Source organism: Vibrio sp. Vb1729, assembly GCF_033338655.1.
GTDB classification, from domain to species: domain Bacteria; phylum Pseudomonadota; class Gammaproteobacteria; order Enterobacterales; family Vibrionaceae; genus Vibrio; species Vibrio alginolyticus.
Map to the genome: position 1 here is coordinate 57672 of NZ_JAWOTB010000001.1, position 95344 is coordinate 153015.

Annotated in this window: 99 protein-coding genes and 2 pseudogenes; 32 read left to right on the top strand and 69 right to left on the bottom strand. The window is 43.5% G+C overall.

Annotation, left to right across the window (positions count from 1 at the left end; translation table 11 throughout):
• Positions 1 to 161: 161 nt before the first annotated feature.
• Both R7E29_RS00245 and R7E29_RS00250 read left to right on the top strand, forming a co-directional pair.
• On the top strand, positions 162 to 677 hold the full coding sequence (locus R7E29_RS00245) for an adenylate kinase (protein WP_017633773.1): 516 nt from the start codon (positions 162 to 164) through the stop codon (positions 675 to 677).
• An 81-nt stretch (positions 678 to 758) separates the two neighbouring features.
• Positions 759 to 1529, top strand: coding sequence for a sulfite exporter TauE/SafE family protein (locus R7E29_RS00250; RefSeq protein ID WP_017633772.1), 771 nt, complete (start codon positions 759 to 761; stop codon positions 1527 to 1529).
• A 293-nt stretch (positions 1530 to 1822) separates the two neighbouring features.
• Here R7E29_RS00250 and R7E29_RS00255 read toward each other — a convergent pair whose 3' ends face one another.
• The 14 genes from R7E29_RS00255 to sctW form a co-directional block, all read right to left on the bottom strand.
• A complete protein-coding gene (locus R7E29_RS00255) occupies positions 1823 to 2794 on the bottom strand; it encodes a TAXI family TRAP transporter solute-binding subunit (RefSeq protein ID WP_005388171.1) in 972 nt (323 codons plus the stop codon).
• A 259-nt stretch (positions 2795 to 3053) separates the two neighbouring features.
• Positions 3054 to 3419, bottom strand: coding sequence for a hypothetical protein (locus R7E29_RS00260; protein ID WP_017821699.1), 366 nt, complete (start codon positions 3417 to 3419; stop codon positions 3054 to 3056).
• Between the two features lie 353 nt (positions 3420 to 3772).
• Positions 3773 to 4777 carry a type III secretion system translocon subunit VopD gene (vopD, locus tag R7E29_RS00265; protein ID WP_005377262.1) on the bottom strand — a complete coding sequence of 335 codons (1005 nt, stop codon included), beginning with the start codon at positions 4775 to 4777 and terminating at the stop codon, positions 3773 to 3775.
• Positions 4778 to 4787: 10 nt separating this feature from the next.
• Complete coding sequence (gene vopB / locus R7E29_RS00270) at positions 4788 to 5987, bottom strand: type III secretion system translocon subunit VopB (protein WP_005377260.1); 1200 nt, start codon at positions 5985 to 5987, stop codon at positions 4788 to 4790.
• A gap of 7 nt (positions 5988 to 5994) precedes the next feature.
• Entirely contained in the window at positions 5995 to 6480 is a 486-nt protein-coding gene (gene vcrH / locus R7E29_RS00275) for a SycD/LcrH family type III secretion system chaperone VcrH (protein WP_005377258.1), read from the bottom strand.
• Positions 6481 to 6492: 12 nt separating this feature from the next.
• Entirely contained in the window at positions 6493 to 8316 is a 1824-nt protein-coding gene (locus R7E29_RS00280; protein WP_054576991.1) for a virulence-associated V antigen, read from the bottom strand.
• A gap of 10 nt (positions 8317 to 8326) precedes the next feature.
• Complete coding sequence (locus R7E29_RS00285; RefSeq protein ID WP_005377254.1) at positions 8327 to 8611, bottom strand: LcrG family type III secretion system chaperone; 285 nt, start codon at positions 8609 to 8611, stop codon at positions 8327 to 8329.
• Between the two features lie 60 nt (positions 8612 to 8671).
• Complete coding sequence (locus R7E29_RS00290; RefSeq protein ID WP_053304394.1) at positions 8672 to 9085, bottom strand: LcrR family type III secretion system chaperone; 414 nt, start codon at positions 9083 to 9085, stop codon at positions 8672 to 8674.
• Positions 9085 to 11211: a SctV family type III secretion system export apparatus subunit VcrD gene (gene vcrD, locus R7E29_RS00295; protein WP_155489452.1), complete on the bottom strand. Its 2127-nt coding sequence runs from the start codon at positions 11209 to 11211 to the stop codon at positions 9085 to 9087. Before vcrD ends, R7E29_RS00290 begins: the two co-directional genes overlap by 1 nt.
• On the bottom strand, positions 11195 to 11536 hold the full coding sequence (gene vscY / locus R7E29_RS00300; protein WP_005377248.1) for a type III secretion system chaperone VscY: 342 nt from the start codon (positions 11534 to 11536) through the stop codon (positions 11195 to 11197). Before vscY ends, vcrD begins: the two co-directional genes overlap by 17 nt.
• Positions 11537 to 11541: 5 nt before the next feature.
• Positions 11542 to 11919: a type III secretion system protein VscX gene (gene vscX, locus R7E29_RS00305; RefSeq protein WP_005377246.1), complete on the bottom strand. Its 378-nt coding sequence runs from the start codon at positions 11917 to 11919 to the stop codon at positions 11542 to 11544.
• Positions 11916 to 12290 (bottom strand): type III secretion chaperone SycN, encoded by a 375-nt coding sequence (sycN, locus tag R7E29_RS00310; RefSeq protein WP_005377240.1) that lies wholly within the window; start codon positions 12288 to 12290, stop codon positions 11916 to 11918. Before sycN ends, vscX begins: the two co-directional genes overlap by 4 nt.
• Complete coding sequence (locus tag R7E29_RS00315) at positions 12277 to 12561, bottom strand: TyeA family type III secretion system gatekeeper subunit (protein WP_054576989.1); 285 nt, start codon at positions 12559 to 12561, stop codon at positions 12277 to 12279. Before R7E29_RS00315 ends, sycN begins: the two co-directional genes overlap by 14 nt.
• Complete coding sequence (gene sctW, locus R7E29_RS00320; RefSeq protein ID WP_053307014.1) at positions 12542 to 13435, bottom strand: type III secretion system gatekeeper subunit SctW; 894 nt, start codon at positions 13433 to 13435, stop codon at positions 12542 to 12544. The genes R7E29_RS00315 and sctW overlap by 20 nt, the downstream gene beginning before the upstream one ends.
• Positions 13436 to 13620: 185 nt before the next feature.
• Between sctW and vscN the strand changes: the two genes are divergently transcribed.
• From vscN to R7E29_RS00370, 10 genes are all read left to right on the top strand, one after another.
• Positions 13621 to 14943, top strand: coding sequence for a SctN family type III secretion system ATPase VscN (gene vscN, locus R7E29_RS00325; RefSeq protein ID WP_054576988.1), 1323 nt, complete (start codon positions 13621 to 13623; stop codon positions 14941 to 14943).
• The gene (locus R7E29_RS00330; protein WP_005377236.1) at positions 14940 to 15401 is read left to right on the top strand and encodes a type III secretion protein; all 462 of its coding nucleotides are present in this window, start codon (positions 14940 to 14942) and stop codon (positions 15399 to 15401) included. The genes vscN and R7E29_RS00330 overlap by 4 nt, the downstream gene beginning before the upstream one ends.
• 9 nt (positions 15402 to 15410) lie before the next feature.
• On the top strand, positions 15411 to 16616 hold the full coding sequence (locus R7E29_RS00335; protein WP_054576987.1) for a type III secretion system needle length determinant: 1206 nt from the start codon (positions 15411 to 15413) through the stop codon (positions 16614 to 16616).
• A complete protein-coding gene (gene vscQ / locus R7E29_RS00340) occupies positions 16613 to 17581 on the top strand; it encodes a SctQ family type III secretion system cytoplasmic ring protein VscQ (protein WP_054576986.1) in 969 nt (322 codons plus the stop codon). The genes R7E29_RS00335 and vscQ overlap by 4 nt, the downstream gene beginning before the upstream one ends.
• Positions 17578 to 18228, top strand: coding sequence for a SctR family type III secretion system export apparatus subunit VscR (gene vscR, locus R7E29_RS00345; protein ID WP_005377232.1), 651 nt, complete (start codon positions 17578 to 17580; stop codon positions 18226 to 18228). The genes vscQ and vscR overlap by 4 nt, the downstream gene beginning before the upstream one ends.
• 13 nt (positions 18229 to 18241) lie before the next feature.
• A complete protein-coding gene (gene vscS / locus R7E29_RS00350; RefSeq protein WP_005377227.1) occupies positions 18242 to 18508 on the top strand; it encodes a SctS family type III secretion system export apparatus subunit VscS in 267 nt (88 codons plus the stop codon).
• The gene (gene sctT / locus R7E29_RS00355; protein WP_054576985.1) at positions 18505 to 19290 is read left to right on the top strand and encodes a type III secretion system export apparatus subunit SctT; all 786 of its coding nucleotides are present in this window, start codon (positions 18505 to 18507) and stop codon (positions 19288 to 19290) included. Before vscS ends, sctT begins: the two co-directional genes overlap by 4 nt.
• A 15-nt stretch (positions 19291 to 19305) precedes the next feature.
• Complete coding sequence (vscU, locus tag R7E29_RS00360; protein ID WP_054576984.1) at positions 19306 to 20355, top strand: SctU family type III secretion system export apparatus subunit VscU; 1050 nt, start codon at positions 19306 to 19308, stop codon at positions 20353 to 20355.
• A 102-nt stretch (positions 20356 to 20457) separates the two neighbouring features.
• The gene (locus R7E29_RS00365; protein ID WP_054576983.1) at positions 20458 to 21168 is read left to right on the top strand and encodes a helix-turn-helix domain-containing protein; all 711 of its coding nucleotides are present in this window, start codon (positions 20458 to 20460) and stop codon (positions 21166 to 21168) included.
• 106 nt (positions 21169 to 21274) lie between these two features.
• The gene (locus tag R7E29_RS00370; RefSeq protein WP_372587967.1) at positions 21275 to 22177 is read left to right on the top strand and encodes a DMT family transporter; all 903 of its coding nucleotides are present in this window, start codon (positions 21275 to 21277) and stop codon (positions 22175 to 22177) included.
• Between the two features lie 89 nt (positions 22178 to 22266).
• Here the strand turns inward: R7E29_RS00370 and R7E29_RS00375 are convergent, their stop codons facing one another.
• The 20 genes from R7E29_RS00375 to R7E29_RS00470 form a co-directional block, all read right to left on the bottom strand.
• A complete protein-coding gene (locus R7E29_RS00375; protein WP_053304391.1) occupies positions 22267 to 23745 on the bottom strand; it encodes a hypothetical protein in 1479 nt (492 codons plus the stop codon).
• A gap of 9 nt (positions 23746 to 23754) precedes the next feature.
• Complete coding sequence (locus R7E29_RS00380; protein WP_005377211.1) at positions 23755 to 24213, bottom strand: CesT family type III secretion system chaperone; 459 nt, start codon at positions 24211 to 24213, stop codon at positions 23755 to 23757.
• A gap of 230 nt (positions 24214 to 24443) precedes the next feature.
• Complete coding sequence (gene vopR / locus R7E29_RS00385; protein ID WP_054576981.1) at positions 24444 to 25421, bottom strand: type III secretion system effector VopR; 978 nt, start codon at positions 25419 to 25421, stop codon at positions 24444 to 24446.
• Between the two features lie 10 nt (positions 25422 to 25431).
• Positions 25432 to 25878 (bottom strand): type III secretion system chaperone, encoded by a 447-nt coding sequence (locus tag R7E29_RS00390; protein WP_054576980.1) that lies wholly within the window; start codon positions 25876 to 25878, stop codon positions 25432 to 25434.
• 255 nt (positions 25879 to 26133) lie between these two features.
• Complete coding sequence (locus R7E29_RS00395) at positions 26134 to 27297, bottom strand: VopS family T3SS effector adenosine monophosphate-protein transferase (protein ID WP_054576979.1); 1164 nt, start codon at positions 27295 to 27297, stop codon at positions 26134 to 26136.
• 3 nt (positions 27298 to 27300) lie between these two features.
• Positions 27301 to 27732: a type III secretion system chaperone gene (locus R7E29_RS00400; protein ID WP_054576978.1), complete on the bottom strand. Its 432-nt coding sequence runs from the start codon at positions 27730 to 27732 to the stop codon at positions 27301 to 27303.
• A 185-nt stretch (positions 27733 to 27917) separates the two neighbouring features.
• Complete coding sequence (locus R7E29_RS00405; RefSeq protein WP_053304387.1) at positions 27918 to 28556, bottom strand: HrpE/YscL family type III secretion apparatus protein; 639 nt, start codon at positions 28554 to 28556, stop codon at positions 27918 to 27920.
• A complete protein-coding gene (gene vscK, locus R7E29_RS00410; protein ID WP_054576976.1) occupies positions 28535 to 29200 on the bottom strand; it encodes a SctK family type III secretion system sorting platform protein VscK in 666 nt (221 codons plus the stop codon). Before vscK ends, R7E29_RS00405 begins: the two co-directional genes overlap by 22 nt.
• Positions 29193 to 29939: a type III secretion system inner membrane ring lipoprotein SctJ gene (sctJ, locus tag R7E29_RS00415; RefSeq protein WP_086012989.1), complete on the bottom strand. Its 747-nt coding sequence runs from the start codon at positions 29937 to 29939 to the stop codon at positions 29193 to 29195. The genes vscK and sctJ overlap by 8 nt, the downstream gene beginning before the upstream one ends.
• Complete coding sequence (gene sctI, locus R7E29_RS00420) at positions 29939 to 30283, bottom strand: type III secretion system inner rod subunit SctI (protein WP_005387149.1); 345 nt, start codon at positions 30281 to 30283, stop codon at positions 29939 to 29941. The genes sctJ and sctI overlap by 1 nt, the downstream gene beginning before the upstream one ends.
• Positions 30284 to 30291: 8 nt before the next feature.
• The gene (locus tag R7E29_RS00425; RefSeq protein WP_025768115.1) at positions 30292 to 30927 is read right to left on the bottom strand and encodes a YopR family T3SS polymerization control protein; all 636 of its coding nucleotides are present in this window, start codon (positions 30925 to 30927) and stop codon (positions 30292 to 30294) included.
• Positions 30924 to 31283, bottom strand: a complete 360-nt coding sequence (locus R7E29_RS00430; protein ID WP_005377200.1) for a YscG family type III secretion system chaperone — start codon at positions 31281 to 31283, stop codon at positions 30924 to 30926. The genes R7E29_RS00425 and R7E29_RS00430 overlap by 4 nt, the downstream gene beginning before the upstream one ends.
• Positions 31284 to 31286: 3 nt before the next feature.
• On the bottom strand, positions 31287 to 31535 hold the full coding sequence (sctF, locus tag R7E29_RS00435) for a type III secretion system needle filament subunit SctF (protein WP_005377199.1): 249 nt from the start codon (positions 31533 to 31535) through the stop codon (positions 31287 to 31289).
• Between the two features lie 18 nt (positions 31536 to 31553).
• Positions 31554 to 31757 (bottom strand): EscE/YscE/SsaE family type III secretion system needle protein co-chaperone, encoded by a 204-nt coding sequence (locus R7E29_RS00440; RefSeq protein WP_054576975.1) that lies wholly within the window; start codon positions 31755 to 31757, stop codon positions 31554 to 31556.
• Complete coding sequence (gene sctD, locus R7E29_RS00445; protein ID WP_213906743.1) at positions 31744 to 33039, bottom strand: type III secretion system inner membrane ring subunit SctD; 1296 nt, start codon at positions 33037 to 33039, stop codon at positions 31744 to 31746. The genes R7E29_RS00440 and sctD overlap by 14 nt, the downstream gene beginning before the upstream one ends.
• Positions 33040 to 33044: 5 nt before the next feature.
• On the bottom strand, positions 33045 to 34919 hold the full coding sequence (sctC, locus tag R7E29_RS00450) for a type III secretion system outer membrane ring subunit SctC (protein ID WP_054576973.1): 1875 nt from the start codon (positions 34917 to 34919) through the stop codon (positions 33045 to 33047).
• A complete protein-coding gene (locus R7E29_RS00455; protein WP_054576972.1) occupies positions 34916 to 35344 on the bottom strand; it encodes a YscB family type III secretion system chaperone in 429 nt (142 codons plus the stop codon). Before R7E29_RS00455 ends, sctC begins: the two co-directional genes overlap by 4 nt.
• A gap of 12 nt (positions 35345 to 35356) precedes the next feature.
• Positions 35357 to 36337, bottom strand: coding sequence for a T3SS regulon anti-activator ExsD domain-containing protein (locus R7E29_RS00460; protein ID WP_054576971.1), 981 nt, complete (start codon positions 36335 to 36337; stop codon positions 35357 to 35359).
• A gap of 148 nt (positions 36338 to 36485) precedes the next feature.
• Positions 36486 to 37346, bottom strand: coding sequence for an AraC family transcriptional regulator (locus R7E29_RS00465; RefSeq protein ID WP_042523810.1), 861 nt, complete (start codon positions 37344 to 37346; stop codon positions 36486 to 36488).
• 608 nt (positions 37347 to 37954) lie between these two features.
• Positions 37955 to 38368, bottom strand: coding sequence for a YscW family type III secretion system pilotin (locus R7E29_RS00470; protein WP_054576970.1), 414 nt, complete (start codon positions 38366 to 38368; stop codon positions 37955 to 37957).
• A 388-nt stretch (positions 38369 to 38756) separates the two neighbouring features.
• Here R7E29_RS00470 and exsC point away from each other — a divergent pair, with 388 nt between their 5' ends.
• Complete coding sequence (gene exsC, locus R7E29_RS00475; protein WP_005377174.1) at positions 38757 to 39203, top strand: type III secretion system regulatory chaperone ExsC; 447 nt, start codon at positions 38757 to 38759, stop codon at positions 39201 to 39203.
• 8 nt (positions 39204 to 39211) lie between these two features.
• The gene (exsE2, locus tag R7E29_RS00480) at positions 39212 to 39517 is read left to right on the top strand and encodes a T3SS regulon translocated regulator ExsE2 (RefSeq protein ID WP_005377171.1); all 306 of its coding nucleotides are present in this window, start codon (positions 39212 to 39214) and stop codon (positions 39515 to 39517) included.
• A 126-nt stretch (positions 39518 to 39643) separates the two neighbouring features.
• Here exsE2 and R7E29_RS00485 read toward each other — a convergent pair whose 3' ends face one another.
• A complete protein-coding gene (locus R7E29_RS00485) occupies positions 39644 to 41164 on the bottom strand; it encodes an aldehyde dehydrogenase family protein (protein WP_005377169.1) in 1521 nt (506 codons plus the stop codon).
• Positions 41165 to 41403: 239 nt separating this feature from the next.
• Between R7E29_RS00485 and R7E29_RS00490 the strand changes: the two genes are divergently transcribed.
• Positions 41404 to 43170, top strand: a complete 1767-nt coding sequence (locus R7E29_RS00490) for a sigma-54-dependent Fis family transcriptional regulator (protein WP_005377167.1) — start codon at positions 41404 to 41406, stop codon at positions 43168 to 43170.
• A 60-nt stretch (positions 43171 to 43230) separates the two neighbouring features.
• On the opposite strand, the gene R7E29_RS00495 is transcribed toward R7E29_RS00490, so the two are convergent.
• Complete coding sequence (locus R7E29_RS00495) at positions 43231 to 43368, bottom strand: hypothetical protein (RefSeq protein ID WP_005377165.1); 138 nt, start codon at positions 43366 to 43368, stop codon at positions 43231 to 43233.
• A 578-nt stretch (positions 43369 to 43946) separates the two neighbouring features.
• Between R7E29_RS00495 and R7E29_RS00500 the strand changes: the two genes are divergently transcribed.
• Complete coding sequence (locus R7E29_RS00500) at positions 43947 to 44150, top strand: hypothetical protein (protein WP_054576969.1); 204 nt, start codon at positions 43947 to 43949, stop codon at positions 44148 to 44150.
• 85 nt (positions 44151 to 44235) lie between these two features.
• Here the strand turns inward: R7E29_RS00500 and gnd are convergent, their stop codons facing one another.
• The 3 genes from gnd to zwf are packed head-to-tail and all read right to left on the bottom strand — an operon-like array spanning position 44236 to position 47938.
• Entirely contained in the window at positions 44236 to 45684 is a 1449-nt protein-coding gene (gene gnd, locus R7E29_RS00505) for a decarboxylating NADP(+)-dependent phosphogluconate dehydrogenase (RefSeq protein WP_005377160.1), read from the bottom strand.
• Between the two features lie 38 nt (positions 45685 to 45722).
• The gene (gene pgl, locus R7E29_RS00510; RefSeq protein ID WP_005387158.1) at positions 45723 to 46439 is read right to left on the bottom strand and encodes a 6-phosphogluconolactonase; all 717 of its coding nucleotides are present in this window, start codon (positions 46437 to 46439) and stop codon (positions 45723 to 45725) included.
• Positions 46436 to 47938, bottom strand: a complete 1503-nt coding sequence (zwf, locus tag R7E29_RS00515; RefSeq protein ID WP_213874529.1) for a glucose-6-phosphate dehydrogenase — start codon at positions 47936 to 47938, stop codon at positions 46436 to 46438. The genes pgl and zwf overlap by 4 nt, the downstream gene beginning before the upstream one ends.
• A 537-nt stretch (positions 47939 to 48475) precedes the next feature.
• Between zwf and R7E29_RS00520 the strand changes: the two genes are divergently transcribed.
• Complete coding sequence (locus R7E29_RS00520; RefSeq protein WP_054576967.1) at positions 48476 to 49441, top strand: helix-turn-helix domain-containing protein; 966 nt, start codon at positions 48476 to 48478, stop codon at positions 49439 to 49441.
• Positions 49442 to 49540: 99 nt separating this feature from the next.
• A complete protein-coding gene (locus R7E29_RS00525) occupies positions 49541 to 51676 on the top strand; it encodes a TonB-dependent siderophore receptor (protein ID WP_054576966.1) in 2136 nt (711 codons plus the stop codon).
• 91 nt (positions 51677 to 51767) lie between these two features.
• On the opposite strand, the gene R7E29_RS00530 is transcribed toward R7E29_RS00525, so the two are convergent.
• The gene (locus tag R7E29_RS00530) at positions 51768 to 52454 is read right to left on the bottom strand and encodes a response regulator (RefSeq protein WP_054576965.1); all 687 of its coding nucleotides are present in this window, start codon (positions 52452 to 52454) and stop codon (positions 51768 to 51770) included.
• Positions 52451 to 54070, bottom strand: coding sequence for a sensor histidine kinase (locus tag R7E29_RS00535; protein WP_017634566.1), 1620 nt, complete (start codon positions 54068 to 54070; stop codon positions 52451 to 52453). The genes R7E29_RS00530 and R7E29_RS00535 overlap by 4 nt, the downstream gene beginning before the upstream one ends.
• A gap of 476 nt (positions 54071 to 54546) precedes the next feature.
• Here R7E29_RS00535 and R7E29_RS00540 point away from each other — a divergent pair, with 476 nt between their 5' ends.
• From R7E29_RS00540 to R7E29_RS00560, 5 genes are all read left to right on the top strand, one after another.
• On the top strand, positions 54547 to 54774 hold the full coding sequence (locus R7E29_RS00540; RefSeq protein ID WP_005377125.1) for a hypothetical protein: 228 nt from the start codon (positions 54547 to 54549) through the stop codon (positions 54772 to 54774).
• A gap of 130 nt (positions 54775 to 54904) precedes the next feature.
• Complete coding sequence (locus tag R7E29_RS00545) at positions 54905 to 56320, top strand: TolC family protein (protein WP_054576964.1); 1416 nt, start codon at positions 54905 to 54907, stop codon at positions 56318 to 56320.
• Positions 56321 to 56323: 3 nt separating this feature from the next.
• Entirely contained in the window at positions 56324 to 57304 is a 981-nt protein-coding gene (locus R7E29_RS00550) for an HlyD family secretion protein (protein ID WP_005377122.1), read from the top strand.
• Positions 57305 to 57326: 22 nt separating this feature from the next.
• Entirely contained in the window at positions 57327 to 58493 is a 1167-nt protein-coding gene (locus R7E29_RS00555; protein ID WP_054576963.1) for an ABC transporter permease, read from the top strand.
• Entirely contained in the window at positions 58490 to 59641 is a 1152-nt protein-coding gene (locus tag R7E29_RS00560) for an ABC transporter permease (protein ID WP_017634568.1), read from the top strand. The genes R7E29_RS00555 and R7E29_RS00560 overlap by 4 nt, the downstream gene beginning before the upstream one ends.
• A 286-nt stretch (positions 59642 to 59927) precedes the next feature.
• On the opposite strand, the gene R7E29_RS00565 is transcribed toward R7E29_RS00560, so the two are convergent.
• The 6 genes from R7E29_RS00565 to aspT all read right to left on the bottom strand — a co-directional run bounded on the left by R7E29_RS00565 (position 59928) and on the right by aspT (position 67194).
• Positions 59928 to 60836: a LysR family transcriptional regulator gene (locus R7E29_RS00565; RefSeq protein WP_017634569.1), complete on the bottom strand. Its 909-nt coding sequence runs from the start codon at positions 60834 to 60836 to the stop codon at positions 59928 to 59930.
• Between the two features lie 142 nt (positions 60837 to 60978).
• On the bottom strand, positions 60979 to 61407 hold the full coding sequence (locus tag R7E29_RS00570) for a hypothetical protein (RefSeq protein ID WP_025768103.1): 429 nt from the start codon (positions 61405 to 61407) through the stop codon (positions 60979 to 60981).
• Between the two features lie 17 nt (positions 61408 to 61424).
• Positions 61425 to 62594: a patatin-like phospholipase family protein gene (locus tag R7E29_RS00575; protein WP_054576962.1), complete on the bottom strand. Its 1170-nt coding sequence runs from the start codon at positions 62592 to 62594 to the stop codon at positions 61425 to 61427.
• Between the two features lie 210 nt (positions 62595 to 62804).
• Positions 62805 to 63662 carry a pyridoxal kinase PdxY gene (gene pdxY, locus R7E29_RS00580; RefSeq protein ID WP_025768101.1) on the bottom strand — a complete coding sequence of 286 codons (858 nt, stop codon included), beginning with the start codon at positions 63660 to 63662 and terminating at the stop codon, positions 62805 to 62807.
• 125 nt (positions 63663 to 63787) lie between these two features.
• Positions 63788 to 65383 carry a bifunctional aspartate transaminase/aspartate 4-decarboxylase gene (locus R7E29_RS00585; protein ID WP_025768100.1) on the bottom strand — a complete coding sequence of 532 codons (1596 nt, stop codon included), beginning with the start codon at positions 65381 to 65383 and terminating at the stop codon, positions 63788 to 63790.
• 95 nt (positions 65384 to 65478) lie between these two features.
• The gene (aspT, locus tag R7E29_RS00590; RefSeq protein ID WP_025768099.1) at positions 65479 to 67194 is read right to left on the bottom strand and encodes an aspartate-alanine antiporter; all 1716 of its coding nucleotides are present in this window, start codon (positions 67192 to 67194) and stop codon (positions 65479 to 65481) included.
• Between the two features lie 426 nt (positions 67195 to 67620).
• Here aspT and R7E29_RS00595 point away from each other — a divergent pair, with 426 nt between their 5' ends.
• The 6 genes from R7E29_RS00595 (at position 67621) to R7E29_RS00620 (ending at position 75830) form a co-directional block, all read left to right on the top strand.
• Positions 67621 to 67833, top strand: coding sequence for a DUF1656 domain-containing protein (locus R7E29_RS00595; RefSeq protein ID WP_005377106.1), 213 nt, complete (start codon positions 67621 to 67623; stop codon positions 67831 to 67833).
• A 10-nt stretch (positions 67834 to 67843) separates the two neighbouring features.
• Positions 67844 to 68704 carry an HlyD family secretion protein gene (locus tag R7E29_RS00600; RefSeq protein WP_005435679.1) on the top strand — a complete coding sequence of 287 codons (861 nt, stop codon included), beginning with the start codon at positions 67844 to 67846 and terminating at the stop codon, positions 68702 to 68704.
• Positions 68705 to 68717: 13 nt separating this feature from the next.
• Positions 68718 to 70073 (top strand): FUSC family protein, encoded by a 1356-nt coding sequence (locus R7E29_RS00605; protein WP_025768098.1) that lies wholly within the window; start codon positions 68718 to 68720, stop codon positions 70071 to 70073.
• A gap of 301 nt (positions 70074 to 70374) precedes the next feature.
• Complete coding sequence (locus tag R7E29_RS00610) at positions 70375 to 72027, top strand: hypothetical protein (RefSeq protein ID WP_025768097.1); 1653 nt, start codon at positions 70375 to 70377, stop codon at positions 72025 to 72027.
• Positions 72028 to 72237: 210 nt separating this feature from the next.
• Positions 72238 to 74277, top strand: a complete 2040-nt coding sequence (locus R7E29_RS00615) for a carboxylesterase family protein (protein WP_025768096.1) — start codon at positions 72238 to 72240, stop codon at positions 74275 to 74277.
• 101 nt (positions 74278 to 74378) lie between these two features.
• On the top strand, positions 74379 to 75830 hold the full coding sequence (locus tag R7E29_RS00620) for a phospholipase D family protein (protein ID WP_054576961.1): 1452 nt from the start codon (positions 74379 to 74381) through the stop codon (positions 75828 to 75830).
• A gap of 57 nt (positions 75831 to 75887) precedes the next feature.
• On the opposite strand, the gene R7E29_RS00625 is transcribed toward R7E29_RS00620, so the two are convergent.
• The 15 genes from R7E29_RS00625 to R7E29_RS00695 form a co-directional block, all read right to left on the bottom strand.
• Complete coding sequence (locus R7E29_RS00625; protein WP_230856645.1) at positions 75888 to 77546, bottom strand: autotransporter assembly complex protein TamA; 1659 nt, start codon at positions 77544 to 77546, stop codon at positions 75888 to 75890.
• 335 nt (positions 77547 to 77881) lie between these two features.
• Positions 77882 to 78346: a DUF2846 domain-containing protein gene (locus tag R7E29_RS00630; protein ID WP_054576959.1), complete on the bottom strand. Its 465-nt coding sequence runs from the start codon at positions 78344 to 78346 to the stop codon at positions 77882 to 77884.
• Positions 78347 to 78515: 169 nt separating this feature from the next.
• Positions 78516 to 79142, bottom strand: a complete 627-nt coding sequence (locus tag R7E29_RS00635) for a LysE family translocator (protein WP_054575059.1) — start codon at positions 79140 to 79142, stop codon at positions 78516 to 78518.
• Positions 79143 to 79469: 327 nt separating this feature from the next.
• Positions 79470 to 80096 (bottom strand): LysE family translocator, encoded by a 627-nt coding sequence (locus R7E29_RS00640; protein WP_053350313.1) that lies wholly within the window; start codon positions 80094 to 80096, stop codon positions 79470 to 79472.
• Positions 80097 to 80225: 129 nt separating this feature from the next.
• Positions 80226 to 80579: a DUF1428 domain-containing protein gene (locus tag R7E29_RS00645; RefSeq protein WP_005377096.1), complete on the bottom strand. Its 354-nt coding sequence runs from the start codon at positions 80577 to 80579 to the stop codon at positions 80226 to 80228.
• 97 nt (positions 80580 to 80676) lie between these two features.
• A complete protein-coding gene (locus R7E29_RS00650) occupies positions 80677 to 81282 on the bottom strand; it encodes a hypothetical protein (protein WP_005377094.1) in 606 nt (201 codons plus the stop codon).
• 92 nt (positions 81283 to 81374) lie between these two features.
• A complete protein-coding gene (locus tag R7E29_RS00655) occupies positions 81375 to 81671 on the bottom strand; it encodes an antibiotic biosynthesis monooxygenase family protein (RefSeq protein WP_005377084.1) in 297 nt (98 codons plus the stop codon).
• A 143-nt stretch (positions 81672 to 81814) separates the two neighbouring features.
• The gene (locus R7E29_RS00660) at positions 81815 to 82102 is read right to left on the bottom strand and encodes a putative quinol monooxygenase (RefSeq protein WP_318082372.1); all 288 of its coding nucleotides are present in this window, start codon (positions 82100 to 82102) and stop codon (positions 81815 to 81817) included.
• Between the two features lie 137 nt (positions 82103 to 82239).
• A complete protein-coding gene (locus R7E29_RS00665; RefSeq protein WP_005377082.1) occupies positions 82240 to 82881 on the bottom strand; it encodes an alanine--tRNA ligase-related protein in 642 nt (213 codons plus the stop codon).
• Positions 82882 to 83023: 142 nt separating this feature from the next.
• Complete coding sequence (locus R7E29_RS00670; RefSeq protein WP_053350310.1) at positions 83024 to 83569, bottom strand: GNAT family N-acetyltransferase; 546 nt, start codon at positions 83567 to 83569, stop codon at positions 83024 to 83026.
• Between the two features lie 253 nt (positions 83570 to 83822).
• The gene (locus tag R7E29_RS00675; RefSeq protein WP_047102727.1) at positions 83823 to 84386 is read right to left on the bottom strand and encodes a sugar O-acetyltransferase; all 564 of its coding nucleotides are present in this window, start codon (positions 84384 to 84386) and stop codon (positions 83823 to 83825) included.
• Between the two features lie 133 nt (positions 84387 to 84519).
• The gene (locus tag R7E29_RS00680) at positions 84520 to 84933 is read right to left on the bottom strand and encodes an RDD family protein (protein ID WP_031778951.1); all 414 of its coding nucleotides are present in this window, start codon (positions 84931 to 84933) and stop codon (positions 84520 to 84522) included.
• Between the two features lie 141 nt (positions 84934 to 85074).
• Complete coding sequence (locus R7E29_RS00685; protein ID WP_005389306.1) at positions 85075 to 85683, bottom strand: pyridoxamine 5'-phosphate oxidase family protein; 609 nt, start codon at positions 85681 to 85683, stop codon at positions 85075 to 85077.
• A gap of 143 nt (positions 85684 to 85826) precedes the next feature.
• Positions 85827 to 86228, bottom strand: a complete 402-nt coding sequence (locus tag R7E29_RS00690; protein WP_005377076.1) for a DUF2007 domain-containing protein — start codon at positions 86226 to 86228, stop codon at positions 85827 to 85829.
• 1078 nt (positions 86229 to 87306) lie between these two features.
• Complete coding sequence (locus tag R7E29_RS00695) at positions 87307 to 87828, bottom strand: GNAT family N-acetyltransferase (RefSeq protein WP_017634591.1); 522 nt, start codon at positions 87826 to 87828, stop codon at positions 87307 to 87309.
• 227 nt (positions 87829 to 88055) lie between these two features.
• On the opposite strand from R7E29_RS00695, the pseudogene R7E29_RS00700 reads away from it, so the two are divergent.
• Positions 88056 to 88163, top strand: a pseudogene (locus R7E29_RS00700) (type II toxin-antitoxin system Phd/YefM family antitoxin); the annotation flags it as partial.
• A pseudogene (locus tag R7E29_RS00705) lies at positions 88149 to 88313 on the top strand (type II toxin-antitoxin system RelE/ParE family toxin); the annotation flags it as partial. The pseudogenes R7E29_RS00700 and R7E29_RS00705, both read left to right, overlap by 15 nt.
• A gap of 223 nt (positions 88314 to 88536) precedes the next feature.
• Here the strand turns inward: R7E29_RS00705 and R7E29_RS00710 are convergent.
• A complete protein-coding gene (locus R7E29_RS00710) occupies positions 88537 to 88950 on the bottom strand; it encodes a hypothetical protein (protein WP_054574717.1) in 414 nt (137 codons plus the stop codon).
• A gap of 213 nt (positions 88951 to 89163) precedes the next feature.
• Between R7E29_RS00710 and R7E29_RS00715 the strand changes: the two genes are divergently transcribed.
• On the top strand, positions 89164 to 90132 hold the full coding sequence (locus R7E29_RS00715) for an IS30 family transposase (RefSeq protein ID WP_213906742.1): 969 nt from the start codon (positions 89164 to 89166) through the stop codon (positions 90130 to 90132).
• 25 nt (positions 90133 to 90157) lie between these two features.
• Here the strand turns inward: R7E29_RS00715 and R7E29_RS00720 are convergent, their stop codons facing one another.
• From R7E29_RS00720 to R7E29_RS00745, 6 genes are all read right to left on the bottom strand, one after another.
• Positions 90158 to 90772 carry a hypothetical protein gene (locus tag R7E29_RS00720; RefSeq protein ID WP_017634596.1) on the bottom strand — a complete coding sequence of 205 codons (615 nt, stop codon included), beginning with the start codon at positions 90770 to 90772 and terminating at the stop codon, positions 90158 to 90160.
• Positions 90773 to 91564: 792 nt separating this feature from the next.
• On the bottom strand, positions 91565 to 91924 hold the full coding sequence (locus tag R7E29_RS00725) for a hypothetical protein (RefSeq protein WP_017634597.1): 360 nt from the start codon (positions 91922 to 91924) through the stop codon (positions 91565 to 91567).
• A gap of 147 nt (positions 91925 to 92071) precedes the next feature.
• Positions 92072 to 92440, bottom strand: coding sequence for a hypothetical protein (locus R7E29_RS00730; protein WP_017634598.1), 369 nt, complete (start codon positions 92438 to 92440; stop codon positions 92072 to 92074).
• A gap of 145 nt (positions 92441 to 92585) precedes the next feature.
• Positions 92586 to 93416: a hypothetical protein gene (locus R7E29_RS00735; RefSeq protein ID WP_155489449.1), complete on the bottom strand. Its 831-nt coding sequence runs from the start codon at positions 93414 to 93416 to the stop codon at positions 92586 to 92588.
• A 154-nt stretch (positions 93417 to 93570) separates the two neighbouring features.
• Positions 93571 to 94602 (bottom strand): GTP pyrophosphokinase family protein, encoded by a 1032-nt coding sequence (locus R7E29_RS00740; protein WP_054576957.1) that lies wholly within the window; start codon positions 94600 to 94602, stop codon positions 93571 to 93573.
• 143 nt (positions 94603 to 94745) lie between these two features.
• Positions 94746 to 95255, bottom strand: a complete 510-nt coding sequence (locus tag R7E29_RS00745) for a DUF4303 domain-containing protein (protein ID WP_017634602.1) — start codon at positions 95253 to 95255, stop codon at positions 94746 to 94748.
• Positions 95256 to 95344: the final 89 nt, after the last annotated feature.

Sequence of the window (95344 nt, forward strand, 5' to 3'; positions counted from 1 at the left end):
GATTGTATGAACACACACTTAGCGCAACTTAACCAACGAATTATCATCATTCCATAGGAATGGTGGGATTTTTTGATGCGCTCAGTATTTATCGAACCCACCCATAGCGGTGGGTTTTCTGTCTCTACCGTATGGGAAAAGCTCTCTTGGAGGCGGTCACAATGCAAAAAATAGCAGTTTTTGGTAAACCCGGCAGTGGAAAATCGACGGTAAGTAAAGTAATCGCGTCGGCTACCGGTCTTCCTCTTCATCAATTAGATTCAATAGTCTATAAACCAAACGGTGATCCCGTTGAGCGTAGCGTTTTTGATGAAGCTCATAGCAATATACTAAGCTCAGATCGTTGGATTATAGATGGCCTTGGACCGATCAGCTCTTTCAACGCTCGTTTAGATGCAGCCGATACTCTCATTTATATTGATCTACCATACTCAGTAAGCTATTGGTTTGTGACGAAACGTCTCCTTAAAGGACTATTCATTAAACCTGAAGGATGGCCTGATGGTAGTTCGGTACTGAAAGGAACGTTACAAAGCTACAAAGTTCTTCAGCAATGCCCTGCATTCTGGAATGATGACTTTATGTCTCGCCTCGAGGGGTACTCTCAAACTAAAGCCGTTCATGTCATCAAAAACGTTACAGAACTGAACAATTTTGTTTTAGAGCGGGTAAAGTAAACCTCATATCAGAACGTTAGAGCATGTGGGTTAGATCATCTGAAGCTCTAACAATGAAAAAGAACATAACAAGGATTGCTTATGCTTTTAGAACTAGCACTTTTATTCGTTGCTGGCGTAATTGGTGGGATCATTAACTCCATAGCGGGAGGCGGAAGCTTTATTACTTTTCCGGCTCTATTGGCAGTTGGTGTTCCTCCTATTATGGCTAACGCAACAAACACATATGCTTCATGTGCGGGTTACATTAGTGGAGCCGTCGGGTTCAGAGAAGAGATCATGAAGAACAAGCATGAACTGCTGTTCACAGTCTCATTCAGTTTAGTCGGCGGCGCTGTCGGAGCATATCTGTTGCTCAACACGCCAGAATCGCTATTTATGGAAGCCATCCCTTGGTTACTCTTATTTGCCACCGTGCTTTTTCTCATCGGTTCTCGTTTAACAATGCTAATCAAAACTGTCGCGAAAGAGCACAAACATGCTGGCATACTCGGAGCAATCGCGTTGGGTTTACTACTTGTTGGTGTCTCTGCTTACGGTGGTTTTTTCAACGCAGGTTTAGGGGTTATTGTTCTGAGCTATCTGGTAGTAGCTGGCCACCAAGACATTAATTTAATGAACGGTTTGAAATTGCTCGTATCTACGTGTGTTTCACTCATTGCTATCGTGATTTTTGTTGCCAATGGCTCCATTGACTGGCACACAGGTAGTGTTGTTTTGGTCGGTACGTTGGTAGGTGGGTATCTTGCAGCTCGTGTCTCTCGTCAACTGAATCCTAATCATGTTAAAGGGTTTGTTGCTCTTTCTTCTATTCTCATCACTATCTACTTTTTCATTGATGTTTATGTTTAAGCAAAACTTGTACAAGTGGATAACACTCCTACAAAAACGCCAGCGCGAAAGATTAATGCAGATGGCTTAACGATTTTTTGTGTCACTCCAGCGAGGTTAGGAATCTAATAGCACTACACTGAGCGGCTAATGAAACCATTTTGATCACAAAGTGCTCGGATGGAAGATCCTGTATCACGCTCCTTCGTCGCTGTACAGGATGACGAGAAATAGAAATATGCCACTCGCGGTTAAACGAGTGGCATTGATCGAGAAAGATGGCGTTTTACATCAATAATAAGAGAAAGTAACGCTTACTTAATCAGCCCTACTTCTTTGTAGTATTTTAGCGCACCTGGGTGAAGAGGCGCAGATAAACCGTCTTTTACCATTTCCTCTTTCTTCAAGTTTGCAAACGCTGGGTGGAGACGGCGGAAATCATCGAAGTTTTCAAATACCGCTTTAACCACGTTATAAACCACATCTTCTGGTACCGCAGTAGAAGAAACAAACGTCGCGCCCACACCAAAGGTTTGAACATCACTATCTGTGCCACGATACATACCACCTGGGACATTTGCGACACGATAGAAGCTGTTGTCTGCAACCAGTTTTTCTACATTAGGTCCAGCTACCGTTACGATATTACTATCACACGACGTAGTGGCTTCTTTAATCGCTCCACTTGGGTGACCAACGGTATAAATCATCGCATCAATTTTGTTATCACAAAGTGCTTTTGATTGCTCTGCTGCTTTTAACTCAGAGACAAGCTTAAAGTCGTCGTTACTCCAACCATACTGGTTCATTAGCACTTCCATAGTACCTCGCTGACCAGAACCAGGATTACCAATGTTAACGCGCTTACCTTTCAAATCATCAAAAGTTTTGATGTTCGCGTCTTTACGTGCAACGACAGTAAACGGTTCTGGATGAACGGAGAATACGGCGCGTAGCTCTTTAAAAGGCCCGCTTTCTTCAAACTTACTGGTTCCTTTGTAAGCATGATACTGCCAGTCTGATTGCGCGATACCGAGGTCCAATTCACCAGCACGAATAGTGTTGATGTTATAAATCGATCCCCCAGTACTTTCTACCGAACAACGGATACCGTGATCTTCTCGCGATTTGTTAACCAAGCGACAAATAGCGCCACCAGTCGGATAATAAACCCCTGTTACGCCACCGGTACCAATCGTGACAAACGTTTCCTCCGCAGACGCAGAAAAGCCTGTTGTGAGTGCCGCCAAAGAAGCCGCAAGTGCGATTTGCTTAAACTTAAACATTGAACATCCCTTTTACTTGTGTTGATGACCGTTTAAGTATAGCAACCGTTAACAATTTGATAACGTTTGAGTTCTCATCCTTGGCGGTTAGCTTAGTAATCACCATTTTATTGGCATATTCTGCCGTTATATAATGGCTCTATATAAGCGTAAACCGTATAGTCTAGAAAATTAAATCTTTAGACTGATATGTCCATTCTAAATTATCTATTAAATAGAAATACTCAGGTCAAATTACTATAATCTTGTTAAATAACCTTTATTCTATATAAATATGATGAGTTATAACTCCAGCCAGAAGACATGATGTACTTGAAATAAATAATACGAATGAGAGAACAAACAATCGTTGAATATGAATTGGAACCTTATCCCTCTTCTCTAACATTTTATATCGTTTCGCATGAAAAGTGCTCAGAAAAACAGTTCCATATTGTAATACTCCGTGACCTGATAAGAATATATTCAGAGTGTAGTATCGAACTCCATTATCAAGAGCATCTTCAAGATACTTCAACCACTTGGATTTCAAATAAATAACAAACAAAAACCAAGCAAATATACCTAAAATTCCAACCGTAGTCAGATAAATCACTAAATCTGATGCTAAACTGATATCTTCCATCTTCGACTACTTATTAAGTTGAGTTTTATATAATTCTGTTCCCAAATACTCACCAGTCGAACTACCATATTTTGTTATTGAGTATCTAATTACACCCTTCACTACAAAAAATTCTTAAACACACTTTTTGTGAATAATAATGGCACTTTAACTTAATTTTACGCAACAAGGCTACTATGAAGTTGTTAGCTTTGAGCTGAGTTCAACAAAAACAGTAACTTTTATGCAATGTAACTCACTACGTTATATTGCTTTACAAACAAATCACCCAGTAAATATCCGTATCTAGTTTAGATAGCTGAAATAAAAAAAGCGTTGTATAAACAACGCTTTGTAGTTAGTGAAACGGATGGTTACACCGTTGGGACTGACGCTCGCCACGCTTGGTTCTGGCTATCTGAGATAGATCGGAACAAGTCACGTAGCTCTTTCAATAAGCCTTCTTGGAAACCAATGTTTTCATCGGCTTTCTGTTTGGCTGCTTGTGCGCGAGTAGCTTGTACTTCATCATCTTTGCTGCGCGCTTGCGCTTTGGTTTGCTCTACATTCGATGCTGAGTTTGCCATCTGGCCCAAAGCTTGAAGAATAGCGTTCTTCGCTTGGTTTGAGCTCATCAACTTATCGAACTTACGGCCACCACTTGTCAGCTGCGCTGTCGTGTCTGCGATATTGTCTTTCGCTAGTGAGTGCGCACGCTTAACCTGATCTTGCTGAGTTTTAGACAAGCTATTGTTATTTAATAACTCTTCTGCTTGATCGAAGCCAGCTTTTTGCGTTTTCAGTACATTATTGCTCGCCATTTCATTCTTGATTTCTTTCCCTGCTTTGAAAGAACCAAGGGCACCAATAATTGCGGTAGCACCCGCTAATACACCCGAAACGACTGCCATCGCGATCATTGCGCTTGCCGAGTTGTTGAGTTCTGCCGCTTGGCTTTCTAAACTCGCGACGTTTGCTTCAACAGCAATTTCACGTTGTAGCACTTGCTGCTCACGGCTCAGCTTTGATACTTGATACAACAATGTTAATAGCGTCAACGATTGTGATACCGCATCTGATGGTGACTTGATCACCTCCTCACCGTTAAGTGCTTTCATCGTTGTGCTCATTAATGAGCTCACCGTCGGCGCAAGAGCACTCATTAAGTTTGCAACAACTTGAGCTTGATTACTCACTGTAGGAGCTTTAGGTGTCTCTAACTGGTAGCGTGCTGCACCAGAAACACCTGACTCACTTTGGCTTTTAACGGCGCCCGCTTCAAGCTTTGTTTCCGGCGCTTTTTCTGCTTTGTTGGTTTTAATGGTGTCGCCTAAACCGTATAGTTCACCACGACCCGTTCCGCCTACTTTATCTAGCATAATAAACTCCTTATACCGTTGCAGGACGGCTTAACACCGTTTGCATAGTTTCACTTTTCGCTTGAATCATTTGCATGATGAGGCTCATCAGCTCTTGGAAGTCTTCCATCAACTTACCAATCTCTTCTTTGAGCTTATCAATGACAGCCTGGCTTAACGTCATTTTGGCTCGAAGGTCTGTGATATCAGCCTGAATCTCTGTCACGTGAGCATTGTTAGCAGCGTGGACACTGTCCGTTGCGCCTTTACCCACGTTGACGGCAAGATCGACGGTTTCTGCGCCATAACGAATCGCTTTCGCTGTTGTTGTCGCAGCTTTTGTGCCCATATCCGCCACTTTCGCCATGTTTGCAGCGGCTTTCGTAGCGATTTCCGTGACCTTTTGAGCTACCTTACCAGCACCTTTCGCTGCAAGTTTCGCGATACCGCCAGCTGCTGCACCACCAAACGTCACAACAGCTCCGATAACCGCGACGGCGATTTCTAATGCCATTACGACTTTGTTTAGCACATCGACATTTACGCCCGCTTCTTTTAGCGCATCTTGAACGGCTGGCTCTTGCAACGCCATGCTCACTGCTCCCATAACGCCACCAGCGATCATAAGTGCACCGGCTGCTGCACCAACACCCGTTGCCACCATTACGGCACCAACAACAATAGAAACCACCGCACTGATCCAACCAAAGATCTTCGCTGCTAAGCCTGATTTTTGGGCTTCTTTTGCAGCGGCTTCCGATTCTTTGATTTTGTCTTGGTTTTCCACCATCTCTTTTTCGTGTTTAGCTTTTGCGACCTTCACTTCCTGAATTTTCAGCTCGTTTTGAGCACTTTTCAGTTTATCCGTGATAGCAGCAAGCTCTACTTCAAAATCATCAGCAGATCCTGCGATGATTTTGACGGCAATCGAACCTGTTTGGTCTGCAACTGCATGGAGAGATTTTGCAATGGTATCGACGATCTTTTGCAGCTGTGCCATGGCTTTTAGCGTCAAATCATTCACTTTGTCACTAACAGCTGCGTTAGGTGCATCTAACTGAACTTTTACTTTTCCGGTGTTCAGTACATCTGCATCTTTACTCTTCACGTTTTCTACCGTCACAGAAGGCGTCGCTGTAGACGCCGTTTTCTGCACGTTATCTAACGTGGCTTGGCCAGATTCAGGGCTATAAACCTGTGTCTGGATGCGGTCAAGTGCAATAGAACTCATAGTCTAATTACTCCTTTTTATTTCTCACCGCTTCTAACATGATGCCTGCACGCTCATGCAAATCTGCATATTGTGATTTTCCGGCAGACATCTCCTTCGCGCTGTAAAACCCACTCTCTGCTTCTGTCAGTTGTTCCAGTTTAAGGTGACATTCAGCAGAGTGAAAAGGTGGGCGTGGATCATTTACGTCCACTAGCGCTGCGTAGCTGTAGGCGTCTATTGCCTGCAGATACTCACCCAACTCCTGACGAGCCGCGCCAAGGCCAATGAAAAATCGCGCCTGATAATGATCAAGCATGCTGAGTAATTGAAATACTTTCGCTGCTTGCTCAATCTTTCCCGATTGGAAAAAGTTGTAACCTACGGCATAAATGTGTTCGATGGTGTCCTGAGACACATCGTGCAACATTTTTAGCGTGCCTCCCTCTTCCAAAAAAGACAGCAGTTCTTCTGCTTGCATTTGAGATGGATCGGTCGCGTTTGTTTTAGTCATGGTTGGTTATCCTTAAATGGCTCGTAGGATTTCTTGTAAAATACTGTGGTACTTCTGAACAAACTTGTTCATCGCTTCAACGGTCGAGTTGTATTGAGAACTGGTGTCGTTCAGCTCAGTGGTTTTGATTTGCACTTCATCGTTAAGCAACTTGGATTTAGCACTGACAGAACTAGAAAAATTAGACAGCTTTTTCGACTTCTCTTCGTCTTGGTACGAAGCACCATCACCGATAGTAATACCTTGTGTTTGAAGGAAGTCTCGATGGTTTGTTATCTTATTATCCGTCAAATACTTGTACTCAGGTGAAGCTTCAAAATCCGTTTGATTGCTGTAGTTAAAGTCACTCGCTTTGAAGTTACTTTCTGGATATCCCGGTTTATAAACCCCATCAACACTTTGCGTAGAGTGAATTTTTGATTGCACAACACCAAAAACTTTAAGCTGTATTGTGAGATCCTCTAATGCCTCTTTCTGGTCATTACGTTTCTCTAAACGGTTAACACGACGCTCATTTAGTGCAAGCAGCACTTGCTCATCAAAACGGTCTCCAATGCTGGACTCAACAACGGCCAACAAATCACGAGCCGTTAGAGAGTGCTCTGCTCTCACCTCGCGATCCGCTTTCTCTTTATCGGTGATATTGAGTAGACGCTCTTTCAATGCCCCTAAGTTTTTGCGCAATGCCTCGTATCGCTCAGTAAATGAAGCCCCGGTAGATTCACCTTTTACTATTTTTTCAAACTGTAATCGGATATCTCGTTCGGTGTTTTCTTTGATCAAATTAACTTGAGCTGCCGTTATTTGTGTCTTTTGGACATCGGCTATCGCGCTGTCCTGGTAAAAGTCATCGATTTCTATATTTGTTAAACTCACCGCGAAGTTGGCGAACAGACTAGAAAGGGTCAAAGGCTCAGTTCCACCAATGACAGTATTAAGTGCTGCTTTTAGATTGTTCGTTCCACTCGCCTCACCATAAGCTGCGCTATATTGGCCTTTCACTTGAGCGGCCATTTCATCTAACGCTTCTTTAAGCTGCTGTTTAGAAATACCAGGAGTCCAGGTAATTCTGCTAGCTAGCGCACTTGCGTCATCGGTGCTTAAAGTAATACCAATGCCTTGAAAACTACTTTTTAATTGAGCTGAGACTTGAAGAGCGAAACTCTCTTTAGTCAACAGAAAATCCGAGCTCTTCAGTTGCGCGAGATTAACGGAACCTAAGCTACTAAAGGCATTGCGAAGAAAAGAAATAGAAGCATCTCTCACTTCACGGGAGCCCATTTGATTAGCAAGCTCTGCAACAAAAAGAGAAATTTCTTTGGTGGCGTTAGCCAGACCTGTCTCGGAGAGGTTGGCGATCTGCTCCGCTTGGTTACTCTGAGTGCCCAGATTAAATTGACTAACAAACTCAGTAGATAACGAGCTATCTACGTTTTCCGTCAGTAACTTACTAAACCAAGCCTGAAACTGATTTGATAGCGTTTGGTTTGTTTGAGCATTAAACTCGGCTGCGGTTAATTCACCATCTGAGTTAGCACTTTGTAGCGACTTTAGCCAAACAGATGCGGTGTCGGTCAATGATATACCAGCAAACGCGTTATTTTTCGCTTTTAGGTTTTCAAGCGTATCAACATAAAGCGCGATGCTTTGTGATTCCGTTTGTCCCGAGATAGTTGGCAATGAAGAGATTATCGAGGCAAGTTGCTGAGTCTCTGCTTCACCCAGTACAGGGGTAAATGCCTCTATCAAGTTTTGTTGGAAAGTGGGTAATGGTGCACTACTCGCAGCTGTGTCTGTTGCTCCTGTCGTAGAGCCAGTCGTTTTCATATTCGTCATTTCCAAACCTCTAAATCATCATGCCGCGCATCACTGTGGGACGCTTTCTGCGTTTACCTGACGTACCTTGTAGCTGAGTTTGTTGTTGCCGGCGGCGCTGGACTTCGTCTATTAGCTCTTGCTCTGCACGTTTCATGGTATCTACTGGCGCTTTTATGCCGCCAAGTAATACATCCCCCGCAACAGGACCAACACCTAAGCCTTCCAATAGCTCGTTAAAAATATCGGTTCTGTCTTCAGCTTTTCTAATGGCAAGCTCAGCGTTCTCAATCGCATCGGTAAACGGTTGCTTCATCTTGATTCCTATCTTAAAGCGGGTCATCTCATCGGTGCTGTCAGTAACAGTCGTGAGTTTTTACTTTTTCAACTTTTTCAAAGGTCTATAATCTGCTAAGCGTAAACAGTACCAGTCGTCTAGCTCATCATGGCTTGCACCGCATGCTTTTAGATAGAACTGTGCCAATCGCTGGCTGCTCATGTTGCTACCACGTAACACATCGACGTTGCCGCGAATGACCCAATCGGAGGGATAAAGTTGAATGGCATGTTCAGCCAAGAGAAATAAGCCGGCAAAGGGGTTACTCAACCCCAATTTTGGACGAACGCGTTTCAGAAGAACGATGATGATTTCACCGTCCTCCACCCGAAAAACGAGCTCTAAGCCTTCAACTTCAATTCGATAACCAAGTTGAATTTCACTTTGTTGCCAAAAGTATGGCGTCACTTCGATCCCCGCTTGCGCCAGCGAGAGTATTAGTTTTGTTTTCATTACATCCCCACCCTTCCAAGTGGCTGAATATTGATTTGCTGGGTTAGTTCTTGAAATGACAAAACGGGCAGATCGTAGTATTCCGATTCAATAAGCTTTCGCACATATCGGCGTACATCCATAGACACAACTAGCACAGGTTTATTCGGCATGCGGCTTAAGTCACCAATGGTCTGTTTCACATCACTGACAAATTGTTGCGTTATTGACGGATCTAACGCCAAGTAACTCCCTGCTGAGGTTTGACGAATACCGCTGCGTATCGTGTCTTCGAGATTTTGATCCAATAAGTAAGCGGGCAACATGTTTTGTCCGCTCGCGTATTTGTAGCAAATGTAACGTTTTAAGCTAGAACGAATGTACTCCGTCAGCTGTACAACATCTTTCTCTTTTTGGCCCCACTCAACCATCGCTTCCAAGATCACGCGAAGGTTTCGGATAGAAATGTCTTCAGAAACCAAGCGTTGCAAGATTTCCGTCATTTTTTGCAACGGAACAATACGCTGGGCCTCTTTGACTAGCTCCGAATAACTGCCTTCCATCTGCTCCAACAGATAACGCGTCTCCTGAATACCAATAAAGTCTTGTGCGTACTCCTTAAGAACATGAGACAAGTGGTACGTTAAAATCCTGTCGGGTGTGAGAAAACCGACATGACTGGCTACGAGTTTTTGCTCATAACTCTGTGCCACCCAAATGCTAGAAATACCGGGTAGAAAATCTTCATCTTGCTCATAAGGCACGCCTAATAAATCGATCTGTTCATTCCCTTCTGTCACCAAGAGTTGATCTTTAACAATTCGTCCTCGTGCAACCGGGACTTCTTGTAACTGAATTAAGTACTCGCCATTTTGCATCCCCTCGTTAAAGCGCAGGTGGATGCCTGGGAAAGGCACGCCTAGGTCGAGATATAGTGCGCGTCTAACCCTTGCTAGCTCTTCATTTAATGCGACCGCTTCCAAGCTTTCCTGAAGGCTCGCGTCAAGATCGATCAAGAGTGGAACCGTCATGGCAAACTCTTCTTGCTCACCTAATTTGCCTTTACTGTTTCTAGATGGAGTGGGTTTGTTTGGCTTCGCTGCTGGCGAACCGGCCCCTTGCGAAACAAAGCTTGATAAGTCGGTGCTATCTGATTCAGCTTGTTTTTTCTGTTGATAGAAAAGGAAGAAACCACCACCACCAACCACGGCGGCCAAGACCAGAAAAGTGATTTTTGGAAACCCAGGGATGAGTGCGAACAGCACCAAAAGCACACCACCAATAAGAAGCGCACGTGGCTGAGCAATGACCTGCCCACCAATGTCCGACCCAAGATCAGAAGAATCTTCATGAGAAACACGCGTCACGATAATACCGGCGGTAATCGCGATAAAGAGTGCCGGGATCTGCGATACCAAACCATCGCCAACGGTCAAAATCGCAAACAATTCAAGTGCTTCAGAAGCACTCATGCCTTTTTGCGTTACCCCGATCGTGACGCCACCTAGGATGTTGACCACAATGATGACCAGACCCGCAATGGAGTCGCCTTTAACGAACTTCATCGCGCCATCCATCGAGCCATACATTTGGCTTTCTTTTTCAATCAGTGATCGTCGGTGCCTAGCTTCGTGTACGTCAATTACTCCGGCACGCATGTCACCGTCAATACTCATCTGCTTACCAGGCATCGCATCGAGTGAGAAGCGCGCACTAACTTCTGCTACCCTTTCTGAGCCTTTGGTGATCACCATAAACTGAACAATGGTAATGATCAGGAACACAACGATACCGACCACTAAGTTACCGCCCACAACGAAGTTACCGAATGTATAAACGATTTGACCAGCATCGCCTTGTAGCAAGATCAAGCGGGTTGTCGTGATAGATAAAGACAGACGAAACAATGTCGTGATCAATAGCACCGCAGGAAATGCAGAGAACTCAAGTGGCGTGGTGATGTAAATCGCTAACATAAGCAGCACCACCGCAATGCTCATGTTGGTGCCAATCAGCACATCCACCAGTGCGGTAGGAAGTGGCAATATCATCATAAAGACGATCGCGAGTAACATCACCGCAAGCATGATGTCTTTGCGTTGCCCTACTTTGTTTAGAATATCGATAAACTTATTCATGTGATTCACTATTTAAAGATTGCAGATAGCGTCGGTGCGCTTGGCGTGCCCCATCGACGTCATTTTGTTTCCAACGCGCTTGGCTTAAACAAAACCAGAGTCCTGCCGAGTCAGGATGAAGGTCAGATTTTAATAAGTGCTCACACACCTCAATCGCCCGGGTATATCGACCACTTTGTAAACACGCCACAGCAAGTGTTTGCATCGCCTCTTTGTGCTGCGGTTCTATTTCTAGAACCGCATCGAGAATAGAAATGGCATGCTCTGGCTTTTGGTATTGAACTTGTAGCGCAGCGTGAACAAGTAAGAGTTCAATGTCTTTGGATCTCAACATGTTGGTTAGACCTGAATAAGGAGATTGAGCGCCATAGTGAGGTAACGCTGATCTAGTTGCGTACTTTGTAGCGTTTCAGATGCTTTGATAAAAGAAGCGGAGCCTGAATCCTGTGCAAGAACTTGCAGCTGAGCTAACGTTTCATCAAATTGTTGACGGTATTTTTCTGGACGCAACAACTCTGAGTGCAGCAGCTTGGGCTTAGTTAACGCGATGAGATATTGGTCTGAAGGCCTGAGATCATAGAGCTTCTCTAAATGTGTAGCGACCGCCTGACCATCAGGAAGCAATTGAAATCGCTCTGGGAAATCGGCCTTAACTTCACTATGAGTAACATGCGTAAAGGCTTCGATGCCTACGTTTAAAGTGCTGACTCGAGTCATGAGCCTGCCACATCGTTATGTAGACGAGCCAAAAGCGTAAACGCTTGCTCTAAGGTCGGAAGTGTTACTTCTTCTCCTTTTAGCCTTGCTGAAAAAACCAGAGTTTGTTCATCTAACAAGCCGGTTTTAATTTCGAAAGGCCAGCCTTGATCGGCATGACACAAACACAGTGCACTTTGAATAATGTCACTGGTTTGATGCCAAGATAACGCTCGAGACAACATCAAGAATAACTGCTCACCCTGTCGCTCAATATGCAGCGTACCACTTTGCTCAAAATCCAGCTGCACCCGTCCAGCTGATGAGAAATCGACGGCATCGAGCCCCATTCCTCGGCAAAATTCATCGACGGATGCATCAATCCAACTCATCTTCCCACGCTTCCTCTTCTTCTATATCAATGGCTTCGTCTAGCGCCTTTTGTACCGCTTGGATTAAATTCTGTCGTTGTTCATCATCGGCGAATACGTCAATTGGGATTGCGCGAACTAACTTATGAAACTCTCGAAAAAAATCGATTTTTTGTTCTACCGCCGTCAATTCCATTGCGTTGGCGACTTTCCATATCTCATCACTGCTCACCCATCGCTGCTCTACCAACGCAATCACATCAGCCATCAAATTAGAAACTTGATAAGCCATAATTCGTCCTTTCCGGTTTAAACATTTGGAACAGCTGACTCACACGATCTTGCAACGTATTTAGAGTTTTGAGTTTTTGCATATCGGACATCAACCACTGCAACTTAACCGAGTCGATACTGCTACCTTGAACACTAAGATCTGCACTCATGCCTTGCAGCATAAAGTCAACAGCGGTCGATACCTCCTGCTCACCAAAGCGCGCTACTACATCTTGATAAGCCGCGCCGAGCCCTTGATAACTATGAACGGTATCGCGGTAGAAGCCGCGCAGCTGATGCAAAGAGCTAAACTCTTGCTCTTGGCTGTATTCATCAGCAAAATTTGAGACACGGATTTCCGTATCAATTTGAGACCATGTATCTGGGTTTTGCTCGATTCTTAGAAGTGCTTGGTCAATCAGCGCTAGTAGGTGTTTACTTTCTGGACTCGCACTCAAAAACTTTTTAACGGCTTTTAGGGCTAGGTATTGATGGCTTTTCTCCTCGGAAAACCCATTCAAGTAGGCTTGTAATTGCGCGATGGTCGAGATATTTCCTCCCGCCATTTTTGTAGCCAAATCTTTGATCTTTTGATTCTTTTCAAGATCAGGGACTTTTCTTAAATAGTCCGAAACGAGTTCATGTGCTTCATTAACTCGAACACCACTGTCTTTCACTTTGCGCTTAGTCAGATCTTTCTCTGCTTTTTCGGAACCGAGTGAAGTGAGTTCTTCCATCGCATCAAAAAGTGATTGTGTGGCATTGTGAACACGGACGGTTTCACCGCGATAATTGCCTTTTTGTGAAACGTCGGGACGAGACGATTCCAACCCGCTTTGGATAGACGCATCAAACTTTGGATTTGTTGCGATATGATTGTTGATAATACTCATTCACTTGCACTCCTTCCGCACAATACAGGCGAATTATAGGAAGTGCGCTTTTTTGAAGCTGTCAAAATCAGACGTGTTTTTTTAGTGCGCTTTCAGTTTTCTAAAAACTCCCGACTGATATTCACTATAAATTGATTCTTATACTTTCTATTCTCTCAGCATCAATCATTGCGCATATTTTTACCTTGAACGATTTCTCATACATCACTGATATCCAACAATCTGCGATTAAACACACGCGTTTGATCCAAATTCGCGGGCGCGTTACACAAGTCACCGGCACCATTATCAAAGCTGTCGTCCCTGGCGTTCGTGTAGGTGAACTGTGTGAGTTGCGTAATCCCGATCAAACTCTGTCTTTGTTAGCGGAAGTGGTTGGCTTCCAGCAGCATCACGCTTTGCTCACCCCGTTAGGAAATATGTTTGGGATTTCCTCAAATACAGAAGTAAGCCCAATGGGCAAAATGCACGAAGTGGGTGTTGGCGACCACCTGTTAGGTACAACGCTTGACGGGCTTGGGCGTCCTTTCGATGGTACGCAGAGTCAGGAACCAAGTGCTTGGTATCCTGTTTATCGCGATGCGCCACCACCAATGCAACGTAAACTGATTGAAAAGCCAATCTCTCTTGGCGTTCGATCCATTGATGGGCTACTGACCTGTGGTGAAGGTCAGCGCATGGGTATTTTTGCAGCGGCTGGCGGGGGTAAAAGTACCCTACTGGCTAAACTGATTCGCTCCGCAGAAGTTGACGTGACCGTTCTCGCCTTAATTGGTGAACGCGGACGCGAAGTGCGCGAGTTTATTGAGCATGACCTAGGCGAAGAAGGAATGGCCAAATCGGTTTTAGTGGTCGCTACCTCTGATCGCCCAGCAATGGAGCGCGCCAAAGCCGCTTTTGTTGCCACTTCTATCGCAGAATATTTTCGTGACCAAGGTAAACGCGTGCTACTGCTGATGGATTCTGTAACGCGTTTCGCCCGCGCACAGAGGGAGATTGGACTAGCCGCAGGCGAGCCACCAACACGACGTGGCTATCCGCCTTCCGTTTTTGCCGCTTTGCCAAAGCTGATGGAACGAGCTGGACAATCAGACAAAGGATCAATTACAGCACTGTACACCGTGTTGGTGGAAGGTGACGACATGACAGAGCCTGTCGCGGATGAAACTCGCTCCATTTTAGATGGGCACATCATTCTCTCGCGTAAACTTGCCGCAATGAACCATTACCCTGCGATTGATGTACTTCGGTCAGCAAGCCGAGTGATGAATCAAATCGTTGAATCCGATCATCAGGCGTCTGCTGCTCATATTCGCGAAATGTTAGCTAAGTATGAAGAAGTTGAACTGCTAATCAAAATTGGCGAATACCAACATGGCGCAGATAGCCGAGCGGATATGGCCATTGCACAAAGTGATGATATACGCGCCTTTTTACGCCAAGGCACTCATGAACTAAGCGATCTTGATGGCGCTATCGCTCAACTTAAAGGGATGGCAAAACAATGATAGAACGCTTATTAGAAATCAAAAAAATTCGCGCTGACCGTGCGGATAAAGCCGTCAAGCGTCAAGAATACCGAGTGTCAAACGCCGCAGCACAGGTTCAAAAGGCCGAACGTTCTGTCGCGGACTATCACGTTTGGCGCCAGGAAGAAGAAGAGCGACGTTTTGCTAAAGCAAAACAACAAACGCTCGTTCTTAAAGAGCTGGAAACATTAAGACAAGAAATCGCGTTGTTAAGAGAGAGAGAAGCCGAACTTAAACAACGTGTGGCCGAGTCAAAAAAAGCGCTTGAAATCGAACGCTCGGCACTTAAAGAAAAGCAAAAAGAGGCGCGACAAGCCCATAAAACCAAAGAAAAATTCGTTCAGTTGCAGCAACAAGAAGTCGCGGAAAAATCGCGAGAAAGGCAATACCAAGAAGAACTCGAACAGGAAGAGTTTCGCACTGTCGACATTATCTAAAGGTTCACTATGCGCATTACCCCAACAACTGAAGCATCGAATACGCTGCACAAATCAACGCCAGAACAAGCGCCTCTCGAGAAGGAGGCCGAGCTTCAATCACAATTCGAGCATGCAATGACGAAGAAGCCTAGCAAGGGAAAGGAGTCTATCGTTGGGAATCCCCAAAAAAATCATACTGGCGAAAAAGACATACCGCTAAGGCATAAGACATCTCAAGGTCTAGATAAGAAACATAACCTATCGAACCAAGAAGCCAACGCTGACAAAAACATCTCCACCTTAAACGGTCAAAGTGACGTCGTCACTAAGAGAGACGTAGAGAAATCGCAAGACGACGCAGCAAATAGCGAAGAAATAATTAGCGAAAACAATAAACTGCTTAAAAATGACGGAAAAAGCGATGGCGACACAGTTCTAAGCTCCCCTTCTACCGAGCTTGTTGATCCTCACTTTCAAGCTCATTTGAAAGATGACAAACCGACGCCGATGGATAAACGTATCTCACCGGATTGTCTCTCTACGCTTGAATCTGGCTTGCTCCCCCAAAGTGCGACAGCGACAGAGCTCGCTCAAGATGGGATTAACATTGTTGGCCTAACGAAAAAGCAAACTGAAAAAACGCACAATAAGCGTGCAACTCCGCCGCTACAGAATACAGGCAAACGATCAGACCAAACTGATGGCCTGCCTGAAACCAAGCCTCTTGAAAAAATCGTGACGAAAAGCGCACTATTCGCCGTTAAAACGGATGAAGAAAAAGTGCCTTCTCAGCCCTTTGCAAGTGCGGTAACACAAGGCGATGTCATCCTAAAAAGTGTTGCTTCGCAGGCTCAACCAAGCCCAACGCGAGACGTAAACCAATTACTCCAGCAATTGGTGGACAAAATCTATGTTGCTCTGCCAACCGCATCGGACAACAAAGAGGTTCGGCTGTTTCTAAGTGAAGGGCAATTAAAAGGTGGTGAAATCCACATCAAGTTGGACGCTCAAGGGTATAGCGTGACGATTCGACAAGAGCATGCCCTTTCCATTATTAGCCAGCAAGCTAGACAAGATCTTGCTGAACGGCTAAACCGATTCGGCGGTGAGCAGCCACTTCGCTTAGCGATCAGCGAACAAACTCAACAGCTCGATCAACAACAACATGAACAACAACACTCACGCCAACAACGCAGCGTGTATGAAGAATGGCAAGCGGAGAATGACCTATGACGCCGTTAATAATCCCCAAAGTGGATGCAGAAAGTATCGCGCTCAGCAATCAACTTTGTGCAAAACAGTGCCACTTCCAAGGGACTGATGGTCAGAGCGTATCGATTACTGTTGCTCAAATCCCTTCATTTGAAGGGTTCCGTTTAACCACGTTGATTGGAGGGCAAACCCTACAAGTAGACTTTTCTCGTGCGCAGCTCCAACATTGGCTGAAATCGACCTTAAATGCTACTGCGTTTGAGTCCCTGCCTAACTCCCTCCAGTTAGCACTTTTGAGCTCACAGATAGAACCGCATAGTGAGGCAATCAAAGCGCTATTTGGTCAGTTACCCATTCTTAGTCAACTACAGCCGTTAGAGGCGAGCCAGGCCCAAGAGCATACTTTAATGTTAACCCTCAATAAGCCTAACGGCTCTCTTTGTTTGTGGGTTAGCGAAGGATCAGACGTGTTGTTGGATGCGCTACCAAACAGCGCTGCTCTACAAGCTCGACACCTCGCTTTACCTGTGTGGTTAAGTCTTGGAAGGACCCATTTGACGTTAAGCGAATTTAATTCGCTCGAGCTGGGAGATGTCATCTTTTTTGACGATGGTTACATCGCCAAGCAACAAGCCATTTTTCAAGTATCTAACCAGAATCTCTGGCGCTGCCAGCTAGATGACCAAACTCTTCACATTATTGAAAAAGAAACCAATATGAATGACGTAAACACTTCAGAAATGTTAACCGACCACCAGCAACTGCCTGTGGAACTCACGTTTGATATCGGCCATCAAACCATCACGCTAGAGCAGCTTAACCAGCTTCAGCCAGGGCACGTATTCGAGCTAAACCAGCCTGTATCTAAGCCGGTAACATTGCGTGCCAACGGCAAAATCATTGGTGAGTGTGAACTGGTTAATGTTAACGAACATTTAGGTGTGCGCGTACTGGAGCTGTTCGGTGGCACGCAGGAGCCAGCATGATCCAGTTACCCGACGAGCTCAATCTCATTGTCAGCTTAGCACTGCTGGCACTGATCCCATTTATCGCTATGATGGCGACGTCGTTTGTGAAACTCGCCGTTGTATTCTCACTGCTGCGTAACGCTCTCGGTGTACAGCAAATTCCGCCGAATATGGCGCTTTACGGATTGGCTATCATTCTGTCAATTTTCATCATGGCTCCCGTCGGGTTTGAAACCTACGACTACGTAAAGCAGCATGATATCTCCCTTGAAGATTCTGCAAGTGTAGAAGGCCTCATTGAAAGCGGTTTACAGCCTTATCGAGAATTTTTGAAAAAGCATATTCGGGAAACCGAAGCCATATTCTTCACTGATGCTGCACGCACATTGTGGCCACAGAAGTACGTAGACCGTTTAGAGTCGGACAGCTTATTGCTCTTACTGCCCGCATTTACCGTCAGCGAGCTTACTCGCGCTTTTGAAATTGGCTTTCTGTTGTACTTACCGTTCATCGCTATTGACCTAATTGTGTCGAATATCCTACTAGCGATGGGGATGATGATGGTATCGCCAATGACGATTTCCCTCCCCTTCAAATTGCTGCTTTTTGTCTTGCTTGACGGCTGGACAAAGCTCACCCACGGCTTAGTGTTGAGTTACGGTTAATCACGGAGAAAGTATGCATTCTGCTGAAATCATTCATTTCACGACTCAAGCATTAACCCTAGTGTTGTACTTGTCATTACCGCCGATTTTAGTCGCAGCATTGGTTGGTACATTGGTGTCGCTTATTCAGGCGTTAACTCAGGTCCAAGAACAAACGTTAGGCTTTGTGGTCAAGCTTATCGCGGTCATTATTACGCTGTTCGTCACAACGCAATGGCTAGGGGCAGAGCTCCACGCCTTCGCCTCGCTTGCTATGGATAAAATTCCTCAAATACGATGAGTTATCACGACTTACACCAGGCTTTATTTTTGTACAGCCTGACGTTACCTAGGTTAATGGCATGCTTCATCTTTTTGCCTATTTTGAGCAAGCAAATGTTAGGCGGCACCATGGTGAGAAATGGTGTGCTTTGCTCACTCGCACTGTTTATATTTCCGATGATTAATCAGCAAAGCTTGCCCGCAGAAACCGACGGCATTTGGCTGATAGTGATTTTGGGTAAGGAGGTATTAATTGGGCTATTGATAGGGTTTGTTGCTGCTATCCCTTTTTGGGCGATAGAAGCGGCCGGTTTTCTGGTCGACAACCAACGTGGGGCTGCCATGGCAAGTATGTTTAACCCAACGCTAGGCTCACAATCCACACCAACAGCGGTATTACTGACCCAAACGTTGATTACCCTGTTCTTCTCTGGCGGGGGCTTTGTCACTTTTATCTATGCGTTATTCAAAAGCTATACATCTTGGCCGATCGTGGACTTTTTCCCAACCGTTAGCGACGCATGGGTGAGCTTCTTCTACACGCAATTTGAACAGCTTATGTGGCTTGGTGTGTTGATGTCCGCTCCATTAGTGTTGGCAATGTTTCTTGCTGAGTTTGGTCTAGCGCTTATCAGTCGTTTTGCACCGCAATTGAATGTTTTTTTCCTTGCCATGCCAATAAAAAGTGCCATCGCGAGTGTTTTACTGATCGTGTATCTCGGAATAATGATGGATCACTTTGAAGTACAGTTTTACGGCATTACCCGATTCGCAGAACAACTCAATACCATTTGGCAATAACGCTTAGGATTCTTTATGAGTGCAGAAAAAACAGAGCAACCCACCGCAAAAAAGTTACGCGATGCTCGGCAGAAAGGTCAGGTTGCCAAAAGCCAAGAAATCGTATCGTCTGCATTAATTTTGGCGCTCATAATTGTACTGTTTGCGTTCGCCGATTATTACATGTCGCACATCTCAGCGCTTATTCTCCTACCAAGTAAGCTTGCTTATCAGGGTTTCCAAGATGCGCTAGTCGATGTCGCTATCGCCATCGCAAAAGAAATTGCCTATCTACTCGCTCCGATTATTCTAGTTGCTGCACTCGTCGCCATCTTTTCCAATATGGGGCAGTTCGGGTTCCTATTTAGTGGTGAATCCGTTAGACCCGACATCAAAAAGATCAATCCCGTCGAAGGTGCCAAACGCATTTTTTCCCTCAAGAGTGTGATTGAGTTTATCAAGTCGATCCTTAAAGTCTCTCTTCTTTCCTGCATTATCTGGGTGACATTACGCGGTAACATCAACGCTTTAATGCAAATTCCAACTTGTGGGCTAGAATGTGTCCCGACCATTACTGGCGTCATGATTAAACAATTAATGATTATCTCTTCGGTAGGCTTCATCGTCATCGCTGCCGCAGATTTTGCGTACCAGAAGTTTGATCACACGAAAAAGCTCAAAATGAGCAAGGATGAAGTGAAGCGCGAATACAAAGAGATGGAAGGCAGTCCAGAAATAAAAAGCAAACGTCGTCAGTTGCACCAAGAGCTACAAGCCTCCAATCAACGCGAAAACGTTAAACGTTCTAATGTATTAGTTACAAACCCAACACATATCGCGGTTGGCCTTTATTACAAGAAAGGCGAAACGCCCCTGCCCGTCATCACTTTGATGGAAACCGATGCGGTAGCCAAACGTATGGTCGCAATCGCTAAAGAAGAAGGCGTTCCTGTGATGCAAAAAGTCCCTCTTGCTCGTGCACTATACGCCGACGGTAACGTCGACCAGTACATCCCAAGCGATCTTATTGAGGCAACTGCGGAAGTGCTTCGTTGGTTGGCTTCGTTAGAGTCCGAGGCGGACTAACAAACCACATCCCATTCAAGATCTGGGCTTACAACTGCCCAGCTTTCAACCTCGATACTTTCAACGCTATAATGCGGTATCCTTTAACTGTATGTTGTTTTTATGAAATCTAGCTTAAGCATTCGCTCCTACACGAAACGTATGAGCCGACATACTCATAGTGATTATCATCAACTGGTGCTTCCTCTCCAGGGCAACATACATATTGATATGGATAGTTATGTCGGAAAGGTGGCGGTTGGCGACTGCATAGTCATCCCCAAAAGTTGTGCTCACGGTTTTAATGCCGAAGAGTCATCACGCTTTATTGTTGCGGATATGACCACTTTGCCCACTCATTTGATGGATAATAGTGTGGCTGTGTTTTCGATTAGCCCGCCTCTACTGAGCTTTATCCAGTTTGTCGAAAAGCAACTTGAGTATCAGGTTAATGATGAAATTGAAAACTCAATGGTTGCAACCTTCTATCTGTTGCTGGAGCAGCAAAAGCGGTCTCGCTCCGTGGATTCGCGTATTCGAGATGTACAGGTTTTGATCGCCGAGCAGCTTGATCAGCCACTCACCATTGCCTCGTTAGCGAATGCCGCTTGCTTGAGTCCGACGCAATTTAAAAAACTTTTTAAAGAGCAATTAAAAGTAAGCGTCCATAAGTACATTACACTACAACGTATGGAAAAAGCCAAAGCACTACTGACTCATACAGACCTTCCAGTTCAGTTGATAGCTGAACGAGTTGGCTATAGTGATCTTTCCGCGTTTAGTCGACGGTTTTCAATGCATTTTGGTATGTCTCCTAGAGAGTTTTCCCGATAGTCACTAAAATAGTCTTCTGGAACAAGTATTCCGTCTTTTCAGCACAAAAATCTCTATCGCTTTCTTTTATTCTTTCTACCCTAAAACAGCCATTCACTAGGTAGAAATTACAGTGTTAAAAAAACATTTCACCGACTATCAATTAGGAACTTTATCCATACTTTTTGCTTCAACCCTGTGGGGAACGACGGGCACCGCTGCCAGCTTGGCACCGGATGTCAGTGCTCTCGCCATTGGCGCATTTTCTATGGGTATTGGTGGATTTATGCAAGCATGTCTGTCTGCGAAGTCACTGAAGAGAGATTTTCGAAAAGTCGTACATAAGAAGAAAACGTTACTGGTTAGTATTATCGCCTTAGCCACCTACCCACTGGCTTTTTATTCATCAATGCGATTCGCTGGTGTGGCTATTGGTACGGTTATTTCTATCTCCACTGCTCCTTTCTTTTCTGCTTTGTTAGAGTGTCTCTTTAGCCGAAATCAGACCATAACCAAGCGCTGGATGATGAGTTTCGCAATCGGGGTCATTGGCATTACCTTGTTGCTGGCTTCTGAGTCATCCGCAAATAGCTTATTTGATCAGGATATGAAGCATTGGGGTGTATTACTTGGCCTATTGGCAGGTTTGACGTACGCCATTTACTCATGGGGAGTAAAGGCTATGATTGACCACGGCATTGAATCGCAAACGGCCATGGGAAGTGTTTTTGGTATTGGTGGAGTTTTGCTTCTACCAACACTTTTTATCACGGGTGATAATCTATTTGCATCGTCAACTAATACGACGGTCATGCTCTACATGGCCTTGATTCCAATGGGGTTAGGTTACGTCGCTTTTGGGTTTGGGCTACGGTTTGTTACAGCCAGTGGAGCTAGTATACTCACGCTATTTGAACCTGTTATCGCAGCAGCACTAGCAGTTGCGATTGTTGGGGAAGAAATTTCTCTCATTGGTTGGGTTGGTATAACGTTGACACTTGTGTGTTTGTTTCTTCAGTCGAAAAATTAAATTCAATGGCGATGAGCCAGCCCCAAAAAGTAACGCTGACGGTAGATAAAGTAAGGAGCAGCACCTACTCCCTACTTTACCATTTGAAATTACACCCAGCCTTCTGCCAAGTACATCAATCGCAATTGACTTGGTGAGCCTAGTTTTTCTAGCGCATCTAATTGGACGTCACTCAGGTTTGGGCATTTATCAAGATAAACCCGTCCGTTTGCTGCATCTAGGGGGAGCTTGTAGGTGAGCTTTTCGTTGATTTTACTTGCTTCCCCTTTATCAATCGCTCGAACAGCTGGCATGAGCCAATCCCAATCTTCTCCTAACAGTTTTTTAAATGCCCCGTTAGCAATAGACTCGGTTTTACTTGGTGCATCCTCTGGGCTTAGCTTCAAGATAGAGTCTACGTCAGGGACCAAGTGCTCACTTGGTTCTGAACCCAACATCTTTTTCAGTGTTAATCGAGCGGCTTCCATCTCTTGTGCCTCTTTAGGCGCTTGAGGAGAAGTCATTGCAGTATCCTCCTTAGGGCCAAGGTACGCCATTAATGCGCGGACAGAAGCCGGATCTTGCATACTGAAGGTAAAGTCTCCTTTTGCATTGGAAACTTCAAGTCTAGGTAAAACACCAGACATTTCGCCTTGCATAAGTTGCTCTTTTACTTCCGTATTTAACCCGTATGCCCCAGCTTGGTTCGCCACAAAGCCACCGCCGCTCATGATAGCAGTCGTTGCTGCAGAACCGATTGCCTCTTTTGCTATCGGTGTGACGCCCACCGTTGCTACAGAGCTAACACCGAACGTGCCCAGGCTCCCCGTCGCCATACCTAACGTAGCTCCAATGCCACCTTCAGCCGACAGTATCGCATGACCTTGAGCCAAGGTTTGCTGCATCGGCATAGAAAGACGTTGATCTCGCCCTGGCAGCTGTGAAATTTGTTCTAACTGATGATGGTAAGCCTCAGCATCACCATTTACGGCCGCTTTGTGCAGCTCTCGACCTGTAGAAATCAATAAGCCAACGCCAGGTAATGCCAAGTTAATAACGGCGTTAACACCAGAACCTTTTAGCTTTTCTTTGCCCATCTGCAGCAGTTCAGCAGCAAAGCCATCCATTTTTCCCGGATACTGGGCTTCTAAGCTCACCTGCATACGCGGATCTTTGCTGATCGCATCAAACGTATTTTTAAGCTGCTGGTACGTATCGCTGCTCACTTTTATTTCATCCAATAGGCTGACAACTTCTAAGATTTTACGCTCAGTAAGTGGCTCACCGCGATAGCCTGAAGGACTCACTAGGGAGTAAGCCAACAGCGCAACCTCAGGTTTTTCTTGCTTAAGTAGCGCTTGTTTTAAATCAAGGTGAGTTTTGATGTTTTCTTGGAAAAACTTAGTGTATTTGCTTCTCAATACGCCTTCGTGAATAGAAGCAAACTTGTGACCTTTGTGGAATGTGGAAGGTTCTTTTACTTCACCTCTTTTACTGATCACTCGGTCATCTTTTTGCGCAGCAACTGCACGAAACTGCTCTAGATCAGGTACTGGGCTTTGGCTGATTTTTTGTGTTGTATTAACCATTTTTCTCTCCTACACACGAAGTGATTGAACATGAGCTTGTTCATGATTAGAGGTGGTTGGAATCGCTTGATCCAACATTGCGAAACGCGCTTGCCACAGCTCGGCCTGTTCAATAACTTCGTGAAACCAAGCGGTAAGGTTCGTCGTATTTAGATGCTCAACGGGTTTACGTCCTGCTAAGACAAGCTGTCGACCGTTTGGAGCCAAAGCAAGTGCGAGGTTGCCACTACCAATTCCTTGATAGTTAGCATGAGCAAGAAGCTCTAAACCTTTTAGTCGTTGTTCACCGGACTTTTCTAACCCTCCGAACGTTACAGACAACATCAAATCATCCGTATCAGTCGCGATGAAATACAACATGTAGCGATCATCGACCAGTAGCTGACAACGTTCATTTTCTTCAAAATTCAGTTCGGGCAACTCATTGAGTTGGCAAAACTCCAAGAGCAGTTGTTGAATCGTGTTCATAACTTTTTCCTTTTGTTTCAATAACTCTATTGAACAACGATTGCAGATTGAACGATGTCGGTAATGGCTTTATTTTTGTCACTTTTTCGCCTTCATTGTGAGGTTTTCCGCAGAAATCTCGCTCTAAAAACGAGTTTCCAGAGTAATAAAAAAGAGCAGCTCAGGGCTGCTCTTTCAATAAAGGTTAGATGCTTAGCATGGTGTATTTGCTCACTTCTTTTGCAGATTGACTAACCCAGTTTATGGCTATCAAAAATGACTTCTGTTGGCGGGAACATATTCGAAACAGGTGGTCGTTGTGCATCTCCAAACATTGGTGCACCGAATGCAGATGTCGCCCACGGGTCAACAATTTTCACATCCTTACTCCACGTTGATGGATCTTTTATGTCGCTCCCCTCTTGTCGGCCAATCAGTACATAAAGGTGTGTACCTGAATGACCCTTTTTAAACGCAACCACTTCTACTTTGGGTTCACTTTCAGGTGTTCCTGACATGCCTTGAATCATCTCAGCGGCGGCAGCAAAGGCAAATGTAGTACAGCAGCCGGCTTTCGCGGTTTGTACTGCCTTAGCAATGTTCTGTAGAGTGCTTAATTGCGGTGCGGTTCCTCTTTGTGCTGCAGCTTGAACTCCGTTTGCGGACATCGTCGCTCTGTGATCTTGCATGATTCGCGCTTGATCCGCGTGAAGCTCTTTTAGTCGTGGCTTTCCTTTTGTTTCATAAAACTGTGACCCCTTAACACCGAACGTATTTAAGTCCGTACAGGCAAAATCACCAAGCTTTTGAAGGTTGGCTTTATGCTCGTTGATAAGCGCGACACTCGATGAGGCTTTATTGGTTTTGGAAGAAGAGGCTGCCGTTTGTGCAGTGGGCCAATTTGAGCTAGGACCAGACGACAATCTCTCAAGATTTTTCAGGCTCCCAAGCGTTAACTTGTTTTCACCGTTCAACACATTTTTCAGCATGAGCTTCGCGACATCTTTAGGAATACCCTGCTTAGTAAGCAGGTTCACTACAATATCTTTCGCTTTATTCTGGTGGCTAATACGCGCGCTGATACTTTTATTTTTTGGTGCGCCCTCTTTAACAAAAATATCTTTGCCGTTGTGTGCTCGAACCTCTTTGTCGTCAGCTTGATTTTGTGTCGCCAAATGTGACGTTAACTGACTCAACGAGTGCATGTGCGATGTATTAATATTGACCATGTGTGATGCCTTAAACTTGAATAAATGCGTGTACGTCTGTTTGGCTAAAATCTACAACCGTGTTGTTTTGAAATAACTGTACCCAAGTATCAACTAATTCATTCAACTGAATGATTAAGTTAGCAATGTTGGTGAGTTCACTTCCAGCCGCGATAGCAACTTGAAGAACAACGTCTTTGCGTGTTGGATTCACACAAAACTGCACACCACCTGTTTCTCGATACAAGAAGTTGTATTCAAGTAAAACTTGAAGTTTATCTAGCGTAATATCATCTTGTTCTATAAGCAGGTTTTTGGAAATCAATAACTCGCCTTTTTCCTCTACGAGCAGAACATCGACACTGTTGTTTTCAGCAAAATGCAGTGACCACATTTGATCGTCATACGCTGTCACGCGCTCAAGGTTCAGCACTTCTCCTAGCTCAGAGAGAAGCATATTAATCTTTCCTGTATCCATGTTGTGTCCTGTCTAATTTATTATAACTAAGTGACATCGATATATTTATTGCAGCGAAGCCACTTGGGTATAACGGCTCATTTAAATAAGCGAATAAGGATAAAAGAGATTTTATGGCGGGATAGAAACCGACACTTTATTTCAACGTCTCATTTTTATTGCTATTAGCCGTTTTATTGAGAAGAAAAATTAAGGTTAAGCTGGAAAATAAAAGAGCGGCAATCGCCGCTCCAAAAATTAAATAGAAGTAAAAAATCACTTAATACCGTGAAGGCTATTTTCTGCATCCATAGCTAAAGGATTGAACGAGTCGTTACGAAGTTCTGCTATCGCGTATAGCATGCGCCCCATGCGACCATTTCCATCGGTAAAGCCATGGTACCCGATAACTCCAGCGAACAAATGTTTACCTAAGTCTTTATCTTCTACAGGGTTCTCTTTCAAAAAGCCTTCAATGTGCTGCTTTAACATGCCCTCACCGCCAATACTTGACGGCAAAGTGCCACCCGAAATATTTGGCCCTCGGTAATCACGCTCAACATTAGGCACCAATCGAGCGTGTAGCTCTTTTAGGTTTTCCATATTCAATAAGTCTTTACCATTAGACGCGTATTCTTTCAGTAAAGACGTAATATTTTCGGCATCGTTTCCTTTAGAGTTAGAAGCATTAATGATCCACGCCGCAGCTCTTTCAACATTATTGGTTACGCCACTTTTGTTAAACGCGTCCTCTGCCAGTCCTTCAGCGTATACACCTTGGCTTAGATCGGTGCTTGCTAGACCTTCGATATGACGTTGCGCCGATTTAAGATGCATCACCTCCATATCAAACACCGCTTGCATTTGATTAATGCTACCTGCCGGGTTTTTCTGCGCTGCAGATACACCACCGCCGTAGTCTTTTACTACACGTCCAGCAAGCGACTTCGCTGCACTTTCGCCAATCAGTGATGTGAGGTTTTTACCAGAATCGGTTTCTAACATTGCCTCTGTCATCGCTCGCTCTGCTAACTGGTTTAGCTCAGCAGAGTTCGACTGAACTGATTTACTGTCTAACTTCGCAAAGGCATTTAAGACATCTGATGCGGTTTTTATGCTTCCATCTTTGAAGAACATTTGTCCATGCTCAACAGAAGAAGCAGCTTGTAAACGCTGAGCTTGTCCTTGCTCATTATCAAATACGGCTTTTGTAAGGGCTTTCGCTACCGATTGTGGGCTACCTTCGCGAAACAGTTTTCCTGTCGCTTCAAAAAATCGCGCTACTGCACCATTCGTAGGATTGGCGCGAGTAAATTCTTGGGTCGCTGCGTTGATTTGGTATTCTTTGTCACCAATACTCAGCTTACCTTCATTAAGTATCTCGTTACGAGCTTGCGGCATGGCGGCCTGCAACGCGCTAACACTTCCAAAACTGATCATGTTTTAAACCCTTAATGTGGAAAAATGAGTGGTATTCGTTTCCGGTACTTCGGTTGTTTTATTGGTTACTTCTTGTGTATTCGCACTTTTTAACCACTCGATGAAATTCGCAAATGACTCATCGAAAAAAGATGCAGTTAGCAGTTGCTGAGGCAGGTGTATGAAACCGATATATCCGGTCTCTTCCTCCCAGCATACCGCTGGAGAGCCTTGCGTTAAGGCATCTTTCATATGTTGATGCAAAATATCAGCACTCGGTTTATCACCTGAAATCAGCCCGATAAGCGTCACACGCTCTTCTTGTGCACGAATTGTGATTGCTGTGTTTTGCTCAACGAGTAGATGGCAACAATCATCCTCATCAAAAACCAACGGCTCCAATTGGCAGCGGCTGGCAAAATCTGTCAGTAAAGAAGTTATAAATCCATTAGCCATTCGACTAAATAATCCTATTTTTGTTGTTTTAGAGGCGCTGCTTGGTTGCAACACTTATCAACTAAGCAGCTTTCTTAGGTGTATTCTTAAGGATTTATGGCAGTGAATATTTTAGAAATGGTCGGATTTTTTTTGTTTAAAGGCATTAAAATGAAAAAACTCAGCAAGTGCTGAGTTTTTGAGGTTTATTCATGAATCGTAATTTTACGCTCGCTGAGCTGCTTCACCATGGCTTGCTTTAATGCATGCAGCTGTCCATCAATACTGGCGTCGATGATCCCAACTTCTGTTTCCAAAATGCAGCCTCCATTTTTCAAGCGCGCATCTGCTACCACGTCAACGTAACCGACTTCAGGGAAATCACTTAATACTCCAGCCACCTTTTCTCTCACCTCAACAACCTGCTCTGGGTGGACATGTAAAATGACCTGCTTTTGGTTACTCACCAGTTGCAACGCTTCTCGAACTACACTCACCGTGGTATCGACATCATCGAAGGTATCGATGATCTTACGTACTGCTTCTAACACCACATCTGTCATTTTTTCTTCGACTTGCTGATAGTAGTCATTACAACGTGCTAAGGTTTCAACCATCGTTTGCGCATTTTCAATCTTGGCTTGTGCAAGGCCATCTTGATAACCACGTTGTTTTTCGCTTTCGTAGGCTTGTTGGGCATTAGCAATGATGCTCTCAGCTTTGGAGTTCGCGGCTTCAACTAAGTGTTGCGAATCCAGATAACTGGCATAATCTTTCGCTTTCAGCACCTTTAAGCCAGGTGCCAGCTGCAAATTGTCTGTTTTTATTTCAACAAATGAAACCATTGAGGAATAACCTGTTTTGCGATTTTTTTTGTGAGTCGATACGCCAGATCTCGTTGATCCGCTTCCAACCAGTTAGCTGTTTCCGCGTTTTCGCTAAGTTGCTTTTCTAATTTGAATTGCCAACGAAGAACAACATCTTCTGGTGAGTTAATCAAAATAAACCTCATCCAAAAATATCCTAGCGCCCTCGTGCTTGCTTCAACAGACCTTTCATCCAGTAGTTCTGGTAACGCACGCTGCCAGCCTTGCGGCCAGTTGGATAACAGCATCGGCCCGTTTTGAATTAAGAACCGAGCTCCTTCCAAACCAAAAACGTTGTTCAAAACCTGTTTCGGATGTTTTAAAACAACGCTTCGCATCGCAACGCAATGCAAAGCTCCACCCACCATCAATACGAGTTGATTCAACGCGTCTGTCGGGAGCAATGCCAAACTATGACAAGGTCTGTTAAAAGCCATCTCAGGAACGGGAGATAACGCCCACTCATTGATACACCATTGGTTGAACATGGGGTTATCTCTCCAGCCTTCGATATTTAGTAACCAAGGCTGCTTTTGCTCTATCCAACTTCTATGGATGTACTGGCAAGGCGCATAGTTAAACTGGTGTTGTACCTGCGCGAGTGGTGTTTCTGGTTTAACCACGCTTCGTGTTCCTACGACACCATGTAAAAGTAGCGATATTCGAGCCGATGAGTGCCGCTACCAAGAACACCAAAATGGCGATAAGATTATTCGCCGTCTCTTTGGTGACCTGAACCGACAAAATGCTTTTAAATTGATTGTTTTGAGTAGCAACTCGAACCTCTGATGAGGGTACCATCACTACGCTGATTCGATCGTAGTTCAACCCCTCAATACTGTTGTTCACTAATAATTTGATCTGCGGAACATATGAATCAAGCGCAATATCTGCCGCGTGTTTAATAAATACGGAGGCAGAAGCTGGAGTTGGACGCTCTCCTGGACGCAGATCTTGATCTTCCAAAACAACATGAACACGTGCCACTAGCACGCCATCAATCTGAGATAAGGTTGAGGAGAGCTCTTGAGATTTCGCGTATACCAAACGTGCTCGTTCTGCTAATGGTGACGAGATCAAATCGTCTTTGGGAAACACTTCTTTCAGTGTGGAAAACTGCTCTCTTGGATAACCTTTTCGCTTTAGCGCATCTACCGCGAAGGCGATTTGAGAACTGTCTACCATTAACTTGACGGTGTTGTCTTTGTCAGGTTCTTTTGTTGCAACGACACCTTCGGATAGTAAGATCGACAACATCTCATTACCCTCTTTCTGAGTAACGTTGGTGTATAACTCGGTCTGACAACCTACCAGAAACAACGTGAGCATGATGAAAACTGCTCTCATTTTATTCATCATCACTATTGTGCCTTCAATAAGGTTTCTACGTTTTGTGTGGTTTTACCCACGGTTTTCGCGATCAGCTCTTCTTGAAAAGTAATGCGTGTCAGCGCCCACTGCATTTGCAGTAATTGCGCCGGATCATCACCCACCATCTTCATGTTGTCTTGCAGGTTACTTTTCGCGTTATCGATAGTGTTTTTCAACTCGCTGATGTTTTCTAGCAAACCTCCCTCCAGGCCATTACTTGCCTCGGGAACCGACATGGCTTGCTCAAAACGTTCGCTTAAACCGTCTTCGACTTGCGCATCCTGCAACTTATCAATGTTGGTTTGCATCACCTCGGTGTACTGCGTGTTTATCATATGTACTCCTAAGATAAATCTAACTTGTGACTGTGAGTCATGATGTTTTTCACCATCGCATTTTTTTGGATCATGAAGCTAAGTTCATCACGAACCATGTCCAGTGTTGATGCCATATCAGGTAACGACTTCAACTCTGCCCAGCAATGCCATAAGGCTTGTTCTTTCTGGGCACCCAGTGGAAAATGCTGCGCTAGCATTGCTTTTAGTGCTGTTTTATCAGCAGGTGGTTCGGCAATAAGCTGTCCCGAAAAATTCCCTAGTAACTCCTGCTTCAACACCTTTAACAAATCAGATTGTGGCTGCTCGTTGCCTTTTGCACTCTTCGCCTCATGAAAGGCGTACCACATTGCCTCTCGTTTAACTTGAGGGTCGGAAAACGCTTCATTTAACGATGATAAGACACTTTGTTTACTGACAACCTCTGCGTCTTTTAATGATTCGTACCACGCTTTAATCTCCGCCAGTTTCGCTTCTGTTTTCTCTAGCGTCTCTTTTGGAGAAACATGTGAAACTTGCTCTTGCTTGTCACTTCGCTCCATGAGTGCTTTCATCTTGTCTTCATCGCTCCGCTCATAATGGCGCGACTCCGACTGACGCAAAGATTGGTGTTGAAGACTTAGGTTACTTGAATCAATGATCATCCAAGATTCCTAATGTCCTGAGAAAAGCTCGCAGCAAATGCTTGGCTTTCTTCGCTTCCTTGTGACGCAAGTTCTACCCAGCTTTCCGCTTTGCTCAGTAAACCGGCTTTGGCAGAAGCAAGAGCCGCTAAGCTGATCAGATCTGGATAGGCATTACAAAGTGGTTCGAGTAATTGATGAGCCTCTTCATACAAGCCTTTATTCATGAGGCTCATTGCACGAATCATCGCAACGGTCTCTTCAGAACCTGAGCTTGCTTCAAGGCCATCTGCAATCGTGTTGGCTTCTTGATGACGATGCATACCTGTTGCCATCAGCGCGATTTCAGCCAGCAGTTGGCGCGTTTCTCGTTCCATGCTTTACACCTTCTGGAGAATCGACTGCATCACATCTTTAATCGCACGAGTCGTGGTCGCATTGATATTGTAAACAACAGACCATTTGTTGATCGCGTGCTGAAGCTCGGCAAGCTTTGATGGATCATCGGCATTGGTTTCTAGATTCTTGATGGCTGCCGTCACTTCTGTGTTGGCATCTTTCGCTTGTTGTTCTAACTTAGCTTTAACATCATCAAGGTTTACACTGTTACTAGCATCGTAAAATGACATAAGACTTCCTCGTATTTTTTAGTTAGCTTCGTATGATTCAACGACCGCCTGGGCGGCAGTGTAAGCTTCATACTGTTTGAGTAGTAATTGGTACTGCTGTGGTGAGCACCCTAAATCCAACTGACGTTTCACCACCGCTTGTGCTTCTAAGAGCTTGCTCTTAATCTTGTGCACTTCCGCACCGTTTGTGTCGTTATTTAAAATTTGTTCAAGATTTGTCATTGTTCGTCTCACCTTCATATCCAAGTTCTATTGTTATCACCCGCCCGCCTTTAACCAACTCAATACCAGCAGGTGTAACACTGGATATTCGGTAGCCCTGAGGCGTTCTTGCACCGACCATATAGCGAACGTTATCGGTCAGAATCACATATGGAACCTGGCCAAAGTTAACGCTACGAAACGGGAAATCGATGTTGGTGCCTTTATTCACCTTAGGTATGGATTTCAAAACTAAGTACGGTTTCTCACCATATTGTTCCCGGAAGTCTCGGGTCACACCGTAAAATCGAGTCGTTTCGATATCATCAAGCTCACCACGAACTTCGATGCGATCACCGCTGGTGACCAACTGGACTTTTTTCAGTAGCTCCGCATCCGTCAATAACGCTTTTAGCGTATCCATGTAGGCACCCGCTCGCTGCAGTTCAACCTTCCACGCAATAAGACCCGGCACGTCTCGCTCCAAGATTTGTTCAACTTGGTTCCAGCGGCTTGCATCATCGATATAGCCCGTCAGCAGCAGTGTGCCGGTCTCATCGCCATTTTCGACTTTCACTTGGTGATAGCCGAGGTTGCGCAAAATAAATCGAACCCCGCGACGGATTTCTTCCATCGTTCTTAAGTCACTTTTGTAATTGATGCCCAATACATCAATTCGACCAAGCAGATCGAGTTTCTGTGTTCGGTCTTCAACATAGCCCTCTAGGACTGCTTGGCGTGCGGCGGCATTCCATTCCACACGAACGTCGCTAAGTTTGAGCTCGCCTAAGATGTTACGTACCAAAACAATGGGTTCTGCTTCTGTAACAATTTCATTGCCGTTAGCTTGGCTGTACCACATACCGGCAAAAATGACACTCGGGACAAAACTACAAAGCAAAGCGATGAGCGTTGTTTTTTTCCAGCTAGAGCGTTGCACAGCAACCACAGGTGTATTCTGTTGGCTAGATTCGTCGCTGACGTTACTCACAATTAACGCATCTTCCGCGTATCCCAGAGCGAACTTCACAACGCCGACCGAGACAATAGCATGGCGTGACAACTCGATACCATCACCTGCAACAGCGATGTCTTCACTGTTAATATTTGCCTCTTCGCAGCCTCGTAAAATGACCGAGTCTTGCTGGCAAACGAGGGTGAAATGGTTCGCTTCGACCCCAGCATCAGACAGTACAAGATCAGCAATAAAGTCGTCACTGCCAAGCACGAGAGCACCTTCAGGTAAGGTGACTTCTACTCCGGTATGCACGCCTGATAAAATACGAATTTTCCATTGCTGCATCGCGATTAAGACTCCTCTGAAGGGCGCACACACTCACTTTGTGAGTCATCACATTCCAATACTTTCACCCGCCAACCCTTTTGCCCTGTTGGTAATTGGCACTGCGTTAATTGAGACGACTTTTGCTGTGACAATAAGTCTTGTTGATAGCGCTCGGCTTGAACCCTCGATGTGCAGCTATATACTTCCACTACCGATTTAAATTCAGCGCTATTGTTGGAGATGTTGTTAAGCTTGCCGATACTTGGTCGCAAGTCATATTCGTTGCCAATCAACACACTATCGCCAATACCATCCACAACAATTCGAGGTTCTAAAATAAACATTCGTACTGTGCGGCGCTTAGTATTGGTATTACTTCTAAACAGCGCGCCTAAATATGGGATGTCTCCTAGCAATGGCACTTTACGTAACTGATGGCTCACTTCATCTCGGTACACACCACCGATAAGTAAGCTTTGCCCTTGTTTAACCGTCGCTAAGGTGCTGATTTCAGTTTTACGAACGGAAGGAAGGTCATCGACGCCACCATCAGCGATCTTTGCACCGTCTTCGAGATGAAGGCTCAGGTTAATTTCAGGTCGTGCAGCAAATCTATCACCAACGATACGTGGGACAATTCTCAGTAACGTGCCATACGTGACCTCTTCCAGCGCTGCGGTTTCTTTACCAACCAGCTTGACGTAAAACGTGCTGCTGTTGTTCAGTACCGCTTCGACATTTTCCTGAGTTAACAATGTTGGTCTTGAAACCACTTGAGCACTGCCTTTGGATTCCAATAAACGAATTTGAGCCAGCAAGTAATTTAGGTTGGTTGAATCAAGCAAGGACTTAAAGTTCTGTCCACTGCCGAGCGTCACATCCCCCGAATTCACATCACCTGTTGTTTTGATATCGACAATGCGGTTGTTTCCGACAGACACTCCCGCTCGCCAATCCACGCCTAACTGACTTAAATCGTTGGCACTGATATCGACAATCGATAGCGCGACTTCAATTCTTGATTGCGGCTGGTCTAATTGCGCGACCAGTTTACGATAGAGCGGTAATCGTGCTTGAGTATCACGAACGATAATCGCATTAAGGCCCGGCTCTGCTTCAACTGTTGCGCCACCATGAACTGAGGCGGTTTTATTACTTTTTACAGGCGTATCTGGACTGGTAACTTCTTTGCTAGACGCACTCGCCACTTGCGTTTGAACACCAGACACGACCCGTTTTAACACCGATGCGATGCCAGGGACCGTAATTGTCTGATCTCGATATGAAATTTCTCTATCCGTTGCAGAAGCGTACTTCAAAGGAATTATCTCAACGAATAATTCGTCGGTTGAATTCGATTTCTGCAGCAAGCGCGTTTCCAATGCCTCCGCCGTTTGTACCACTAAGTCGACATAACGTGGAGGACCCGCAAGATAGACTAACCCTTTGCTCTCAGCAGCTCTCCAACCATAACGAGAATCCCAAACGCCGGTGGAAATTAACGTACTGCGTAGCTCTCTAGCCGTAAGTAATTCCAATTGAAGTAAACGTGAGCGAGTTTCTGTCGCCTTATAGACATGTAAGACGGCACCATCGAAATACCACATCAAGTTGTACACTTGCGATAAGTAATCGAGGAATTCCGCCGGATCTTCAGGGGTAAAACGCCCATTCACTCGATCGTTGACTTTGTCACTAACAGAAACCGAGACACGATAATTTGCACCGAAGTTATTCAACAACTCTTTTAATGAGTCGTTATCTGCATAGTAGCGGAACGGTTGTTCGGGCCAGTGTAAGTCTGTTGCTTGCGCGTATCCCAAAGGAACAACACTCACTGCGCATAACAATGCCTTTGTTGCAGCACGCCTAATGTTGGGAAAGATTTTTAGCATCATGGTAACCACACTGTATGGTTGATTGTGTGGTTCACACGTTCTTGTTCCAATAATGCAATGTAACGTTCGCATAGGTTGACGTGCTCAGAAAGCAAAGCAGAGAACCGTTCCACCGAACAGTCCTCAACCCTTACTTTACTTTGCAAAATCAATTGCTGATCATCATTGGTTGTCAGTACGCTGCCATCCTCACGAATGGTTTTTAATGAGAGCTGCATGCAACGTTGTAACGCTTGTTCTTGTTGATAATCTAGATGCTCTTTAAACTGGAAGGGTAACGTCGCTTCCCATAAAATCCATGACGCATGTTGCTTGATGGTCAGTGATAACTGGTCAACCTCGATGTTGTAAGAACCATTTTCTGAGGCAATAAAATCCCCTACCTTTAGCGCTTCCGCTAAAGATTTCATCATCTTATCTAACATTTAACGCCCTATTTAGATCTGGCTGAGGTGATTGCAAGCCTGGCCGCACTGACCACTTTGAGTATCAAAATAGTAGTGATCGATATCACCAACAGTGTGCATGTTCTTGAACCATTGCCATACTTTCGCAACCGCATTTTGGTCGTTGTAAACCACATCGCATGCATCCCAAACTTCGTTCAGCTCAGGGGCTTCAAGTCGCACTTCCGAACACCAATTTTTCCACTCAGAAATAAATTGTTCGGTTGTAGAGGTGTACTCCGCGAACCCTTTCAGCTCGTCTAAAGACGGTTGCCACTTCTCAATTAACAAACGATGACATTCAATCACTTGCAACTGTTGTTCGCTTAACGTCCCAAGTTGCTTTTTAAGTTGATGCTGCTGGCTCTTAATAAGATCGAGTTGCTGTTGAACAAAGACGGCACTGGTGTCTTCCCCTGATAGCTTCGACCAATATTCCTTCTGAATATCGAGTTGATTGATAAGTTGTTCAACTTTAATCGAAGCATGAAGAGCACTTTGATCGACTTGTCGGTTAATCCACTCGTTGAGTGATAAATGGAAACAAAGCATCAACGTTTTTGGGACAGCCAAATTAAAGCGAAAGCCCAGACGAGAGTTGATGTAGTCCAGCCTTTGTTCGAACGTTGTGATTGTGCTGCTATCACTGAGCTGCGATCCAATTTCCAAAAATAAACGCATGGCAAACCGGTCTATCGAAGCACCAAGTTTTTGATACGTTTTAACTAACTGGCTAGCGCATAGGCTATCGACGACATTTCTATCCAACAAGCGTTGAAGTAAAGATAACTGCTCATAATTTATGACGCCTTCACTCAACAATTGTCGGTGATTGACGTGCACAACATTGAGATCCTGCGTAGGTTTCGAGGCGCTTTCATAACGAGCTCCTCTTTGTAAAACAGTCACTTTCCGCTGTGTCACTATGCTGTCTGGAAAAAGCGAACGGCGTCGCCAATGCTGCTTTTTCATTTATGTTCGTCTCCGCACCCCTTTCGAACAATCCAGAAAGAAAGAGATGTAATAATTTTTAATCGTTCGTTGTTACACGATACATAATAGAATTTACACTGGTGAGTGACTTTCAAAATTAGTCAGAAAATTTTAGTCCCAAGTCATTTCATTTCGCGATAGCCACTTGATCGTCTCCCGAACGTACGCGGCTTGGGGTCGTTCCAAAACGACGACGGTAACTCTGCGTAAAGTAAGACTGGCTGGAAAACCCTGCCTCCATCGCCACATCTACGATGCTCATCTTGCTCGTCAACAGCAGTTTATGAGCATGCAGTAGTCGACGCTCACTGATCCAAGCTCTTGGAGAAATGCCATAGTGCTCATTAAAAAGCTCTTTAAAAGTGGTTAAGCTGGCACCAAACTCCTGCGCGTAGTCTGTCAACTTCCATTCTTTTAAGTAATGCTGTTCCATAAATCGACGTAACCGTTCCGACGTACGGTTTGTTTGTTGTGACAGCAACGCATACAGTGATTCTCCTCCTTTACTGTGTAGCAAGAGAATGAGTAGTTCTTCGTATTTTAGGCACATAATGGCATCAGGGTACGCTTGTTGCTCAAGCGTCTGCATGCTAGAAAGCACTTGTTCAACGAGTATGTTCAAACCAAAAGTAAACAAACCAGAACAAACTTTGTCTACCTTAGGCAGCATCATCAAGAGATCACTGTGTTTTTGCAGCAACTGACTAACGAGTTCACTGTCGTAAGCAATAATCGACGCTTTGTATGCCCCATCTAGCGGAGAGTACTCTAACAAGTAATCTCCTTGGGATAGAAATACCCCATTTTCTGCAGCAACATCGATTGTGCAATCACCTGTTTGAACTCGAAGCTGACCATTGTGAACGACAACAATGTGAGACTGGTCTGAGTGAAATACTTCGTCAGATTTTTCATAGCAGGAAAAACTACGAATTTTTCGTGAACTCGAGTCGACCCTTTCTGAGTTTAGTTGGCCTGACACATCCATTTTCTACCCTTCATTATTTTGAGTTTCTCAGTGCAAATGTTGAGAAACTTTCAAAGCACTACTTTGATTGTTGTTATTTCTAAGTACTGCTGTATGAATTAAAGAAGCAAAGAAAAGAGCATAGAAGTTCTATCACTTACCATACCCCCCGAATAATTAGCAAATAACCCAAGCATTACCTTTACCTAAAGGTAAAGGTTTGACTTAGTAAATTTCTGCTGTCCGTCTTTATTATTTTTATCAGATAGCGTTTATCATTAGCCAAAACTTAAATATCATTTCGTTATTTAAGTTTGGTTGTTTTGTTATACATTAGAATACAATTAAATAGATTTCGGCATCGTTTCGAGAACAAAATTAAATTTCCAAAATCATAAAAATGTATGTTTTATAGCCTAAACGCCAAGCCAACGTGTTCAAGGAGCGAGATATAATCATAAAAAATACTGTTTTTGCAACAAGTATGAGTCTAAAAAACAACTGACCCGATGACTTCAAAGTCATGTAATTAATGTTTATAAAAGACAACAAATCTTTCACAAAAGGAAAGATATGGTCTTTATTTTTATAAATTAGAAAATTCTAATAAAAATGTAGTACTTAAAATTTTATCTGTTTATTTTTGGAACAAGAATCAAGTTTTCTTGTTTATTTCCCTCAAAAAATAAATAGTTCTTTTCTTTTTCCGCAACGAGATCACCGTTTGAATAAAGCTTTCCAATAATCTTCATTTTTCCTTCACCAGCTTGAATTGGTGCAATTAAAAACGAATACTGCACAGGCAACTGAACACCTTGGTAGCTCTGAGATGCCGATTTAAGACATTGATTATCAATAACTTTACATATTTCCACCTCAAGAGAAGTAATCGAAGGTGGAAAGTAGCCGTCGACAGAAACCCAACCATAGACTGATGCCTGACTCTGTGTATCAAAGCCATCCACCCCATTGACGGACACAGTCTGACTGCACCCACTCAGTATGAATAACCCAATAAAACCAGCCCATATAGAATTGTTCATTATGACCCCATAAACGTATTTTATATAATCTAGCTCATTTGAAATTCACACAATTCTTTATGTAAAAATATAAAAGATCAACTTATATTTATACTACAAGCGGACAATAAATCGCATTTTTCAACAACACGTAGTTAACATGGACTGTAATTTCAAAAACAGTTTCTGCTCTCTTTCATTCCTTCCTTAATTGAAGTTCATTAGAGAAAAAGGATATTCATATATATCATTGCCATCGAGATATGCATCTGAACACACTTACTTTTATCTTTCTATTTCTCTCAACACATTTAAAAGCCAAAATATAATAACAACCGACTAATATTGATAAACATGAAGAGATACATCTAATATTTTCCTTGATAAAATTTCAAAAGGGACTATTCCTATGTCAGCACGCCAAACTATCGATGAGATTTTGCTAAAGTTTGCTCATCAAATAGGCTTGCCTGCACTGCATCTAACGGAAAATGAAGTAAGCTTAGCCTTTGATGATAATCTAAGGGTGCATATCATCTTTCATCCTGAATCGACAACTTTGCAGCTCGAAGCTGAGATTGTTGGCCTTCAAATTGTAAATTCCGATCTCTATCGCTCTTTCTTGGCCTTTAATTATCACTGGCCTGAGCACCAGTTATTTTTTAGTTTAGATAACCACCGACATGTCCTATGTTTAAACCGACTCATTAACATTAGGCGACTGGATTACGAATATTTTGAAACAGCTTTAGCAGAATTGCTGACGCACAGCGAGTCGTGGGAAGCGTTATTGTCTTCTCATGTAACCATTGATGAGGCACCACCGATGCCACAAACTTTAGACTTGAGAGTTTAGGTGTCTTTATGTCCAATGACATCCAATCCACATACACCAATTCATCGGTTCATGACGTTCAACAAGCGCAGCAAAGTGATGCAGTGCCGCAAGGAACGTTTCATGGCCGTAAAGTCACCCTACTCTCCTCATCAGAAAGCAGTATGACGCGAACAAGCTCTAAAAGAGAGCTTGGTGAATGTTTAAATCAATTTGCCAGTCTCGAATCTTGCAATCGCGTTTTGGACTTTGATCCGCAACTCAATATTGACAAGCAAAACGCCGCCGTAGAAAAGCTTATGGAACGAAAAGTGGCGATAATTCAACGTTCCTGATATCACAATATAAGCAGGTTAAACATCTAAGTTAACCTTCAGCCGACAAGCTCACGCTAATAAAAAACCCCGAAGATTCGGGGTTTTGATTCATACTGCTTTTTCTTTATTAATTAATTAGTTTCACTAGAAGAAGCCTAACGGGTCGATGCTGTAGCTAATCAGCAAGTTCTTCGTGTTCTGGTAGTGATCCAGCATCATCTTGTGCGTTTCGCGCCCGATACCCGATTTTTTGTAACCACCGAACGCTGCGTGTGCAGGGTAAGCGTGGTAACAGTTAATCCAGATTCGACCAGCTTCAATATTACGGCCCATACGATATGCGACGTTCGCATCACGTGTCCAAACACCTGCACCTAAGCCATATTCGGTGTCGTTTGCGATTTCCAACGCTTCAGCCTCATCTTTGAATTTGGTGATAGCAATCACTGGGCCAAAGATTTCTTCTTGGAAGATTCGCATCTTGTTGTGGCCTTCCAACATGGTTGGCTGAATGTAGTACCCCTGGTTGATAGACTCTGGCTGTTCTGACACTCCACCACCAAAGACCACTTTTGCGCCTTCTTCACGGCCGATTTCCAGGTAACTTAAAATCTTATCAAACTGTTCTTGAGAAGCCTGAGCACCGACTTGAGTATCGGTATCGAGCGGATTACCTTGTTTAATCAGCTGTGCACGTTCCGTCAGTTTCTCTACAAACTTGTCATAAATCGCTTCATGAACCAGTACGCGAGATGGACAAGTACAAACTTCACCTTGGTTGAAGAAACCAAGTAACGTACCTTCGATACACTTATCAAGATACTCATCTTCGTAATCGAAGATATCTGAGAAGTAGATGTTTGGAGATTTACCACCTAACTCAACTGTCGATGGGATCAAGTTGTCTGCTGCACATTTCAGAATGTGGTTGCCAACTTGCGTAGACCCGGTAAAAGCGAGTTTCGCAATGCGGTTGCTGGTTGCTAATGCTTGACCCGCTTCAGAACCATATCCGTTTACAACGTTGATGACACCAGGAGGAAGAAGGTCACCGATTTTTTCCATCAGAACCAGAATGGATGTTGGGGTTTGCTCTGCTGGCTTCAATACCACACAGCAACCCGCCGCTAGTGCCGGTGCTAGTTTCCAAGCCGCCATCAACATTGGGAAGTTCCACGGAATAATTTGACCCACCACACCAATCGGTTCTGGGAAGTGGTAGCTTGCGGTGTGCTCATCCAGTTCTGCCGCACTGCCTTCTTGTGCGCGAATACAGCCAGCGAAGTAACGGAAGTGATCCACTACTAAAGGTAAATCTGCCGCCAAGGTTTCGCGAACTGGTTTGCCGTTTTCCCAAGTTTCTGCAACTGCAAGCTCTTCTAGATGCTGCTCAATACGGTCAGCAATTTTCAGCAAGATGTTCGAACGTTCTGTCACGCTGGTTTTGGCCCATTTTGCTCTGATGTTGTGCGCGGCATCCAGTGCTAAATTAATATCTTCCTCGCCAGAGCGAGCAACTTTACAATACGCTTGTCCGTTGATTGGTGAGATATTGTCAAAGTACTCACCACCCGTTGGTTTTACCCATTCCCCACCGATAAAGTTATCGTAATGCGATTTAAAGTTAACAATGGCATTTTCACTACCTGGCTGTGCATAGATCATAACTCTTCCTTTTGTTTCTCGTTCAATGTGTTATTGCAGTGTCGTATCGCACTGTTCACAAAGAGCATTACGCAAGTCACACGCCAACTACGCCACACTTGTTGTTAATTAAATGTAAAACTATGATTACCAAGCGATAACAAACCAAGTGAGCGATGTTTGAGCGGATGTATGGTGTAAACACCAATGTTCAAGTGTTCCAAAATGGTACACCCTCACTGTGACAAAATGGTACAGTCATGGAACTTCAACACATTAGCGATAACAATTGGCTTTCAACTTCATGGGTCAGAAGTGAACAAGCGGGTTTAAAACAGCGTCGACGCCCTGAAGATATTCGAGTAACGCCAGCAACGCTCCAAGATAGGCGTCACCAACTCAACTTTTTGCTAGAGGCAGTCACTCAATTTGCGCTCCCTTTGTTTAATCAGCTATTTGCTCATAGCGACAGTCGCTTAATTTTGACGGACTCAGATGGTGTCATCATCGGCAGTTGGGGACAGCCTAGATTTCGTGAAAAGTTGACGGAAATCTCGCTAAGCTCTGGAGCATGCTGGCAAGAAAAGGTCAAAGGCACCAACGCGATTGGTACAGCTTTGGTTGAAGCAAAGCCCGTTTCTGTTATTGGTGATCAGCACTTTATCCAACACCATCGTTTTATTAGCTGTTCGGCTAATCCTATTTTCGATCATCTTGGTAACCTCATTGGCGTATTAGATATTACGAGCGAGCAAAAGAGACATGACTTCTCAACTCAAGTACTAGTACAAAACATGGTCCAGCAAGTGGAGAATCAACTACTTAACTTGATTCCACAAGGGCATATTCGTGTGGATTTAGCGTGCGAAAAAGGTTTACTGAATAGTGGTTGGCAAGGAATTATCATTGCAAATGAAGACGGACAAGTTTTGGCTCACAATCAAGTAGCCTCTCAACTTTTTGCGCAAAAAAGTATCATTGGGCAATCCTTAGACGACATTCTATCCACTCGGGGAAATGAGCACCCTTTCGTTTTCAAAACAAAACCGCTTACCGATAAAGATAGCAAGGTCAAGTCTCGTGCTGTAGCGGCGTCCAATGATCTTCATTATGGCGACTCCGCTGTTGAGCACTGTTGGCAGCAAGCCAATCGCGTCATCGATAAAGACATCAGTTTGTTGATTCTCGGAGAGACTGGTGTTGGCAAAAACGAGTTTGTGAAAGCACTCCATAAAAACAGCCAGAGAAAAACGGGACCGTTAGTTTCCGTCAACTGCGGAGCGCTACCAAAAGATCTGGTTGAATCTGAATTATTTGGCTACGTAGCCGGTGCCTTTACTGGCGCAAACAGCAAAGGCTATCAGGGAAAAATTCGCCAAGCACACAAAGGGATTTTGTTTCTAGATGAAATCGCAGATTTACCCTTGGAAGCTCAAAGCCGATTGCTCCATGTATTGCAAGATAAAACCGTGCTTCCCGTGGGTTCCAACCAAAGCATTCAAGTCGATACGCAAATCATTGCAGCCACGCATAAAGATCTGGAACATTTGGTCAGCGAAGGATTGTTCCGACAAGATTTGTATTATCGCCTTAATGGCTTGATCATTGAGCTACCTCGCTTTGAGGAACGTGATGACAAACGACAACTGATTGAGAACATTCATCGGCGTCACGCCGAATCTGAACAACAGCTTTGCCCTCACCTCCTTTCTCTGATGCTGTCTTACTCATGGCCAGGAAATTTGCGTGAACTCGATAGTTTAATCAAAGTATCCGCCTTAATGGCGCAAGGTGAAGAAATATTGGAACTCACACACGTCCCAGCCCACCTAAGTAAGAAACTAAGCCAAGCTCAAGAAGGAGCAGCATCGGCTGAACCAACTTCAGAACTGCGTGCAACCGTCGAAGATAAGTTGCTCAAAACATATCAAGCCAACCAGGGGAACATTAGCAAAACGTCTCGTATGCTTGGTGTGAGCCGAAATACCATTTACAGAAAATTGAAAAGCCTTGGCATATTAAGTTAATTTACGACCTCAGATATAAAAAGAGCACCGTTGCGGTGCTCTTTCTCTTTGAAACCTAGCTTACAGGCCGCCTTGTTGTTGTGCCTGTTTTACTAATGCCTGACGTTGAGTTTCCTTCTCAGAGATCACTTGATTGTCCTTGTGCATTTCCTGTTCCAATTCTGCTGGAATGAAAACAAAGTACTTGTTAAGAGTCATCTTAGAACCTCAATTTGCTGTGTTAATTACCTTCTTGGTCGACGTAAACAAAACCAGAAAAACATGTTTTACTGGATCCTTGTTGCTAGTTTCAAAAAATAAAGGATGTTCATATAATAAACATCCTCCATGTGGGCGCTAATTATAGGCGTAGTTTAAAGGCTTACCTAGCACTCTTTTTCACCTTTTGTGCAATCTGAGTTTCGATCGAAAAACGGGTTTAATTGCCCGTAGTTACTAAGGTATTGTTAAAAAGAGAAAAAAGCTTTTACTGTAACTGACGACAGGGATGAGCTTACGAGTGTAGGTTCACTTGCAATTGTGTATCGTAGAGTTCGAATACGATAATAATAACGCTACATGCCCTTAATCTGCGTAGTTAAAAACTTTGAAGTGATAGACAACCGAAGTCATATCTGTGCAACTCAGTTTAACGATTTGTCTACCAGTTCAATATTTCACCTTTTTTGAGAAATCTTTAGCCACTTTTTTGTGTGAAACGCCCCAAAAGAGCAGACAATTAAAAGTGTGGCATATGACCACAATTGTCTATCCCCACTTAGCTTCGGGAGGCGTTTATGAAAAGTAACAAACTTGGCCATGTGATGTCTTTCAGCAGGATGTTTTCCTTCATCGCATTCTTGACGGCCACATTCGCATGGATTCTCAGCATGTACGCCCTATTTACTGTTTCTTTAGTGGCTCTTGTGGTCAGTGCAATTCTCTACCTAAAGGACAGGTTTTATCAAAGCAAGAAAACGACCACTGAAAAGAGCGCCTAGGCGCTCTTGAAGTTCCGTAAAAGCAAACACAAAAAAGGATGCCACTTGGGCACCCTTTTACTTTGATCAGCTTACTGACCGCGGATTAAACGTCGTAAGTTGTGGACGCTGTGTCGCCGCCTGTACCAGTCCAGTTAGTGTGGAAGAATTCACCACGTGGACGGTCAATACGCTCATAAGTGTGAGCACCGAAGTAGTCACGTTGAGCTTGAAGCAGGTTCGCTGGTAGACGAGCTGTCGTGTAACCGTCTAGGAAAGATAGCGCAGAAATCGTACATGGCATTGGGATACCAGACTCTAGAGATTTCGCTGCTACTTTACGCCATGCTGCTAGGCTGCCTTGTAGGATGTTTTTGAAGTACTCATCAGAACCAAGGAATGCGATGTCTGGGTTCGCTTCGTACGCATCACGGATGTTGCCTAGGAACGCAGAGCGGATGATACAACCACCACGCCACATTAGTGCTACGTTACCGTAGTTTAGGTCCCAACCGTTTTCGTTCGATGCTTCGCGCATTAGCATGAAGCCTTGAGCGTAAGAGATGATCTTAGAAGCTAGTAGCGCTTGACGTAGTGCATCAACCCACTCTTGCTTGTCGCCTTCAACTGGAGTGATTGTCTTACCGAATAGAGATTCAGCTTCAACACGTTGGTCTTTCAGTGCAGATAGACAACGAGAGAATACAGACTCAGAGATAAGTGTTAGTGGAATACCTAGGTCTAGTGCGTTGATACCAGTCCATTTACCAGTACCTTTTTGGCCTGCTGTGTCTAGGATCTTTTCAACGAGAGGCTCACCGTCTTCATCTTTGTAGCCAAGAATGTCAGCCGTGATTTCAACAAGGTAGCTGTCTAGCTCAGTCTTGTTCCAATCAGCGAATACTGCTTGCATCTCGTCTGCAGACATACCAAGACCGTCTTTCATGAACTGGTAAGCTTCTGTGATAAGCTGCATGTCACCGTATTCGATACCGTTGTGTACCATCTTAACGAAGTGACCAGCACCGTCGTTACCAACCCAGTCACAACATGGCTCACCAGCGTCAGTTTTCGCAGCGATACCTTGGAAGATAGGCTTAACCGCTTCCCATGCTTCAGCAGCACCGCCAGGCATGATAGATGGACCGAAGCGCGCACCTTCTTCACCACCAGATACACCAGTACCGATGAAGTGGATACCTTTTTCACGTAGTGCAGCAACACGACGGTTTGTATCTGGGTAGTTAGTGTTACCACCGTCAATAATGATGTCGCCTTTGTCTAGCAGAGGTACTAGCGCTTCGATGAACTTGTCTACAACGTCACCAGCGCGAACCATCAACATTACTTTACGCGGCGTTTCTAGCTTCTCTACTAGTTCTTCTAGAGAGTATGCACCGATGATGTTCGTGCCTTTTGCTGGACCTTCCAGGAACTCGTCTACTTTAGCAGCAGTACGGTTGTGAGCAACCACTTTAAAGCCGTGATCATTCATGTTTAGGATAAGGTTTTGACCCATTACTGCTAGGCCAATTACACCGATATCACCTTTCATTGTTTCTCTCCAATTTTATTTCATCGACGAGCAGCGTCTTAAGCAATTTTTGCTGCCGCGTCTAAATCTAAATACCATTCCGTTAGGCCCGATTTCGCTTGAATCTTAGCCGCTGGGTATGGCAGTGCGTGTGCTGGTGAACTGTTAATTTCTTCAACAATGTCCGCTTTTCCTGCACCAAGCACTAAGTAACTAATGCGTTTCGCTGCTTCTAATACGCGTGCGGTTTTCGACACACGAAGTTGGCCCGATTCAGGATGCGACGCCACAAGAGATAGGTTCGCATCATCATAATTCGTTTGGCCAGGGAACAGAGAAGCTGTATGACCATCTGCACCAACGCCTAATAAGATCCAGTCAAACACAGGTGTGCCGTTTTCATTCGGGATTACCTCTGCCATCTCTTTTGCAAAGCGCTCGGCTTCTGCTTTAGGCTCATCTTCGCCACGGATGCGGTGAATGTTTTCTGCAGGAATATTTACTTGGCTAAACAACAACGTGTTCGCTTCACCGTAGTTGCTTTCTGCGTCGTCAGGGGCAACACAACGTTCGTCACCCCACCAAAAGTGGAGGTTTTCCCATTGAATGGAGGTTGCGTAAGCCTCTGAAGCCAGTAGTTTAAACAGCATTTTAGGAGTGCTGCCGCCAGAAAGAGAGATGTGAACAGGTCTGCCCATTTCGCTAAACGCTTTCATATCGTTAGCTAGGCTTTCAACTACCTGTTCTGCTGTTTGGTAGATCTTATGGTTGATCATAGTTCACAGTAATCCGTATCTGTTAAGTTTTTACATGGGAAACGCCAAGCACGGCCATCACGCTGTAACAAGTCATCTGACTCTTTAGGTCCCCAAGTGCCGCATGCGTACCCGAAGAGGGATTGTGGATCTTGCTTAAAATCTAAGATTGGCTGTACGTATTGCCAGCACGCTTCCACCGCGTCACTACGTGCAAATAGCGTAGCATCACCATTCAAAGCATCAAGTAGAAGACGCTCGTATGCCGTTAGCATTTGCGTTTCTTGCAGGTCAGCGTAATGGAAGTTCATTTTCACTTCCTTCGCTTCAAAGCCTGCGCCTGGCTCTTTCAAGCCAAAGCTCATTTGAATGCCTTCGTCTGGTTGAATACGAATGATCAGCTTGTTTTCTGGTGCGTTTTGACCAAACACAGGATGCGGTGTTTGTTTAAAGTGGATAACCACCTCAGTAACGCGTGTTGGAAGACGCTTACCAGTACGCACGTAAAATGGCACGCCATTCCAACGCCAGTTGTTGATGTACGCTTTCAAACCGATGTAAGTCTCTGTACGAGAATCGTCTGCAACTCCCGGCTCTTCACGGTAGCCGCGTAGGCTTTGCCCACGAACTTCAGACGCCGTGTATTGGCCTAATACTAGGTCATTGCGCAGAGCGTTTTCGTCTAATGGCTTTAAGCATTGAAGCACTTTTACCACTTCATCACGCATCGAGTCTGCATTGATTTGCGCTGGTGGTTCCATACCTACCATTGCTAATACTTGTAGCAAGTGGTTTTGGAACATGTCGCGCACAGCGCCAGAGTTGTCGTAGTAACCACCACGCTCCTCTACGCCAAGGAATTCTGCGCCTGTGATTTCAACGTAATCAATGAAGTTACGGTTCCAAAGCGGCTCAAACATCGCATTAGAGAAACGAAGCACAAGTAGGTTTTGTACCGTTTCTTTACCTAAGTAATGGTCAATTCGGTAGATTTGATGCTCTTGGAAGTGCTCGTGAATTTCTTTGTCCAGAATACGCGCCGATTCAAGATCATAGCCGAATGGTTTCTCAATGATCAGGCGTTTCCAGCCATCCTCTTCACTGTTAAGACCATGTGCTGCAAGACTTGCAGGGATCACACTGTATAAACTTGGTGGGGTTGCTAAGTAAAAAAGCGTATTGCGTTGCTCGAAATGATATTCGTCCGCAAGTTGGTCTAAGCGAGAAGATAGCTTACCGTAATCTTGTGTGTCAGAAGTATTAATTGCTTGGTAGTGCAGATGGTTAATAAATGCATCAAGCGTTTCTGGCTCAGTCTTTTCCATTTCCTGAAGCGATTTTTTCAGCTTCGCGCGGTAAGACTCATCACTGTATTCAGTGCGACTTACACCCAGAATGGCAAAATTCTCTGGAAGCTGCTTGTTCGCGTAGAGGTGGTATAAAGCAGGAATGAGCTTACGGTACGTAAGGTCACCTGAAGCACCAAAAATAACGATGCTGCTGTTTTCTGGTATTACCATCATCTTTCCCTTAAAAACGAGGTACTTATTGTGTGCCCGGATACGGCTAGAGAATGAGCCAACCCTATCAATGGCACCTCAAAATAGAAAATTGGTCTTACCTATTACGTTGATAGGTAAAGTCTATGGGCCCAAAGAACCTCAAGAAGTTGCATTTCCGATTCTTGGAAACACGACGTATTGAGGTCATTTAAGTCACTTATGTCTCAAAAGTACACACTGTACTCGCTGGAGGAGAGTCCGACACGGGGCAATATTGTCTACGACTATTTGATTTACATCAACACTTGCCAGTGCAAACGTTTAAATAAGTTGCACAAAACGTCATAAGCGATTGTATTTTATTGATAAAAAAAGTTTCATCTGAACGCTCCAGAATTTAAGCAAAAACTCTAATATGGGCAATAATTACTCATACTTGCAATCCATTACAGTTTTATCGTGATCTGTGTTACTTACTTTTTATTTCATCATCCTATTGATAATGATACTCAATTAAAGATAATGAAATCACTATTAATGTGAAAGTAGAACGCCATGAAATCAAGCGCCATTAACCCACACCCCATAAACCGAATACAATCGGTGCTTGACTACATTCACACCAACTTAGACAGCACTCTGAGCGTAGATGAAATATCGAAAGCAAGTTGTTGGTCTCGCTGGCAACTGCAACGCGTATTTCAACAACACACTGGCATATCCGTCGCTCACTATATCAGAGAGCTTAAACTTAGCCTTGCGGCTGAGCGCTTAATCCATACTTCTGACCGCTCGTTAGATATAGCGATAGAAATGGGATTTACATCTGAACACGCATTTAGCCGAGCGTTCAGGAATATGTTTTCAAAAAGCCCCCGCGAATATCGAAAAACGCAACAACTCTCCGGGTTGAGGCAACCTTTGACGCTGCGTAAGACACCAGAAGAAGAGAAAAAACATCAGCGCTTTATTGAAGTTCGAATAGAAACAAAACCGGCTTTTGAACTTGCTGGTTATCATGAACCTATTCACGGATTGTTTTCCGCTACGCCCAATTTCCAATCCAAAGTACCGTCACTTTGGTCACGTCTTTATTCATCTGAAAACCTTAACAATTCGGAAAGTAGTTACTTTGGCGTGATTGATGTGACTCAAGCGTATTCAAACAACCAACAACTTGAGTATTGGGCAGGTTATGAGTGCAGTCCAACAGCAAACGCACCAAGATCAACGAACTCTTCCAACTCGGGGTTAGACCTCTTGGCTGTTCCAGAGCAAACCTACGCCGTCATTACACACATAGGCAAAGCATCAGAGCTCGCCTCAACGCTGGAATGGTTTATTTTACATTGGCTACCCTACTCTAATTATCATGCTATCGATGGTTATGAGTTAGAGCTTTATCCAGAAGGTTATGATGTTGATAGCGAACAAGCACAAATGCAGTATTGGATTCCTGTCGAGCCAAACGACGCGCTATCTTTAAAACCTAAGAACAGAAGAATAAGTTCCAAAGATTAGTGTTTTGCACCAAATTGTTAACTTTTCCTATTTCTTTGAATATAGAATACAAATAACAATCATTATCAATAAATAGAAAAAGTAGTGGAATTTATAAATATGGAAAGTCCGATTCGATTTCATCGTTCAGCGGTTGCTATCGTCGTATCCGCATTGCTCGCTGGCCACGCCAATGCGACTGAGAGCATATCCCAACACGAAACGATTACGGTGCTAGGAGAAACATACCGAAACACCGCAACTAAAACCGTTTTAGAACCGGAGGAAACACCGCAAGCGATCACGGTAATCACTAAAGATGACATGGACCTACGCGGCGTAAACTCGGTGAGCGAAGCATTGCGTTATGCGCCTGGCGTAAATACAGAATTGCGTGGTGGTGCCGTTTCCCGACTTGACCTATTCAATATTCGTGGTTTTATTAACTACACCAACTTTTATGATGGTCTTCCTTTGCTGTACAACGGTTGGAACCTTCAACCGCAGGTCGATTCCGTTGCTCTTGAGCAAATCGAGGTTTTTAAAGGGCCAACGTCTGTTCTTTACGGCAATATTCCACCAGGAGGTATGGTCAACATTATCGCCAAGGCGCCTCAGTCAACACCCTCGCACTCTGTCTCGATTAGTACAGGGACTAACAGCCTAAAAGAACTGACGTTCGACACCACAGGACAAATTGGTGATTCTAATGTTGATTACCGTATCGTCGGCCTGGCAAAACAGCGAGATGGTCAAGCCGATACGTCTGAAGACGAACGTTATGTACTCGCCCCATCTTTCAATTGGCAAGCGACAGAAAGCACATTAGTGAACGTGAATGTTTACTATCAAAATGATCCATCAGCAGGTATCTACACGACTGTGCCTGCATCTGGCTCAGTGATTAAAAACCCACTTGGCTCGATGTCACCAAGCACCTATTTGGGGGATGAGGACTGGAACACTTACGAACGCGAAGTTCTGATGATGGGTTACAAAGTCCAACACGACTTTAACAACAATTGGCAATTTCTACAGAATGCCCGCTACATGACCGCCGATGCCTATCAGGAAAACACATATAACGGTGCACTTGAAGCGGATAACCGTACCGTTGGTCGAAATGCCTATTTAACCGATGAAAAGTCCAAATCCTTTGTGATTGACAACCAACTATCTGGCTACATTAAAACAGGAAATTTTGAACATAACTTATTGTTCGGGCTTGATTATCAGTATCTAGACTCAGATGTAAAATACAAAGACACGCTTGGGTATTCGCTAACTCAGGACATTTTTAATCCTGACCACAACAGCATTGATCGTAATGCACTGAATTTCCAATACAAACAAAACTTGGATATCAAAACGAAGCAGATTGGCGTTTATTTCCAAGATCAAGTTCGTTACGACCAACTTGTAATGATTGCAGGTCTTCGTTGGGATAAATACGATTCAAATACAGACGCCGTTAGCGATTATCTAGGAACAGTATCCAACAGCAAGGAAGAGTTAGACGATACCAACGTATCTTTCCGAGTCGGTGGTTTATATGAGCTAGACTTTGGTCTCTCGCCATACCTTACTTACTCGGAAAGTTTTGAGCCAATTGCGGGTGCCGACTCTTCTGGTAAAGCATTTGAGCCATCAACCGGTCATCAATGGGAGTTAGGCTTTAAATACGCACCATTATCTGGTGATATCTCAGGTAGCTTAGCACTCTTCCATATTACGAAGAAAAACGCGATCTTGACCGATCCGAATAATCCATATGCACCGAACTATCAAGCGGGCGAAGTGGTATCACAAGGTATTGAACTTGAGGCAAAATGGCAAGCCACAGCACAAGCTGATTTCACTCTAGGCTATACATATACCGATATGGAGATTACCGAGGACAGTTATTACAACCAAGAAGGTAAAACGCCGGTTTGGGTACCTGAGCAAACGGCCTCTCTATGGGCCAATTACTTCTTTGAAGGAAATCTTTCAGGCCTTCGTACCAGTGCTGGCGTTCGCTATGTCGGGGAAGCACAAATTGATGCACAGAATAGTCAAAAAGTACCGGACTACACCTTGTTTGATTTGGCAGCAAGTTACGATTTCTCAACGGTATCTGAATCAATGAAAGGGGCTAGCGTCACGCTTTCTGCAAGCAATCTATTCGATAAAGAATACTATTCTTGTTACGACAAAAATAACTGTTGGTTTGGCGCTGAGCGCTCTATCGAAGCGAAGTTAGAATACAACTTCTAACCTCTTAGAGCGGAACAGCAGTAATTTGTAAAGCGATGGTTTCTACAATAAGCCATCGCTTTTTATTTTGCATAGAGCATCAATATAAACGCTACCGCGTCACTTTTTTATAGCACCTTTCTGGCCTACCTACCGACCCATAGTTTAAATCAGCCTCTAGTTCACCAGTGCTGATCAGATACTCCAAATAGCGCCTCGCCGTTGTTCGGCTCACTCCGATTTTTTCACCTGCCTCATCAGCGGTCAGCGCACTGCCATTTGGGAACAACTCTCTGATCTTGTCTAGGGTTACACCATCAATCCCTTTTGGTAATCGGTTCGGCAAGTTGTCTTGATTGGCGTGAGACTGCAGCATTTTATCAACGAGGTTCTGATCCAAACTCTCTACGATGTCTAGTTGTTGGCGTTGGGACACATACTTTTTCAGTGCGGCATCTAAACGTGGAAACATCACTGGTTTTAACAGGTAATCGACAACGCCACCCCTCATCGCCTGTTGTAACGTATCGACATCCCTTGCGGCTGTAATCAAAATGACATCACACGTTTGGTTACTTGCACGCAGTGTATTTAGTATCTCAAGCCCTGTGCCATCGGGAAGATAGACATCCATCAATAGTAAATCTGGCTTAAGAATGTCGAGTTGCATTTCCGCTTCCATTCTCGTGGTCGCAATTCCGACCACTTCCAAACCTGTCAGTTGGCTTAAGTATTTGTGGTGAAGCTCAGCAATAGCCAGATCATCTTCAATGATCATTACGCGAGTCGCCATACTCATAATTGTTCTTCCTTGGGTAAATACACCGTTATTCTTGTCCCATAATTTGTATTGGGTATCATCTCAACATGGCCGTGATATCGAGTAGCAAGCTGATTGACAAGGTGCAAACCAACACCTCGATTTTGACGAGATTTCGTTGAAACGCCTTTTGTAAATAATGTTTGTGGATCCATTGTTTTTGGGAGGCCACAACCATGATCTATCACCTCAAGTATCACTTCATTTCCGTAATCGCTAACGGACACATCAATGTTTCTGCGTTCTGACGCAACATTTGATTCATCGCGAATTGAAGTTAACGTGGCATCGAAAGCGTTATCAATCAAATTACCCAAAATTGTGACAAGGTCTTCCGAATTTAGCCACTCAGGTAGGGGCTCCAGACGACTGCCTTCCTCAACCACCAGTTGTAAGCCTAACTCGCGAGCACGTTCAGTTTTTCCAAGCAACATACCTGCAATTAGCGGGTCCTTAACGGTATCTCTTAAAAACTCAATCATTGCTTGATAGTGTGCGGTTTCTTGTCCAATTAACTTTTGCACCGCATCAAGCTCACCCATTTGTACTAGCCCACTAATGGTGTTGAGCTTATTTCGATGTTCATGGGTTTGCGAACGTAACAAATCTGCATATTCCTTGGTTTGTGATAGCTGCTCGGTTAGATCATTGATTTCATCCCTTAAACGGAAACTCGATACCGCCCCCACGATTTTTCCATCAACATAAATTGGAGAGCGATTTGCAATCAGGCGCTTATGATTAAGGAATATTTCAATATCATGATCTTCCTGCCCGCTTTCTAACACTGTATATAGGTCGCTATCACGCAGCGTATCAGTCAAAGGTTTATTGAGCGCTGATTCTCTATCAATACCGAGAATCTGGCAGGCACTACGATTTATCGAGCGAAGTATCCCTTGGGCATCAATGCTTAACACGCCCTCTTTGATAGTGCTCATCGTCACTTCTAATTCGCCGTACAACCGCCCTATCTCTTCAGGCTCAAAGCCTAAAATGGCGCGCTGAAACTTTCTCGACGCATAATTGGATACAACGGCATTAGCGACGACAACTACGATGACCATTAAAATCAAAAAGGCCAAAAATGGTTCGATGCGGTCTTGCAGTCGGTCGAGCAAATAGCCAACTGAAACCACACCAATAATGTTCCCTTGCTCGTCAAAAATCGCAGCTTTACCACGAACTGAATAACCTAACGAGCCCTGTGCCGTCGAAACATAAGACAACCCCTGTTCTAGCGCTCGACGATTGTCGCCACCTCTCATTGGCTTGCCCAACCGCTCATCAACAGGGTGGATTAAGCGTACTCCCTTATGGTCGCCAATAACGATGAATGCAGCACCTATGGCTTCGGTTAATTCTCTAAAGCGAAGTTGGTATGGCTGGGGGTTTTGGGTTTCGATCATTTCACGAACAACCGCTGAGTCCGCTAAAAAACGGGCAACACCCAGTGCTTTTTCTCCCATTTCTTGCTCTTGATTGATTTTGAGATAAGTGAACCCTGCGGCGACAAGCAATAACAGCTCTATCAACCCCGATAGCGTCATGATAATGAGCATCCGCTTACGAAAGCTGATGGTTTTCCAACTCATTGATACATCCTTGTGATTCACTCTTGAGCGTAACGTTAACACTCAGTTAACAGCATGACGTTGTCGCGGTGATAAATCTGTGAGGAAGACAAGCAAACCGCAGAGTTTACGGTTAATTAATCGACGAGCTGAAACATAAAATTACAACCATTCACCAAATTTAGCATTCCTCTCTGATACTCAATTCCATACATAAATTGCCCTTAAAATCATGATCGTGATCACATCGATTTTAGCGGTTTTTGAGGCGTTTTTAGACTTTACAACGTATAATTTTTAATCAACGAAACCAATGAGAGTTTCGGTTTGAAAGCAGTGAAGCTGGAAGTCTATTAAAAGCTCAACATTGATGTCAGTGGTTTGGACACAAATAAAACAAAATACAAATACTGACTATATGACAAACACTTAGACACCATCTGAAAACTGGAAAACTATAAACAGAGGTGCATTTATAGTTAGAAGGAACACCAAACATGGAACGCGATACCTTTGGAATATGCCTGAATAAGGCGATGCTGTCAGAGAATATGTATTCAACATTTACACACGTCAGGGCTTATGAAAAAAACGGAGGCGGTACTTCTGATCTCAAAGTCCTGTTATCGTTCCCTCAAATGAGTGGAAAAGATCTATTGAATACGATGCGAGGTTCTCGTCAGCTCGAGTGGAGAGCGGAGTTTCACTGTCCATATACGAAATAAATTTGTAACATCTCCCGCGCCCAGCACAAATATAACTGGGCGCATACTACTGCCCAATTTTCCCTCCTACTTAACACGCAGTTACGAATCCTTTATATTAGAGCTAATACTCTACGACAAAGCAGCCATTATGAAAAAAACAGGAAAGTTTTGGATACTGGGCTTACTTAGCAGCTCGATTTCCCTTACCTGTCATGCGGCACCGATCACTTTTGATACCGCATGGCAGCTATTGCTAGAAAACAACTATTCTCTTAAAGCTCAACGCTCAAACGTCGAGAACTACCAATACCAAGAGAGTGCCACCAGCAATCTCAACTTACCTCAGGTTACTATTGGCGCGAATTACACGCGTTTAGATACCGATATCACGCTGTCGGGAAAACAGATCCTAGACAGCACAGGAGCACACATTAACGTACCTCCTGCTTTTCAGCCTATTTTTGGTGCCTTAGCTAATACCACTTCGACCATAACCGAGCGCGATATTTTCTCTTCGTCTATTCGTGCCATTTGGCCAATTTTTACTGGTGGTCGAATTTCTGCGGCTCAATCAGCAGCAGAAGGCAAAACGGATGAGGCGAAAAGTCAGCTTCTAATGGAACAACAAGCGCGTTTTGAAGATTTATCGAAGTACTACTTTTCTGTCGTACTGGCAAAGGAAGTACTCGCAACGCGGCAAGCGGTTGAAGCAGGGCTAAAAAAGCATCGAGATTTTGCCATTAAGCTTGAAGAGCAAGGACAAATCGCGCACGTTGAGCGCCTGCAAGCCGAGGCTTCTTTAGATAAAGCATCCGTAGAAACACGTAAAGCTGCCAGCGATTTGAGTATCGCTCAGGCTGCATTAGGTAAATTACTCGCACAAGATGACGCCGTAGAGCCCGCTGAATCTTTGTTTATCAACGACAGTCTTCCCCCTCTTACCGCTTTTGTCGATCAAACGTTGCTTACCTATCCGGGGTTAGAACTTCTGAGCGCTAAACACAAACAAGCCTCTAGCTTAATCAAAGCAGAAAAAGGGAAATACTACCCTGAAGTTTATCTTTACGGCGACTACAGCTTGTATGAAGACGATTCTCTCGCAAGCCAAATGAAGCCTGACTGGTTAGTTGGTGTTGGTGTCAGCATTCCACTGATTGAATCATCAGGGCGAAGCGAAAAAGTCAAAGCCGCTCAAAGCGTCGTCTCGCAGGTCGACTCATTAAAGTCCCAAGCCAAACAAGACTTATCGCTGTTAGTCCAAAAGACATACTTGGAGGCTCAGCAAGCCATTGATGAAGTACAAGGGCTCGCATCTAGCATTGAACTCGCTAACGAAAACCTGCGCTTGCGTGAAAAAGCATTTACTCAGGGTCTGTCGTCTTCTCTGGATGTTGTGGATGCACAACTTTATGTCGCGAGTATAGAAACACAACGTTCAGCGGCGCGTTTCCGCTATTTAATATCTTTAACCAAGCTACTCGCATTGAGCAGTGAAATGAACAGCTTCGAACAATATCAAAATACCGCTTATATCCCTGCTTCAACATCCAAAGAGGTGAAATAAATCATGGCAGCTAAATCACTAAAACCCGTTTTACTCTCACTTTGTGCTTTGGGTGTTGCCTCTTGGGTTGGGTATCAATTTTACCAAGCCTATCAACCAGAACCGATCCGCTTACAGGGATTAATTGAAGCCCAACAATACAGCATTTCCTCAAAAGTTCCAGGGCGTATTGATGAGGTAATGGTACGTAAAGGCGACGATGTAGAGAAAGGTCAGCTTATTTTTACCCTTCATAGTCCTGAAATTGAAGCGAAGTTAGAACAAGCAAAAGCAGGTGAAAAAGCGGCGGACGCCTTAGCTCAAGAAGCTGAGAAAGGCGCACGTGAGCAACAAATCCAAGCAGCAAAAGATCAGTGGATGAAAGCCAAAGCCGCTGCGAATTTAATGGAAAAAACCTACAATCGTGTGAATAACCTTTATAACGATGGCGTTGTTGCAGAACAAAAGCGCGATGAAGCTTTAACTCAGTGGCAAGCAGCGAAATACACAGAAAGTGCTGCGTTTCAAATGTACGAAATGGCAAAAGAAGGCGCTAGAAGTGAAACCAAAGTGGCTGCGGCGGAAAAAGCGCGCATGGCATCAGGTGCCGTAGCCGAAGTAGAAGCGTACGCGAAAGATACTCAGATCTACAGCTGGTTTGACGGCGAAGTCTCTCAAGTTCTACTTCAAAGTGGTGAATTAGCACCTCAGGGCTTCCCGGTTGTTACTGTGATAGATACAGAAGATGCCTGGGCGACACTTAATGTGCGTGAAGATTACCTTCAACACTTTAAAAAAGGAGCAACCTTTGATGCCTATTTGCCTGCCTTAAATAAAAATGTTGAGTTCAAAGTAACGCATGTTGCCGTTATGGGTGACTTTGCAACGTGGAGAGCAACCGATGCTTCTCAAGGTTTTGATCTTCGTACCTTTGAAGTAGAAGCTCGTCCAGCTCAACCCGAACCTGAACTGCGTATGGGAATGAGTGTTGTCGTTGAACTTTAATCACAACCACTAGGTTAATGCTATGACGATTAAGATTTCACAGCGGCATATCTTACGACGAGACAAGTGGTTGCTTTCGTGCCTTACTTGGATACCGATTTTGCTCGCGATGATGATTTGGGGAGTGTTCTCTGCGGGCATTGCCCGGGATCTGCCAATCGGTGTGGTTGATCTACAACATTCCCAACTTTCTCGAAAGCTCATTCAATCTTTGGATGCGTCGTCGAGTCTGGCTGTTAACTATCACTACACCAGTGCAAGCGAAGCAAAAAATGCGATGATTGAAGGCGATATCTACGCTTACGCGGTCATCCCATCTAAGTTCGACCAAGACATTCTCCAGCACCGCCAACCTCAACTTTCTGTCTTTTACAACAGTCAGTACATTTTGGTAGCGAAACTGATCAACTCTGCTGTTGCGCAAGCACAAGGCTATTTCGACGCTCAGGTTGAAGTAATGGGCAACTTGGCTAAGGGTAACACCACAACGTTAGCAGCGGCTGGACAGGCTGTACCCGTGTCAACACAAATAACCGCATTATTTAACCGTAACAATAACTACGCACAATTTTTGGTAACGGCTATCGTGCCAGCCATTTGGCAAATATGTATTGTAGTAAGCACTATTTTGATTCTTGCCGCGCACTTTCGCATTTATGGTGGAAAGAATGGCTTTGCATTTTGGGGCGAAAAGCCATACGCCAGGCTCACTACCTTATTAAGTCGGTACATTCCGGTCTTTATGGCGCAAGGTGCGTTGTTCTTGTACTGGTTTTATTCCGTGCTTGATTGGCCAATGGAAGGCAGTTTTGTGGTTATGCTATTAGCACAATTGGCGACGGTTATCGCCTGTATCATTATGGGAGCGTTGTTCTTCTTCTTGTCGATGGATCCTGCACGTGCGATGAGTTTTGCTGGCGCATTTACGGCTCCAAGCTTCGCGTTCATGGGAATTACATTCCCAGTTTCTGACATGAACACGCTCGCTTATGCATGGCGTTCATTATTGCCGATTACCCATTACATTGAAGTACAAGTGAGTCAAGCAAGCTATGGAGCATCGGCCGCGCAATCTTTAAGCTCGCTATGGCCTATGATTGGTTACGTTATGCCTCTGCTCATTACCGCAGCCTTGATGGGTAAACATCGAACAGCTTCATCAACACGCCAAGCGAAGGAGGCGGTATGACATTGTGGCAACTGATTAAAGCGGAACTTAAGGCCGTTCTAACCAATCCAGTCGTTACGTTGACCGTGTTTGGTGGTGTCGTATTTTACTCGTTTTTATACCCTTTGCCTTATGCACAACAAACGCCTCGTGAACAAACAATCGCGATTGTTAATCTAGATGGTAGTCAGACGAGTTTAAAGCTGGAACGTATGGTTGATGCCACCCCACAAGTCAACGTAGTCACTCGACTTCATACGATTGCCGATGCAAAGCAAGCATTTTTACAACGAGAGATCACCGGTTTTTTAGTCATACCAGAACACTTTTACAAAGACCTAATGCTAGGTAAAAGCCCGACTCTGGCCTACGCTGCGGACGCCTCGTATTTTCTCGTGTACGGAACCGTGGTAGAAGGATTGGCCCAAGCGGGAGGCACATTAGGGGCCCAAGTGAAAGTCAGTAAAATGGTGATAGATGGTGTGCCCATGAGTATGGCTAGCCATAATTACTCTGCTATTAAGCTTAATATGAAACCGACGTTCAACCCAACCATGGGTTACATCGAATACGTAGTGCCGGCAGTATTTGTTCTGATTTTACAACAAACGTTGATCATGGCGGTTGGATTGCAAACGGGAACACAGCGTCATGGTCGTGGCTATTGGTCACAAGTATCAACGGGATCGCTGCTGCTTGCGAGAACGTTAGTATTTGTGGCAATTTATTATTTACTCGGCGCCTATTATTTTGGTTTTAGCTTCGAACGCTTAAACGTAAACCATATCGCCAATGCGGGCGAATTGCTGGCTATGTTGTTCCCGTTCTTTTTAGGTTGTTGCGGACTAGGCTTCTGGCTAGGTTACTTATTACCTCGGCGTGAACTTGTCACCTTAGTCGTCTTAGTGAGCTCTATGCCGCTCATTTTCTTGGCTGGTTTTATTTGGCCGATTGAAGCCATACCTACTCCCTTACTATGGATTGCTGATTTAAGCCCAAGCACTTGGGCGATCAAAGCTTTCTTAGCGCTAAACCAAATGGGGGCAACCTGGCAACAAGTCGCTCTACATTGGACGGCACTTTGGGCACTCACTGTGCTTTGGGGTAGCGTTGCGTACTGGATTGCTAAGCGAAGTAACAAGCCAGTTGTAACAGAGAGCTTGGGGTGACAGCTGACATTTTCTATTACTATAAAAAAAGCCGGGTAACTAAACCCGGCTGAAAATCTGCGTCCTTGCAGCGGACATATGGTAAAAACACTTTTTGCTCTGGGCTTACCCATTGAGCGAGATTAGATTAAGCCAAAAAGTATGGATTCCATACTCTCATATAGAGGGTCATATCCTTCCAATAGACATTAGTCTTCGCTAGAAAGATAACGTTTTTCAGACACAAAAAAACAAGACTCACATTGAGTCTTGTTGTTGATAGGGATGAGCAGGATACATGTCGCCGCTAAGTCATATCACGGATTATTTTCTCTCGGTATTCTGTAACGACCTTCATGATTGAATTTTTTACATCACCGACTTGCTTAGAGGGTTGGCACCATAGGCCAAAACCAAACTTAAAACCTTCCAATAATTCAGAAGCTTCCACTGGCTCTATATGATTATTAGAAAACTCCGAATGGGCAAACGTTCTGGGGAGAATCGCCCATCCTAAACCTGCTTCAACCATTTTCACCACAAGGGCCAATTGGTCGACCTCTTCATGGTTCGAACTTACGATGACTTTTTCGCCCATTCCCTCTTCAATAAGAGACCGCAGTACAAATTGTTTACTATTCCTCAAGGCTGTCAATACTCGATCTGGTGCCATAGAAGCGAGTTCACCACCTTTCTGGACGAAAGGAACAAATTCAAAATGACCTAAAAACGTCGCATCCAGACTATGTATTGCTCGACTATCATGCACATTGACAATACCGAATTGATAATCACCATTCTGTAAACCCTCTTTAATTTCGTTGCGATTACGAACAAGAAAGTTAACTCGCATCATCGGAAAATCTGCTGCTAATTGAATACGAAGCAATACAAGAAAACGGTGTGGTATAGCGCTTGAATAGGCGATACTAACATTCTCTAACCCACCGTAAGCTAGACTTAATGCGACTTTATCGAAAGTACGTGCTTGTTCGATGGTTTGCTTAGCATAGTGGTAAAGAAGATGACCATCTTCTGTCGGTTCTACCGAGCGCCCCACTCGCTCAAACAGGTTGACCGCCAGTTGGTCTTCAAGATTGGTAATCACCTGCCCTATTGTGGTTCGGTGCTTATTGAGTTTGACCGCCGCCTTACTAAACGAAAGCTGTTCATAAACGGTTACGAACGCGAGAAGTTGTTCAAAACTAAAATTCATAGGTTGTGCTTACTTTTTAGAGTTATCTAATTAAATTACCACAAGATCGTAGAATTGCTACTTGGTAACGGAAACAATCTGCGTTTGAATTCCTTCTCGACGACACAAAAAAACCTACTAGCTTCAGTAGGTTTTCTCTAACTTAGTTGTACTCAACGACACGAGCTAAATAGTTGAATTCTCCTGAGTCACCATGGTAATCGCGGTAGACATCGACACTGAAATATTTAGGTTGATCAGCGTAAATGTGGTCAACGACTTTTTGCTCAAGTGACTCCAACGTTTCACCGACCTGAGAGTACACGAACTGCTTGTTCACTTTTTCCAATTTACGTTTTTTCGCTTCTTTGTGTGACACATAGTTGTTGATCTCTTCCCACTTTCCCACGAACTCGACCGCCACGTAACTCGAGTTCTCGTCAATCATGATAAAGGCTGCACCTTCTTCTTTGATTGCAGACAGTTGCTGCATATCACTATCCACTTTTTGCTGGTCAAGATGGGCTCCACTTTGGGCGAATGCAGTCGCGGAAGCGGTAAGTATCATGAGTGTAAGAACGGCTTTTTTCATTGTATCGTTTTCCTGTATTAAGGGAGTTCAGTTACCCAAAGTTGCCCTTGGGTGGCTTTTTTGAATCCATATTCGTAAATCGTCAGCAAGTAGCGGTGATCGAACATATCTTTCGTTACTTTGGCGTACCTGAAATCTTGATCAATGTAGGTAAACTGCATCTCGATATCGTTGATTTCACTGATGTATTTCATTCGATAGAGATCACCACGAGTTTGCGCTAGCGTAAGGCTTGAGACACTTTTCGATACCAAGTCCAAACCTTTGTCTTTTAGTGGATGATACGGCGCTTTTAACGCACCATTGCGAATCACATCCAACTGAGGCGCTTTTTCTAACCCCAAAGCATCTGAGATTTGTTGATAGTTGAAGTTAGACGGATTAAAGAACACCTGCGCTGCGAGACCGCCATCTACGTGTAACTCCTCAAGTGTTTCTCCATCATGTTCAACATCGATAAATTGTGGAGGGAAAACACCAGGGATCGATGCGCTCGCAGCAAGCACCTTGTAAATAAGTTCAGATTTGTCCACTAAATCACTGTTCGCAATCGCACCAATATTCCAAATCACCAGTTCGCCTGAATCAAAATGGGTACTGCCAATAAAGAGGCGTTTACCATTGCGGTGTTGCTGCGCCATCGCCTCGATCATGGGCTCAGGGTAAGCGTCTGCGATGAAATCATAGAGGTTCTCACCATCGGTAAACGCGTCCTTAAACAGGGTATTTAAGAAGTTCTTCTTACCCAAAATATTCTTATCATTGATGTTGAGCATGACTTCTTTCATCTTTGGCATCGCATCACCGCCAATGAAAACAAAAGGAGCGATTAGGGCACCCGCACTGACTCCAGTAATGATGGCATAATCTTTTAGCTCCCCCTTTTCCTGTAGCCCCATCAAAACGCCGGCCCCGTATGCACCGTTTACGCCACCACCCGATAAGGCCAAAATATTGAGCTGTTCACCCTCTACTTTGATCGGTGTGGTTTGATTGTGCGCTGAGTAGAGAAAATCCGGCGCTTCATTGGCCCACATTCGAAGTGGCTCATTTGGTGTCGAACTCGCGATCTCGACATCTTTATAGTTGCTTTGAGAAACACGAACATCCAGCGTATGAGGTGAACTACAAGCTACTATCAGCAGCGAAAGTGCAACCGTCACACCAGAGGAAATTAAACGATTCATAATCAGTCTCATTTAATGTTCTCTGGCGTATGACCAGAGACTCAGTTTGAAGTTAATTGGGTCAAAATGAAGTCCGTTTCGTTGTTTGGAGTTACTATAGCTAGGCACGGCTAAACCCCATAATCGCGATTGTAGGATGCTATCCATCAAAGCAATTATGCCAAGTTTCTATATGCTAACTTTACGCTTCTCCGTTAATTAGGTACTGCGCTAAGCAATTTTCACGACGTTGAACTCATGCGTCGGTTCGACAAATTCGTATTGGGCATTGATCGTCTGTAGCTCCCATGTGCCATAGCCTTTTGTGATCTCCAATACACCGTAAACGGCGTTATGTGTATGACGAAAGGCTGCGACAGGAGACATCTTCTTCACCAAACAAGAGGTAAAAATCGCAGAAATTAAATCACCGACTCCGACTGGCTGCATAGCAAATTCAACACTAGGTCGTTGGGCCAAATAGCTTGCTTTCGGCGTCGCTAAAATCATACTGAAGGCGTCATCTGTTAGTGCATGCAGGTGTTTCACCAATACCATTTTCGGTCCTAACTCTAAGGCTTTTTTACATGCAGTGACCGCATCATAAAGAGAGTTAATTTTCACACCTGTTAACTCGCTCAGTTCAAACTGGTTAGGAACAATCACATCAGCGATGGGCAACAAGCTATGGCTTATCGCTTCTTTGACACCGTCTGCCACAATGCAACCTTTGTCTGGATCACCCATAACTGGGTCACACACATAAAGTGCACTATGGTTACGCGATTTGACTAAACTTACCGCTTCGGCCACCGCTCGACATTGCTCTGCGCTGCCTTGATAACCGGACAGTATCGCGCCACATTCTCCTAACTTCTCAATGTTATCTAAGCCTTTCATTAGAGAATGAATTTCATCTGCCCCAAACTTCTGTCCAGTCCAACCTTGCTGGTACTGAGTGTGATTTGAAAACTGAACCGTGTGGATTGGCCATACTTCGAGGCCCATTCTCTGCATCGGGAAGACGGCAGAACTGTTTCCTGCGTGGCCATAAACCACATGAGATTGAATAGAAATAATGCTTTTCATAAGTCACTCTTAATTGAGAAGTTTGTTAGCTTGGCGACTAAATAAACACAATATCGCGCACTGTGCTTATTTGGTCGGAATAGCCTCGACAACGCCGAGGCTTATTCTTAATCAGGCTGGATTAATTAGCCTTGGAACTCAGCGAAGTACTCATCCAACACTTTGCGCGTTGCACGACCGATAAGCTCGTATTCGTGATGAGTAAGGTTTGCTAACGAAACTCGAACTGATGCGTGTACTACATCGAAGCCTTGGCCTGGAAGTAGGATAACGCCGGTTTCATGTGCAAGACGGAACAGGAAGTCTTTGCCTTTCTCGCTCGCTTTGAACCATTCAACGAAGGCTGGTCCGTACAATTTGCCGCCCAAAGTGTCGAGCTCAAGCAGTGTGTAGTAGTCCACACGATCTTTGTTTTCTTCAATTTCTACACCCATGTTTTTGTACAGAGTTTTGTAACGCTCGCGGATGATGCGTTTACATGCTTCTTTGTAGTTTTGTTCTGAGTCCATCAAGCAGTTCAATGAGAACAACGCCATTTGAACTTGTTGAGGAAGAGACAAACCTGCTGTGTGGTTAAGCGCTACGCTGCGGCTGTCTGCTACGATACGGTCAATAAACTTAATCTCACGAGGTTCCGGAGTCAGTGTTTTGTAACGATCGTCCAACTCAAGTTGACGCGCTTCAGGAAGGCTGCGCATTGCATCGTCAAACACGTTGTTGTGTTGAATCGCAATCGAGCCTAGACGCCAGCCTGTTGCACCGAAGTACTTCGAGAACGAGTAAACACAAAGCGTGTTGTATGGCAGTTTCGCGAACAGTGAGACAAAGTCGTCCGCAAATGTGCCGTATACATCGTCAGTCACAATGAACAGGTCGCTACGTTCGTTGTTCACGAAGTTTGATAGGTTATCCAGAGTTTCATCCGAGAACTTCACAGACGCTGGGTTTGCTGGGTTCACGACACAAAGCAGTTTGATGTCTGTATCTGCAAGCTTTTCGATTTCAGCCATCGGCAGTTGCCATGTTGTCTCATCCAGACGTAGCTCAACGATTTCCAGTTCGTATTCACTAAGCTCTGGGATCTCTAGGTACGGCGTAAAGATTGGAGTGATTAGCGCAACCTTGTCACCTTTCTTTAATAGACCGTTGTTGAACATAGTTTGGAAGGTGTACGTCATAGACGCTGTACCGCCTTCAGTTGCAAACAGATCGAAGTCTGTTGTCATTGGCATCGGGCCGTACATCTCTTCTGCGATGTACTGCTTCACAACGGTTTCGATGTTCGTCAACATACGTGGTGGCACTGGGTAGTTACATGCAAGGTATGCATTAACCAGTTCATTCAAGAAAGCTTGCTTCTCTAGACCCAAACGGTCTTTTGCGTAGCTCAGCGACTTTTCTAAGAACTGCACACCTTGGTCTTTCTTATTGTCGCTTGCAAACGTGTCAAAGCGTTCAACAATGCCCACACCGTCTGGAATGCCACCGAAACCACCATCTAGGTATGAATAAGTGCGCTCGGCTTCCAATATTGCGAACTCACCCAAACGAATGAACGCTTTACGCGGTAGTGTCGCAAGAAAATTAGGATTACCACGACCTGCATCTAATAAAGCGCGGTCAGGAACAGTTTGTGCCACTTCAATAAGTTTATCTTTTAATTCAAATGGGCTTAAATCTGCAAATTTTGAAAAATCAATTGTTGTATTTTGCGTAGTCATAATATTTACCTGAATTTATTATTTAGTAAAATTTGGATAATACTTCCCCTACCGCCTATTTAATTAGGCGATAAGAGTGTTCGAATTTATTTAAATTACATGCCTGCGTTTAAAGTAATAATGCCGACAATAATTGGACCCCATAAGGTAAGCAGTACATTGGCGACTGCATAAGTCACGGTGAATGAGAATACTGGTGTTGCATTACCTGTTTTTTCCATTAAAGCCGCAAATGCTGGGTTCGCACTTCGTCCACCTGTCACACAGCCAAGTGCTTCAACTGGATTCTTAATCTTCAATACAAAATATGAGAAGAAGAACGAAATAATCTGAGGGATAATCGTTACACCCATGCCAAGGAACAACAGAGACATACCGTGTTCTTTGATGGTGTCGACCGCTTGAGGCCCAGCCTCAAGGCCAACAATGCCCACAAATGCTGCCAAACCGAAATCTCGAATAAAGTTCGCGGCACCCACAGGAAACTGAGCAACATGCGGATTGCGGCTACGCAACCAACCGACAATCAAACCTGAGATCAAACAACCTGCACCAGAACCGATAGTGACGGGAATACCAGCAATCTTAAAACTGATTAGACCAATTAATAGGCCAACCACCATGCCCATACCAAGCACGATTAAGTCAGTCACGTTTGCTGAGCCCATTCGCTGACCAATGTTTTTCTCAACGCGATTGATGTCTTTTGCGGTACCTGTAAGCTGGATGACGTCGTTTTTCTTCACCACAAGATCCGGCGTCATTTCAATTGAGTTGCCTTCACGAATATAGTCTGTCACATAAATACCGCGCATAGAGCCTTGGTTCGAAGCCTCTTTAATCTCTTGCAGCGACTTACCAATCAGTTTGCGGCTGTCTGCGATCAGTTGACGGTTTTCTTCTATAACTTCATAGCCTTCTGGAAGTGCAATCTCGTTGTCAGCCAAACCATCTTGCAGCTGATGTACCGCATTACGACGACCTGTTACAACAATGACATCCCCTTCTTTCAGTGCTGTGAATTTGTCCACGTCTAGCACTTTGCCATCGCGTTGAATCAATTCAATACAAGCAGCCAGAGCGTGTTGGTTTAACTGAGCTAAGGTTTTGCCTGCTAGCCTACCATCTTTGCTCACTTTAAATGCTCGTGTAACCAGCGCTGTGATAGCGTTGAACTCACCCGGCGCTAAATCACGCTTACCATTTGAATTTTTCTCTTCTAGAGCAATCGCTTCTGCTCGGATATCCCACTTCATCAGTGTTGGGAATACCCATGTCACCATCAGAATTGGACCAAGCGAACCAAAGATGTACGTAACTGCGTAGCCTACTGCGACGTTGGTCTGCATTAGGTGCTTCGCTTCTTCTGTCACACCACCAAGACGTGCGATCGCATCACCCGCTGTACCGATGATTGCCGATTGAGTCAAACCACCAGCTGCAAGGCCTGCTGCCGTACCTCTGTCTAGATCGAACATCCAAGCTGCTGCTAGTACACAAAGCAGGCCAGACACCGTCATCACTACAGCGGAAAGTAGAATGTTGATGGTTCTAAAGTTCAGTGCTTTGAAGAACTGCGCACCACCTTGATACCCTACTGCGTAAATAAAGAGCGCAAAGAAAATGCTTTTTACGCCGGGATCAATATGAACACCAAATTGCCCAATAATTACACCCATTAATAATGTTCCGGCAACACCGCCAAGAACAAATCGACCAATGGTAATTTTACCAACCATATAACCGAGAGAGAGCGTAATAAAGAGAGCTATAAATGGTGCCATGTCAAAAAGGTTAGAAATAATTTCCATGACAATTTTACTCTTACTAATAAATATAAAACTCAAATAATCTAACGAATAATCTTTCACTCATATTTGTTGGATTATTTAATTTAAAAAGCATCTCGTTTGCTTCGAAGCGAATATTAGAAACAAAACCTCACAACTAGTAATCCCATTTGAAGGATGAAACCATCACTTCGCATATTCAAAAGCAAACATTGAACAATAATTGTCGAAAATTTAATAACTTAGTGGTATTAAATGAGCATCAAATAAATTGGAAAATAAATTTATTTTTATTTTCACTGTCCAAAAAGCTACTTTGCTGCGCTATTCCCTCTATATAGCGCATAGCACCTTTCGTTTGATGGATTAGATCCTGCAAAAGCGATTATCACTGATGCCATCACTTGCCTTATCTTTACATTCATCAAGTTAATAGAGAAGAACACCATGAACTCAATGCCACATGAACTTGTGTGGGGCGAAGTTTACTTCCCTCCCTTGTTGCTGGTTATTGCATTGGCTTACATGCTCACCATTTTGGTTGGAACCGTTGCAACAAAACTGGGACTCCACAAATACGTTGCATTTCCCGCGCTCGCTGAGCTAAGCCTAATTGTGATTTTTACTGGCGTTATTGGTCGATTCATTACCATCTTTTGAGGCAAACCCCGTGATTAAACGTTATCTCATCACATTGCTACTGCTTTGTGCCGCTGGCAGTGTGATTTTCAGCTATTACCAGTCGTACTCAAGCAGTCCTTGGACACGAGACGGTCAAGTCAGTGCATACATTGTCTCAATCACACCGCGTGTGACAGGACAAGTTATTAACGTGTATGTCGAAGACAACTCGCAAGTGAAACAAGGCGATTTACTGTTTGAGATCGACCCTAGCATCTATAAAGCGGCATACCACAAAGCATTGGCGACTCAAAAGCAAGCGGTCGCTCTGTTAGCAAAAGCAAAAAACGAAGAGCAACGCGCACTTAAGTTAGAAAAGCGCACACCTGGAGCCGTACCGGTACTGACATTGAACAACCTAAACAATGCGGTAGAAACGGCGGTGGCCAACGTGGAACTTGCGAAAGCCAATGTAGAGGAAGCAAAACTGAACCTTGATTACACCAAAGTTTATGCTCCAACGAATGGTTACATCACTAATTTGAACTTACGCGTCGGTTCTCAAGTGGTCGCCAACTCTCCGGTCGTAGCCTTAATTGATGAAGACAGCTTCTGGATAGAGGGTTACTTCAAAGAAACAGATCTGGTAGGCGTCAATCCTGAAGACACTGCTTATGTAACCTTGATGATGCACAACGATGTGCAACTAAAAGGTGAAATAAAAAGCATCGGCTACGGAATTGCAAAGCAAGATGGCAGCACAGGCAACGACCTCCTGCCAAATGTCAATCCGAACTTCCAGTGGATTCGGTTGGCTCAACGTATTCCCATCAAAGTAAAACTGGATGAACTGCCAGACGATCTGCAACTTCGCGTGGGTATGACGGCTTCTATCAAAATCATTAAATAATTCGGTGATTGTTATGTTCAGCGCCTCTACCAAAGAAGCGATCAAAGCTGCGCTCTCTATCGTTATCGCGATCTGTCTTGCCTTATGGTTTCAATGGGAGAAACCTTACTGGGCGGCAATTGCGGTCGCGGTGATGGCATTGAACGAAAGCTTCGCACACTCGATAAACAAAGGTAATAACCGATTGCTGGGAACCTTATTGGGCATCGGTTATGCCTTCTTTCTTATCGCGATGTTCTCTCAAGACCGCTTTTTGTTCCTCACCTTCTTCACCTTGTTTTTGGGTGTGTGCATATTTATGTCGAGCGACGAGAAATATGGCTATGTATTTACAATCGGTTTTGCAGTGTGCTCAATTGTCGCCTGTATGGGTGGTTTTGATAATCAAGCAACGTTCCACTTCGCCGTCCTTCGTATGCAGGAGACGATTCTTGGTGTGATCACCTTTTCGATTGTGTATCGCTTAGTGTGGCCAGTAAACACGGAACAAAACTTCGTTCAGCGTTTTGAGACAAGCCGTGAGACAATGCTTAACGCCATGAATAACCCTCACCACATTGATATCGAAGCACTAGAAACCAATACGATTAACATAGAGAAACTGTTCCAACTGATCAGCTTGCCGCTCACTGGTAGCTACCATTTAAAAGAGCATCGTCAGCTATGGCGCGCGCGTTTAAATGAGATGGCACAGCTCCAAGACCGATTGCTAGAACAAGCCGATAAGCCGAAACGTAATGAGATTGATTGGTCGACGTTAGCACAGCAACTTCAAAGCTTTGATATGAAAAAGCCGAGTACATCATTAATTGGCGACGTCCCTTTTGTCATGCGAGGCGATAACAGTACTGTTTGGCCTCATGAGCATCGGACCTTCATCCAGCATTTGAATGAAGACGGCAGAAAGGTACTGCAAGGTGTCGCCATGTTCGTGACGTCGCTGCTGATCTGGATTTACCTTCCTGTGCCCGGAGGGTTCATTTTCCCTATGCTGGCCGGTGTATTCTCGTCACTCGTTCCTACCATGCCACCGAGCATTATTAAGGATGCTTTTTTTGGGGTGATAGGCACGGGGACGGTAATCCTTCTGCAATACATTTTCTTAATGCCAATGATGACCGAGCTATGGCAACTTGCCTTGTTCTACTTCATCAACATCATTGTGATTTGGAAGGTTTTTTCCACACCAAAACTAATGGTACATAGAATTCTAGGTATTAACTTATTGGTTGTTTTGACATCGGGTGCGCTCAACTTAACCCCAGCGTATCGAATTGAAACGCCATTGCTGATGCTGGTAAACATTATGATCATTTTGATGATTGCCAAGTTGTTTACCGATCTGTTCCGTGTTCGCGTCACGGCCTAAGCGTCACCTCCGTTCTTGAAACTAAAGCCCTGCATTGCTTTTGCTCTGCGGGGCTTTTTGCTTTGTTCGCTGCCCTATTCCTACCTCACCCATAAAGCGAGGATAGTATCCATCAAAAGCGATTAACGGGATTTCTCTACCCACCATAAAATCCTCTCATTGATTTACGAAATGCAATTAAAAACACTGCATTCACAACATCAATCACAGCAAACACATCTATCTAACTGAACAAGAAGTTCAGTGACACATTAACTGTCTGAGTCTCGAAGGTTTGAGGCTATTCAGAGTGGAAATCGTCATGAGTTTTTTTGAAATACGCGCTAGCAAGACATCTTCTGTTACTGTGCTAGTGAGCGCACTAATGCTTACTACCCCCACTTTTAGCTTCGCCGCAGAAGAGACAACTTACAACGAAGTAATGGAACAAGGTCGCCAGCTCTTCGACAAATACGGTATCAGCCATGATCTACCGAAACTGGCCATCAGTTCTCTAGTACAAGGCGAGCACTTGGTAGAGCATGCTCACCGAACCGTTCAAATCGGCAACGAGGTCCGTGATTCTTCGGTGTTCCTTGTAAAAAACACCGACAGCAAGGGCAATATCGATCTACGCATCAAGTACAACCCTGAAGAGTTGGATAAGAACGAAAAAGTACTCGATGAAATCGAAGCCTTCACACGCACAGAATATCGTCTCCGTAATTACGCAGAGAGCTTTGACTCTTCATCGGTACAAGCAAAAGAAGATCAAAACGGTAATGTCATTGTCAGCTTCAACTACTCAAAATACGGGCTTCCACAAGACATCGCCTATTTCCGTTTCTTAAGCGTCGATATCGAACTCGTTAACGGTGAACCAAAACGCATGGTCATCACTAACGAAAAGCCGTTCACACACCACAAATACAAGGTAGATACGTACCATCAAGAGATCCGCTTTCAAAAGTTGGATTCTGGCAAACTTGTGATTGCGAGCAAACACACTGAAATTGTTGGCTCAAGCAAAAACAAACCACTGAAAATGGTCAGCACTCTTAAACCTGTTGCCATCTATGAGGATGACATTGGTGTGCAAGTGTTGGATGAGAAGCGCTTGAACGAAGTTTCTGACCCACGCATGCAAGAAGCCAGTGTAAAACTTGATCGTATCTTCCCATTAATGGGCGATATGGTGCGTCGACAAGGCATCGATTTACCGCTGCCGTTTGGTGTATCAATGGCTTACCGTAACCAAGATATGAACATCCCATTCAATGACTTCACTATTGATGGCGTGCGTCTAAACGACCTATTCGACCCAGAAGACACCGTCGGGATTGTGAACGCAGAGAGTTTCAGTGTTCGTGGTGATGTGAACATCCTCCCTTTTTGGAACGTGTTTGGTTACGTCGGCAAAATCAATGTCGATGCGAACGTGGATGCGGGATACACAGGCGAAGGTGGCCAGTACATAAAAGATAAGCTGAACGATAAACTGCCAGGATTAGGTGATAAGTTTTGCGATGGTTTATCTGCACTTTGTAGTCGCGGACGCTTAGACGTGCCGCTGCATTTGGAATATGACCTTCGTGGTTTAGGTACAACCCTTTCGGTTGGCTATAAAGAATTCTTTGCTTCTGTCACTGGTACCTATTCGCAAACTCGCTTAAAGGGCTTAGATGATTGGGGCGATGGTATTGTTACTGTACAGCCGATGTTGGGTTATCAACTTGTCGATTATCGCACGCAGTTCTTTGTCGGAGCAGAATATCAAGGACTGGACGCTCGAATGGACGGGCATGTAAAAAGTGGTGATATCGAATTCGATTACGACATTGGTGTAGATCTTAATCAATGGGCGTTTTTGACTGGTTTCAATAAGCAAATCGGCAAAAACTACAACCTGACCTTTCTCTATAACAAAGGGGAAACTCGAGAGTCAGTAACCTTAAATCTTGGTTACCGTTTCTAGCTCTCATAAAGAGCCGGCCCCTAGACGATGGTAGGACTGCATCCTACAAAGGCGATTACTGAAACTGTCGCCGATGTCCTACCATTTGAGCCATCAATACAACAAGCCATCCAACCATTCACGGATTAATGCCAAAGCGTCAGGACGTCGCTTGTTAGATGCCGTTTAACATTTTCGGTGCACGCACCAAATGACTTTTTGGACATAACAATGACTTTACTCAATCGCTCAACTTTAGCCATTACCATCACTCTTGCCTTAGCAGCTTGCAGTGATGACTCAAGTAAACCTAGCGTTCCTAACGGCCCGAAGCCACTACAACCCTTACCACCAGAGCAAATCGCTTTGGAAATTGGCGATGCAACCATTCAAGCGACCAAAGAGTCCCTCGTCATCACGCCTCTTGATGCGGATGAAAAACTGGCAGCGGTAGAGGCGTTCAAAGGTATCCAGTTTGCGCAAGCAGACCGCTTTCAGCACAGCATTGTGGCCCCACTTGAAGGCGATATTGATGCGACTCAGTTCGGTGATGCGTGTCCGCAGTTAAAAACCACCACACAAACGCAGTCAGAAAATTGTTTGAACCTAAACATTTGGCGACCTGCCGGGACAGAAGCGTACGCAGATTTGCCAGTTTATGTCTTTATTCACGGTGGAGACTTTGAATACGGCGCAGGCTCAGAACCGCTGATTCATGGTGATATGGTGGTTGCGCAAGGTGCTGACGATGGTAACCCGTTTATTGCTGTTACTTTTAACTATCGTTTGGGCTTGCTGGGCAGTGTTTGGGTCGATGGTTTGGACAACTCAGAGGGTGGTAACTTTGGCCTAGGCGATCAAAAACACGCGCTTGAATGGGTCCAACAAAACATAGATGCATTCGGCGGCAATCCGCAAAACGTGACACTCATGGGGCAAGGTGCGGGTGCCATGTCGGTGGGAATTTTACAGCAATCAAAAGGCGATGCTGCAATCGCAGGTGAGCACTTTCAGCGTGCCATCATGCAAAGCAACGCGTACGGCTTTGAATATAAAAGTTACGATGTTGCCAAGAGCCAAAGGCCAGAGCAAAGTGTTGAAGATCTAACGCTACTACCACTTGAAGAGGTCATGAAGGTACAGAGCGAGATGCTTGATCCTATTCAACGTCTTAAGAACTGGGTACTGACCGCTGCGAATATTCCGGTTATAAGTCCAACACGAGACAACAGCCCATTAGCTACGTTGATGCCATTTGCGCCTTACATCGAGCATCGCCCACCAGCGTTTCTAGTGAAAGAAGTACCAGGCTATCACTTTACTGAACAAGCGATTGAGAGTGAATGGATCGTACCGACGGTAATTGGCTCAAACAGTGCAGAAAGCAATACTCTAGGCATGCTGCCGAGCCTGACATTTTTGATCCCAACTATTATTGAAATCTTGAGCCAAGAAGCGCCAGAAATCATTGAAAGTGGTGACGAAAACTTAATCGTCGAATACATGGTGGAGTGGCTAGAATCGGAAACGAACTTAAACCGTTTACGCACCGAATATCGTTCATTACTCAACGATTCAGCTTCGATTGAACTCGATCTTTCTGACTTATTGGAACTGCTGCCTAGCACCGCTTATGAGGCGATGACTAAGTTGTTCTTCGGTTTGGGGAACTCCGATTCAACAACGGAGTTACTTGCTCTGGCTGACTTCTTCCCCAACGATGAAAGCGAACTAAATGGTGCGACCAAAAACATGCAGCAATTCAAAACCACGTTGCATGATTTGCTCTTCACGGGTCCAAACCGTCATAAAGTTTCAACTGAAGAAGCAACAGGGGCAACGCCAAGCTTCTACTACTTTGACTACAAACCTGGATTCAACGTATGGACTTACAATACCAAAGGTGAAAATGGCGATCTCGACGTTGGCGATTTACTCAAAAGCATCAGTTGTATTGTCGGCGCTTGCAATGCATCGGAATTACCATTTGTGTTTAATAAAGCATTAAAGCTTGATGGTTCAAGTGTTCGTCCAGGTAGCAAAGACAAAGCAATGATGAACGAGCTCTCTCGTATGTGGTTTAGCGAACGTTTATTTGAGGACTTCCAATACAACAGCGCGACTGACCGAGTATTGCTGATCGATAACGATGGCGGTATTCAATCCACACAAGACTGGGACAATGCTCATCACTCAGGCATCGATCCAAAACTGCGCCAAGGTCGCCTCAACGGTCTCGAGGAACTTGGGCTGATTCTGAGTCACATGTAACGTTATCTTCAGTCACTAATAGCTCGTTACCAAATACCTAAAAGCCAGTTCACTGGCTTTTTTCATCCTTATTCCTTGAACATCATTAGGAAGGTTTACTCATGTTTCCTAACGCCCTTCGTGCCCTGCTACTCTTTATCTTCAGCGCACTATTGGTTGGCTGTGCCCAGCCCTACCCGCAAGTTGAACCGGATTTTGAAGCCAATTGGCAAACTACTCAGCATCAAGCCGAAGTTTACTTAATTCCTAACGCTCCGGAAGCCTTTGCGCGTCGCGTTGAACTGGTTAGAAATGCTCAGCAAAGCATCGATATGACTTACTTTTCTTGGGAGAGTGACACGCTTGGTTTGATGCTACTCAATGAACTCAAGCAAGCAGCAGATCGAGGCGTGCAAATTCGACTCACTCTCGATGATCTATTGGTTTTTAACGAGAAATGGCTTGCTGATCTCAGCGCTCACGACAACATTCAAATCCGTTTATTCAATCCGTTTGATTCACGTAAGTCAGGTTGGATTGGTCGCGCCGTCAACTTCTCTACTCACCAACAACGTTTGGACAATCGTCTGCACGAGAAGTACTTCAACGTCGACCATCAATGGATGATTCTAGGTGGACGCAACATTGGCGACGACTATTTTGGTTACAGCCGCAAAGCCAACTTCTTTGATATGGATGTCTTGTTCAAAGGCAGCATTCTTCGAGCGTTCGACCAAAACTACCAACAACTTTGGGACAGCGAGCATGTCACGCCAATAGAAAACATCGTTAACGTTACCCCAAACTATTCCGCGTTTACTAAAGCGCTTAATAAAGGTGAGAAAGACAAAAGCATCATTCTGGCTGAGGTTGAAAAACAGGTTAAACACCTGACCAGTCCCGACTTCATCACTGCGCAAGTCACCCCCGTTTTCGACTCATTAAACAAGTTAGAAAACAACAAACCCTACTTTAGAAAACGTGCAGAACACCAAGTTTGGCAACAAATAGCCACTGCGTCTAAAGCCGTGATATCAACGCCTTACGTGGTACCAAGTGATGGTGAGTTTGCCTTTATTGATACCTTGATGGAGCAAAAAGCGGACATCACGTTAATGACGAACTCGTCTGCATCTAATGATTCTGGCTTTATTCCGGCTTATTACGAGGAGCATCGCCAAACCCTGTTGGATAAGGGCGTTCATATACTTGAGTACAAAAACCAAGCGAAAAATGATGACCATTACTTCCATGCGGATACTTATTATCACAACAAGACGGTGATACTCGATGATCGGCTAACTTATATCGGCTCATCAAACTTCGACCCAAGATCGGATTTCCTCAATGTGGAATTTGGTGTGTTGGTCCAAAGCGAAGCCTTTGCAGAACATGTCATGCACTACTTAACCCGACAAAAAGATGAACTGTTTTGGCGAGTATCTCGAGATGGACAAGGCCAAACTCAGTGGCAATCAATGAATGAAATCCATACTAAGAATCCAAACTATGGTGTATGGCATAAGGCGCCTAACTGGATATTCAAGAAACTGAATGGTGAGTTCGAACTCTAAACAATCAAGACTTAAAAGGCTCTCTATCTGCAAGGATGAGAGCCTTTTTAATGTCCGCTAAAACTGCGTGCCTAGCGAAAAGTGAACACGGAATTGGTCTCCTTGCGGAGCATCTAAACCGTAAGCAAAATCCACTTTGACGGGCACGTATTTTGAATTCCATATCAAACTCAGCCCTGTACCGCTTTTCCAATCCACCCTATCGTTGAAGGCATCACCAACATCATAGAATGCCCCAAGCCACAGTTGGCTGTAGACCTGATATTGATATTCCAACCCAGCAGTAAACATGTAACGAGCACCCGTTAAATCGCCATTTTCGTCTCTCGGAGAGATGGATTCATAACCATAACCACGAAGATTGCCATCACCTCCCGCAAAGAAACGTAATGATGATGGAATATCGCTCAAAGTGTCAGCGACATTAATACCGACATTGGAACGAAAGTGAAACTTGTGTTTTTCACTAATATCCCAAGACAGCACACTGTTGCCTTCAATACGCAGCAAACGAGAATCGGAGAAAAAATTAGGGTCTGAGTATTCCAATGAGTAAACGTGACGGTGCTTTACTTCTAATTGATCGTTCTTGCGATCAAGTAGTGAAAATGTCACCCCCGGAAATAACAACTGTGATTCGTTATTCTCCGACGCTTGTCGATAACTTTCTTGCAAATAACGAACGTGCATGGTGCTTTGCCAATCACTGTCTAACTGCCAGTGTTTTTCAAACGATAAACCATTGGAAAAACTCGATGTGTCTCGATAGTCGACATGCTTAGATTCAAACTGAATCCCGTAGTAATCCGTCAGGACATTTTGGGTGGGAATTTTGTAGCCAAGTAATAGCGATTGTTCCGGTTTGGAAGCGTACGCTTGTGCCTCAAAACTGTGTCCACGTGCGTTATACCAAGGCTTGGTCCAGTTTAGCGAAGCGCGTAATCCCAAGTCTGTCGAATACCCACCACCGACTTGCACAATATTGCGTGAACTCGGCTCTGCGAGCACTTCTATCGGCACCTTATGACCATCGGATATCGCCTCGAAATCCGCTTTCACAATCACACTGCGAAACCAATCAGTACTGGAGAGATCGGCCTGATATTGACTCAATTTCAAAGTATCAAAATCGTCGCCCCCCTCAAACGTTCTCATCGCTTCTATTCGTGCCGTTTCGATACCCGACGTAAGGACAGAGAGCTCTCCAAATTGGTAACGAGAACCACTAGAGAAATGCAGATTCACATGGGCTTGATTCAAGCTTGGAATGACTTCCAAAGACGATTCGATAAAACGCCCATCTAAGTAACCTTTTTGCTGAGCCAATGAAATCAAGTTTCGTTTTAGTGTGTCGTACTCAGAATGAAGCAACGGCTGCCCTTGTTTAAGTTGAGCTTGATTGATTAGTTCGATGAAATCCTGATCGTTACAGGCCTCCCCCGACACGGCAAGGTTAGATTTTGCCACCAACATCACCTCCCCAGCGTCGACCTCAAGCGTGATGAGATCATTCTCGGATCTCTGAACTCTGAGCTCGGAATGATAGTAGCCATAAGGGTTTAACGTATTATTAACCATCTGCGTTAGTCGATTTGAGGTAATGTTTGAAACAGAGAGTTTCGTTAGTGGTGTAAGGTGACTTTCAAGATTTTTCTCTAATATTGGTGTTAGCCCTTTGATTTTAAATTGCGCTCCGAGTGCATGATGTAAAGGCATAGAAGCTAAAACTGATATACCTATTATTTGTTTAATGAGAGGAGACACACCGCTACCTAGTTTAGCAATACACTCGACAAGATTAATGATGGAATGATATATCAGTTAATCGCGTTTGTAGGATTGCTCCCTACGAAATCCTCTCGAAAATTCACGTTTCACAAGTAGATACTTTGAACGATAAATTGGCTCAAGCTAGGAGGTGGCAAATCATGCGGTCTGAAATAGGTATACTGTTTGCCAAAAATACAAAACCCAACGCTGAATGGATCTCATCAAGCGTTGGGTTACATTGATAATGTGTTTTTTAATCTAAAAAGCGTCTGTTAGTAAAACTAGATCGAAGAACAGTTTCCTTTTTCTGCCATGTCGACTTTTAGTACTTCTGCTTTACCTTTGCTTTCGCCTACGAGTTCTACGCCCGCACCACCAACAAATACACCCATTTTAATGTATTGATTAACGAAATAATTACGGCCCTCTTCCGTTAAGATAGTTAAGTGATTTTCAGAAAACTCAGACTCTGTACTTACTTGATGTTCTTTATTGCCTTCGACCTCATGGTAGAAGAATACACCAGGAGCGGTTTCACCAATACATTCCCCATCGACGTAAACATACTTTTTAAGCGCTGCTCCGACAAAAGCGTCTTCTCGATAAATGTAAATCCCTGCGTTCCCCTTTTGAGGTGCTTCAAATGATTTCATTTGATTTGATACTGTCGAATCAACAGTAGGAACAGAAGCACAACCTGACAAACCCAAAAGGAATGCGGAACACAGAATTACTTTATTTTTCATGTTATTAACCTAGCTACGATAAAATCGCGCCAACCATACTATAAATAAATACGTTCACTTATTGGTATTTTTGAAATTTGTGATTCAACCTATGCAATAGCACTCATTTAGCGTATAGATTGAGCAAACATTAGCCATATAATAATCACGAGAATAAAATGCCCTGTATCTAACGATCACTAAATGCCACTTTACTCGCTAGACTGATAAGTAGAATACCTGAAACACCTTCAAGAGTTCTTGAATAACGCTGAGAGTGTGGACGACTAAATACCCAATTACCCACAGAGGCGTACAAAACGTTACATGTCGTCGCAAGTACGCTGAACAGCAAGCCAAGTACTAATAATTGCATTGATGTTGAGCTTGCAGACGTATCAATAAATTGAGGCAGAAACGAGAGAAAGAATAGCGCTACTTTTGGATTCAAGACGCTGACGATAACTCCCTGAACAAACACATTTTTATTGTTATCAACATTTTTGTTTTCAACGATTTTACTTTCTCCACGCCACATGGACAGTAATGACTGAACACCTAAATAAACTAGGTAAGCAGCCCCTAACCATTTAACAACGCTAAAAGCCAAAGATGAACTCAGAATTATTGCTGACAAACCTAAACATGCCGCTAGTGTATGAAAAAAGTAACCAACACCAAGCCCCAGAGCCGCTTTCAGCCCAGCAGATATTTTACCTTTCATTGTATTGGAAACAATATAAATTACATCAGGTCCAGGAATCATGTTGATAGCGAGACAAGCGACAACAAATAATAATAGTGAGTTTGAATCCATTCTTTTCTCCAAATTAACGTCTTGCGGGATAACATTTCATCGAACTACAAGTAATGCAACGTCCAGGTTTCAATTGGTTATATTTAGTATTAACAACACGTTACTAATACTACAGCACTGCACGAAGAGCACAATCATGAACAGTGATACGAATTAAATTATGGGCCTTTGTTAGCCCTTTGAATGATAATATTTAGCATCATTTGGTTGTAAGCTTTTTCTAGCCAGCAGCTCTTATGGAAGTTAACAAATCGGCTACTTAGTATACTTAATAGACCGTCAAATCAGATAGATTATCTATTCTTATTTCTTCAAGCCTTTTGTGCTTCATTTTCCTGCCTCACTAAGCAGCAACTTAATACTTGCCACACCAAAAAATAACGCGAACACGCCTTCAAAAACTGCTTTGGATCTGAGATAGGTTTGCCTGACCTTTTTATACGCGAAAAGAAAAGCATAGCCAAAGAAAACCAAAGCACTAACCAGCCCTACAACAAAAATGACCGACAACAATTCCAACGGACTGGCCGTAGGAGGAACCCCTATCGAATAAAGCGCACCGAAAAACAGAATAGCCTTTGGGTTAGTTAAGTGAATTAACACTCCGGTTAAGTAGTTACCCTTCTTTGTCGTTACGTATGTTTTGGGTAACTTTAGCTGCTCGATGTTGCAGGCAGAATGTACGGACTTTAAAGCCAAATATAAAAGATAAAATGCCCCACAATATCTAAGAATTTCAAAAAGCCAAACATTGCTATAGAGTATGGTTGCGAGACCAAAAGCGGCTGAGGTTGACCAAAATAAAGACCCCGTTAAAACACCTGCAGCCAAATACCCTCCAAAGCGTCGACCGTGGTTCATTGACGTGCCTGCTATCGCAAGAGTTGCAGGTCCGGGGCTAGCGATGGCAGCGATAGCTGATACGACAATCAGTGAATAATTTATCTCTTCCATTTTTACTCTAAGCCTCCAAATGGAGTTTTATCAACACTTATCGCGGAATACTCTATTGAACGTACATCAGAAGCGTAATACTGATTAAAACACCAAGTGTTACGAATCGAGTTGAGATTCTTTGGTATTTTACTGCTCCAAAATAACATCAAATCCGCCATAAATGAGACGCTTTCCATCAAAGGGCATTGGGTTATTGTCTGGACTCATTCGAGGATCAGCCATGATCCGCTGCCACCCTGAGTCCCGAACTTCTTTTGAAGGCCAGACTACCCACGAAAACACAACGGTTTCGTTGCTTTCAGCGTTAACTGCCATGGGAAATGATGTGATCTCACCATCTGGTACTTCACTCCCCCACGTCTCAACAACCTTTAAGGCCCCAAACTCCCTGAACATTTCTGCTGCTATTTTTGCGTGTGCGATATACTTTTCTTTATTCGCTGTCGGTACTGCAGCGACAAACCCATCAATGTATGACATAAGTAAACTCCTTTCATTGGAGTTATAACCATAGCTCAATAAAAAGAATGCACATGATGCCAAACCATAGAAACAGGTACGTAATACAGCTTGAGAGCTACATTCCTAGCTTGGACTTTATATGCATATTTGAAAGGTATGTGTTTGGATCAAGCTTGGTTAGCATATTTATAATCTCCAAAACACTCGAATACTCAATACGTTCCTCTTCAGCATGCCCGATCCCACCTATTGTAAAGTGAGTAAAGCGGTAATCACGATAAACGTTTTGCAGCTGGCTAGAAATATCTTTGAGTAATCTTTTACTGAGGGCGAATGCAGGGTATTCACTACTTTCTGAAAGCTCTGCTGTAGAGCCAATAGATACAATATTGCATTTATCGTTAAGTGAACCTAAAGCGTTAAGCTCATTGACTAAATTAAGATACCCAATCGGGCCAACATTCATAAACTCAATCAGTTCGCTTGTTGTCAATTCTGAAGACTCTCCCCACATCGACGCCAAATAAACGATGATGTCAAACTCTACACCTTTGAAGCACGTATAATCTGGTTTTTTACCGGGATCAACGTCAATACAAACAGAGGCGACTCCCCCCTCAACTAGCTTTGATCTAGAAATCGCATAAATTTCTGTACCCTGTAAGTTCGTAGCCAAGAACCTTCCTAGCCCTTTACTACCTCCAACGATTAAAATCTGCATAACCCTATTCCTTCGTTAAGGTTGTCTTTCATATTATCCGCCAAACTGTGCATTAGGCATCACTTTAACGTTTCTGTTGTTTGCTTCTAGCCCTACTTAGTTCTATCTTCAATTTCATCGAATGGTTCAACTGAAATACGCTCTGCAATTTCACTCATCTTCTTCATTTTTTCTGGGTTACTAGTTCCCCAAAACCGCTCCCAGTCTTCACGTGTTCGCCACTTGGCAATAGTTAAAACCTTTTCCGGTACATCGTAAGCACGAAGCATAAAACTACCAAGCGCCCCATCTACTGACTGATGAATTGAATCTGTCGTCGAACGCCATATATTTTGAAACTCATCCATTTTTTCACTTGGCACACGCCATTCATACACAACTCTAAACATAACACTTCCATTAAAATTTCTAGATTTAATACGGCAAAGTATCAGGAACACTAAGCCAGGTTAATAGATGAATAAAGCAACATAGTAGAGCGTAGAACAACCTAAAAAACAAAGCGTAAACGCTCTAAATCACTCCGATTCGATTAGTCATGCACACATTCAAAGATTTCGTATTGACGTTTAACATTGGCAGTTACTTTTCCCCAATGTGAGGCTTGAACTCTTTCCTGATGTTGCTTAAAAGAGGCTTTGTCGACGAACTCCTCATAGACATCAAAACGAAAAGGATTAGTCGGCCTTTGAGTCACAAGAAAAGTAAGGCAGCCCGGCTCTTCTAACGTGAGCCTTTTGTGAGTTATTAACGCATGTTTTACTAATTCTAAATCCTTTTCCGGAACTAAAATAAAGCCTTTCAATGTTACTTTCGACATATCATCCTCTCGCCCCTGTAACCTTTCGTTAAGAAGTAGCCAACACGCCCTCAATCTCAACCATCATATCGCAAATGTGAATCTCACATGAATTAAAATGCCACGTGTTAGGAATCTATTTCTAATGCCCTATCGACTTACGAGCATAAGGTTATCTCTACCCTTTCTTTGCCTTTACCGATGTTCTTGCGTTTTAATTGAATTTGGCCGACTTCTGATGTGCGCTTTAAGTGAGTGCCACCGCAAGGCACTTGCGCAAACCCATCCACTCTCCAATACCTTCTTTCACTCTCTTGATCGGAAAAGTCACTAATAATAACTGAATCAGAGTTAATCAAATCTTGCACATCAGTTTCAATTTCTTTCAATAGCGGGCCAATACTTTCAGACCACTCGAAATCTATGCGACTCTTATTTTCAGAAATATGCGCGCCTATCTTAACAATGCCTTCCCGACGCTGATAAAACATCTCGAGCACCACTTCAGCCGCAAAGTGTAGCTTCATTAAGGCATATCTACGCTTCCAATCAATATTCGTAGTTACAATGTCACCAAGAGTAAAATTTGGAGAGGATTCCAATGTGTAAATAAGTCGAACACCTAACTTTTGAGCAATCAAAACCGGAATACCATTAATCGTTCCTTTATCACTCTCTTGGCCTCCAGACTCTGCAAAGAAGATAGTCTGGTCCAATTCAACCTTATTTCCGTCTACATTGGTCACTCTTGAGTTAAGTTCTGTTTGGTAGGGATTAACCCAAAATAATTTCTCGCTCATGCTGCTATCCTTGCAGTAAGTCCTATCCGTGATAGTACATTCACTGACCACCAAGTCAATTCAAGAAACCTCGCCGTCAAGTGTAAGGCTGTGTATTGAGTACGAGCAGGCTAGATCTATTAGATGCTTTTAAGGCTGGGTACTAAACGCTGTCCAGGGGTTTAGCTAACAACCCGTAAATTGCTGAATCTGAGACTACTCCATTCACTTCCCAACGCTGCCTAAGGAAACCTTCCTTTATAAAACCTAACCGTTCCAAGACTTTACCTGAAGAAGCATTGTCTGGATCTATCTCAGCCTCGATTCGACGTAGATTCAGTGTTTTGAATGCGTGTTCGATTAATGCAGTTCCCGCCTCTAATACAATGCCTTTACCCCAGAAATGACGACTCACGCCAAAGCCAATTTCTGCGCGCCTAGACTCTTTCACGTGATTAAACAGCATTATCTTACCCAGAAGTTGGCCATTGCTCTTTAGGAAGATGCCTAGTGTCACTTCTGTATTCCTATTCATGGCCTGTGTACTCTTGGCTATAAATGTCCGCGCTTCTTCAATTGAAACCCAAGGGCCAGAGTTCCAATATTTCATGACCTCATGGTCTGAGAAGATGTCAAACAATTCGCTTGCATCATCTTCAACTAGCTCTCTTAGAATTAATCGTTCCGTTTCAATCTTTGTTACTAACATTTTGGGGTCAGCCTTTTGGTTCGTTATTGGTGACGAAAATCCAATAAAAGTGTGAGACACGTAATACAAATGATTTCGTATGAGACTTTTAAACAAGCTCAACGCACGGTAAAAGCGCCACGTGTAACGACTCTATATTGAAGCAAATTTTAGACATTCAAGTGCGTCAACAAGTAACCGTTGAACGCATCAAAGCTTGGGGTGAGTTGATCATAAGTCCTAAACTCAGGCTCAAAATAGTCCATATACTTTATTATCGCTTAGTGACGATTTCCTTCAGTACTCTGGCTGGGTTGCCACCAACAACGACATTGTCTCTAAAACTCTTTGTAACGACTGCGCCAGAGGCTACCACCACGTTGTTCCCAAGTGTTACGCCAGGGTTGATTACGGCATGGCCACCTATCCAACAATTGTCACCAATGTTTATGGGCTTTGCTAGCTCTAAACCACTGTTCCTCTCGATAGGATCTAAGGGATGAGTCGCAGTATAAATGCCAACTTGAGGCCCAAGTAAACAGTTATCACCAAACTTAACTTCCGCAACATCCAAAATCACACAACCAAAATTAGCGTAAAAATTATCTCCAACGTGAATGTTGGATCCGTAGTCGCAATTGAAAGAAGATTCAACATGAATATCGTCACCTGTTGTGCCAAACAAGCGCTTAGTTATTTGAACTCGCTTTTGTTTATGCTCAACAGACGTGGCATTCAATTTTTCAGTTAGTAACCTAGCGCTCAACCTTAACTTTAATAACTCTTCATCACTTGGGTCATAAAGCTCACCTGCTAACATTTTCTCTTTTTCTGACATAAAACTTGGACTCCAATACCAATTTTCTTACAACGCTACATTAAGTATGTGAGTAACGCTACCTCCTAAGCGAGGCTGTTCCACCACGAAAACAAAGCCCGACTTGAACCCTAGTCCTCAGCGCTATCACAAACTAGTGCACTACCACCACCGTTCTCACTAACTTATCACCGAGACGTTGCCTCTTTTTACCAAGAATGAAAATTGAGTCAATAAAACCGAAGAATGGAGTAATAACATTTCGAAAGAGCGACTGAAAAATATTGCACTTTTTACCCGTTCTTGCACTTATAACTGCAATGCCCAAAAGTTTTTTACCCACACTTTGACCATTTGGTAAACAATCAGAAAAAAGGTAATACGATACAGTCGCAGTTACTGCTGTAGCGCGCACAAGCTCTTTTTCAATACCGATTTCTAAGCCGACCCATAAAACGAGAGTAAAAATGCTAAAGCTGACAAAAAGATCAATCATTTGTCCAACACACCTAACTCCCGGACTAGCCAAAACGTAATTTTCTAGAGTAAATTTTTCTGCATTTTTCATTTTAAAATTTGGACTAACAATTGTTTATTTGTGAACTAACGCTATTGAGACAGTAACATCCCCACTAAACCTAATCCATACTTCCGTAAAGCAAGGTCGAACCTGATTTTTCTATCTTTTCAATATATTACCACGCTTGTTCTAAAGGCTAGATTGGTAATATTTCAACATCTCTTCTTGATTAAGCGCTTTACTTTCTAACTTTTGTTGATCTTTAAAGATTTGAGCTAATGAAGGGAGAATTGAGCGATTTACTTTATAGTCATCAGACCAAAGTTTCCCTCTCATCACCGCTTTCGCACAATGAAAGTACATACTCTCTATGACTATTTTGATAACAACCTTAGGATCTTTACTTCCATCGGGGCAAGCAGATATCAAGTTGGCGTCGGTGTGAATACTTGCGATTCCTTTAATACGGAGCACTTCATCAATACCATTTACCATCAATAACAACCCTACCTTGGGGTTACTAATGATATTTTTTAGACTATCGATACGATTGTTCCCCGAGCTATCAGGGAGCAACAATGTTGATTCATCTAAAACTTTTACGAAGCCAGGCTCCCCTCCTTTAGGAGAAAGATCGATATACCCTTGTGAATCAGCGGTACTTAGAACTGCAAAATGGCAGTTATTAATTAATGTAATCGCATGAACATCCAGCACAGGCAGAGCTTTATTTTTAGCTCTCGCACTTGGCTCTGCGTAAATTTCTTTTAACTGCTCTATTGTTTTAATTTCACTCATTCAATGTTATTCCTTCACTATCGTATAATGCTTTGCTTGTAAGCAAGCAGTAACTCTGACTTCTTGTATAGGCACTAGACCTAACTCATCGTAAAAATACTACGAGTACAAGTTGTCTCTTTAATGCCTTGTTATCTGAAGATTTAAAGTTTTTCACTAAACTCCCCACACTGCTTACACTTATAACCATGCTTGTAAAAAAACAGTGGAAAACCCAGTAAAATAAAAACTAAGAAAGCTGGGCGTTTACCTTTTGTAAATGCAAATAGATCTTTACTACCACATTTAGGGCAAACGTCTTTTTCTTCATCAACGTCAACTTCATTTCCCAATGATTCTGAGAAATCGCTACTAAGTATTTGTTTCGCATCTTCTGCATCACTTTCGGCCACCATCAGACGGACGCCGCCTATTGCATTTGAATAAAGCCACTGAGTATTTACCGTGTGCTCGTCAGCGATGTAACTTTCTATTCCGACACTATCTAGGCTTGCTCTCGCAATATGAGCTTCATGAGGAAAAGAAAACCTTGCTACTACAATCACATATTGCTCCTTGTGGGAAAGCGCTCCCGTAAGGTATAAGAAACGCTAATTGGAAATGCTATGTATGGTACGCTAGCCTGAGTAGTTTGTTGTACCTAATCACCCAACCACAGCTATTGAAGCTACATCGACATCAAAATCATATGAAAAAATAACGGCAAACAAACAGCCACATGAGCCATGTCGGTGCTTGATACATTTTTCAACTTTATCACGAGCACGACCATAACCCACACTGTAGCGGACGCTAAGCCTAGATAATTATCTAAGTCATTGTAATAATCATACTTATCAAGGAAAGATAGAAAGTTACTCTCTTTAGTTTCCACCGCCTTTCTAAGCACCTCATTTGCAATTGAGCAATAGTATTTCGAGAAACTCAGGAAAGTGAACTGAACGAGTGTTGCTACTATTAAAAATATCTTCATATTTACATCACCGCATAATGCCCCGCTAAGAGATGAGTAATTCAATACAGAAACCACTAAAAATCATCTTAATCACTCAACGTATTGCGCCGTAAAAATACCACACGTTGCGAATCAACTTTGAGCAGTTTGTTATAACTCTGATTTCGCATTAATGTATAGCTTATGAACATCGTCTGAATTAGAAAAGTCTATACAGTAGGCCAATTTGATCACGTTACCATTTTTTGATTTGTAAATAACCATATCATATTTTTCCAATAGCTCGCTAACCCCAAAGAATGACTCCAAAGGAAGCTCGGAAAACTCTCTGTAGCCTTGCATCGCCGTTATCGCATCTTTCGCAACAGCTGATCCTTTGTAATTAGTCGCAATTCAAGATGAGAGAGCGAAGTTTTTAAACAGTTGCTCATCACTTTGAATACTTAGTGGATTCGCGGCCATTCCTACACTACAAAGAGCAATACTTATGCTGGTTACTAGTACTCTACATTCCATAAATTAAGCCTTTTGCTTCCTAAGAGTTGCAGCACATTATTAAAGAGTGAGTATCACAATACAAAACTGCCCCACATCACTTAAATCAACTCATAGTGAAAATGCCATGTGTAACCACTCTTGTTGTGAACCAATTATTAGCCCAATACAGACTAATATATATACCCTAACCAATCTATATGACCAACAGCCCAAGTTTTACCGCTGATAGGTTTAACATATAAATCATCTAGTTGTTCTACAGCAACACCGTAATTTTTATGTTCGTGAACTCGCAACCAAGAACTTAGAGAGTTAAGGCGCTGATAACCATTAGCCACATAAAAACGCTCCAAATCGGAGACTAAAATGATGAAGTCGACATCTTTAGTTGAGGCATAATCGCTGAGTTGAGACAACATTGTTGTTCCAATACCTTGCCTTTGAGCTGTGCTCTCGACACAAAAGTCACTCACACCTAATACTTTATAAATTTCATCACCAACGCGAACAACTCTGTAGTCTAATCCCATGTAACCAACTAACTGATCGCCTTCGTAATTCAGAACTCTCATATGCGGGAGTTGCTTATAGTAAGAGCGAGTAACTTGATGTTCAGGAAACGACTTGTTTCTAAGAGCTTCAATTGCATTATGCTGCGCTTTAGATAACTCGATTTCTGGGTAAATATCCATATTTGACCTTTGAGTATTAATGACCTTTTGGAGTTGAGCAACGCAATACAAAAGCCGCCGCATACCGATTTAATCACTGAGCTCAACGCCCAGTTAATGCCACGAGTTGAGAATCAATATTAGACAGTTTGTTAGTTTACATTTCGCACGAATCACGCGATTTAATTAAATTGAACATTTCATGCGATACATTATGATCTAACTGTGCACTCAATTGGGAACTGGCCATGCATACATTAACAGCCAATGATGCCAAACAAAATTTCGGCGAACTACTTCTAAGCGCACAACGCGAGCCAGTAAAAATCAGCAAAAACAGTAAAGATACTCTGCTATCAGGGTTTCAGATGCTAGCTGATAATCCAGATTTAGGAAGAAGTTGTGACGAGATGTACCCAAATGGCTTTTATTTCCCGATAGGAAAACACACAGCTTATTTCACCAAAGAAGATAACTTTATCTTAGTTGTTGCTGTATTAGGTTAATCACAGCTACCCCAGAATCATCTGAAATAACACGATTTTCACCTTAGAAGCATAATTAGGGTGAGAGTTTATCCATGTAAACTAACACCTTGTTAAGGTGTGAAGCACGCAATGCCCTAGCTTCCGCATAGCACCTTAACCAATAAACCCACCGCATAGTAAAAAATGCCACGCGTGCTGAATCACTCTTGAACAATTTGTTAGGAATATTTCTGCCCAATGACTAGTTAGTTTTATCTAACAAGAAGTCAGGGACGAATGTATCAGGAACTCTAATCTCCCCTACAATATGCCCATTTTTCATTTTTACTTGCTCACTTTCATGCGTCAAAGCAAATATAGCAAACTGGATGACAACCAAAGAGAATATAAAACAGGAAACTACATATGAAAACATGGACTTGCGCTTTGACACAAATGATTTGAATAATAGCTTACTGTTTACAAACAACAAATATAATGCACTTAAACAAAAAGCTACACCTAGAACAAAGTACAAACAATTTACGATTACATTCGTTGATGCTTCTGAAAAATTGACCACACCTGCATAGAACAACACACCACAGTATAGATAATTGCGAATTCCATCAAAAACTTCTTTCACACTATCTTTATCATCGTACCACTTTGACACCTGACTACTCCCTCAAATATTTCCTAACGCCGCATTAAGGTGTGAGCGATGCTTGCCTATACTTTGAGCGAAGCGAAAATGGCAAGCGTTGCGAATCACTCTTAAATGCTTTGTTATGCATCTTGGATTCAAGTACGAAGTGCGACACCTCTGAACATAAAAACAGTGAGATGCGATAATCATGAAGTTTGCTCCCGCCAAGAAGTAAAAAACATGAAATACACGCACCTCACTGAGAACGAAAGGTATATGATTTCTGCCCTCAGAAAGCAAGGAATTAGTACCGCTAAAATAGCTAAACAACTGGGGCGTCACAAAGCCACTATCTATCGAGAAATTGAACGCAACTCCCGATACAACAGATACTTTAAAAGGTATTTCTATCAAGCGTGGAGAGCTCAACAAATGGCTCGCAACCGACTGAGACGCTCGCGCAGGAATAAGCGTTACAGCGAAATCGACTTTAGGCTACCTGAAGCCTTGCTACGACTGGATTGGAGCCCTGACCAAATCGTCGGATACCTGAGGGGAAGAGGCTATCCAACAATGAGCCACGAGCTCATTTATCAGCATATTTGGAACGACAAAACTCTCGGGGGAACACTATGGAAACACCTACGCCAATCCACTAAGAAAAGGCGCAAAAGGTATAACTCAAAAGACAGCCGAGGTCGACTGGCAGCAAAGCGCCATATTACCGAAAGACCTGCAAAAGCTGAGCATCGAAAAGAGCCTGGTCATTGGGAAATTGATACTGTCGTGGGCCGTGGAACCAAGCACTGTATCGTGACTTTAGTCGACAGAATGACTGGCTACACTTTTATCGGTCAAATGGACGACAGAACAAGCGAGTCGCTCAATGTAAGAATGAGCAAAATAATGACCCGCTCTGATTTACCTTTTAAGACGATAACCACGGATAACGGCACTGAATTTCACGGCTATGCACAGTTAGAAAAACATCATAACTGCTTGTTTTACTTCGCGAAGCCATACCATTCATGGGAACGAGGAACTAATGAAAATACCAATGGCTTGATACGACAATACTTACCAAAACGAACTTCCATGTCACACGTGACACAGAAGCTATGCAATGACATTGCACACAAATTAAATACGCGCCCACGCAAAATACTTGGGTATAGAACACCAACGGAGTATATTCATGCGCATCTGTAGAAAGTGTCGCACTTCAAACTTGATACTAAGCATTTTCAATCACATACCACAACTGCTGACCAAGATTGCATGCCTCGAAAGTAACTGGGATTTTATCATCGTTTGTAACCTTGGCTTCGTATTTACGCCTTAGTAAGCCAAGATTAGCCAGTTCTTCGGGATGGTCACCATCAAAAGCAAAAGCATACCCTTTTCCATTGCTGTAATCTCTTGGCAAATACCAAACATCTAAAGTGCTTTTCAGAGTGGGACTAAAACGTTCGATTGTATATACCAGACGCTCGAAAGTATCTAGACAGTAACGCCTTTCAACAAGACCAATAACTGCCTGCGCTATCCATTTCGACTTATCTACATTGCTAACTCTTTCTAGGATGAATACTAGATCACTACTAATTTTTTGAAGCTGCTTTCTATTTTCGATTCCAACATCGATTTCATCGATATGGCTGTTTTTCAACTTGACAAGGAAAGCCTCTAATTTCTTGGCAAACAAGTAGTTAGTTACATCTCCTTTGAGTTGCAATACTTTTACGGCATTCCCCAGCAACGGAATATCCTTAAGCAAACCATTTTCAAGTAGGGAATCAAATATCAGTTCACCGTTACTTACAGCCAAATCTACTACTTTTTCTTTCATCTAAACTCCAAGAAAATGCATAACGCCCTGCTAAGGGGTGAGCAACGCAATACCGAAGCCGCCGCATACCACCTTAATCACTAAATTCAACGCATAGTAAAAATGCCACGCGTTGCGAATCCCTCTTGAGCAGTTTGTTAGTCGCGAGGCACCGAGAGACAATTTTAAGCCGAACTAAACTTTGCAAACAACAAATCTTATGTGCTTTGATGCATTTAAGTTAGGCGTGGTCTCAAAGCGGCTACTCAATGAAACCACTTGGAACATAAAACGCCGTAGAAAACGGACTGACAACACCAAAAAGCACTTTTTGGAAAACCAATCTCACAGTGCGGACTTTCAACAAAGTAACTGAAACCACGTGGAACTTACAACACTAGAGAAGACGACTTTTCAGCGAGTAGATCTGCTTTTGAACCAACAAACTCACCGGACAGAATTGCAACCAAGAACAGACGCTCGATTGCCCTGTTCTGTCAGCGCCAAAGAACAAAAAAACGCTTGGACACTTGCAAACTTTGAATTTGAAACAGCCTGAAACTGAGTTTTGACCATCGATGAAGAGCCTGTATAGCAAACAATCATCAGCCAAATTTTAAGCTTAGAAACATGATTTGACTGCAAGCTTTTTCTGGCGACTAACGCCCTGTTAAGGGGTGAGCAACGCAATACCGAAGTAGCCGCATACCACCTTAATCACTTAAACCAACGCATAGTGAAAATGCCACGCGTTGCGAATCCCTCTTGAACAGTTTGTTAGGTTAATTTCTCAACGCACGCTCATTTCTAACCTTAACTGTTTTCGTTAACCGGAGGAAAGAAGTCGCTGTAGTTTAATACCGTGAGTTGTTGAACTAAAAGACTAAAACCTAAAAGAAGAAACAACGTTGAGATCAGGCTAATTACTATAGTCCCTTTCAAAGAGCCTCTAGGCTGTTGAAAAAGTTTCCTTTCCATTATTTTTGTATTCACCCAAAACAAGTAAATAGCCAAGCAACTAAACAGTATTCCGAGTGTATCTATAAATAAATTTCCAGCAGGACGGATTACAGTCCAAACACCAACATAGAGAATTACTCCGCAATATATGTAGTTTCGAATTCCGTCAAACAATGATTTAACTTTATCATCATCTTCATACCATTTATTCAATTATTATCTCCATTAACCTAACGCCCTGCTAAGGGGTGAGCAACGCAATACCTAACCCGCCGCATACCACCTTAATCACCAAAATCAACCCATAATGAAAATACCACGCGTTGCGAATCCCTCTTAAGCAGTTTGTTATGTGTTTGGTTAATGCATACAGATTTTATTAACGATTGCTTTCGTAATATCCGCGGAGAAATACTCTTGAGCTTCCTCTTTGGACAAAGCAATAGAATCATAGATAAAGGCAGAACCTTGGGCTGTTACCGTTTGTAACTTACAGTCAACCTTGATTATAGCCTTCAACGAACCTGACTTACCTTCACGATAGATTTTAATGTCGTTCAGCTGGCCCATATCTCCAACGACATACCACTCATCAAAATATGGCCCGCCGACCATATCTTTATAAACAAACTCACCATCTAAACCAAAAGAACCTTCTTCTGCAAATACTGACGATTGGACGCAACCAAGCATAAATATTGCTACGCCAAATCTGATTACTTTGTGCATATGTTATCTCAAACTCTGATTACACATAACGCCGCATTAAGGTGTGAGTTACACTACCACGAAACTCAACCATACCACCGTAAACACTAACCTCAAAGATAGAATAAAAAATGCCAAGCGTTAGGAATCACTCTTAAATGCTTTGTTAGCCATTTCTCCCAGACAATATGCCACTCAATGTATCTAGTAGATTCTTATCTTCAATTTCACCCATTAAAGCAATATCTTGTGAACCGAGTCCATTTAGTGAAGGGCCAAAAACACCATTAATTTGACTATCTGATCCTCGGGCTAAATATAAACGGTCATGAAATACTGGCTTTTGGGGCAATTGGGCGAATTTCACGTTTGGATAATTCTGTTCAATTAAGTTCTTTAAAATTCGTTGCGCGCTAGAAAGGCAATCCCCCCTTTCTTTTTGTATCAAAGATTTTGTCGGCCAATTCGGAGTATGCACAGTAAATTCTGTATCTTTTTCTATAGCTAAGTTTTCTAAGTAACTGATAATGTTATCATATCCGCCACCTGAACCTGCCTCCCCTGCATCTGCGAGTAGAAACCTATCTGTAAAATAAACATCCTTAATTGGAGGCTTAATATTTGCTTTCCTATTTCTAGTGACGAGTTGCATGAAAGCTGGTACAGAGCTTTTTCTATTAAGCCCCCCTGAAATTTCTAGATTTAAGTAATCACTTTCGCCTGTATTAGAAGAATTTAGAGGTTTGGAGCAAACTGGGCATACTTCATGATTTCCAATACGACCTTTCTCAGTTCGATCTGCTTCTTCGCAAGATCGAGCCCAAGAACTCAATTCTCTTGTGTCAAATTCATATAAAAAGAAAGGGAATACTAGAGTTGGTTTAAGCTTCCTCTTTTTATCTGATTGAAATAACTCTGGAAGAACCTCTTCCATTTCTTTACGATCCTCAGGACGGCATGGCAGACCCATAGAAAATCTAATTAACCAATTATTCAATTGTACTACTCCATATTAGTTTGATGGCTAACGCCCTGTTAAGGGGTGAGCAACGCAATACCAATGCCGCCGCATACCACCTTAATCACTTAAACCAACGCATAGTGAAGATGCCACGCGTTGCGAATCCCTCTTGAACAGTTTGTTAAATATACTAAGCAGCTGCTGGGTCTTGTCTTTCAGCCAACCAAGCATCAAAAGCAGCTCTTTGTTTGTCATACAATATGCGCTCGTATGTAGCAGGATCATGAGAATATAAGGCATGACGAATTACGGTAAACGGATTAAACTGATGTTTTGTTGTACCCTCCGAGCCTAACTGCATTTCAAATTCTCTTACTATATCAAGGCTATTGGCTATCACCCCCCTAAACTCTTCAACCGTAATTTCCTTATATCCCATAACTTCTTCTACAAAGCCGTCAACTTTATGAGATTGAAACTTGAAACCTTCAAAGAAGGTAGAAACAGCCGAACCAAAGTTAAATACATCAAGAGGTCTAGCAGCAATTGAATCATTACTGTCAGCTTGAGCCTGCAGTTTCTCGGTTTCTTCTCTTATACTAAGGAACTCTCTATCAGCTAGCTCGAATAACGCAGCCAAAGTATTAATACGTCTTTTTAATTCTGGCGGGATTGACTTTTTATACTTAATCTTATGATCCAACACACTCCAAGCATCTTGAACTATAGTTCTGATTTGCACTTCAAAGCTTAGATCTCGATATAGGATATACTCTTTCATTCCTGAACGAGGCTCTTGCAATTGCAAGTCCATATGTAACCCTTTATATCCAAATACATCTTCTTTACTTTCTATATCGAGTATCTTGTTAGTTTCATCTATTACAGAGAACTCATCTTTAAGTATATCTCTTACTTTAATTACATCCTTTTCATATAAGCAGACAACTCTCAAGCCAAGGACATCTGTGATGTAATCTTTTATTTCATAACTAGTTTCACTTTCCTCAAGCTTCGCCTGATATTTGCGTGAAAACTTTTTGATGCACTCTTCTCGGTCTTTAACTCGTCCTGACACAAGTGATATGGAAACACCTTCCGTCACTAATATTGAGTTAATAATACTAACAAAACTATCTTTAGCTTTTTCTAAAACATCGTGATTATCGTTATAGAACTCTCTAAACTTTTGCTTTTCAACTTCAAAATCTAATGATGCCATAGTTTCTCCTTGTATATTTAACGCCTTGTTAAGGTGTGAGGCGCGCAATACCGAAGCTCCCGCATAACACCTTAACCACTAAAACCAACGCATAGTAAAAATGCCACGCGTGCCGAATCACTCTTGAACAATTTGTTATACATTTATTCCGCCGCCTCTCGAAGCCAACTATCTAAGGACTCACGCGGATTTAACCTATATGCTCGTTCAACGTTTGTCTCGTCTGGCGGCATGATTTCTGCGTTGATATAGAGTTTATTTCGACAATTTAAACTATCTAAGTAACCTTCAATATCCAAGCGCTTAAGAGTCGACTCCATCGCAGATAAAAGAACTGCCGTAGTCTCTTCACTAAAACCACATTCAGCGCTCACATTGTCCAAAAGTAGTTCAACATCTGAGAAGTATTCATCGCAGAAACCAAACAACGGTGAGTCTGCATATGACCATTTTATTTCTTCTTGGTCTTCAGAGGATGAAGCTTCGGTTTGCAACAGCTCGTCAGACCAAGCCGAAAATATAGGTCGATGCCCCTCTCCAGTTGTGACCAAAGCTACGTAATAGAAGTGATGCTGCTTAAACTCAGACGACAACCTTACTATTATTGATTTGGTCGCCTTGTAGAGCATATTTTCTAGTTGTATAAGTTTCATATTGCTCCAAATGTATAACGCCCTGTTAAGGTGTGAGCAACGCAATACCGAAGCCGCCGCATACCACCTTAAACACTAAGCGCAACGCA

Excerpts from the sequence above, each read along its gene's own strand:
- R7E29_RS00380 (WP_005377211.1), bottom strand. The coding sequence starts at position 24,213 with ATGAACACGATTCAACAACTGCTCTTGGAGTTTTGCCAACTCAATGAG.
- vscR (WP_005377232.1), top strand. The coding sequence starts at position 17,578 with ATGATCCAGTTACCCGACGAGCTCAATCTCATTGTCAGCTTAGCACTG.
- R7E29_RS00605 (WP_025768098.1), top strand. The coding sequence starts at position 68,718 with ATGTTCAGCGCCTCTACCAAAGAAGCGATCAAAGCTGCGCTCTCTATC.
- R7E29_RS00520 (WP_054576967.1), top strand. The coding sequence starts at position 48,476 with ATGAAATCAAGCGCCATTAACCCACACCCCATAAACCGAATACAATCG.
- R7E29_RS00315 (WP_054576989.1), bottom strand. The coding sequence starts at position 12,561 with ATGGCTTATCAAGTTTCTAATTTGATGGCTGATGTGATTGCGTTGGTA.
- vscQ (WP_054576986.1), top strand. The coding sequence starts at position 16,613 with ATGACGCCGTTAATAATCCCCAAAGTGGATGCAGAAAGTATCGCGCTC.
- pgl (WP_005387158.1), bottom strand. The coding sequence starts at position 46,439 with ATGATCAACCATAAGATCTACCAAACAGCAGAACAGGTAGTTGAAAGC.
- vscX (WP_005377246.1), bottom strand. The coding sequence starts at position 11,919 with ATGACTCGAGTCAGCACTTTAAACGTAGGCATCGAAGCCTTTACGCAT.
- vscY (WP_005377248.1), bottom strand. The coding sequence starts at position 11,536 with ATGTTGAGATCCAAAGACATTGAACTCTTACTTGTTCACGCTGCGCTA.
- exsC (WP_005377174.1), top strand. The coding sequence starts at position 38,757 with ATGTCAGCACGCCAAACTATCGATGAGATTTTGCTAAAGTTTGCTCAT.
- R7E29_RS00535 (WP_017634566.1), bottom strand. The coding sequence starts at position 54,070 with ATGAGTTGGAAAACCATCAGCTTTCGTAAGCGGATGCTCATTATCATG.
- R7E29_RS00395 (WP_054576979.1), bottom strand. The coding sequence starts at position 27,297 with ATGATCAGTTTTGGAAGTGTTAGCGCGTTGCAGGCCGCCATGCCGCAA.
- vopR (WP_054576981.1), bottom strand. The coding sequence starts at position 25,421 with ATGGTCAATATTAATACATCGCACATGCACTCGTTGAGTCAGTTAACG.
- R7E29_RS00495 (WP_005377165.1), bottom strand. The coding sequence starts at position 43,368 with ATGACTCTTAACAAGTACTTTGTTTTCATTCCAGCAGAATTGGAACAG.
- R7E29_RS00545 (WP_054576964.1), top strand. The coding sequence starts at position 54,905 with ATGAAAAAAACAGGAAAGTTTTGGATACTGGGCTTACTTAGCAGCTCG.
- sctD (WP_213906743.1), bottom strand. The coding sequence starts at position 33,039 with ATGCAGCAATGGAAAATTCGTATTTTATCAGGCGTGCATACCGGAGTA.
- R7E29_RS00255 (WP_005388171.1), bottom strand. The coding sequence starts at position 2,794 with ATGTTTAAGTTTAAGCAAATCGCACTTGCGGCTTCTTTGGCGGCACTC.
- R7E29_RS00640 (WP_053350313.1), bottom strand. The coding sequence starts at position 80,096 with ATGGAAGAGATAAATTATTCACTGATTGTCGTATCAGCTATCGCTGCC.
- sctC (WP_054576973.1), bottom strand. The coding sequence starts at position 34,919 with ATGATGCTAAAAATCTTTCCCAACATTAGGCGTGCTGCAACAAAGGCA.
- R7E29_RS00375 (WP_053304391.1), bottom strand. The coding sequence starts at position 23,745 with ATGGTTAATACAACACAAAAAATCAGCCAAAGCCCAGTACCTGATCTA.
- R7E29_RS00430 (WP_005377200.1), bottom strand. The coding sequence starts at position 31,283 with ATGGAACGAGAAACGCGCCAACTGCTGGCTGAAATCGCGCTGATGGCA.
- R7E29_RS00745 (WP_017634602.1), bottom strand. The coding sequence starts at position 95,255 with ATGAAACTTATACAACTAGAAAATATGCTCTACAAGGCGACCAAATCA.
- gnd (WP_005377160.1), bottom strand. The coding sequence starts at position 45,684 with ATGAAAGGTGATATCGGTGTAATTGGCCTAGCAGTAATGGGTCAAAAC.
- R7E29_RS00245 (WP_017633773.1), top strand. The coding sequence starts at position 162 with ATGCAAAAAATAGCAGTTTTTGGTAAACCCGGCAGTGGAAAATCGACG.
- R7E29_RS00465 (WP_042523810.1), bottom strand. The coding sequence starts at position 37,346 with ATGGATGTGTCAGGCCAACTAAACTCAGAAAGGGTCGACTCGAGTTCA.
- vopB (WP_005377260.1), bottom strand. The coding sequence starts at position 5,987 with ATGAGTTCTATTGCACTTGACCGCATCCAGACACAGGTTTATAGCCCT.
- R7E29_RS00555 (WP_054576963.1), top strand. The coding sequence starts at position 57,327 with ATGACGATTAAGATTTCACAGCGGCATATCTTACGACGAGACAAGTGG.
- R7E29_RS00685 (WP_005389306.1), bottom strand. The coding sequence starts at position 85,683 with ATGAGTGAAATTAAAACAATAGAGCAGTTAAAAGAAATTTACGCAGAG.
- R7E29_RS00645 (WP_005377096.1), bottom strand. The coding sequence starts at position 80,579 with ATGTCATACATTGATGGGTTTGTCGCTGCAGTACCGACAGCGAATAAA.
- R7E29_RS00405 (WP_053304387.1), bottom strand. The coding sequence starts at position 28,556 with ATGGTTTCATTTGTTGAAATAAAAACAGACAATTTGCAGCTGGCACCT.
- vscS (WP_005377227.1), top strand. The coding sequence starts at position 18,242 with ATGCATTCTGCTGAAATCATTCATTTCACGACTCAAGCATTAACCCTA.
- R7E29_RS00655 (WP_005377084.1), bottom strand. The coding sequence starts at position 81,671 with ATGTTTAGAGTTGTGTATGAATGGCGTGTGCCAAGTGAAAAAATGGAT.
- R7E29_RS00730 (WP_017634598.1), bottom strand. The coding sequence starts at position 92,440 with ATGCACAAAGTAATCAGATTTGGCGTAGCAATATTTATGCTTGGTTGC.
- R7E29_RS00440 (WP_054576975.1), bottom strand. The coding sequence starts at position 31,757 with ATGACAAATCTTGAACAAATTTTAAATAACGACACAAACGGTGCGGAA.
- vopD (WP_005377262.1), bottom strand. The coding sequence starts at position 4,777 with ATGCTAGATAAAGTAGGCGGAACGGGTCGTGGTGAACTATACGGTTTA.
- R7E29_RS00610 (WP_025768097.1), top strand. The coding sequence starts at position 70,375 with ATGAGTTTTTTTGAAATACGCGCTAGCAAGACATCTTCTGTTACTGTG.
- R7E29_RS00680 (WP_031778951.1), bottom strand. The coding sequence starts at position 84,933 with ATGAAAAATGCAGAAAAATTTACTCTAGAAAATTACGTTTTGGCTAGT.
- aspT (WP_025768099.1), bottom strand. The coding sequence starts at position 67,194 with ATGGAAATTATTTCTAACCTTTTTGACATGGCACCATTTATAGCTCTC.
- R7E29_RS00425 (WP_025768115.1), bottom strand. The coding sequence starts at position 30,927 with ATGATCATTGATTCAAGTAACCTAAGTCTTCAACACCAATCTTTGCGT.
- sctI (WP_005387149.1), bottom strand. The coding sequence starts at position 30,283 with ATGATAAACACGCAGTACACCGAGGTGATGCAAACCAACATTGATAAG.
- R7E29_RS00330 (WP_005377236.1), top strand. The coding sequence starts at position 14,940 with ATGATAGAACGCTTATTAGAAATCAAAAAAATTCGCGCTGACCGTGCG.
- vscU (WP_054576984.1), top strand. The coding sequence starts at position 19,306 with ATGAGTGCAGAAAAAACAGAGCAACCCACCGCAAAAAAGTTACGCGAT.
- R7E29_RS00715 (WP_213906742.1), top strand. The coding sequence starts at position 89,164 with ATGAAATACACGCACCTCACTGAGAACGAAAGGTATATGATTTCTGCC.
- R7E29_RS00575 (WP_054576962.1), bottom strand. The coding sequence starts at position 62,594 with ATGAATCGTTTAATTTCCTCTGGTGTGACGGTTGCACTTTCGCTGCTG.
- R7E29_RS00565 (WP_017634569.1), bottom strand. The coding sequence starts at position 60,836 with ATGAATTTTAGTTTTGAACAACTTCTCGCGTTCGTAACCGTTTATGAA.
- R7E29_RS00635 (WP_054575059.1), bottom strand. The coding sequence starts at position 79,142 with ATGGATTCAAACTCACTATTATTATTTGTTGTCGCTTGTCTCGCTATC.
- R7E29_RS00485 (WP_005377169.1), bottom strand. The coding sequence starts at position 41,164 with ATGATCTATGCACAGCCAGGTAGTGAAAATGCCATTGTTAACTTTAAA.
- R7E29_RS00260 (WP_017821699.1), bottom strand. The coding sequence starts at position 3,419 with ATGGAAGATATCAGTTTAGCATCAGATTTAGTGATTTATCTGACTACG.
- R7E29_RS00335 (WP_054576987.1), top strand. The coding sequence starts at position 15,411 with ATGCGCATTACCCCAACAACTGAAGCATCGAATACGCTGCACAAATCA.
- R7E29_RS00560 (WP_017634568.1), top strand. The coding sequence starts at position 58,490 with ATGACATTGTGGCAACTGATTAAAGCGGAACTTAAGGCCGTTCTAACC.
- R7E29_RS00540 (WP_005377125.1), top strand. The coding sequence starts at position 54,547 with ATGGAACGCGATACCTTTGGAATATGCCTGAATAAGGCGATGCTGTCA.
- R7E29_RS00390 (WP_054576980.1), bottom strand. The coding sequence starts at position 25,878 with ATGGATACAGGAAAGATTAATATGCTTCTCTCTGAGCTAGGAGAAGTG.
- R7E29_RS00675 (WP_047102727.1), bottom strand. The coding sequence starts at position 84,386 with ATGTCAGAAAAAGAGAAAATGTTAGCAGGTGAGCTTTATGACCCAAGT.
- R7E29_RS00595 (WP_005377106.1), top strand. The coding sequence starts at position 67,621 with ATGAACTCAATGCCACATGAACTTGTGTGGGGCGAAGTTTACTTCCCT.
- R7E29_RS00455 (WP_054576972.1), bottom strand. The coding sequence starts at position 35,344 with ATGTTAGATAAGATGATGAAATCTTTAGCGGAAGCGCTAAAGGTAGGG.
- sycN (WP_005377240.1), bottom strand. The coding sequence starts at position 12,290 with ATGAGTTGGATTGATGCATCCGTCGATGAATTTTGCCGAGGAATGGGG.
- R7E29_RS00620 (WP_054576961.1), top strand. The coding sequence starts at position 74,379 with ATGTTTCCTAACGCCCTTCGTGCCCTGCTACTCTTTATCTTCAGCGCA.
- R7E29_RS00530 (WP_054576965.1), bottom strand. The coding sequence starts at position 52,454 with ATGAGTATGGCGACTCGCGTAATGATCATTGAAGATGATCTGGCTATT.
- R7E29_RS00670 (WP_053350310.1), bottom strand. The coding sequence starts at position 83,569 with ATGTTAGTAACAAAGATTGAAACGGAACGATTAATTCTAAGAGAGCTA.
- R7E29_RS00470 (WP_054576970.1), bottom strand. The coding sequence starts at position 38,368 with ATGAACAATTCTATATGGGCTGGTTTTATTGGGTTATTCATACTGAGT.
- R7E29_RS00290 (WP_053304394.1), bottom strand. The coding sequence starts at position 9,085 with ATGAAAACAAAACTAATACTCTCGCTGGCGCAAGCGGGGATCGAAGTG.
- exsE2 (WP_005377171.1), top strand. The coding sequence starts at position 39,212 with ATGTCCAATGACATCCAATCCACATACACCAATTCATCGGTTCATGAC.
- R7E29_RS00630 (WP_054576959.1), bottom strand. The coding sequence starts at position 78,346 with ATGAAAAATAAAGTAATTCTGTGTTCCGCATTCCTTTTGGGTTTGTCA.
- vcrH (WP_005377258.1), bottom strand. The coding sequence starts at position 6,480 with ATGACTAAAACAAACGCGACCGATCCATCTCAAATGCAAGCAGAAGAA.
- R7E29_RS00570 (WP_025768103.1), bottom strand. The coding sequence starts at position 61,407 with ATGAAAAAAGCCGTTCTTACACTCATGATACTTACCGCTTCCGCGACT.
- R7E29_RS00400 (WP_054576978.1), bottom strand. The coding sequence starts at position 27,732 with ATGGCTAATGGATTTATAACTTCTTTACTGACAGATTTTGCCAGCCGC.
- R7E29_RS00625 (WP_230856645.1), bottom strand. The coding sequence starts at position 77,546 with ATGCCTTTACATCATGCACTCGGAGCGCAATTTAAAATCAAAGGGCTA.
- sctT (WP_054576985.1), top strand. The coding sequence starts at position 18,505 with ATGAGTTATCACGACTTACACCAGGCTTTATTTTTGTACAGCCTGACG.
- R7E29_RS00615 (WP_025768096.1), top strand. The coding sequence starts at position 72,238 with ATGACTTTACTCAATCGCTCAACTTTAGCCATTACCATCACTCTTGCC.
- R7E29_RS00490 (WP_005377167.1), top strand. The coding sequence starts at position 41,404 with ATGGAACTTCAACACATTAGCGATAACAATTGGCTTTCAACTTCATGG.
- R7E29_RS00525 (WP_054576966.1), top strand. The coding sequence starts at position 49,541 with ATGGAAAGTCCGATTCGATTTCATCGTTCAGCGGTTGCTATCGTCGTA.
- R7E29_RS00585 (WP_025768100.1), bottom strand. The coding sequence starts at position 65,383 with ATGACTACGCAAAATACAACAATTGATTTTTCAAAATTTGCAGATTTA.
- R7E29_RS00550 (WP_005377122.1), top strand. The coding sequence starts at position 56,324 with ATGGCAGCTAAATCACTAAAACCCGTTTTACTCTCACTTTGTGCTTTG.
- R7E29_RS00365 (WP_054576983.1), top strand. The coding sequence starts at position 20,458 with ATGAAATCTAGCTTAAGCATTCGCTCCTACACGAAACGTATGAGCCGA.
- R7E29_RS00285 (WP_005377254.1), bottom strand. The coding sequence starts at position 8,611 with ATGAAGCAACCGTTTACCGATGCGATTGAGAACGCTGAGCTTGCCATT.
- R7E29_RS00460 (WP_054576971.1), bottom strand. The coding sequence starts at position 36,337 with ATGAAAAAGCAGCATTGGCGACGCCGTTCGCTTTTTCCAGACAGCATA.
- R7E29_RS00650 (WP_005377094.1), bottom strand. The coding sequence starts at position 81,282 with ATGCAGATTTTAATCGTTGGAGGTAGTAAAGGGCTAGGAAGGTTCTTG.
- R7E29_RS00695 (WP_017634591.1), bottom strand. The coding sequence starts at position 87,828 with ATGGATATTTACCCAGAAATCGAGTTATCTAAAGCGCAGCATAATGCA.
- sctF (WP_005377199.1), bottom strand. The coding sequence starts at position 31,535 with ATGTCATTTTACGATGCTAGTAACAGTGTAAACCTTGATGATGTTAAA.
- R7E29_RS00250 (WP_017633772.1), top strand. The coding sequence starts at position 759 with ATGCTTTTAGAACTAGCACTTTTATTCGTTGCTGGCGTAATTGGTGGG.
- zwf (WP_213874529.1), bottom strand. The coding sequence starts at position 47,938 with ATGGTAATACCAGAAAACAGCAGCATCGTTATTTTTGGTGCTTCAGGT.
- pdxY (WP_025768101.1), bottom strand. The coding sequence starts at position 63,662 with ATGAAAAGCATTATTTCTATTCAATCTCATGTGGTTTATGGCCACGCA.
- R7E29_RS00720 (WP_017634596.1), bottom strand. The coding sequence starts at position 90,772 with ATGAAAGAAAAAGTAGTAGATTTGGCTGTAAGTAACGGTGAACTGATA.
- R7E29_RS00740 (WP_054576957.1), bottom strand. The coding sequence starts at position 94,602 with ATGGCATCATTAGATTTTGAAGTTGAAAAGCAAAAGTTTAGAGAGTTC.
- R7E29_RS00500 (WP_054576969.1), top strand. The coding sequence starts at position 43,947 with ATGAAAAGTAACAAACTTGGCCATGTGATGTCTTTCAGCAGGATGTTT.
- R7E29_RS00665 (WP_005377082.1), bottom strand. The coding sequence starts at position 82,881 with ATGAGCGAGAAATTATTTTGGGTTAATCCCTACCAAACAGAACTTAAC.
- sctW (WP_053307014.1), bottom strand. The coding sequence starts at position 13,435 with ATGAGTATTATCAACAATCATATCGCAACAAATCCAAAGTTTGATGCG.
- R7E29_RS00660 (WP_318082372.1), bottom strand. The coding sequence starts at position 82,102 with ATGTCGAAAGTAACATTGAAAGGCTTTATTTTAGTTCCGGAAAAGGAT.
- R7E29_RS00280 (WP_054576991.1), bottom strand. The coding sequence starts at position 8,316 with ATGACGAATATGAAAACGACTGGCTCTACGACAGGAGCAACAGACACA.